Consider the following 114,484-nt stretch of genomic DNA (forward strand, 5'->3'; position numbering starts at 1 on the left):
GAACTCAGAAGTGAAACGCCGTAGCGCCGATGGTAGTGTGGGGTCTCCCCATGCGAGAGTAGGGAACTGCCAGGCATTATATAAGTGAAGAAGCCCCGCACGGAAGTGCGGGGCTTTTTTACGTCTGCAGATCGTGAAAAAAAATTCTAATTACCTGATTCAGAACTTTTTCAGCCAGCCAGCAATGAAATCTGCAACGCTATCCGGACGATTTATATCCAGTACCGGCACGCTCAACGCTAATTTCTGGTCGCTGGCGACGGCGATCACCTGCTCATCCAGCAACTCATCGATCCCTCCCTTGATCCCGGCACGCCATAGAACAATTTTAGGCACCGGTTCCTCTTTAAAGCCCTCGACCAGCACTATCTCCAGCGTAGAGTGATCCATGCGGCTGAGCAGATAAGGCAAATCAATCGACGTTTTTTCCGGCGTTTCACACATCAATGCCCATCGCTCTGAACTGGCTACCATCACCTGACTGGCCCCGGCTTTTCTTAGCAGATAGCTGTCTTTACCTGGCGTATCCACATCCATCTGATGATGCGTGTGCTTAATCAGTCCGGCGCGAATACCCCGACTACTAAGAATTGGTATAACCTGCTGCAACAACGTCGTTTTGCCGGTTCCACTCCAGCCAGCAATCGCGAGTAAGGGGACTGACATATTAACCTCTCTCATTCAGATCATCAGGCGTATTGATATTGCGGAAGGCGGCTTCATCATCATCGAGCTGAACAGCATGACCGCCGTGATCGCGCAGGAAGTGCATCAGACGTCGTTCACCAGCCTCAAGGTATTCATAAAGAGGTGCAGCCAAATCACGGTGAATCAGAGCAAGCGTCGGGTGATCACGCAACTGTGAGCGAACCCAGACGGCCGGTGCTTCTCCGCGTTGTTCGACCAGTTGTTCAACGAAGTTAAGAGGAATGGCAGGCGTATCACAGGAGCAAAAAACAGCCCATTCGCCGTCGATGGCGAGCAACGCACTGTAGATACCAGCCAGCGGACCCGGATAATTATCAAAAACATCCTGAACAACCCGATACCCGCTTAACTGATAACGATCAATATTGCGATTGGCGTTAATCATGACAATGTCGACTTGTGGCCTGAGCCGTTCAAGGACATGCTGATAAAGCGGCCTGCCCTCCAGTTGCACTAATCCTTTGTCCTGACCACCCATACGGCGGCCCAGACCACCGGCCAGAATGATGCCGGTTAATATTGTCATGACTATACCCTCGCTGATGACACACTGTGAATACGGGAGAAACCTGAATGAAATGCCATCGTTTAAACGAATTGATCGAGTTGCTACAACCCGCCTGGCAAAAAGAGCCTGACCTGAATCTGGTCACATTTTTACAGAAACTGGCTCAGGAATCTGGATTCCGTGGCCCGTTAAGTGAATTAACTGACGATGTATTAATTTACCATCTCAAAATGCGTGACTCAGCCAGCGATGATGAGATCCCTGGGCTGAAAAAAGACTATGAAGTTGATTTCAAAACAGCCCTGCTCCGCGCAAGGGGGGTCATTAAACAGGACAAGTAGTGTTATCCTTGGCTGCTATTTGCAAGGGCAACCACAGGTAACATGATGAGCGACGCTGCTTTTAACTTCCAGACATTGAATCCCGACGTATTGCTTGATGCGCTGTGGGATACAGGAATTCGCGTCGAATCAGGTCTGACAGCCCTGAACAGCTATGAGAACCGGGTTTATCAATTCAGCGATGATGAAAAACGCCGCTATGTTGCGAAGTTTTATCGCCCGCAGCGCTGGCGTGCTGAACAGATTGCTGAAGAGCATCAGTATGCACTCGATCTGCTGGCTGACGAGGTGCCCATCGCGGCGCCACTGCGCTTAAAGGGCGAGACACTGCACAGCCACGCAGGCTTCTTCTTTGCCGTATTTCCCAGCCTGGGTGGACGGCAATATGAGACAGACAATGAAGATCAGATGGAATGGGTAGGCCGCTTTCTGGGCCGCATTCATCAGACCGGGCGTAAAGCGCTGTTTAGCCAGCGGCCGACGATGGGGCTGGATGAGTACCTGCATGAGCCCCGGCAGGTGCTGGAGCAATCGCTATTAGTGCCTGCATCGCTTAAGGCTGCATTACTACAGGCGATTGATAAGCTGGGTAACGCGCTGCAGCAACAATGGCACACGACGTGGGAGCCGCTACGATTACATGGCGACTGCCATCCGGGTAATATCCTGTGGCGTGATGGACCGCTGTTCGTCGATTTGGATGATGCCCGTAATGGCCCGGCGGTACAGGATCTGTGGATGCTGATCAGCGGCGACAGACAGGAACAGCGTATTCAGTGGGATATTCTGCTGGAGGCTTACAGTGAATTCAGTGATTTTGATATTAATGAATTGTCACTGATTGAACCTTTACGCGCTATGCGCATGGTTTATTATCTGGCCTGGGTTGTCCGACGCTGGCAGGATCCCGCTTTTCCTCGCGCTTTCCCCTGGATGACAGATGAAGATTTCTGGCGCAGGCAAATTTCACTCTTTACCGAGCAGGAGAAGCTGTTGCAGGAACCTCCTCTGCAGCTGACACCGCAATATTAATGACGTAGTCAGGAGAATTTTTCACGATGAAAAAAATTTGGTTTGCACTGATGGGTTTAGTGCTGGCATTCAGCGCGTCTGCTGCCCAGTTCACTGAAGGTAAACAATATGTAAGTCTGCCGAAACCCGTGGCCGGCGAACCTCAGGTGATGGAGTTCTTCTCCTTCTTCTGCCCGCACTGCTATCAGTTTGAACGCATTTATCACGTCAATGACGCGGTGAAAAAGAATCTGCCTGCTGACACTAAACTGGTGAAATACCACGTCGATTTCCTCGGTGGTGACCTGGGACCGGTTGTGACTCAGGCCTGGGCTGTGGCGATGGCGCTGGGCGTTGAAGATAAGGTGACAGTACCGATCTTTGATGGCATTCAGAAAACACAGACCATCACCGATCCTGCCAGTCTGAAGGAGACCTTTGTCAAAGCGGCCGGTATCTCCGCTGCTGACTACGATGCTGCATGGAACAGCTTCGCTGTAAAAGCGCTGGTTGCACAACAGCAGAAAGCTGCTGCGGATGTTGATCTGCGCGGTGTGCCAGCGATGTTCGTGAATGGTAAATATATGGTGAACAACGGCGGCCTCGATACCAGCTCTATGGATAATTTCGTCGCAGACTATGCCAACGTGGTTAAATTCCTCGTAAGCCAGAAGTAATCAGCCTTACCATCCCATTTAACGCCAGCTCTGCTGGCGTTTTTTTATGCCATTGAACAGAGACGCAAATTTTGTCCATCTCCAGTGCATAAATTTAATATCCACACAAGGGATCACGTAATTAAAATTGCCGATCGGGTCACGGAAATTAAATAAACAAATGAAAAATATAGACTTTATCCGGGGTTAAAATCTTTAAGATCCTGAAATACAGCGCGTTATAATTTTTACGCACAAAGTTATCCACAGAATGATCGTTGCGATCTTACCTCCAGAACCGTCAAAAACGCTACATATCCTGCGCCTTAGTTCACCATTTCCGCCAGCTTGTGGCATCCTTATAGACCAACCCATAGCAACGAAGACTACACAGACTTATGGCGCAAATAGCAGAAAATCCCCTCATTCTGGTTGATGGCTCATCCTATCTTTATCGCGCGTATCACGCGTTTCCGCCGCTGACCAATAGTGCAGGTGAACCCACTGGCGCCATGTACGGCGTGCTTAACATGCTGAAAAGCCTGCTGGCGCAATACAATCCGAGTCACGTTGCTGTGGTGTTCGATGCGAAGGGCAAAACCTTCAGGGATGAGTTGTTCGAGCATTACAAATCTCACCGTCCGCCGATGCCAGACGATCTGCGGGCGCAGATCGAGCCGCTGCATGAGATGGTACGGGCGATGGGGCTGCCGTTGCTGGCTGTGAGCGGCGTTGAAGCCGATGATGTCATCGGTACGCTGGCGCTGGAAGCGGAGAAAAAAGGCCTCTCAGTACTAATCAGCACCGGCGACAAAGATATGGCTCAGTTGGTCACCCCAGCCATCACGCTGATTAACACTATGAGCAATACCATTCTGGGCCCGGAAGAGGTTGAGCAGAAATATGGTGTGCCGCCCGCCTTGATCATCGATTTTCTGGCCATGATGGGCGACAGCTCAGATAACATCCCAGGCGTGCCGGGTGTGGGTGAGAAAACCGCACAGGCTCTGCTACAGGGTCTGGGCAGCATGCAGACGATCTATGACAATCTGGACAAAGTGGCCGATCTCGGATTTCGTGGTGCTAAAACCATGGCGACCAAACTTGAGCAGAATCGTGATGTGGCGTTTCTCTCCTATCAGCTGGCGACCATCAAGACGGACGTTGAGCTGGCGCTGCCCTGTGAAGAGCTCACGGTCACTGAACCCAACGTTGAGGCACTGCAGACCCTGTTCAGTCGTTATGAGTTCAAACGCTGGCTGAGTGACCTGCAGGACGGTAAATGGCTGCAGGGCAAAAAGAGTCATACTCAGGCGCAAACGGCGCTGTCCGATGAACCCGTTGCTGTAGTTGAAACCAGCAGCGTGTTACCGACCGAGGGTTATGTCACGATCCTGGATCAGGAACACTTTGATAGCTGGCTGGAGAAGCTGAAAAAAAGCGAAGTGTTTGCCTTTGATCTGGAGACCGACGCGCTGGATACCCTGAGCGCTAACATCGTCGGTATCAGTTTCGCGGTGGCGCCCGGTGAAGCCGCCTACCTGCCGGTTGCTCATGACTATCTTGATGCGCCTGATCAACTGGATCGTGCAGCCGTTCTGGCACAGCTCAAGCCCTTGCTGGAAGATGAAAACGCCTGGAAAGTGGGCCAGAACCTGAAATACGATCGTGGCGTCCTGAAGAACTACGACATTGAACTGGCCGGTATCAAATTCGACACCATGCTTGAGTCCTATATTCTCAACAGCGTGGTGGGTAAGCATGACATGGATAGTCTGGCCGCTCGCTGGCTTAACCATAAAACGGTCACCTTCCAGGAGATCGCCGGTAAAGGCAAAAATCAGCTGACGTTCAATCAAATCGCGTTAGAGCAGGCATCGCATTATGCTGCCGAAGATGCTGATGTGACCCTGCAATTGCATCTGAAGATGTGGCCAGAGCTGGAGAAAGAAGCAGGCCCGAAAAAAGTCTTCGAGCAGATTGAGATGCCGTTACTGACGGTGATTTCCCGGATAGAGCGCAATGGCGTGCTAATCGATCAATCCATCCTGGCGCAACACTCTAAAGAGCTGACTGCCCGACTGGCGGAGCTGGAGTCAAAGGCGCATGAGCTGGCAGGCGAACCCTTTAATCTCTCATCCACCAAACAGCTTCAGGTGATCCTGTTTGAAAAGCAGGGGATTAAACCCACGAAGAAAACACCCGGCGGTGCGCCTTCAACCAGCGAAGAAGTGTTAGCTGAGCTGGCACTCGACTATCCGCTGCCTAAGGTGATTCTTGAGCATCGTGGCTTATCCAAACTCAAGTCGACCTATACGGATAAACTACCGCTGATGATTAATTCGATAAGCGGGCGCGTGCATACCTCATATCATCAGGCTGTTACCGCCACCGGACGTTTATCTTCTGCCGATCCGAATCTGCAAAACATCCCGGTGCGTAATGACGAAGGACGCCGAATTCGTCAGGCATTTGTGGCGGCCAAAGGCCATCGCATTGTGGCAGCAGACTATTCACAAATTGAGTTGCGTATCATGGCGCATCTCTCCCAGGACAAAGGATTGCTGGACGCGTTTGCCCAGGGCGAAGATATTCACCGCGCCACGGCATCCGAAGTGTTTGGTGTGGCGCTGGATAAGGTCAGCGGCGAACAGCGTCGCAGCGCCAAGGCGATCAATTTTGGTCTGATTTATGGCATGAGCGCATTTGGTCTGTCGCGTCAGCTAAATATCGGTGCGGGCGAAGCGAAGAAGTATATGGACCTCTACTTTGAACGCTATCCGGGCGTACTGCGCTATATGGAGAACACCCGCCAGCTGGCCGCAGGTAAGGGCTATGTCGAAACGCTGGAAGGCCGTCGTCTATGGCTGCCAGATATTAAATCCAGCAACGCGATTCGTCGGAAAGCCGCAGAACGCGCCGCGATCAATGCGCCAATGCAGGGAACGGCAGCAGATATTATCAAGCGCGCGATGATTGCTGTGGATGAGTGGCTGGAACAGCAAAAAGATAAAGACGTCCGAATGATCATGCAGGTTCACGATGAACTGGTATTCGAAGTGAAAACGGAGGCGGTTGAAGAGGCCAGCCAGAAAATTCGTGCGCTGATGGAAGGCAGCGTTCAGCTTGACGTCCCTTTGCTGGTCGAAGTCGGGGTAGGCAACAACTGGGATGAAGCCCACTGATTCACGTCCTGAGGTCGGTTCCGCAGGGCGGTATCGGCCAGTGATCAGCTATAAGAAAATCGTTTGATTAACCGGTTTAGCGTGGTGAAAACGGGCATTGAGAGAAAGTGCTTTTCTAACTACTTATCGTCTAAACACTTTTTTCGTCATTAAACTACATCGCAACGCTATTTTTGTGATGTGCATGGTAAAAAAAGCCCTGTTTGATGTAAGTAAGCAACAAAAAAGCCTTTGTCACGCACAGAAAATCAGGTAAAGTTCGTCGCGTAGGGTACAGAGGTAAGATGTTCTATCTTTCAGACCTTTTACTTCACGTAATCGGATTTGGCTGAATTTAGCCGCCCCAGTCATTCTGTGACTGGGGCGTTTTTTATTGGGCTTTTTGCATCGCCAGCTTCAGCAGCACAGGGCTGCCACTTACTCTTCCGCGTCCTGATCCTCAACCGCAGGTTCAAGCGTATTAAACCAGCTGTCCAGCTTCTGACGAACCTTATCCACACCGATTTTCTTCAGCGATGAAAAGAGTTCTACCTGCACATCACCAACAAAATCGAGTGCGGCTTCACGCACGACATTGAGCTGTGCTTTTCGGGCACCTGAAGCCAGTTTGTCTGCTTTAGTCAGAAGCAACAGCACCGGAATGCCGCTTTCTACTGACCACTGAATCATCTGCCGGTCGAGATCTTTCAGCGGGTGACGGATATCCATCAGGATTACCAGGCCTTTCAGCGCCTGACGTTTTTGCAGGTATTCACCTAGCGCGCGCTGCCACTTCAGCTTCATCTCTTCCGGGACTTCGGCATAACCGTAACCGGGCAGATCGACCAGACGCTTACCCTCTTTAACCTCAAACAGGTTAATCAACTGCGTACGCCCTGGCGTTTTACTGGTACGCGCCAGACCCTTCTGATTGGTTAACGTATTCAGCGCACTCGATTTTCCCGCGTTCGAGCGGCCAGCGAAAGCCACTTCAATTCCGGTATCGGCAGGCAGATGGCGGATGTCCGGCGCGCTCATGACAAAGTGGGTAACGTGATAATTCAATTCAGACAAGGTGACACTCCAGAAAACGCATTAATGCAATGCGGGCGATTATACGCGTTATGGCGCTAAAGTGCTCAACAGCGTCTCATTAGCCACCTTTGTAAGAGATTTGCCATTGAGGCTGCAGGTTATTTCGCTTTTTAACTGAATTATTAAAAATAAAAATAATTATAATTCAATGCTTTAGAATGAATCGTTCTTTTTTCGAACAAACTATTTGCGGCGCTGACTTGAGGCTTTTACCAGTTGGTCTACATTAATGTGCAGTGCACGGCAGCACCCATCAGGATGATGTGCTCAGGGATACCAGGAGGGTTTTGAGCGTTGGAATGGACCAGGTCAGGGATTGCGGACCAGACAGGGATAAGGAAAAGCTCAGGAGTTGAGCAGGCGCGGGATTGACTGGGATGTTACGAGCCGAAAAGGATTTAAAACATGATTCCTTCCTGTGAAGGTATGAAATAAGGCGACAGCTTGAGCTGTCGCCTTTTTTCTTTGTCTACTTTCTGCTAGATTTCGCCGCAATTCTATACTGAATAAAAAAAGCCGGGACCGAATACTATGAAGCAACCTGCACGAGCTGCTCACGGCAAACCTGCCGTTAAAGCCAAACGCAAATCGCGTGACGATATCAACCATGAAGCACGCGATCGTAAACGTGATAAAAAGCATCGCGGACATGCATCTGGTAGCCGTGCTAATCCGACGGCATCCGAAAACAATGGCGGAAGTCAGACGAATAATGTGAAAGATCCGCGCATCGGGAGTAAAAAACCGGTGGCGCTGATTGCTGACGGGAAAACCACAGCCGTTAAGCCAAAGAAAAGCGTTGAAAAACCAGCCGCTGAGAAGAAAGTACGCCTGACGCCAGAAGAAGAACTGGCGAAGCTGGAAAATGATGAGCGTCTGGATACGCTGCTGGATCGGCTGGAAAATGGCGAAACGCTGTCGGCTGAAGATCAGGGTTGGCTGGATGCCTCGCTGGACCGTATCGACGAACTGATGGAGCAGTTGGGCATTGTGATGGATGATGCCGAAGATGAGCAGGCTGAAGAGGATATGTATCGTCTGCTGAAGGGCAACTAAGCAAATTTGATCGGCATGCGGTTTCCGCATGCCGCGCTTATCAGGTAAACGACAATGTTTTGGCCTGGATCAATTTTCGCGCTGCTGGCGACGTGTTATCTGCTGTGGTTATTGTTTAAACTACGACGCCTGTCGCGGCTGAAGCAACGTTTACGTCGGGTCTCATCCCGCTCACCTTTCATCTCCTCTTCTTCGCGACCTTCTCTCAGACGACGTCACCGGAAGGAGTGAGCATGCCATCGCAGCAGATTGAGTGGGATCAGGCGTTAATTGAAAAGTACAATTACGCTGGCCCGCGTTATACCTCTTATCCCACCGCGCTGGAGTTCAGCGAGCAGTACACGGAAACTGATTTCCAGCATGCCGTCGCGCGTTATCCTGATCGTCCGCTATCGCTCTATGTTCACATTCCCTTCTGTCATCGTCTCTGCTACTTCTGCGGCTGCAATAAGATTGTGACGCGCCAGCGCCACAAAGCAGACCGCTATCTGGATGTGCTTGAGCAGGAGATTATTCAGCGTGCGCCGCTGTTTCGTGAGCGTAAGGTCACACAGCTTCACTGGGGGGGCGGCACACCAACCTTCCTCGACAATGCGCAGATTTCGCGGCTGGTGGGTTTGCTGAAGCAGCACTTCAGCGTGACCGATGATGTTGAAATGTCGATCGAGGTTGATCCCCGGGAAATTGAGCTTGATGTGATCGATCACCTTGGATCGCTGGGATTTAATCGTCTGAGCATGGGCGTGCAGGATTTCAATAAATCGGTGCAGGAACGGGTTAATCGGGTACAGGACGAAGAGGTGATTTTCGGCCTGATGGCGCGCGCGCGTGAACAGGGCTTCAGCTCAACCAGCATCGACCTGATCTATGGTTTGCCCCTGCAGACGCCAGCCAGCTTTGCCTGGACGCTGGAGCGGGTCATGGCGCTGAATCCGGATCGCCTTAGCGTGTTTAACTATGCGCATCTGCCGGCCATGTTCGCAGCACAGCGCAAAATCAAAGAGGATGAACTGCCCTCCGCTCAGCAAAAGCTGGATATTCTGCAGCAGACCATCGCGACCCTGACTCAGCAAGGCTACCAGTTTATCGGAATGGATCACTTTGCGAAGCCGCAGGATGAGCTGGCCATCGCGCAGCGTGAAGGGCAGTTGCATCGCAATTTCCAGGGATACACGACGCAGGGCGACAGTGACTTACTGGGGCTTGGCGTCTCAGCCATCAGCATGATTGGTGACAGCTATGCGCAGAACCAGAAAGACCTTAATACCTGGTATAGTCGTGTGGAACAGCAGGGAAATGGCCTGTGGCGCGGTATCGCCCTAACCGACGATGATTGCCTGCGTCGTGATGTGATTAAAACGCTGATTTGTAACTTCTCGCTGGATTTTGCCGCGACAGAAGCGCGATGGCGAATTCGCTTCATCGACTATTTTGCTGAGGATCTGGCGCTGCTGAAACCGTTAATCGCTGACGGGCTGGTTGTACAAGCGGCTGGCGGGCTTGAGGTGACGGGAATTGGCCGCTTACTGATTCGTAATATCTGTATGTGCTTTGATCGCTATCTGCGTCAGAAAGCGCGTCAGCAGCAGTTTTCGCGCGTTATCTGAAGAAACGGGCTGGCAGGTCATGCCAGCCCGAACCGAACCGCTTATTCCATGCCAAGCTCTTTCAGCTTGCGCGTCAGGGTGTTTCGTCCCCAGCCCAGCAAACGTGCCGCTTCCTGCTTGTGGCCTTGCGTATGACGCAGCGCAGTGGTGAGCAGCGTACGCTCCATCTCCGGCTGTGCCTCCGACAGTAGATTCTGATGACCGGAACGCAGGGCGCGGTCGGCCCACTGTGCCAGCAGCGTTGCCCAGCTGTCAGGCAGCGACTGTACCGGATTTTCAGGGGTGCTGGATTCAAACAGTTCGCCGGGCAGATCCTGAATCAGCACTTCCTGACCCGCAGCCATTACCGTCAGCCAGCGGCAGGTATTCTCCAGCTGACGCACGTTACCGGACCAGTGCAGCCGGGTTAAGGCTGTTTCGGTTTCCGGATGCAGAATCTTCGCTTCCACGCCCAGCTCACGTGCCGCCACCTGCAGGAAGTAACGCGCCAGACGCGGGATATCTTCGCGACGCTCACGCAGCGGCGGCAGATGCACGCGGATCACATTCAGGCGATGGAACAGGTCCTCACGGAACTTGCCTTCCTGCACCCGTAACTCCAGGTTCTGGTGGGTTGCGGCGATAATACGCACATCCACTTTGACTGGCGCATAGCCACCGACGCGATAGAACTGACCATCGGCCAGCACGCGCAGCAGACGGGTCTGCACATCCAGCGGCATATCACCGATCTCATCCAGAAACAGCGTGCCGCCATCCGCCTGCTCAAAACGGCCCTGACGGATCTGGTTCGCCCCGGTAAAGGCGCCTTTCTCGTGACCAAACAGTTCTGACTCAATCAAATCTTTGGGTATTGCCGCCATATTCAGCGCGATAAAGGGCGCTTTAGTGCGTGGGCTATGGCGATGCAGCGCATGGGCTACCAGCTCCTTACCGGTACCGGACTCACCGTTGATCAACACGCTGATCGAAGAGCGTGATAACCGTCCGATGATGCGGAACACATCCTGCATCGCAGGGGCTTCACCAATGATATCGGTGGTCGGTCCGCTGACCGGCTGATTACGCGGTTGCTGCTGCTCCTGATAATGACTGATAGCACGTTCTACCAGCGCCACCGCTTCGTCAATATCAAACGGTTTAGGCAGGTAATCAAAGGCACCCTGCTGATAGGCGCTGACGGCAGCATCCAGGTCCGAATGCGCTGTCATTATGATGACCGGAAGCATCGGATGACGTTGTTTAATCTGTTTCAGCAGCGCCAGGCCATCCATACCGGGCATGCGAATGTCTGACAGTAAAACGTCCGGGGTTTTGGTTGAGAGGGCATCCAGCACCTCGCTTGCGCTATCAAAAGTCGCACAGCTCAAACCGGCTCCAGTGAGCGCGCGTTCAAGCACCCAGCGGATGGAGCTATCGTCATCGACGATCCAGACTATCCCTCGTTGCATAGAAACCTCACTGGCGAATAGGCAGGTAAACCGAAAATTCGGTGTGTCCTGGCCAACTGTTAAATTCTATTTTTCCTGAATGTTGATCAATCAGGCTACGGGCGATGGAGAGGCCTAAACCGGTTCCGCCTTCACGTCCGCTGACCATCGGATAAAACAGCGTATCCTGCAGCTGGGCCGGAATGCCGGGACCATCATCTTCAATATCTATACGTGCCACCAGGCGATAACGCGTGCCGTGCAGCGTGAGCTGGAAAGCCGTGCGGGTGCGGATAATGATGGTGCCGCCATCGTCTCCCAGCGCCTGAAGCGCATTGCGCACCACGTTAAGCAGCACCTGTTCGATCTGATCGGGATCGTGCGGCAGTTCTGGCAGGCTGGGATCGTAATCCCTTACCAGCGAGACATTATCCGGCAGCTCCATCGACACCAGATTAACCACCCGTTCAGCGACCTGATGAATGCTCTGCGTGATGTGCATGCCAGGCTGCTGCGGCCCTAAAAGGCGATCCACCAGGTTCCGCAAGCGGTCGGCCTGTTCAATAATCACTTTGGTGTATTCGTTCAGCGAGGGATCGGGCAGGGCGCGGGATAAAAGCTGTGCCGCACCGCGCAATCCGCCCAGCGGATTTTTAATCTCATGGGCCAGACCGCGAACCAGATCGCGAGCGGCTACCTGCTGGGCATGCTGTAACTGCTCCTGACTAAGCCGGCGCTGATTATCCATCGGCGCCATTTCCATCAGAATTAAACCATCGGGTAACCGCTGGGCGGTCAGCGACATAATGTGTGCGCGACCATCAACGACCAGCGTAACCTCACTGTCAGTAAATCCCTGGCCAGCCTCAAGACTCTCGCGCATCACCTCAATATTCAGCGAAAAGTAGCCGGTTAACTCCGGTAACGGCGTGCCGAACAGTTTGCGTGAGCTTTGCGCCAGTAATTGCTGCGCCGCCGGGTTGGCGTAATGAATAACCAGATCGTTATCCACCAACAAAATACTGTTGATTAAAGCGTTGAGTATCTGCCCTGCATCGGGCAGAGAGCCAGTTGCCATAAAACGTTCCTCTGCACCAACCCGGTGCATTTTAGTCTTAAAGCCGAAAGGAGGGCGAATGAACGGTGAATTCGCGGAGAAAAAAGCCCATCCGAAGATGGGCTAAAAGTTTCCACGGCAACAAAATCGTTTGACCAGTTAAACGCTGTAGTAAAGCTCGAACTCAACCGGATGTGGCGTCATGCGAACGCGATCCATCTCTGCTTTACGCAGTTCGATGTAAGCCTCGATCGATTCGTCAGTGAATACACCGCCACGGGTCAGGAACTCGCGGTCTTCGTTCAGTGCATTCAGCGCTTCTTCCAGAGAACCTGCAACTTTTGGAATCTCAGCTTCTTCTTCCGGTGGCAGGTCATACAGGTTCTTATCCATCGCATCGCCAGGATGGATTTTGTTGATGATGCCATCCAGGCCAGCCATCAGCAGAGCGGTAAACGCCAGGTATGGGTTAGCCGCTGGATCCGGGAAGCGCGCTTCGATACGACGAGCTTTCGGGCTGGCAACAACCGGAATACGGATTGAGGCTGAGCGGTTACGGGCAGAATAAGCCAGCATAACCGGTGCTTCGTAACCCGGGACCAGACGCTTGTAAGAGTTGGTGGTCGGGTTCGCCAGTGCGTTGATTGCTTTAGCGTGCTTGATGATACCGCCAATGTAGAACAGCGCCATTTCAGACAGGCCGCCGTACTTATCGCCGGCAAACAGGTTCTGGCCACCTTTAGAGAGTGACATATGGCAGTGCATGCCTGAACCGTTGTCGCCAAACATTGGCTTCGGCATAAAGGTCGCCGTTTTGCCGTAAGCGTGGGCAACGTTATGAACGACATATTTGTAGATCTGAATTTCGTCTGCTTTTTTAGTCATGGTATTGAAGCGGGTTGCCACTTCGTTCTGACCTGCAGTCGCCACTTCGTGGTGATGCGCTTCAACAACCAGGCCCATCTGCTCCATCGTCAGACACATGGCAGAACGGATGTCCTGTGATGAGTCGACTGGTGGAACCGGGAAGTAGCCGCCTTTCAGGCCTGGACGGTGACCTTTGTTACCGCCTTCGTACTCTTTACCGGTGTTCCATGCCGCTTCGATATCGTCGATAGCCACATGTGAACCGGAAGTCGATGAACCGAAACGAATGTCATCGAACAGGAAGAATTCTGGTTCTGGTCCAAACAGCACCGTATCCGCGATGCCGGAAGAGCGCAGGTAATCTTCAGCGCGCTTAGCGATAGAGCGTGGGTCGCGGTCGTAGCCCTGCATAGTGCCTGGCTCAAGAATGTCACAACGGATAATCAGCGTAGAATCTTCGAAGAACGGGTCCATGACCGCCGTGGTGGCGTCAGGCATCAGCACCATGTCTGATTCGTTAATGCCTTTCCAGCCGCCAATAGACGAACCATCGAACATTTTGCCTTCTTCGAAGAAGTCAGCATTAACCTGGTGAGCAGGGATCGTAACGTGCTGTTCTTTACCTTTGGTATCGGTAAAACGCAGGTCAACAAACTTAACTTCATGCTCGTTCATCATCGAGAGAACGTGTTCAGCGGACATACTCAACTCTCCTGGAAATGGTCTTTCATTATCTACATGGCGAGGAAACGTCGTTTCCGGAATCCGTGGAAGGACAAAATTCCCTGACCCACTTCTTTCGGCACGCTCTTCAACCGACAACTGACTGGCGTTTACGCTTGATTTAGATAAAGCGAATTCTGTGCCAACTTTCCTGATGTTGCTTAAATCGCCTTGTGCTGCACCTTTATGTCATTACACGGCTGCACCATGATGATTTTTGCGCACCATAATGGTGCTTTTTGATGATCGCCCAGCACTATTTTGGTGCATAAGACCAACTTAGTGCATTTTCTGCACCGGGAATAGGGCAAATATGCATCTATCTAATAAACTTTCAGTGAAAAGTGTGATGGTGTTCAGTCTTCCGCTTAATCAGTGTACAATAACGCGCTATTTCTAATGCCTGAGGCAAAGCTGTGATCGAAAATTTGCGTAACATCGCCATCATCGCGCACGTTGACCATGGAAAGACCACCCTGGTTGACAAACTGCTGCAACAATCCGGTACTTTTGATGCCCGTACCGAAGCAACAGAGCGCGTGATGGACTCCAATGATTTGGAGAAAGAGCGTGGGATTACCATCCTCGCAAAAAACACCGCCATTAAGTGGAATGACTACCGTATCAACATCGTTGATACCCCGGGACACGCCGACTTCGGTGGTGAAGTTGAGCGCGTCATGTCCATGGTGGACTCGGTGCTGCTGGTTGTAGATGCGATGGATGGCCCTATGCCGCAAACCCGCTTCGTGACCAAAAAAGCGTTCGCGCATGGTCTGAAGCCGATTGTGGTTATCAACAAAGTAGACCGCCCTGGTGCGCGTCCGGATTGGGTTGTAGATCAGGTATTTGACCTGTTCGTTAACCTGGATGCCACTGACGAGCAGCTCGACTTCCCTATCATTTTCGCCTCTGCGCTGAATGGTATTGCAGGTCTTGAGCACACCGACATGGCTGACGATATGACCCCGCTGTATCAGGCAATCGTTGACCATGTTGCGCCTCCGAAGGTTGAGGCTGATGCCCCACTGCAGATGCAAATCTCTCAGCTGGACTACAACAACTATCTGGGCGTGATCGGCATCGGCCGCATCAAGCGCGGTAAAGTTAAGCCTAACCAGCAAGTCACTATCATCGATAGCGAAGGCAAAACCCGTAACGGTAAAGTCGGTAAAGTTCTGACTCACCTGGGTCTTGAGCGTATCGACAGCGATCTGGCAGAAGCGGGTGATATCATTGCTATCACCGGTCTGGGCGAGCTGAACATCTCTGACACTATCTGTGATCCACAGAACGTGCAGGCGCTGCCAGCACTGAGCGTCGATGAGCCAACCGTAACCATGTTCTTTAACGTCAACACCTCACCGTTCTGCGGTAAAGAAGGCAAGTACGTGACTTCACGTCAGATCCTTGAGCGTCTGAACAAAGAACTGGTTCACAACGTGGCACTGCGTGTTGAAGAAACCGAAGATTCTGACGCCTTCCGCGTATCAGGTCGTGGTGAGCTTCACCTCTCTGTTCTGATCGAAAACATGCGTCGTGAAGGCTTCGAGCTGGCAGTATCCCGTCCGAAAGTTATCTTCCGTGAAATCGATGGCCGTAAACAAGAGCCATTCGAGAACGTCACGCTGGATATCGAAGAGACGCATCAGGGTTCTGTTATGCAAGCCATGGGTGAGCGTAAAGGCGATCTGAAAAACATGGATCCGGATGGCAAAGGCCGCGTACGTCTCGACTACGTGATCCCAAGCCGTGGCCTGATTGGCTTCCGTAACGAATTCATGACCATGACTTCCGGTACCGGTCTGCTCTACTCTACCTTCAGCCACTACGACGATATCCGTCCGGGCGAAGTGGGCCAGCGTCAGAACGGCGTCCTGATCTCTAACGGTCAGGGCAAAGCTGTAGCGTTCGCGCTGTTCGGTCTGCAGGATCGCGGTAAGCTGTTCCTGGGCCACGGTGCAGAAGTCTATGAAGGCCAGATCATCGGTATTCACAGCCGTTCTAACGATCTGACAGTGAACTGTCTGACCGGTAAGAAACTGACCAACATGCGTGCTTCAGGTACCGATGAAGCAACAACACTGGTTCCACCGCAGAAAATGACGCTGGAGCAGGCGATCGAGTTCATTGATGATGACGAACTGGTAGAAGTGACGCCACTGTCAGTGCGTATCCGTAAACGTCATCTGACTGAAAACGACCGCAAACGTGCTTCACGTGGTCCTAAAGAGGCATAACTGCCTCTTTAAATGATAAAGAGCCCCGCATGCGGGGCTTTTTTTTGCCTGAAATTCGGGCTTCTCAAGCCGGGCCAGCGAATATTTGTGCGAGTTGCTGCGCGCTTAACCCACCTCCTGCCGTTTGCGCTTTTCTCTCCCCGAGTGCCTGTTCAGCCTGCACTTTTGCCGCTAGAGTGAATACTCCAGGGAACAGAAGGAGAGACACCATGCTGTATATCTTTGATTTGGGCAATGTGATTATCGATATCGACTTTAACCGCGTGCTGGGTGTCTGGAGTGACTTTAGTCGTGTACCGCTGGCTTCGCTGCAAGGCCATTTCCAGATGGATGAAGCGTTTGAGCAACACGAACGTGGCGAGATCAGTGATGAAGATTTCGCGCTGGCGCTGTGTGAGAAGCTCGAAATCGCGCTGAGCTATGAGCAGTTCGCGGCGGGCTGGCAGGCTGTCTTCGTTGACGTGCGGCCGGAAACCCTGGTGCTGATGAACCGGCTGCGGCTGGAAGGTCATCGCGTGGTTATCCTCTCTAACACTAACAAGCTACATTGCGAATTCTGGCCGACCCAGTACCCGGATGTGCAGCAGGCGGCAGATAAAATCTATCTCTCTCAGGAGTTAGGCATGCGTAAACCGGAAGCCCGGATTTATCAGCATGTGCTGGACGCAGAAGGTGTGACTGCCGATCAGACGGTGTTCTTTGATGACAATCCACAGAATATTGAGGCGGCCCGCGCTCTGGGTATTGAAAGTGTACTGGTTACTGACAGTAAAACGGTACCCAGCTGGTTTGCAGGTTTACAGTAACTCATGATGTCACGTAAATTTCGTCCTGGGCTGCACGCGTTCTGGTTATGGCTCAGGTTGTTGTGGAAACGCATTGATGAGGATGGCATGACGACCCAGGCCGGTAATCTGGCTTATGTCTCACTGCTGGCGCTGGTACCACTGATTGCAGTGGTATTTGCTCTGTTTGCGGCGTTTCCGGTCTTCTCTGATATCAGCGTGCAGTTAAAGCAGTTTGTCTTCAACAATCTGATGCCCGCTGCCGGTAACACGCTGCAACGCTATCTTGAGCAGTTTGTGGCTAACGTAAACCGGATGACGGCGGTCGGGGCGGTTGGCCTGATCGTGACCGCCTTACTGCTGATGCATTCGGTCGATACCGCGTTAAATACCATCTGGCGCAGCAATAAGAAGCGGCCAATGGTTTACTCCTTTGCGGTCTACTGGATGATCCTGACGCTCGGCCCATTGCTGGCTGGTGCCAGCCTGGCGATCAGCTCCTATCTGCTGTCGCTACGGTGGATTAATGCGACTGGCGTCACCAGCCTGGTCGATCAGATGCTGCGCATTTTCCCGCTTCTGCTGTCGTGGCTCGCCTTCTGGTTGCTCTACAGTATTGTTCCCACCCAGCGTGTGCCGCCGCGGGATGCGCTGATTGGCGCGCTGGTAGCCGGTGCGCTGTTTGAGCTGGGTAAAAAGGGCTTTGCGCTCTATGTTACTATGTTCCCTTCCTATCAGCTGATCTACGGCGTACTGGCCGTGATCCCTATTCTGTTTCTCTGGGTCTACTGGACCTGGTGTATTGTGTTGTTAGGCGCTGAAATAACCGTCGCGCTCGCCGACTATCGGGAGTTAAAAAAACAACACAGAGAAGAGCAACGCGAGGAAACATGATTGCATTGATTCAGCGCGTGCAGCGCGCCAGCGTCAGCGTTGACCAGACAGTGATTGGTGAAATCGGTGGCGGGTTACTGGTTTTGCTGGGCGTGGAAAAGGGGGATGACAACGCGCGTGCGGAGCGTCTCGCAGAACGCGTACTGGGCTATCGCATCTTTAGTGATGAGCAGGGAAAAATGAACCTGAGTGTTCGCCAGGCGGGCGGAAGCGTGCTGGTGGTGTCGCAGTTTACGCTGGCCGCAGATACGCAAAAAGGGATGCGCCCCTCATTTTCGGGTGGTGCTGAGCCTGTTGAAGCCGAACGTCTGTATAACTATTTCAGCGACTACTGTCGTCGCCAGCAGGGGATTACCACGGCGAACGGCCGTTTTGCTGCAGACATGCAGGTCTCGCTGGTGAATGATGGTCCTGTGACATTCTGGTTGCAGGTGTGAGATCGTCAGCTGAGCGGCAGGGAACGGGCCACATATCCGAGCGGGAGAAACATTACATGTATCACCTTCGCGTGCCACAGACGGCGGAAGAGCTGGATATCTATTATCAGTTCCGCTGGGAGATGTTACGTAAACCTTTGCGTCAGCCACAGGGATCGGAACGTGATGCCTGGGATGCCCTGGCGCATCATCAGATGGTGGTTGATGAACAGGGAGATCCGGTTGCCATTGGCCGTCTCTATATCAATGCCGATAATGAGGCCGCTATCCGTTTCATGGCCGTTCACCCTTCGGTGCAGGGGAAAGGGCTGGGTACGCTAATGGCGATGACCCTGGAGTCCGTGGCGCGTCAGGAAGGGGCTAAGCGGGTGACCTGCAGTGCCCGCGAAGATGCTGTCGCGTTCTTTGCTAAACTCGGCTACATCAACCAGGGCGAGATTACCGCGCCACAGACGACGCCGGTACGCCACTTTCTGATGATCAAGCCGGTCGTCACGCTCGATGATATCCTGCATCGTGCCGACTGGTGCGGGCAGCTGCAGCAGGCCTGGTATGATCACATCCCGCTCAGCGAGAAGATGGGAGTCCGTATTCTGCAGTTTACCGGCCAGAAATTTATCACCACCATGCCGGAAGCCGGCAACCAGAATCCACACCAGACACTGTTCGCCGGCAGCCTGTTCTCGCTGGCAACGCTGACCGGCTGGGGATTGATCTGGTTGCTGCTGCGTGAGCGCCATCTCGGCGGTACCATTATTCTGGCGGATGCACACATCCGCTACAGCCATCCTATCAGTGGACGGCCTGGCGCGATTGCCGACCTCGGCTCACTAAGTGGCGATCTCGATCGTCTGGCGCGTGGACGTAAAGCGCGCGTGCAGCTTGAGGTGGAGCTTTTTGGCAATGATGAGTGTGGCGCGGTGTTTGAAGGGGTCTATATCGTCCTGCCCGCCGATCCGGATGGGCCGCTGGAAGAGGGCGGTTCCGGCGCACGTATCAATTAACATTAAGGGCCGCATCTGCGGCCCTTAATGTTGTTAATGTACCTGGCCTGCCTGCATGGTCTGCTGTACCTGCTGATTGTCCGTTGTCACCGACAGCGTGCCATTAACAGTCGGGCGTAATGGCTGGCCTGCGGCTAATGCGCCGCTCAGTTGCAGCTGAATATTGCTGTCACCGGTTAATGGCAATGCGGGCCATCCCCAGTTCTGCAATACATTCACCGGCACCGCGCGACCCGTCAGTTGCAGCGTCAGCGGACGCGCTGGCTGCTGGCCTACGGTAGCCGTTCCTTCAAGCAGTCCTTTGTTACTGAACGCACTCAGCTCGGTAACCTGAATCTGCTGCGGGTCCGCACTCAGCGCAATCGACGGATGACGCAGATCGGTACGGTTAAAGGTCGACTCTGCCGCGTTCAGGCTAAGTTTACCCGACCAGATCCCCCACTGATGCTGCTGCGCCAGCAGCAGGTTCTCGCCGGAGCCATCCAGTGAGGTCAGCTGGAAGGGAAACGCCGGATTGATGTCGATAATCAGGTTACGGTTAGAGGTGAAACGCGTCACTTCTACGCTATCCAGCCACTCAGGCAGTGTCGCCTGCCAGCGGTCACGCCAGTCCTGCGGCAGGGTGTATTCCAGTCCGGCAACGGCCAGATTTTTCAGCGTCAGGCGTTTATTGCTGCGTGACCAGTCACCGTCAGCCCGAATCACCCCATTCGCCCAGCGCGAACTGAACTGCGTCAGCGCCAGACCCTGCGGGGAGAAGTCCAGATTAACGATGGGATCATTAAGCTCGAATCCACCGTTGATAAAATTGCTGGCATTCAGCGCCAGCGAACCATCGTTACTCTGCCAGTCATCTCCCTGCCAGCTAACGTTTCTCAGTGTCAGATCCAGATCCGTCACCGCCCAGTCAGGCCCCTGCAGACGGGCGTCGGTCATGTCGAGTCGTGTAATGGCAATAGAGGGAACAACCTGCAGGCTATGCAGGAAATCTTTCAGGCTGCTGGTGGTCTGCAGACGAATGTCGTTCAGTCGCAGCTGATTAATTTTCCAGTTGCCCTGGGCATCGCGCTCACCGTTACCGGTCATGGAGCCACGCGCCAGATCGGCACCAATATTGTCAAAGCGCATCCGCCCCTGAGAAACACTCCCCTGAATCAGGACGTTTTCACCCGGTACCTTATTCAGCGTCATGCTGCCTGCACTCATCTGGAAACGGGCATCGCGACCCAGCATATCCAGGGCTGTGGGTTTCCACGGCAAAATGCCGCCATTAACCTGCTGAGCAAACAGCGGTAATGCGCTGTTGGGGCTGTCGATGCGCATATTATTAAGTTGCAGGCGATCGGCCTGAATCGGTAGCGCGCTGCCTGGTGCGAGATTGGCCAGATTGACTTCTCCATCGCGCAGCTCAAGACTGCTGAAATGGAACGGATCGCTGAACTGAATCAGTGCCAGACCGAGATCAACACGTTTCGCCACCAGCACTGCAGGCTGCCCATCATGACCAAAGCTGAAGTCATCCAGAATGATGTGAGAGGGAGAGGAGAAATTGTGTTCAATTTTACTCAGGGAGAGATGCCATTCGGTTTTGTCGCTCACCCAACGGCTAAACCAGCCTGCACCCCACTGTGTCTGCAGCAGTACATAGATCACGACCAGGGTGAAAAGCAGCAGCAAAAGTAAGGTGAGGAAAAACTTTCCAAGAAATTTCATAGCATCCTTCCCGAGTTAAATCCGGTGAGAGGTTGTTATGCCTGAATTACCGTTACAGCTCAACAGCCTGGATGTAAATCCGAATAATTAGCAGGCAGGCCGAAGCCTGCCTGTGGCCTTACTTCTCTTGCGGAAAAATCAGGTTAAGCACGATTGCGGTAATGCCGCCCGCCGCAATGCCTGAAGAGAGCAGGGTTTTCAGCCAGTCAGGCGCAAACTGCAGGATCAGCGGCTGCTGGGAAACGCCCAGGCCCACCGCCAGTGACAGCGCGATAATCATAATGGCGCGGCGGTTAAGCGGCTCACGTGACACAATGCGAACACCCGAGGCGGCGATGGTACCGAACATCACAATGGTTGCGCCGCCGAGTACCGGTTCAGGGATCATCTGCACCAGACCGCTCACCGCCGGGAACAGCCCCAGCACAATCAGCATCAGCGCAACAACAAAGCCCACGTAGCGGCTGGCTACGCCGGTTAACTGAATCACACCATTGTTCTGACCAAAGCAGGAGTTAGGGAAGGTATTAAACAGCGCGGAGACAAAAGAGTTGAGGCCGTTAGCCAGCACGCCGCCTTTCAGGCGTTTCATATAGAGGGGGCCGCTGACTGGCTGCTCTGACACATCCGAAGTGGCGGTGATATCACCGATGGTTTCCAGGGAGGTCACCATAAACACCAGCATCAGCGGGATGAGGAGATTCCAGTCGAATCCCAGTCCGTAATAGAGCGGGGTCGGCACTACAATCAGCGGCTGATTATCGGGGATACCGGCTGCAGGCAGCATGCCCATCGCCCAGGCCAGCAGATAGCCCACGGCCATCGCAATCACCAGGGAGGCAACGCGCAGGTAGGGGTTCTTCTGCCGGTTAAGTAGCACGATCACCAGCAGCACGGCGCCGGCCAGCATCAGATTTTTTGGCGCGCCAAAGGTATGGTCGTTCATCGCGCTGAAACCGCCGCCAATTGAGGTCAGTCCCACCTGAATCAGTGACAGCCCAATAATCATCACCACGATACCGGAAACCAGTGGCGTAATAATCCGGCGAGCCAGATGCAATACGCGTGACAGCACCATTTCGGTACAGGAAGCCACCATCAGCGTGCCAAATAGCGCCGCCATCATGGTGGGCACGTCAGCGCCGCCATTTTTCAGCGCCATACCACCCATTATCAAAGGCGTGACGAAGTTGAAGCTGGTGCCCTGAATCGACAGCAGGCCCGAACCCACCGGCCCCCAGGTTTTGATTTGCAGCAGTGATGCCACGCCCGAAGCAAACAGCGACATGCTGATAACGTGCCGGGTATCTTCTGCGGGCAGGCCCAGCGCCTGACAGATCAGAATGGCGGGTGTGATAACCGCAACAAACATCGCCAGCAGATGCTGACCCGCGGCAAACAATGTTTGCGGCAGAGGTGGACGATCTTCAAGACGATAAATCAGTTCGCTTTGCGTGGCGGAAGGCTGGTCTGGCTGAGGATTGGTGGACATCGTCTGTTCTTCCCAAAAAATAATGTGGCGATTGTAATCATCCGCCGGGCAAAAGCAATCGTTTGCCCGGCATGGATATGAAAGCCGACTCGAAGGGATATCATTCAGACGTTGGTAAAACGGGTGTTCTCTGGCAGCCAGCGTTCGATCAGGGCGCTGGCCTGCTCGGGATAGTGCTGGTGGATGTGGCGCGCCACACGCTGAACTTCTGGCACCATCGCCGCATCGCGCAGCAGGTCGGCCACTTTAAATTCGGCGTTACCGGTCTGACGTGTACCCAGCAGTTCACCCGGTCCGCGAATCTCCAGATCGAACTGGGCAATAACAAAGCCGTCATTGCTGTCGCGCAGCACCTGCAAACGCTTCTGCGCTGTCTTGCTCAGCGGCGCTTTGTAGAGCAGCACACAGTGCGATGCCACAGCACCACGACCCACACGGCCTCGCAACTGATGCAGCTGCGCCAGCCCTAATCGCTCAGGGTTTTCGATAATCATCAGGCTGGCATTCGGCACGTCCACGCCGACCTCAATCACGGTCGTCGCGACCAGCAGCTGGAGTTCATTCGCTTTAAACGCCTGCATTACCGCCTGTTTTTCCGCAGGCTTCATACGGCCATGCACCAGTCCGATGTTTAAGTCGGGCAGCGCGGTTTTCAGGGATTCCCAGCTGGCTTCTGCCGCCTGTGCTTCCAGTAGTTCTGACTCTTCAATCAGCGTGCAGACCCAGTAGGCCTGACGCCCTTCGCGGCAGGCATGCTCAACACGTGCCACAATCTCGTCACGTCGGGTATCGGGGATGGCCACGGTGGTCACCGGAGTACGTCCCGGCGGCAGCTCATCGATGGTTGAGGTATCGAGATCAGCGTAAGCGGTCATCGCCAGGGTGCGCGGAATAGGTGTGGCGGTCATGATCAGCTGATGCGGATGGAAACCCTGCTCCTCGCCTTTTTCCCACAAGGCCAGTCGCTGGTGGACGCCGAAGCGGTGCTGCTCATCAATAATGACCAGCGCCAGACGATTGAACTGTACCTGCTCCTGAAAAAGAGCGTGTGTGCCCACGACCATCGCCACCTGACCGCTGGCTATCGCTTCCTGCTGTGCCTGGCGGGCTTTGCCTTTCTGTTTTCCGGCCAGCCAGCCCACGTCAATCCCCAGTGGCGCAAACCACTGGCGCAAGTTACTGGCATGCTGTTCAGCCAGCAGTTCGGTCGGCGCCATCAGCGCAACCTGCTTGCCATGGGCGATAACATTCAGCGCAGAGAGCGCAGCAACCAGTGTCTTACCCGAGCCGACGTCGCCCTGCACAAGTCGCATCATCGGGAAATCATTGGCCAGATCTTTCTCTATCTCCGCTACCACGCGTTTCTGCGCATTGGTTGGTGAGAAAGGCAGCGCGGCCAGCAGCTGATCACTGAGATTGTGTCGCGGCGGCATCGGCAATGCGTAATAGCGCTGAGCACCGGCGCGCACCGCCAGCATGCTGAGGTTGTGCGCCAGCAGCTCTTCCAGAATTAATCTGCGCTGTGCCGGATGACGTCCACTTTCCAGCTCGCTGAGTCTGAGATCGGGCGGCGGACGATGCAGTGTGCGCAGCGCATCAGGCAGACTGATTAAGCCGCCGCTTAACTCCTTCGGCAACAGCTCGGCAATCGGGCAGCTTTCCAGCAGCGTGAGTGCCTGGTCAGTGAGATTACGCAGTGTGGCCTGTCGAATGCCTTCGGTGGTGGGATAAACCGGCGTTAAGGTCTCTTCCAGCGCCACATTGCTCTGTTCACCCTGAATACGGTATTCAGGATGAATAATCTCAGCGCCACGCTGACCGCGCTTAATCTCACCATAGGCGGTAACGCGACGTCCCGGCGACAGGTTGTTCTTCATCCCGGCATTGAAATTAAAAAAGCGCATCGTCAGTACGCCGCTACCATCGCTGATCTGGCACACCATCATCCGGCGGCGCCCAAAGGTGATATCAGTGTGCAGCACTTCGCCTTCTACTGTGGCCCAGATACCGGGCAGCAGATCGTCAATGGCATAGAGTTGGGTGCGATCTTCGTAGCGAAGGGGGAGATGGAGCAGGAGATCCTGAATGGTGTGCAGGTCAATTTTGGCCAGTTTAGCTGCCTGGCTGGCACCGACGCCGGTCAGGGTACTGAGCGGGATGGCATCCAGCAGACGGCCTTTCATCTTCTTTTACCCGTCGACTGCATGGTTGCCCACCAGGTGGGGTCGGCGTCGACTTCACCCTGTGCATTAATGCGCGGATAAGGTAGACCTTTCTGCTTTGCGACCCGCGCCAGCACCGGGAATCCACCTTCGAACAGCAGGCGTTGCTGTTCATCTTCATCCAGCAGGCTGTAATCGCGCAGGTAAAGACCAGCGTTCTGCCGCTGCCGCTGGGCTTCATAGAGGATTAGCGCACAGGCAACCGAGACATTAAGCGACTGCACCATACCTACCATTGGAATCACAATCTGCCGATCGGCCAGCGCCAGGGCTTCTTCAGTGATGCCGGTTTTTTCCTGACCCATAAGGATGCAGGTCGGAAGGGTATAATCGATCTCACGGAAATCCACAGCATCGGCGGAGAGATGGGTGGCTAAAACCTGCATCTTCTGCTGTTTCAACTGTTTTACGGCATCGCCGATGGTGGGATGGGTGACCACTTTCACCCAGCTGTTGCTTCCGGCAGATGCGGAAGCCTGAGTACGCATCCGCTGGCTCGGCCAGACGGCATGCACTTCATGGATGCCGACAGCGTCAGCTGTGCGGATCACCGCTGAAACATTATGTGGCTTATGCACCTGCTCCATGCAGACCGTCAGGTCGTGCTGGCGGAGTGCCAGCATCGCCTGAATTCGGGCAAAACGTTGATCGTTCATGCCTAATTACGGTTACGGTGGACTTTGATCACATCGGGCATCACGCGAATTTTACGCATGATATTCGCCAGATGGACGCGATCACGTGCGGTCAGGCGGATGAAAGCACTGTAGACGCGGCCATCACGCTCTTCAGTATTCAGGCTCTGAATATTGGAACCGGCCGTGTTGATTGCTGCCGTCAGATTAGCCAGCGCGCCCTGATGGTTAAACATGTCGACTTTAATTTCCGCCACGAACTCCTGCTCGGTGACGATATCCCACTCGACCGGCATGAATTTTTCCTGCTCTTTCTGGTAACCACGAATATTCCGACAGGATTCATGATGCACCACCAGACCTTTGCCGGGACTGACATGGGCAACAATCGGGTCACCAGGAATCGGTCGGCAGCATTTGGCGAAGGTAATCAACACGCCATCTGCGCCTTTGATTGGCAGTTTACCCCGCTTGCTGTTACTGCTGATGACGTTGCTGTCAGACTGCAGCAGGTTCTTCGCCACCACCACGCTCATCGCATTGCCCAGACCGATTTCCGCCAGCAGATCGTCAAGCGAGGTCAGCTTCATACGATCCAGCTCCTGCCTGATATTCTCAGGTGGAATTTCAGCCAGTTTTCGGCTTCCGCCCAGCGCATGACTGAGCAGGCGGCGACCCAGATTGACGGAGTCTTCACGCTTGAGGTTTTTCAGCAGCTGGCGAATTTTGGCGCGGGCTTTGGAACTGACGACAAAGTTGAGCCAGGCAGCGTTAGGACGGGCGCCCGGCGCGGTGATGATCTCAATCGTCTGACCGCTGGTCAGGGATTGCGACAGCGGATAAGGCTGGCGATCAACGCGTGCGCCGACGCAGGCATGGCCAATATCGGTGTGAACCGCATAGGCGAAGTCTACCGGTGTCGCACCGGTTGGCAGCTCAACAATGCGGCCTTCAGGCGTAAAGACGTAGATCTCATCCGGGAAGAGATCGGACTTCACGCTTTCAATAAATTCAAAGGAGCTGCCCGCACTCTGCTGTAGTTCCAGCAGGCTTTGTAGCCAGCGCTGAGCGCGAATCTGTGCGGTGGTGCCACTTTCGCCCGCCTGTTTATAAGCCCAGTGCGCAGCGACCCCCATTTCCGCCATCTGATCCATATCCTCGGTGCGAATCTGCACTTCAACCGGCACGCCGTGCGGACCGATCATCGAAGTATGGAGGGATTGATAGCCGTTAGCTTTGGGGATGGCGATGTAATCTTTAACGCGGCCCGGGCGCGGCTTATACAGGCTGTGCATCTGGCCCAGAACGCGATAGCAGGTATCCAGATCTTTCACGATGACGCGAAAGGCATAGATATCCATGATCGAGTGAAAACGCTGCTCTTTCAGCGTCATTTTGCGGTAGATCGAGTAAAGATGCTTTTCGCGACCGCTGACGCGGCAGGGAATGCCCGCTTCCTGCAAACGGCCATCGATCTCAGAAAGAATCTTCTGGATCATCTCTTTACGATTACCGCGTGCGGCTTTCACCACCTCTTTAATTACCCGATAACGATTCGGATAAAGTGCCTCAAAACCAAGCTCTTCCAGCTCTGTTTTAAGATGGTGAATACCCAGTCGGTGCGCCAGCGGACTGTAAATCTCTAACGTTTCCAGCGCGATACGGCGACGCTTGTCCGGGCGTAATGCACCAAGGGTGCGCATATTGTGGGTGCGGTCAGCCAGCTTGATGAGAATGACGCGGATATCCTGCACCATCGCCATAATCATCTTGCGGAAGTTTTCTGCCTGCGCTTCTTTCTTGTCGCGGAACTTCAGCTTATCCAGCTTGGAAACGCCTTCGACCAGCTCTGCCACACTTTTACCGAACAGCTGTTCCATGTCCTGATAAGTGGCAGGCGTATCTTCGATCACGTCATGCAGCAGCGCGGCCATGAGGGTTTCATGGTCGAGCTTCATTTCCGCCAGAATACAGGCCACGGCAACAGGATGGGTGATATAAGGCTCACCGCTGGAGCGTGTCTGTCCCTCGTGGGCATCACGTGCGACAAGGTAGGCTTGCTGGAGGCGCTTGATCTGCTCCTCTGGCAAGTATTTTTCAATCAGTTGATTGAGACTTTCAAACAGATACAAGGGCGACCTGCAGGTGGCTGTTAACGACGACCTTCAGCGATAGCGGTAACGGCCTGTAACTCAGCGGCTTCCTGCTCTTGCTGTTCCTGACGATCACGCACATCTAAAATCTGATTGGTGACCAAACCTTCTTCGATCTCGCGCAGGGCGATAACGGTAGGTTTATCGTTCTCTTCCGGAACCAGCGGATCTTTGCCGCCAACCTGCATCTGACGTGCACGACGTGCAGCGACCAACACCAGGTCAAAACGATTACCAACTTTTTCTACTGCGTCCTGAACGGTTACGCGTGCCATAGGTGTGCTACTCCACAGATGAAGAAATGACTGCGCATCATACTGAAACTGTATTCAGACTGCCAACAGTTTGCTGATTAACGCATCGTGACGCGCCTTCTGGCGCGCCATACGCAGACGTTCTGCGCGAATAATGGTTTTCAGATCGGACAGCGCCAGATCGAAATCATCATTCACAATTAAATAATCATACTCGGCGTAGTGGCTCATTTCCGCTACTGCCTGAGCCATGCGACGCGCGATCACTTCTTCGCTGTCCTGGCCACGACCGCGCAGACGGCGATCGAGCTCTTCTTTCGAAGGCGGCAAAACAAAGATGCTGCGTGCGCCAGCCATTTTAGCGCGGATTTGCTGCGCGCCCTGCCAGTCAATGTCGAGAAACACGTCAACGCCGGTTGCCAGCACCTGCTCAATAGCATGGCGTGACGTACCGTAGTAGTTGTCGAAAACTCTGGCATGTTCGAGGAAAGCGTCTTCCGCGATCATCTGCTCAAATTCATGTTTCTCAACGAAAAAGTAATGTTCGCCATGGGTTTCACCCGGACGCATACCGCGCGTCGTGTGCGAAACAGAGACCTGCGTGTCATACAACGGCTGGGTCTTTAACAGAGCCTGAATCAGGCTGGATTTTCCTGCACCGCTGGGAGCAGAAACAATATAGAGCGTGCCTTGAGCCATGATTTTCTTGAATTGATTAAAAGCGGAGTCGATTTCCTGCACAGTATACACAGCTTCCCATTGCCACGCAGCGTTTGCGCAGCGACAACACCCAATCTTTTGCGCATCTGCGCGCAAATCACTGTCGGACCGCTGTAATTAAACCTTTATTGCTACGGCCTCCCTTCCGAAACCTAACATCACTCCTGGCTGACGCTAACTCATTAATATTGAATACAGCAAAACGTCAGAGGAGAGATTATGAAAGGATTCGGCTGGCCGCTGTTTGCGGTTGTTCTTTGGTTTGCCCTATGGCCTGCGCATAGCGCCGTTTGTCCGGTCTGGACACCCACCCGGGCGACAGAAGAGATCCATCATCTGCAACAACAACTGCAACACTGGGATGACGCTTATTATCGACAAGGGCAGAGTCCGGTGGCTGACGCTGATTATGACGCGCTGCAGCAGCGCCTGAATCAGTGGCAGCACTGCTTTAGCTCTTCTCCGATGGCTTACGCACCGCAACTGCCGGGCAATGGTAAGCACCTGCATCCGGTCGCCCATACTGGCGTAAAAAAGATGCACAACAAGCTGGCACTGGCTTACTGGATGCAGGGGCGGCACGATCTCTGGGTGCAGCCGAAAGTTGATGGTATTGCTGTTTCACTGGTGTATCGCCACGGCAGGCTGGTCTCGCTGTTAAGCCGTGGCGACGGATTGCGTGGTGAGGAGTGGCTGGCTAAAGCCGCCTGGATCCCGGCAATTCCGCTGCACATCGAAACCCGTCTCGATGAAGTTGTGCTGCAGGGTGAGTTATTTCTGTTGATGACTGGTCATCAACAGGCGGTTGATGGCGGTAAAAATGCGCGCTCACAGGTGGCCGGAGCCATGATGAGTAAGCAGCGGGTTCCTCTGCTTAATTCGCTCGATGTTTTCATCTGGGCCTGGCCTGATGGTCCCGCCACGATGAAAGAACGCCTTGAACAACTCAGCCAATGGGGGCTGGGCGTTGCCGCAAAATGGAGTTACAGCATCAAAGATGAAGAGGACGTCGCACGCTGGCGGGAGCGCTGGTTTCATGCTGCGCTGCCCTTTGTCACTGACGGCGTGGTGGTTCATCAAAGCCTGCGACCTGCGGGCAAAAACTGGCTGCCGGGAGAGGGAACCTGGGCCGTTGCCTGGAAATATCAGCCTCCTGAAGTCAGCGCTGAAGTCCTCTCCGTCGATTTTCCCATTGGCCGCACCGGGAAAATAGCCGCAGTACTTAATCTGCAGCCGGTGCAACTGGATGATAAAACGGTCAGGCGGGTCAATGTTGGATCGCTTCGTCGCTGGCAGGAGAGTGATATTGTGGCGGGCGATGTGATCACGCTGAGTCTGGCGGGTCAGGGGATTCCCCGGCTGGAGCGGGTAATCTGGCGCGTGGCAGAGCGGCACTATCCTCAGCCTCCCGACGCGTCGCGTTATACCCCGTTGAGCTGCTACACCTTTAGTCCAGAATGCCAGAAGCAGCTACTGGCAAAATTACGCTGGCTCAGCCAGAAAACGGTGCTGAATATCCCGGGCGTAGAGCGTGGCACCTGGCTTCGCTTACTGGAAACCGGCAGTGTGACGCATCTTTTCGACTGGCTGACGTTAACACCGGAACAGATTGCCGCCGCAACGAGCCTTTCTCCGGAACGGGCGGGGCAGCTCTGGCATCGCTTTAATCTCACCCGGCAGCAGCCGTTTCGTCGCTGGGTGGATGCCTTAGGCGTTTCACTGCCACGAAAGGCCCTGAAGTCACTGCCCGATCAGCAGTGGCAGAGCTTAACGCAGCGGGATGCCGGGGGGTGGCAGGCTTTGCCGGGCATCGGTGCGTCGCTGGCAAAGCGCCTGGTTACGCAGTTTCATGATGCCCGCGTACAGGCGCTGATTACGTTCCTGCAACAGCAGGGTATTCCCGCTGCCTCAGTGCTCGGGATGGGGGTAGTTGAAAATGGGCAACCCGAGGCGGAAGCGCAGCGCCAGTAAACGGGCAGAGAAGCCGAACAGCAGGGTGATGATAATCACTGCTTCATGCGCCAGCGTGGTTTTCAGCAGCAGGATATACATCCAGCCAGAGGCGAAAGCGATACCGGCATAAATTTCTTTCTGAAACACCAGCGGAATGCGATTACAGAACATATCGCGCAGTACGCCGCCAAAGACGCCGGTAATCACCGCGCTTATCGCAGCAATAATCATGGCGTGTCCGGAATCGAGCGCAACCTGTGCACCAATAATTGAGAAGACCACCAGCCCCAGTGCATCCAGAACCAGGAACACTTTGCGCAGGTGTGTCATCAGCGGCGCCAGGAAAGTGGTAAGCACTGCCGCTGCCGCAACAATCATGATGTACTCAGGATTTTTTACCCAGCCTAGCGGATAGTGACCCAGCAGGATATCGCGTACCGAACCACCGCCAATGGCGGTCACTGATGCAATAATAATCACACCAAACAAATCCATTTTGCGGCGACCCGCTGCCAGCGCACCTGTCATCGCTTCAGCAGTAATACCAATGATATAGAGAACGGTCAGTAACATAGCAGACTCCGGTAAGGCGACGGCATTGATCAGGAGACGGCGACTGAGGTTTTCTGGCGATCGGCGTCCGGGATGAGCGCAGTTTATACCAGCCAGCCCCGGCTTCGGCATAGAAAGTCTTTTTTGCAGAGGTGATGCCGTAAACGCATGAGATAAAGGAGTGGAAAAGTGTGCTGCGGGTTTGTAAATCGCGCCTGATGGTATCTGGCTCTGGACTGGCGGGGCTTGACTGACCGTAACCGTCAGACAGGAACTTGAGGCAAATCAGTTTATAAAGGAGATAAAAAAGGCTGTATGCAACGGATAAATAAATAATTCAGCAGGGAAATAAACGACAGGTTTAAAAAAAGAAAAGGCGTGCTGGTTAACAGCACGCCAACGCATCATTTCGGATGCTCAGAGCCCACCATACAGACTTATTTTATTATTTGTTTCTTGCACGCACTTTAGTAAACGCATTCAGACTAAAGTGGTATTCCGGCTGAAACCATGAACGACCATAGTAGCAGTAAATCAGCATGCGAATAGAGGCCATCGCAAGGTAACCCCAAATCGCACATAATACTGAAGGTGTCAGCCAGACGGTAAATAAGGTTACCGCAAGCCCGGCTAATACTGAGGACGTTTCAGCAAAAGCGATACGGGTATATTGTTTTTCGCGCTGTAATATCGCACGGTAATGCTGGCCCTGTGGGATGATAATAAACACCACTGAGACCATCTGCAGCATTAATGCCAGTTGCGGTTGATCAAACAGGCTGTTCAGCAGGTGGCTGGCCGTAAATAACAGACCAAACACAGCGATACCCATCAACATATTACCCCAATAGATCGTGGAGAGATCATTGATAGAGAGCATGCAGCGGCGGATCAGCGTATTGGAGAAGCCGCGATCGGCCAGAGTGTCGATTGCCAGCAGAGCAATCACGGCAATCGCCAGCAGGTTCAGTTCATTCGCCTGCAGTATCTGCGCCAGCAATGAGAGCTGCAGTACGCCGATGCCAATAATTTTGATTGAGGAGAGCAGAGACCATTTTGCGCTATTAAGACTGCTTTCACGTATTGCCATAATATACTCGTTAGAGTCCATCGACTCTGTGAGAATTAAATAGTTGTGTAACGGCAAGTAGGGGTTGCTGTGACACCGTTAGTTAGTGCAATTTTTCCGGCCGAAGCCCTTAAAACCTCTCGAGGCTTGCCATGTTATTATGTGTTCAATCAAATGATGCCCGGATAAATAAAAGCTATCCCTGGTAAATTCTCTGTTTCGTGTCATGGCGGGATCCCATGCAGCTAATAAGAATCCCGCCAGATCACGAATAAATCCTGTTGTAGTTTTATATTCTCCAGCCAGCATCCTTGCGGCAATCTCAACGCATTCTTTTTGTGACAACTAAGGATACGTTGAGCGGTCCATGACTTTTTTCCTGCTTTATCATTATGGGTATTGCTGTGTGTGGAATGATTTATACATTGTTTTATTTAATTTAACACCATAAGAAAAGTCTGATTACGCGACAACAGAAATAAATGGTTTCACTCTATGCATGATAAATATTAAATCCCCAGCAGAGCAGTAATAAACAATTGTTGATGATTAATGTATGCGTTGGAAAGAAAGTGTTCACATGCAAGGTCAGGAGGCCTGAAATCAGGGGATCTACCTCTCTGTCAGGGGCATTTGCCAGGAATTTTCCTGGCAGCGATTCTTAAGCACGGGTTGTGGTAAATATGTAATGGGGGTGAGTAATCAGATAAGCGCTTTATGCTTTATTGTTAGAATTTTTTCTATTTTTTTTCATTAACGACCAGTGATAAGTACAGAGAAAAAAGCGAGCTAAGTCATTGATCTATTGTGTCAGAAGCTGGTTGAGTTTCTCCAGATCGCTGCTAACCCATTCAATATCAAGCTTAAATCGCTCATCTGAAGTAAATGGCTGGCGAAAAACCGTTACGATCACTTCGGCGCCCTGTTCGTTAGCTATCACGCGCATCGGCACGTAGATCTCCTTTCCTGAGCCGCTATCAATCCAGTGATCCATAACGCCAAACGGATTATAGGGTGAGAACCGGATCTTCACATTGCCCTGAGGGCCTTTAGCACGCCAGCGGTTGCCATCGGGTTCCAGTGCGCTTTGTGTCAGCCCGGAAGCCCACTTAGGGAAAAATTCTGGCTTCCAGATAGTTTCATAAAGATCTAACCACTGACGTGGAATTGTCAGGCTCAGAGTGCGCGAGGAGAGCATGTAACCTCCGGTAGATAGGCTAAAAAGGCATTAAAGCATGGGCCCAGGCTTGTTAAAACGTTGTTACAGCAGAAGTGTGGTGTTGACAGGGTTTCGTACAAACGACAGACAACGGATGAGGCTGTCTGTCTTTGATTCAGATGAAATTGCCGCGCGCAGAAATTGTATGCTCTTCGCTATGACCGCTGGTGTAACGAAGTATAAAGCCATCTGACTGGGCCATAACTGCGCAACTGTGATTCGGGAAGATACGCAGCAATGTGCCGACTTCCGGGCGGCGATCCTGATAAAGCAGAAAACCGTGCTCCTCCGATAACTTCGTCACCTCATATGTGTGGCCCGCTTCGTCAGCTGCAATACCAAAGCCGCTGGCGTTGGTGCCATGCGGTCCTTTATCCGAACTCAGCATTTTCGACCCGGCATCCACAATCGCAAAATGTTCGTTCACCGCGACCACGCGTGTAATGACACTCATTGCCAGCTGATCCACGTGACTCAACCCAAGGCGGCAGGCAGTGAGATCCAGCAGGGCATAGTTGCCGGGCCTGATTTCATTAATACAGGGCGCAATGTCTGCTGCCAGCGCGGTAGGCGTTGAACCTACTGAGAGTGGGCAGTCAGTAAACCCAGCAGCCTGCAGTTTTGCCTTTACTCGCTGCATCAGTGTTGTTTCCTGCCGCGCCACATCGGCAATGGCCGCAGCGTTACCGGCACCATAAGCGTGACCCGCATGCGACACTAATCCGGCAAAGCGTAACCCTTTGTCCTGCAGCGCCTGGGCAATCAGCACCGCTTCATCTGTATCTGGATTAACGCCAATCCGATGTAATCCAACATCAACTTTAATCGCCACCGCCAGTTCGCATTCTGGTTGCTGCTGACTGGCCTCAGCAATCGCTGCCACACCCTGCAGTCTGTCCGCAATCAGGGTGAGTCTGACCCGGTGAAGCACGGCGAGGCGCAGTAATTCTGCCACGCTTTGCGGGTGTACAACCGGATAGGCCAACAGCAAATCACTAACGCCACCCTGAATGAAACTGATGCCTTCGCTGGGTTTAGAGACGGTAATACCCTGTGCGCCGGACGCAATCTGACGCTGTGCAATCCAGACGCTTTTATGTGTTTTGATATGCGGACGCAGTGTGGCGCCAGCGGCACTGGCTTTGCGCTGCATATACTGCAGGTTATGCTCCAGGCGATGTGCATCTACTTCAATATAGGGCGTAAGGCGATCATCAATCAGCGGGCGCTGCCACTGCTGTGTATCGTTGATATTCATAAGATTGTCCGGCATTTCACGAGGTAAGAGGATTCATCATTCCTTAATTACCTCTCTGATACCAGCCTGCCTGCCGCAGAACAGGTGTGCTGAATAGCTGAAGTTATTGGGACAGAGGAAGCGGACGTAACGCATGAGGGGATCAGCAGATAAAAACAATAAAGCAGGCGCGTGGCCTGCTTTATCAGTTAACTCAGACGTAGAGCGATTTTTCACCCGGTGGGCGGGTTTTGAAGCGACGGTGCAGCCAGAGATATTGTTCGGGCGCACGCAGAATCTGATTTTCGATCACTTTGTTCATATAAGCTGCAGCAGCAGCCTCGTCCGTATGAGGGTAATTTTCCAGCATCGGTTCGATGATCAAGTGGTAGCCATCATTTCCTGGATTACGAATCAGCATAATCGGCACCATCGCTGGCTTCGCCAGACGCGACAGAACAAACGTCCCGTTAGTGGTGGCGGCTTTTTCCACTGCAAACAGCGGCGCAAAGGTGCTGCCTTTAGGGCCGTAATCCTGGTCAGGCGCAAACCAGACCGATTCACCCTGTTTCAGGGCATTAACCATACCGCGTAGATCACGACGGTCGATCATCGCTTTATTAGAGCGCATCCGACCTTTAGTCTGCACATATTCCATCGCCTGGTTATTGTGGGGGCGGTACATCGCCATCATTGGCTGACAGAGTCCGCTGATGCGGCCACCCAGTTCCAGTGACATGAAATGCACACCAATCAGCATCACACCACGATTTTCTTTCTGCGCAGCATGCAGGTTTTCCATTCCCGATACTTTAAACAGACGTCTTACTGCACGGTCAGACCAGAACCAGGCAATACCGGTTTCAGCCAGGGCCATGCCCAGCGACGCAAAGTTGCCGGCAATCATATGCTCTGTTTTTTCTTCGCTGATGCCCGGGAAGCAGAGTTCGATGTTCCGTCGGGTGATGCGTTCGCGGCGCTGCAGGAAATGACGGGAAATTTTGCCCGCGCCGGTACCGAGACGCATAAGAACAGGATAGGGAAGCTGGACCAGAAGCCAGAGCACACCAAGGCCAAACCAGGTAAACCAATAACGCGGATGCAGCAGCGAACTGCTAAATTTTCCGTTGTTTTTCATTAACAACCTTCATGGAATAGGGGGAAGTATCGCATAAAGAGCACTTCCATGAGTCTTAAAGCGGTACGGCTGTACTGATTTCGACCAGTACTTTATCAAAAAGTGCCTTCAAAGAAAGGGAAACTCCGGAATCTACAGGATTGACCTGTTTCATGGAGAGGCGTTAATACCGGCTGTAAAAATACATTAATCCTATAAAATCTTTACTTTTCAATATCTTAATCGAATCCTGAAGAAGGCTTTAATTGTAAGCGAGGCCATTTCAGGAACAGTCTGGAAATGATTATTTATTTATCTTTACCTGATTCTGATGCTGGCTGCGCTGAAAAAGCGATTAATTGTGGCGGAAGGCGCTAATGCTTTAAGTGCTGATAGCAGCTGAAAGGGGTAACAAAGCGCTGCTGCGAGCGCTTTGTTGGGTAGAAATTACTCAATATTCTGAATCTGCTCGCGCATCTGTTCAATCAGCACTTTTAGTTCGATCGCTGAAGTGGTGATTTCTGCGTTAATCGACTTTGATGCCAGCGTATTCGACTCACGATTGAACTCCTGCATCATGAAATCGAGACGGCGGCCAACGGCCTCTTTCTTTTTCAGGATGTTGTAGGTCTCTTTCACGTGCGCATCCAGACGATCCAGCTCTTCAGAGACGTCGACACGCTGCGCCATCATCACCAGTTCCTGCTCAAGGCGATTGTTTTCCAGCTGGACTTCAGCATCTTCCAGCTTGGCGACCAGACGCTCACGCTGCCATTTAATCACTTCAGGCATCTGCGCGCGCACTTTGCTGACTTCCTGTGAGACGCCTTCCAGACGTTGCTCAATCATCGCTTTCAGTGCAGTGCCTTCGCTTTCACGTGCCGCAATAAAATCATCCAGCGCACCATCCAGTGCCTGTAATAACTGCGTGTTGATAGCATCCAGATCCTGCTCCTGCGCAGACATCACACCCGGCCAGCGCAGAATATCCAGCGGATTAATCGCGCCTTCATCGCTCTGCATTTTTACCCAGTTGGCAACCTGCACCAGCTGTTTAGCCAGCGTTTCATTGAGCATCAGCTCGCCCTGCGCGCTGGGATCGGCATCATAACGCAGGTTGCACTCAATTTTACCGCGCGTCAGACGCTGGCGAATGCGCTCGCGGATAACCGGCTCCAGCCCACGAAACTGCTCCGGCAGACGGATATAAGTTTCCAGATAACGCTGGTTAACGGAACGCAGCTCCCAGGCGGCGCTGCCCCATTCGCCTTTGGCTTCACGGCGGGCATAAGCGGTCATACTGCGGATCATAAGCGGTACTCATTTGCGGAAAGATGGGTGAAGTATAGCGAGGCGAGCCACGGCATAACAGGCATAAGCGTCTCACAGGAAAATAACGAACCATTTCCGCTTTTAGTGACAGCCACTTATGATGAACGCTGACCCCTTGTGAGGATGACTAATCTATGTCTCGCGTTATTGCTCTTCCTGTTGTGATGGCGCTGCTGCTGGCGGGTTGCCAGATTCGCCACGCGCCGCCGACTAAACCGCAACCCATCTGTGCGGGTGGCGATATGATGATGCAGACCACGTTGTGGTTTGGACTAAGCAAGCCAGATGGCGGCAGTGTGAGTTCACTCGACTGGATGAACTTCGTAGATAACGAAGTCACGCCACGTTTCAAAGCGGGATTGTCGGTCTATGACGCTAAAGGTCAGTGGCTGGGCGAGAACGGTAAGCTGGCACGAGAGAACAGTAAGGCATTGATGCTCATCCATGGTATCGATCACGCCACCAATCAGGATATTGAGGCGTTACGCAATCTCTACAAAAAACGGTTTGATCAGGAGTCGGTGATGCGGGTAGATGCGCCCGTCTGTGTCGGATTCTAGGGCGAAAGCGGGCGGCAGCACTGCCGCCCGTTGAATCATCAGATAAACAGGCCCGCAAAGGCCGCAGAGAGCAGGCTGACCAGCGTGGAGCCATAGACCAGCTTCCAGCCAAACCGGGAAACCACATTTCCCTGTTTCTCGTTCAGGCCTTTTATTGCGCCCGCTACAATGCCGATCGAGGCAAAGTTAGCAAAGGAGACCAGGAACACCGACAGAATACCCAGCCCGCGCGCACTCATGCTCGACGCGACTTTCTGCAGTTCAATCATCGCCACAAATTCATTCGCAACCAGCTTGGTCGCCATGATGCTGGCTGCCTGCAGGGCATCGGCTTTGGGAATACCAATTAGCCAGGCCAGTGGATAGAACAGATAGCCGAGCAGCTGCTGGAAGCTGTAGCCGAACACCGCCGCAAACACCGCGTTCACGGCAGCAATCAGGGCAATAAAGCCAATCAGCATCGCCAGAATGATCATCGCAACTTTGAAACCGGCAAGTATGTACTCGCCCAGCATCTCAAAGAAGCTCTGCTCTTCATGCAGCTTTTCCAGCGCGATAGGCTGCTCATCCCGGCTTTCCATCGGGTTGATGATCGACAGGATAATAAAGGTGCTGAACATGTTAAGCAGCAGGGCCGCAACCACATACTTCGGTTCAATCATCGACATATAAGCCCCGACAATCGACAACGAAACGGTGGACATCGCGGTCGCTGCCATGGTGTAGAGACGGCGCGGCGGGATATCGCCCAGAATCCCTTTATAGGCGATAAAGTTTTCTGACTGACCCAGAATCAGTGTGCTGACGGCGTTAAACGACTCCAGCTTGCCCATGCCGTTAATCTTCGACAGCAGTGTCCCGAAAATACGGATCAGCAGGGGCAGAATACGCCAGTGCTGTAATATGCCGATCAGCGCTGAAATAAAGACAATCGGGCAAAGCACGCCAAGGAAGATAAATGCCAGCCCCTGTTTGCTCATTCCGCCAAACACAAACTCTGTGCCCTGTGCGGCAAAGCCCAGCAGCGTCTCAAAGAAACCGGCGAACGAGCTGACCAGCGCCAGACCTCCGGCAGAGTGAAGGAAGAACCAACCCAACGCGGCTTCCACCACAATCAGTTGAACAATAAAGCGCAGACGAATCTGTTTACGGTCATGACTGACCAGCAGCGCAAGGGCGAAAATCACCACCAGCGCCAGCAGGAAATGAAGAATGGCGGCCATATGTCTTTTTTATCAGAGAGAAAGGAAAGCGCATTTAGCCACAGCTGGCAGGGAATTTCATCTGATGCCTGCGCCGGACCTGCGTAAGAGACAGCGGGCAAGGAAGTCCGTATAATGCGCAGCCAATCATTAGCAAGCCGGAGAATACCCATGCGTCCAGCAGGCCGTAGCGCACAACAGGTGCGTCCAGTCACATTGACCCGCAATTACACCAAACACGCAGAGGGTTCCGTTCTGGTGGAATTCGGCGAAACGAAAGTGCTTTGCACTGCCTCCGTAGACGAAGGGGTTCCGCGTTTCCTTAAAGGCCAGGGCCAGGGTTGGGTTACCGCCGAATATGGCATGCTGCCGCGTTCGACCCACAGCCGTATGGCGCGTGAAGCCGCAAAAGGCAAGCAGGGCGGGCGAACGCTCGAGATTCAGCGTCTGATCGCCCGTTCACTGCGCGCCGCGGTGGATCTGAAAGCCCTGGGTGAATTTACCATCACGCTTGACTGTGACGTGATTCAGGCCGATGGCGGCACCCGTACCGCATCAATCACTGGCGCCTGTGTGGCACTGGCTGATGCGCTGAACAAACTGGTAGCCAGCGGCAAGCTGAAAGCAAACCCGATGAAGGGCATGGTCGCAGCGATTTCAGTGGGCATCGTCAGGGGCGAAGCGTTATGCGATCTGGAGTACGTTGAAGACTCAGCCGCAGAAACCGACATGAACGTCGTGATGCTGGAAGATGGCCGCATGATCGAGGTGCAGGGCACTGCCGAGGGCGAACCGTTCAGTCATGAAGAATTGCTGACGTTACTGGCGCTGGCACGCGGCGGAATTGAGGAATTAATTCAGGCGCAGAAAGCAGCGCTGGAAAATTGATGTAACAGGCGACCTCAGAGTCGCCTTTTCTTTATTTGAGGAGTGAGAAATGAAAGCCTGGCAGCGTCAGTTTATTGAATTCGCCCTGAACAAACAGGTGCTGAAGTTCGGTGAGTTCACTTTGAAGTCCGGGCGTAAAAGCCCCTATTTCTTTAATGCCGGTCTGTTTAACAGCGGACGGGATTTAGCGCTGCTGGGACGCTTCTACGCGCAGGCGCTGGTGGATGGTGCTGTGGATTTCGATCTGCTGTTCGGTCCGGCCTATAAAGGCATTCCGATTGCCACCACTACAGCGGTGGCGCTGGCGGATCATCATGACCGCGATGTGCCTTACTGCTTCAACCGTAAAGAAGCCAAAGATCACGGTGAAGGCGGTCTGCTGGTGGGCAGCACGCTGCAGGGTAAAGTGATGCTGGTAGACGATGTGATCACCGCCGGCACAGCGATTCGTGAGTCGATGGATATTATCGGCGCGCACAACGCTACCCTGGCTGGCGTGCTGGTTTCGCTTGATCGTCAGGAGCGAGGACGCGGAGAAATGTCGGCGATTCAGGAAGTGGAACGTGATTACGGCTGTAAAGTAACCGCGATTATCACACTGGCAGACCTGATCGCCTGGCTGGAAGAGAAGCCGGAGATGGCCGATCATCTGGCCCAGGTCCGTGCTTATCAGAAAGCATACGGGATTTAACAGAGGCGGGCGCGATGCCCGCCTTCTCTGACTCTTTACGCCAGCTGTGCGGCAATCAGCGGCCAGCGAGCCTCAAAGTCTGCGGTAGGACTAAAACGAAACTCAGAACGGACATACCGCGACAATAAGCCTTCACAGAACGCCAGCAGCTGACTTGCCAGTAACGCCTCATCAGCCTGAAAGGCTTCGCCCTCTCGCATTTTCCGTTCACGCATGACCTGTCGCAGTTGCACTTCAATCCGCTCGAACAGTTGATTGATACGTCCCTGCAGTCGGTCCTGCTCAAACATCAGCGCATGGCCGGTCAGAATGCGCGTCAGTCCCGGATTACGCTCACCAAATCCCAGAATCAATTGCACGATCAGACGCAGACGCGTCATGGTCTCTTTTTCATCCTTGAGGATCAGATTGATGCGGGTAATCAGACTGTCTTCGATAAACTCAATCAGGCTATCGAACATTCGTGTCTTGCTGGGGAAATGACGATACAGCGCCGCTTCGGAAACCCCCACCGTGGCTGCCAGTTTGGCTGTAGTAATACGCTGACTACCATCTCCCGACTCCAGCATCTGCGCCAGCGCCTGCAAAATCTCTTCGCGACGATTCCGCTTCGCGACTTTTTTTTCTGCCATGACCTTAAAGACCCCTGAAATTCACCTAAAAACAGGCAACACCTACGCATCTGCCACAGGAACGCGTCCTGCGGCGATGAGGAAAAATAACGGGCGTAAGTGAAAGTCGGTAATGCGGGTTACTGGCGGCCGGAGTGGCCGAAGCCGCCTTCGCCGCGCTGGCTGGCGTCGAAATCTTCGACCAGGTTAAATTCCGCCTGGACTACCGGTACAAACACCAGTTGTGCCATGCGATCGCCGGGCTGCAGTGAGAAGCTTTCCTGGCCACGATTCCAGACCGATACCATGAGCTGTCCCTGATAGTCCGAATCAATCAGACCCACCAGGTTGCCCAGCACGATGCCATGCTTGTGGCCAAGGCCTGAGCGCGGCAGGATGACAGCGGCCAGATCGGGGTCGGCGATATGAATCGCCAGGCCGGTCGGAACCAGTGTCGTGGTGCCTGGTTCGATGTTGAGAACATCATCAATACAGGCGCGTAAATCTAACCCAGCGGAACCTGAAGTGGCGTAGGTCGGCAGTGGAAACTCTTTGCCGACGCGCGCATCCAGAATCTTAACGTCTATTTTTTTCATCATAACGGCTGACAATCTCGTCTATTAATTGTTGGCCAAGGAGAGACTTATCGCTGAGCGGTAAGCGTTTTTCTCCATCCTGCCAAAAAAGGTGAAGAGCATTGGTGTCGCTATTAAATCCCTGACCGGCCTTAGCGACGTCGTTAGCGCAGATCAGGTCCAGATTTTTGCGCACACGTTTTTGCCGGGCGTATTCTTCCACATTCTGTGTTTCAGCAGCAAATCCAACGACGAATGGCCGGTTTTCGTGAAGAGCAGCCACGCCGGCAACAATATCGGGATTCTTTACCAGGTGCAGCGTGACGTTATCATCACCGCCCTGTTTCTTGATTTTATCGGCCGCAATATCGGCTGCCCGGTAGTCTGCCACGGCTGCGCTTGCAATGAAAATATGTTGTTTATCTATCTCACTCATCACAGCGGCCTGCATCTCCAGCGCGCTGGTAACATCAATGCGCCGCACACCGGCAGGTGCAGCCAGGGTGACCGGGCCGCTGACCAGCGTCACCTGTGCGCCGCGGCTGGCCGCGGCTGCGGCAATAGCAAAGCCCATTTTACCGGAGCTGTGATTCGTGATGTAGCGCACCGGATCCAGTGCCTCTCGGGTCGGGCCGGCGGTAATCATAATATTGAGATGTTGCAGATCGTTGACGGGCGAGGCCCACTGCACCGCATGGTCAACAATCGCCAGCGGGTCAAGCATCCGACCCGGCCCGACGTCACCACAGGCCTGGCTGCCGCTGTCCGGTCCCCAAATCAGCACGCCTCGCTCGTGGAGCGTCTGAAGGTTTTGCTGGGTCACCGCCGCGCGATACATCTGCTGATTCATGGCAGGCACCACCGCGACGGGTGAAGCCGTCGCTAACACAGCGGTCGTCACCAGATCATTTGCCATACCGGCAGTAACACGGGCAATCAGGTCGGCAGTGGCGGGTGCCAGCACAATCAGATCGGCCCATTTTGCCAGTTCAATATGACCCATCGCTGCTTCCGCAGCGGGATCAAGGAGATCGTCAAAAACCGGATAGCCGGAGACGGCCTGCAGGCTGAGCGGGGTAATAAACGCTTTGGCGCCCTCTGTCATCATTACGCGCACATCTGCCCCGCGATCGCGCAGGCGGCGTACCAGCTCAGGTGCTTTATAAGCGGCGATACCGCCGCTTACGCCAAGAAGAATTCTTTTGCCGGCTAATCCCATCATGATGTTGGCCTCACTAAGCTCTCTGCCGCTCGCGGCGGCGAATGCACGGACTTTATCACAAAAGTACGGATGCGCCTTTTCAGCGACTGCGTTTGCGAGCCGCCTCGTAGATTGCAGCTCCACTAATAGCCGCGTTCTCCAGGATAGGCCATTCTGAGGCTCATCTCAGGGAGAGCGAACATGAAAGTTAAGGGACCACGGGAAAAACTTCAGACGCTGGGTGCCCATTCGCTCAGCGATACTGAACTGCTGGCCATTTTTCTCCGTACCGGATCGCCCGGGCAAAATGTCCTTGAGCTGGCCGGGCAGATGCTGGAGGGTTTTGGCTCGCTTTATCAGCTCATGACGTCAGACAAAGCAGCACTCAGTAAAATCAAAGGCGTCGGCGATGCCAAGCTGGCGCAACTTCACGCAATTGCCGAACTGGCGAAGCGCTTTTTCGCCAGCAAGCTGGCCCGCGAAAGCGCAATGGAGAATCCACAAATCACGCGTCAGTATCTGCAAAGTCTGTTAGCCCATCAGGAGCGTGAGATCTTTATGGCCCTGTTTCTGGATAACCAGCATCGGGTCCTGCGGGCACAAAATATGTTCTCGGGCTCCATTAACAGCGTGGAAGTGCACCCCCGCGAGATCGTCCGTGAAGCGCTGAAGCTCAACGCGGCCGCCCTGATACTGGCGCATAATCACCCGTCGGGTATGGCCGAACCCAGCAGGGCAGACCGTGAAGTGACGCATAAAGTCAGCGAAGCCTGCCAGCTACTCGACATCCGTTTGCTCGATCATCTGGTGATAGGTCACGGCGAATATGTCTCCTTTGCGGAGCGTGGATGGCTCTGATACCGGGAAATTTCACGCCAGGTGGCGGCTTTTTGCCCGATCATTCGGGATCTTTATCTGTTCGGGACTTGAGCACTTGGGCTGAGCGGCGTATACTACGCCACCTTTGAGAATCTCGGGTTTGGCGGTTAGGCCAGCTTAGCGGGTTCCATGGAATTCGCCTGGCGGGCTGCAAGCCTGACGAGGCGGCCCAAACCTAATTTTTAAAGCTCGAGCTGATTTGATTTTTGGAGATATTGACATGTCACGAGTCTGCCAGGTAACTGGAAAGCGTCCGGTGACGGGTAACAACCGTTCCCACGCAATGAACGCGACGAAACGCCGTTTCCTTCCGAACCTGCACTCACACCGTTTTTGGGTTGAGAGCGAGAAGCGCTTCGTTACTCTGCGTGTATCTGTTAAAGGTATGCGTATTATTGATAAAAAGGGCATTGATACGGTGTTAGCCGATATGCGTGCCCGTGGTGAGAAGTACTAAGGTACTAAGGAACTGAATCATGGCTAAAGGTATTCGTGAGAAGATCAAGCTGGTTTCCTCTGCTGGTACAGGTCACTTCTATACCACCACGAAGAACAAACGTACTAAACCAGAGAAGCTGGAACTGAAAAAGTTCGATCCGGTTGTACGTCAGCATGTGCTCTACAAAGAAGCTAAAATTAAGTAATTTTAGTGTTCTGCTAAAAACCCGGCTCCGGCCGGGTTTTTTGTTTGTGTAAAACGCTGAGGAGAGGGTATGCCAGAGTTGCCAGAGGTTGAAACCAGCCGCCGCGGTATCGAACCGCATTTGGTCGGTGAAACCATCCTTCACGCCGTGGTGCGTAATTCACGTCTGCGCTGGCCTGTTTCGCAGGAGATCCTGGCGCTGAGCGATCAGCCGGTTCTCAGCGTGCAGCGCCGGGCGAAATATCTGCTGCTGGAGCTGCCTCATGGCTGGATCATAATCCACCTTGGTATGTCGGGCAGCCTGCGCGTGCTGTCAGAAGAGCTGCCAGCGGCAAAACATGACCATGTTGATTTGGTGATGAGCAACGGCAAAGTGCTGCGCTACACCGATCCGCGCCGCTTTGGTGCCTGGCTCTGGAGTCGCGATCTGGCGGGCAGCAGCGTGCTGGCACATCTCGGGCCGGAGCCGCTTAGCGAGGCGTTTGACGGGGCTTACCTGTTCGATAAGTCACGCGGCAAGCGGACGCTCATCAAACAGTGGCTGATGGATAACAAAGTGGTGGTGGGTGTGGGTAACATTTACGCCAGCGAGTCACTGTTTACCGCCGGGATCATTCCCGATCGTGCTGCTGGCAGCCTGTCACAGGCTGAAGCAGAGCTGCTGGTCAACACCATCAAAGCAGTGTTGTTACGTTCGATTGAGCAGGGCGGGACCACGCTGCGTGACTTCCTGCAGACCGACGGTAAGCCAGGCTATTTTGCACAGCAGTTGCAGGTTTATGGCCGGGCAGGCGAACCCTGCCGGGCATGCGGTACGCCGATTGTCAGCGGCAGGCATGGGCAGCGCAGCACCTTCTGGTGCCCGAACTGCCAGCACTAAGCCAGTTTAGCCAGCAGTGCCTGATGAACCGGCGCGGGCAGGAAGGCGCTGACATCGCCGCCGTGACGCGCCACCTCTTTGACCAGTGAAGAGGAGATAAACGAGAAGCCTTCAGACGGCATCAGGAAAACACTCTCCAGCGTCGGCAGCAGATGACGGTTCATCTGCGCCAGCTGCATTTCATATTCAAAATCTGACACCGCACGCAAGCCACGGACCAGCACATTCGCCTGCTGGTCGCGGGCAAAATTCGCCATCAGGTCGCTGAAGCCGACCACCTCAACGTTGGGTAGATGGGCAACAACCTGACCGGCAAGCGCCACGCGCTCATCCAGGCTGAACATCGGTTTTTTACCCGGACTGGCGGCAACGGCCAGGATCACCTGATCAAACATTTGCGCTGCCCGCGTCACGATGTCGAGATGGCCAAGGGTGACAGGATCAAACGTACCGGGATAGATGGCTTTCGTGGTCATACTCGCCCTTTTGCCGAAGCATGATTCAGCGCCCAGAGGGCTGAATATTTATTGAAGGTATATTGCGCGTTGACCACCGCCAGAATCCAGCCCTGACTGCCGTCGAGAAAACCGGCACGCAGCAACAGCGTTTTCATAAACGCCCCCAGCGTATGGCTGAACACAGAAAACAGGCTGCAACGCTTACCGCGCTGATGGCGCTCCGTGGCCCAGGCTTCAGCATAGGCCAGTTGCTTGCGCTGAAAGGCAGTCAAATCGCGGCAGGTCAGATGTTGCAGGTCGCCAGGCAATGCCACTACCGGCGCGCCGTCACTCTGCAGTGATTCATGCACCAGATTGTCATTGTAGTGGAAGGTGCGAGGATAGAGACGCATTACGCGGTCGGGATACCAGCCACTGTGGCGCATGAAGCGACCGAGAAACAGATTACTTCGGCCCAGGCTATAAACCGTGCGGCTGGGTGGGGCAATCAGTACCTGCTCAATCGCGGCTCGCAATTCGGGTGAAACACGCTCATCCGCATCGATCATCAGAATCATGTCGCCGGTGGCATAGTCCTGCGCGCGCTGGCGCTGAATGCCATAGCCCTGCCAGTCATCATTGAGGTAGACCTTTGCTCCCGCCTCTGTGGCAAGGTTAACGCTGTCGTCACTGCTGCCAGAATCCAGCATGATAATTTCATCGGCCCAGCTAACCGAAGCCAGGCAATCAGGCAGCAGTTCCGCTTCATTTTTGGCGATCATCACCACGGAAAGACGTTGGCGTGCTGACATTAGTGGGTCCGGGGTGGCAGATGCGGTTCGAGTAACTGTAGCAGACGCTGGAGTGCACCCTGATTCTGATGCAGCACGTCCACCGCATGGCGTCCGTAATAACGGCGGTAATCATCATCCTGCAACAGATTGGTGACCTCTTTTTCCAGCGAAATCACGTCGGTAACGGTGATCAGTCCCTGACCTTCCTGCAATTTGCTGCAGATATCTTTGAAATTCCAGATATGGGGTCCCATCAGAACCGGAAGTGCATGGGCGGCAGGTTCAAGCGGGTTGTGTCCACCCCGTTCAACCAGGCTGCCACCGACAAACGCCAGATCGGCAATGCCATAAAGCAGCATCAGTTCCCCCATCGAATCACCAATGACCACCTGCGTTGAGCCAGAAGGGATCTCGCCGCTGCTGCGCAGGATAAAACTAAATCCTCGTGCCTGCGTCAGTTCGCGGGCATCGTTGAAGCGCTCGGGATGGCGGGGAACAAGAATCAGCAGCAGATCCGGAAACGTCTGCAACAGGCGGCGATGGGCATCCAGCACTATAGCCTCTTCGCCTTCGTGCGTGCTGGTAGCGATCCACACCGGACGGCGCGGCGCCCACTGGCGACGCAGTGTCACCGCTCTGGCGGCCAGTTCTGGCGTGACGGAAATATCAAATTTCAGGCTGCCGGTGACTGTCAGTTGTGAACGTTTAAGGCCCAGACTCAGGAAGCGGTCACCATCTTCTGCATTCTGCGCCGCAATCAGCGTGATGCTCTGCAACAACTGGCGCATGAATTTACCGAGCTTGCGGTAGCCTTTAGCGGATCGCGCCGAAAGGCGGGCATTGGCGATCACCAGCGGAATATTGCGCTGGTGCAGGATGCGGATAATGTTCGGCCATAGCTCGGTTTCCATGATGATTACCAGCCGTGGGTTGACCGTATCCAGAAAACGATTAATCGAACCCGGCAGGTCATAAGGCAGATAAACGTGATGCACATCTTTGCCAAAAGCAGACTGCGCGCGTTCAGAGCCGGTCGGCGTCATAGTCGTCACGGTAATCGGCAGGGTCGGGTAACGGTGACGCAGCGCCCGCACCAGCGGAATAGCGGCCAGGGTTTCACCCACAGAGACCGAATGGAGCACAATGCCGTCGGGCTTCACTTTGCCGACACAATAGCCATAGCGTTCTGCCCAGCGCTTGCGATAGGCAGGCGCTTTACGACCGCGCAGCCACAGGCGCAGCCAAATCAGTGGCTGAATTAAGTAGAGCAATGCGGTGTAAATGGTCGTCATAGTTACCGTTACAGCAGGTTCGCGTCTAAAAACAGATTAAAATCAGATGACGGCATGTTATCAGAAACCCTGCATGCACTCATCCCACATTGTCAGTTGCTATTCAGTACCTGCTGATAAAGCGAGGTCAGTGACAGCGCCAGTCGTTGTGGGCTGTAAGGTTCAATTTTGCGCCGTGCCGCCTCACCCATTCGTGAATCCAGGGAAAGTGCCGGTATTGCGTTAATGGCCTTATTTAACCCATTGATATCCAAAGCATCACAAACGAAGCCTTCCTGACCAGCGGTAATAAATTCTGCGCCACCGCAACCGGTGCTGGTAATCACCGGTAAGCCGCAGGCCATCGCCTCCAGCACCACATTCGGGAATGGATCGTAGAGCGTGGGCAGCAGCAGGCCGTCCGCCGCGTGATAGTACGGCTGCACGTCCTGTTGTACGCCGATAAAGCGCAGGCGATCCAGACAGTTAAGCTGGTTTGCCAACTGCTGATAACGCTGTAATTGCTTATCCTGACCTACCACGATCAGATAACGATCGCTGGCGGCCAGCGCCTGGATTGCCGCTTTCAGTCCCTTACGTTCAAAGCCGGAGCCGACATAAATCAGTACGGTAGCGGCATCGGGCAGTTCCAGTTGCTGACGGGTAGCGCGACGAGCCGCTTCCGTGGCGGGCTGAAAACGGCTGGCGTCGATAGCGTTATGAATAACATGGATTTTACCGGCGTCGAGCGAGAAACAGCGCAGGATATCCCGCTTTACCATCTCCGAATTACAGATCACCGCTTTTAGCGTCGGAGAGTTAAACATCTCCGCTTCCGCCTGCAGCACATAGCGATGGTAAGGACTGAGCGCCGCACTCAACCGTTGCCAGGATGAGACGATGCGGGCGCGCTGTTCCAGCCAGACGCGATGCACCCCATCACCGGCGCGGAAAATGTCACAGCCTGCGATGCGCTCATGGCTTTGCACAATATCGAACTTTTCTCGTTCCCAGCAGGCGCGGGCTGCGCGGGCAAAGCCGCGCTCACGGGATATCCGGCCCAGCTTTGCCGGATTGCAGATATGCAGATGCCAGTCCGGATTAGGCGTGCCCTGCCAGCTACGGGTAATGATATTGAGATCGAGCTGTTCGGTGCCCAGCGCTTCCAGCGCGCGTGAGATAAAACGCTCGGCACCGCCATCCGGACGATATTTCTGACGGACAATCGCCAGCCGTAGCTTACTCATTCAGGTAGGTCCTCGCTGCCGCGACCACATCCTTCACCGGAATGGCCGAGAGATAACGCTGGTCAGTTTTAGTATCGATGGAGTCGGGTGAGGGCAGTGGGCCATAATCGCCTGCCCAGATGACATGATTATTGTCACCCCAGGGCCGCCAGTGCTGAAGCTTGGTCGGGCCAAACAGCGCAATGCAGGGCGTTTCAAGCGCGGCAGCCATGTGCATCGGCGCAGAGTCGACACCTATAAACAGCCGGGCGTGATCGATCAGCGCTGCCAGCTGCGGCAGAGTAAACTGGCCCGCCAGAGAAACCACATCCTTTGATGCACAGAGCGCCCGAATGCGGTTAATCATCGCCAGCTCCTGCTTGTCCGGCCCGGCGGTGAGCACCACTTTGCGGCCAGGCTGCGCCAGCTGATCGAGTGTGGCGGCAACGCTCTCTTCTTCCCAGCATTTGAAGCCCCAGCGTGAGGTCGGCTGCACCACGATATAGGGTGCGGTGACATGATGTTCCGCCAGTCTTGTCAGTACAGTTTGCCGGTCAGCATCGCTGTAGTGCATTGAAACGCGAGCGCCGTCGCTGCTGATGCCGAGGGGCGCCAGCGCCGACATATTCTGCTCAACGGTATGCAGTTTGCTGTGATTGTGTGTGGGGACCAGGTCGTTGTGACACCAGCGCCACAGAACATTATCACGTTTTTTAAAAGCGAAGCCGATACGAACGGGTGCCGCAGAGAGCCGGGTAATCAAAGCCGCACGCCACTGATCGGCCAGATTAATCACCAGATCATAATCGGCGTCACGCACGGCACGAATTAATGCACGCTCATGGCCCAATTTGCGCCAGGTGCCCTCCTGCTTCCATTTGCGGTCGATGACGTGCAAATGGCGGATAGCCGGATGCGCCTCCAGCATCGGACGCGTCTCCTTATAGAGCAACACGTCAATGCTGGCCTGAGGATAACGCTCATGAAGCGCATTGATGGCCGGCGTTGTGAGCAGCATGTCACCATGATGGCGCAGCTTTATCAGTAATATATTTTTTGGAGAGAAGTTTGCTGGAGTCAGGCTGGCCATAAACAAGAGTTCTCAGAATTCAGTGAACCGATTGTAGGGCAAACCCTTTTTAGGATAAAGCCAGCCTCAAAGGTTATTTATCACGCCAGCGATAGAGCCGCGCCAGCCATAACAGCAACTGATACCACTGCTTAATTCCCCGGGCATTACGTAACATGCGCAGGTGTGTCCCGGTCGCGAACAGATCGGCAATGATTGCCTGGCGTGAGCGGGCGTCAGGCTCTCGTCTCACACTGTGACAAACGCTGAGCGCTTCATGGGTCACCTGATAGTGAAATGACGGGTAGATCGTCACGTGGTCACGATAACGATTGTTGAGCTCTTCCAGCAGCCGCGCAATCTTCAGGTAATGACGCTGATATTCAACGTTACGCTCACCGGTGCGTTTGCGGTTGCTGATGGAGGCGTCGTGCATATAGTAGCGATAGAGCACCGCTTCGGTATAACGCACACGTTTTGCCAGCAGCATAAACTCGGTGGTCCAGGGAATATCCTGATGATGCAGGCCCGGTTCGAACTGCAGCTGATGCTGCTCAATCAGCTTCCGGCGATAGATACCCAGCCAGACCACATGCATATAACGACGGGTTTTCAACGCGGTATTGAGCCAGTCGGCACCGCTCAGTACCGGCGTGCTGCGCAAACGGTCCAGGGGAATAAGCGGCTTTACCCGCTGGCTATGTTTGAAAAACCACTCAGCATTGCACTGTGCTGCATCCAGATTGTCTGCTTCCGCCAGCGTTACGAGCGTCTGATACATATCGGGCTGCATTGTGTCATCTGCGTCAGGAAAGGTGACATATTTCCCGCGAGCTATCGCCAGACCCGCATTACGCGCGCGCGAAACACCGCCATTTTCCTGATGAACCACGCGAATATGAGAATGCTGCTGTGCATACTGGTCGGCACGCTCGCCTGAGCCGTCGGTGGAACCATCATCGACAATAATGATTTCCAGCGCGGTCAGTGTCTGCGCCAGCAGTGAGTGCATGAACTCATCAAACATGCTGCCCGCGTTGTACATCGGGGTAATAATACTCAGCAGAGGAGAAGTACTCATGACAATATCTGCACCAGCGTTGTATTCACTGCGAAAGGACGTTGCCTTGTCATAAATCATTTCCAAATCAGCAGAATGAAATCGGGGAGTTCATGATTATAAAACGGTGTAGCTTCCCTGCTTTACTAAAAACCACGCCCGACAATAATAATGCGCTATATGCGCTTTTTTTATGCAAATTGGTCGCGCAGGTAAACAGATTAGTATGTTGGCTTTCTGTCAGCGTCGTTTTTATAGCGGTATTGGCAAACAGCAGGCGGGATAAATGACGGGAAAGTCAGGCACTGCAATAACAGCGCCTGCATCAATCTGATAAACCTGTATGCGCTATTGCTCGCTCTGTTTAAAAAACTTGAGACTGACATACTTCATCATCCAGCTCAGGCTTTCAGCATACTGTTTCTGATGCCATTTTACGCGAGCGAATCGCTTCATCTCTTTATAATGCTTTGGCGTATCAAGGGGTTGTGCAGCCCAGGGTGAGCGCTGGTAATAGCTGTGGTAGCGCTGGGCAAGGTCGCTGCCCGCCCATGCATGCCAGGGTTTGCATTTACCGGTGTAGTGGATCATCACCGTCTCTTCAGGCACGCCCGAGTGATCCCAGACTTTATTAGCGATGATGTCGTAAATCTGGTTATAACGGTCCGGCAGGATCAGGATCTCATCTTCCAGCACGATATTCAGCGCATCCTGATCGGGAAAACCAAATTCTGCGCCCCGCGACACCAGCACCTCGGTAATGCGCGCGGTGGTCTGCCTTTCGAGCCAGCGTGGAATATTGATCAGCATAAAGCCGGAGTTGAAATAGTGATGATGCTTCAGCCCCAGCCGTGTGCACTGGTTCTGTCGCGCACGTGGCGTGTCATTACAGGCGGCCAGCGTGTAATCCGTGATATCCAGGGTGAACAGGGGAGAGTAATCACCTACTACCAGGGTATCTGCATCAATATAGATTACCCGATCGCTGTAGCTCGCCACGGTTCCAGGAATAAGGAAACGGTAGTGGATACTTTTAGGGTAGCGTCCGACCGCAGGCAACTGATCAACCCAGTCACTGTTAAAGATATGCAGCGTGATGGCCAGACGATGACCTGAGGCCAGCGAACGCAGTTTTTCCATATCCTCATCATGTAGCGAGTCTGAGAAAATATGAGCGTGGAAAGCCGTATCGGGATGATGGCTGAGAAGTGAAAACAACGTAATGCCCAGGCCACGCGCGTAGGCGTGGTTAATGCCAAACGCAACGTGAACCGGATTGTCATCCGTGTCAGCAAGCGTGTTAACCAGCAGCTGACTTTGCTGAACGGCATCAGCAAGAGGGGTAATTGCCATTACGCTTCACTATTCCAGATTATGAGTAATAAACGTTTGTATTCTAGTCAGTTTATCGTGATCCAGCCCGAATAATTTTTCAGCAGGCTGATCAAACTTAAAACGGGTGGCAAAAACGAACGTCGACGCAGCAATATCATCCGGTCCGATAAACAAAACATTATTGACTGGACGCTGCTCCCTGACTTCACACGGCCCATAAAGCATGATGATCGGGATCTGCTGCGCATCCGCAATATAGGCATTGCCAGAGTCAGAGGAGATATAAAAATCCATCTGCGAAATGGCCCACGGAACCTCTTCCAGTTTTAGCTCACCAATCAGACTGACGATATTCTCTTTCGGGCCGGTCAGGCTCAGTAACTCATCCAGCCACGGCTGCTCGGCTGGCGGACCAAACACATAAAAAGTGCAGGGCAGGTCAGACAGCGACGCCATCAGCTGCTGCCAGATGCTGGCAGGAATCGTCTTTGCTTTGTTACCGGCAGAAATACTGATGCCTATTTTAATGCCGCTGCGCGGATTCTGTAGCGCGGCGGGCGGCACGGACGGCTGCCAGAGCGGCGAGGTCGCGTGTTTAGGGAAATCGGTGTAGCGATAGTTGCGGTTAATCAGCTTCAGGTAACTGTCGAGCGTTAAGTCTGTCTTCGCATGGTCGACAATGCCGGTGGCGCTGCGATAGAAGGTCTTATGGTAAGACTTACGCACATAGGTACGCAGAAACTGTTTGTTCGGTGCGTTGCATAACGCGGCAAAGAACAGGTTTACGCTGTTTGGCTGCACCAGATAGACATTGTCATAGCGGTTCATCAGGGTGAACGCGAGCTTCAGTTTGGCAAAAAAGCTGCGCTTTGCGTCTTCAATCAGAAAATAACGGCAGACCGTGTCATCGTGACGCGCCAGCGGCTCTACCGCTTTGCTGATCAACAGCTCAGACTGACCCAGGGCGCGCAGCATCGGGGTGATATTGATAAAATCACCAATCTTCGCCGTCTGGATGATTAAGCTGCGTCCGGTTGGCCGATAGAACAGCCGCATTATGGCCCGGACAGGCAGCAGTAGCAGGTAGATCAGCACATAGTTCATGGCGTGTTTTCCGTAATAACGGCCTGCAGTTTTTCTGCTACCGTGTCAGCAGTCAGCTCCGCCAGATTATGATTCGGGGCGCTCAGTGCCTGTTGGTTCTGACCGTACCCGCCAATCAGGCCGGGATCGGTCGGGCCATACAGCGTGAGATTGGGGCGATCCAGCGCCGCCGTCAGATGGCTTAATCCGGTATCGACGGAGACCACTGCCCGGGCGCCCGCCAGCTGTTGGGCTATCGCTTCAAGCGTCAGCTTAGGCAGCACCTCAACATGCTCAAAACCTTCTGCAAGGCGCAGTGCGCGTTGATGCTCGTGTTCAGCACCCCAGGGCAGTTTCACTCGCAGACCGCTCGGCTGCATCTGTTCAATCAGCTGTCGCCAGTGCGATTCCGGCCAGTGCTTGTTATCACGGGTCGTGGCATGCAGGAAGACCAGGTAATGCTGTGCGTCAGCGGGCAGATGATGCAGGAAGTGTCCCGCAATTGCGTAGTCACCCTGGTGTTGCGGCTTTTCATAGCCCAGGCTTTTGGCAAACAGTTCGCGCGTCCGTTCAACCGCGTGCTGTCGCTTACTGACCTCATGGCGGACGTCATACCACCAGCTGGCAAACGGCTCACGCGCGCTGCGACTGTCCTGGCCATGCTTCACCCCTTTCGATAAACGGGTGACCAGTGCGGCACTTTTGATCAGTCCCTGCGCATCAATCACGACATCATACTCACGTGACTGTAACTCGCGCTTAAACTGCACGCGCTCTTCACGCTGCTGACTGCCAAACCAGTGTTTGCGCCAGCGGCGAATCGCAACCGGTAACACTTTGTCGACGGCAGGATGCCAGCCTGGGATCTGCGCAAAATTCTCTTCCACCACCCAGTCGAAGCGGATGCCGGGAATGGCATGCATCGCATCTGTCAGAGCAGGAAGGGAATGCAGAACATCGCCCATGGAGGAGGTTTTAACAATCAGGACGTGCATGGCACCTCCTGTGGCGCGAGCAGTTCGCTCAGCGTCTGATGTACGCGCGCAGGCTGGATATCGATCAGGCTCTGGTGATAGCCCTGTTCGGCATCGCCTTTGCGCACTTTGTGATAGCCGGTAATCAGGCGAATAATGCGCGCCTGACGTGCCAGCGGCGGCGTGAAGTCAGGGCTGCTGGGGCCATAGAGCGCGACCAGTGGACGATCCAGTGCCGCGGCGATATGCATCAGGCCGGAGTCATTGCTGACCACAGCACGGCATTGCGCCAGCAGAATTACCGCCTGTTCCAGCTGGGTTTCACCCGCCAGATTACGGCAATGGCCACGCGCCTCGTCAGGCAGCGCAGCGATAATCTCTTCGCCGGTCGGGCGGTCTTTGGCGGAGCCGAACAGCACGATCTGGAAGCCGTCAGCAATCAGCTGGTGGGCCAGCGTGGCGTAGTGATAGTGCGGCCAGCGTTTGGCCGGGCCAAATTCTGCGCCCGGACAAAAACCGATGATCGGACGGGTCGCCGCGAGCTGAAACTGTGCAGCCGTCTCAATCTTTTCCTGCTCTTCAACCTGCAATTTTGGCCACAACAGCGGCTGTGGCAGCTGCGCCGCCGAGGCAACAGGTATGTCGTAACCCAGCGCAACATAGCGCTCAACCATCAGCGGAAATGCGGCTTTATCCAGCACCCGCAAATCGTTCAGCAGGCCATAACGCATTTCACCGCGCCAGCCGACGCGGCGTTTTATTCCAGCGAAGAAGGGGACCAGCGCCGACTTAAAAGAGTTAGGCAGCACATAAGCACGGTCGTAATGACTGGCGCGTAGCATTTTTCCCAGTCGGCGACGCTCACCAATGCCCAGTGCGCCATGCCCGAGCGGCATCGCCAGCGCCTGATTCACCTCCGGCATGCGTGACAGCAACGGACGGCACCACGCAGGAGCCATCACGTCAATCACTGCATCCGGATGTTCGGCCTTGAGTGTGCGATAGAGACTTTGCGACATCATCATATCGCCGACCCACGACGGGCCGATTACCAGAATTTTCATCGCCGGAGCAGCTTCCTTTATGCGTTGCGGTTCAGCCAGACCATATATTCAGCAACGCCCTGGGCCACTGTTTTAAATGGCTTGTCGTAGCCAGCGGCACGCAGCTTCGTGAGATCGGCCTGGGTATAAGCCTGATAGCGTCCTTTGAGTTTTTCCGGGAACGGGATGTACTCAATCTGACCTTTCTGATGAAATCTGAGTACCGCATCAGCCACTTCCTGGAAGGATTCGGCGCGGCCTGTGCCACAGTTGTAAATCCCGGAGACACCATTTTCCCAGCACCACAGGTTCACTTCAGCCACATCATCCACGTGGATGAAATCACGCTTAAAGCCGTCACTGCCTTCAAACAGTTTTGGATTTTCATCGTTGCTGATCTGCGTGTTCAGATGGAAAGCCACACTTGCCATGCTGCCTTTATGGCCTTCACGCGGTCCGTATACATTGAAATAGCGGAAGCCGCACACCGGCGAATTCGCTTCCGGCAGCATCTGGCGGACATAGTGGTCGAACAGCATTTTGGAGTAACCATAAACATTCAGCGGCTGCTCATACTGGCGCTCTTCAATGAAATTCTCGTTGCGTCCGCCGTAGGTCGCTGCAGAAGAGGCGTAGAGGAACGGGATCTCGCGCTCAAGACAGAAGTGCAGCAACTCTTTGGAGTACTGATAGTTGTTCTCCATCATGTACTTGCCATCCCACTCGGTGGTGGATGAGCAGGCGCCCTGATGGAATATCGCTTCGATCGGGCCTAAATCATCGCCCGCCATCACGCTCATCAGGAACTCTTCTTTATCCATGTAATCGACGATATCCAGGTCGACTAAATTGGCAAACTTGGTGCCATCTTTCAGATTATCCACCACCAGAATGTCGGTGTGACCGCGATCGTTCAGCGCTTTGACGATGTTGCTGCCAATCATTCCTGCGCCGCCAGTTACGATAATCATGTTGTTACCTTCAACGTTGTGGGGTGAAACAGGAGGTTTCACACACGAATACCTCACATCATAACATTTCATCAGGGTGCAGACAGCCAGATGACTCTGTAACACTTTGTGCGTACATCATCGCGGCGTGAACTATGCTGCAAAAATGACATTCTGTTGGGCGATTTATCGTGAAGAAGTGACCTGTTCAGTAAGATATGCCAGATTTTTGCCATCTGAGGAGAACAATGATGCCTGCGCAATTTTATCAACAGCTTCGTCAGCAACTTGATGATGCACGTCAGGAAGGACTGTTTAAACAGGAACGAATCATCACTTCTGCCCAGCAGACGGAAATCGCGGTTGGCAGCGATCCGGCAGTGATAAACTTCTGCGCCAATAACTATTTAGGTCTGGCGAACCATCCGGCGCTGATTCAGGCGGCGAAAGAGGGTATGGATTCTCATGGTTTTGGCATGGCGTCGGTGCGTTTTATTTGCGGCACGCAGGATAGCCATAAGCAGCTGGAAAAGCGTCTGGCAGAGTTTCTCGGCATGGAGGATGCCATTCTTTACTCCTCCTGTTTCGATGCCAACGGGGGCCTGTTTGAAACCCTGCTTGACGCACAGGATGCGGTCATCTCGGATGCGCTGAATCATGCATCCATTATCGACGGCGTCCGGCTGTGCAAAGCGCAGCGTTATCGCTACGCCAACAACGATATGGCGGCGCTGCGGGCCTGCCTGCAGGAAGCGCGCTATAAAGGCGCTCGCCATATTCTGATTGCCACCGATGGCGTCTTTTCCATGGATGGGGTGATTGCGAATCTGTCCGCCATATGCGACCTCGCCGATGAGTTCTCCGCGCTGGTGATGGTGGATGATTCCCATGCGGTGGGCTTTGTCGGAAACGCCGGACGTGGAACTCATGAATACTGCGATGTTATGGGCCGGGTCGACATCATTACCGGCACGCTGGGTAAAGCGCTCGGCGGCGCATCCGGTGGCTACACCGCAGCAAAGGCCGAAGTGGTGGAGTGGTTGCGTCAGCGTTCCCGTCCCTATCTGTTCTCTAATTCGCTGGCCCCGGCCATTGTGGCCGCCTCGCTGCGGGTGTTGGATCTGCTCAGCGAAGGTGACGGGCTGCGTCAGCGTCTGTGGGACAATGCCCGCTACTTTCGGGAGCAGATGACGGCGGCGGGCTTTACGCTGGCCGGTGCCGATCACGCCATTATTCCGGTGATGCTGGGTGAAGCCAGTGTTGCTCAGGAGTTTGCCCGCCTGCTGCAACAGGAAGGTATTTACGTGACCGGCTTCTTCTATCCGGTGGTGCCAAAAGGTCAGGCACGCATTCGCACCCAAATCTCCGCGGCGCACACCCAGCAACAGCTGGAACGTGCGGTGACGGCTTTTACCCGCATCGGCAAACAACTGGGCGTCATCGCCTGAGGAGTCCGTCATGAAAGCACTCGCCAAACTGAAGAAGGAAGAGGGCATCTGGATGGTGACCGATGCGCCGGTTCCAGAGCCAGGTCACAACGATTTGTTGATTAAAATTCGTAAAACCGCCATCTGTGGCACCGATGTCCATATTTACAACTGGGATGACTGGTCGCGAAAAACCATTCCGGTGCCGATGATTGTCGGTCATGAATATGTGGGTGAGGTGGTTGCGACAGGGCAGGAAGTGAAAGGCTTTACGATTGGCGATCGGGTCTCGGGCGAGGGACATATCACCTGCGGGCACTGCCGCAACTGCCGTGCCGGGCGCACGCATTTATGCCGCAACACGATGGGCGTGGGCGTCAACCGCCAGGGCTGTTTCGCGGAGTATCTGGTTATCCCGGCCTTTAATGCGTTCAAAATTCCCGACAACATCTCCGATGAGCTGGCGGCAATCTTTGATCCGTTCGGCAATGCGGTGCATACCGCACTCTCGTTCGATCTGGTCGGCGAAGATGTGCTGATCTCCGGCGCAGGTCCAATCGGAATCATGGCCGCCGCGGTCTGTCGTCACGTCGGTGCGCGCAACGTCGTGATCACGGACATCAATGAGTACCGGCTGGCACTGGCACGAAAAATGGGTGTCACGCGCGCGGTCAATGTGGCGAATGAAAATCTGCGGGAAGTGATGCATTCACTGGGCATGACGGAGGGATTTGATGTCGGGCTGGAGATGTCGGGTGCGCCTCCTGCGTTTCGTAGCCTGCTGGAGGTGATGAATCACGGTGGGCGTATCGCACTGTTGGGCATCCCGCCGGGTGAAATGGCGATCGACTGGAACCAGGTGATCTTCAAAGGGCTTTTCATCAAGGGAATCTATGGCCGTGAGATGTTCGAAACCTGGTACAAAATGGCGGCACTGATTCAGTCCGGCCTCGATTTAACGCCGGTAATCACCCATCGCTATAGCATTGACGATTTCCAGCAGGGCTTTGATGAGATGCGATCAGGACGCTCGGGGAAAGTGATACTGAGCTGGGATTAAATTAACGGCCGCCGGGGCGGCCGCGTGATTAGCTTTGCTTCTTCTCTTCGTCGGTCAGGTAGCGCACTTTGCGCGTGTAGTCCTGACCTTTGAAGTTCAGCGGTTGTTGCGGATCGGCAAGGTATTTTTGCCATTCCGACAGCGGGAATCCGCCATGTGCGCCCACCACGTCAGACGGGATCACCGCCGACTGACCGCCAATTTTCTTTGAGACCGGCCAGTTAGCCCATTCACCCAGATTGACGGTTTTAATATCCAGCATGTCCAGCAACACCGCGAGCGGCAGCTGGTCAGTCGGCGGCTGGCTGTCGTTCATCAAATTCCAGGTGTCATTAAACAGCGTCAGCCACAGCGGCGAAATGCGCTGCCAGACCTCACGCGTGGCAGCCAGGTAAGCGCCATTAACGTGGTCTGTCAGGTAGGGACGAATGCTGTGCTGATAGTAAGCGGGAATCGCCGCTTCTGGTGCACCCTCCAGCTTGGCAATCATTTTACCCTGACGGAAGCTGGAGTAGAGATGGCCTGGCTTCATCATGATCTCAGGCATCTTAAGCAGATTGAGGTCGGAATCGATCATCAGAATGCCGTTGCCTTTTGCCTGCAGGGGCGCCTGCAATTTGATCAACCGGCTGCGATAGATCTGCTTGTAGCGATAGCTCTCTTCCCTGTGTGGCACATCCAGGGTTGCCACGCGGGTTTTCACTGGCAGACTGCCAAAGGCGTGCGCGGGCTGATCGCTGACAATCACGATCTCTTCTGCCTCCGTCGCAAAGCGCGCCGCAAAATCGGCACTGAGCAGGGCTTCTTCAATATAGTCAGCGCCAGTGCAGGGGATCACGACCGACGTGACCGGAACGGTCCCCTCACCCCCCTGATGCGAATAAGGCAGGTTATGGCGCGATCTGATATGGCGGTAACGGGGATTTAAAAAATTAAGCATGGGGTTTCTTTTTAACGACGCTCTGCAGAATATTCTCGACGCCGCTGATATAGGTTTCAATAGCGTACTGTTCACGTACGCGTTTCGCTGCCGCATTGATCAGGCGTTGACGTAAATCCGCATCCTGCCACAGCGCGGTCAGGTTTTGGGTCAGCTGCACTACATTGCCATAGTCAAACAGCAGCCCGGTTTCGTCATGACTGATCAATTCGGCAGTGCCGACTACGCGTGATCCTACAACGGCGGTATTTACCAGCATCGCTTCCAGCACGACTCTGGGTAAGCCTTCACTGCGAGAGGCAAGAATAAAGGTATCAAAGGCGGTGAGGTAATCCAGCGCATTGTTCTGAAAGCCCGTAAAGACCACATGATGCTGGATGTTCTCAGCGGTGGCGAGTTGCAGCAGATGCTGAAGCTCCGGACCCGCCCCGACAATCACCATCTTCCAGTCTGCATCGGGATTGGCACGTTTAAAGCGGCCCAGCGCCTGCAGAATATGGTGATTAGATTTACGTAATATCAGCGAGCCGATCGTGCCAAACACAAAGGTCGACGGAGAGAGTTTAAAGCGCTGGCGGACTTCAAGGCGGTCGGGCAGGGACTGATGAATATCGATAGCGTTATTGACGGTAAAACAGCGCTCCGCATCCACACCATGGGTGCGCAGGGTGTTATTGACACCCTGTGACACCGCAATGACTGCCTGACAGTTCTGATTAACTATGTTGACCAGCCGCGGTTCCAGAACCGGATCGATACGGCAGTGTTGCACCACCGCAACCTCCAGGCTGCGCGCCGCCAGATACCCTTCCACATTGGTGCTCGGCTGGTTATTCATGTAGAGCGTGTCAAACTTCCCCAGCTGTAGCAGTGAATTAATTTTGCTGGCGTTGGGTATAATGCGCCAGTGGGTATCAATCTCATCGATGGCACGCTTCCTGAGCTTTTTATTGAAAAACAGCAATGCCCTAGCGGCTTCTTTAACCAGTTTCGCCCAGCGTGGCTGCTTGATTTGTGGAATAAAAAAGACCGGAATAGCCAGCGCATTCAGCGTGGCCTCAATGGTTTCGTCGTTGCCACGGCTGTAGTTGTGATAGAAGCAGCAGGTGATATCAAACTTTTGACGATCGATACGTTTCAGCAGCTCCAGCATACTGTTGGTGCCGCCGCCCCACTCTCTGCCGTTATCCAGCAGCAGGATTTTTTGTTTATTAATCGTCATCCCTATTACTGCTCCCGCACAGCCCGTTCTAACCCGACCCAGGATTATAGTAATTTCTGCACATAAATGAACGCTTAGCCGACGACTTAGCATTCATAGCAAATTCAGAACAGATTCTTTAGCGTCTTAAACAGCGGGCTGTTATTCACGCTTTCGCCTATTACCGTTAAGGCTCTGGTAGCCGGAACCGGCGCCAGCGGCTGTTTCGGTTTACACAAACCGGCAGGCTGGAAGCGTGGAGGTACCGGTTTTGGCGGAGCCACAGGCGTCTGTGAGCCGCTATGGAGTGATTCGTTCAGCAACTGGCTGGGACGAACCAGCGTAATGTCGGCTGGCAGCGTGGGTAACATCTGTTGCAGCACCCGTACGGTAGTCGGGTGAGGATGACCAATGGCAATCGCGTAACCGTTGCGCTGTGCCAGTTTCACCGCCCGACTGAACTGCTGGCGGATGGCGTTAATATCCTGGCTGTCATCAAGGAATACCCGACGTTTTAACACTTTGACCTGGGTACCCTGCGCGGCAGGAATCGCCTGACTATTGGCGATGGTCATGCTATCCAGGAAGTAGAGATTGTAGTGGTTCAGCGCCTGCATCACTTTCTGCATGCCGGGCAGGCTTGAGGTCATTCTGCTGCCCATATGGTTGTTAAGTCCCACAGCATAAGGCACGTTGTTAACCGCATTGCGCATGATGCGTGAGACCTCTTCGCTGCTCATCTCCGGCGTTAAAGTATCTTTTTCCAGCGGCTGTTTGCTCAGGGGTGCCATCGGCAGATGGATCAGGACTTCGTGACCACTCTGATGCGCTTTAGTCGCCATTTCACGGGCGTGGGGCGCGTTGGGCAACACCGCCACTGAAATGGCCTGCGGCATCTGCAGGACTTTGTTCTCTTCGGTGGGGCGATAACCGACATCATCGATGACAATCGCCAGTTTGCCCGCCTGCGCAGCGCAGGAGAACAGCAGGGCGCTCAACAGAACGGGAATTTTTCGACGTTGCAGCAAAACTTATTTTCCTAACCACGGAAGTGGATTGACGGCCTGTCCCTGACGTCGGATTTCAAAATAGAGCGACGGGGTACCGCGGCCACCACTGGTGCCCACCAGCGCGATAGGCTGTCCTGCCTTCACCTGCGTACCTACGCTCACCAACGCACTTTGGTTGTAGCCATACAGACTCATATCGCCTTTACCGTGTTCCAGCACCACGACCAGACCATAGCCCTGTAACCAGTCGGCCATCAGCACACGACCGTCAGCGATAGCTTTCACCTCGGTGCCTTCCCGCGCATCAATCACCAGCCCTTTCCAGCGCAGTTCACCCTGCAGCTGTTCACCAAAGCGGTGTTCAATACGTCCGCGTACTGGCCACAAGGCCTGTCCGCCCGCGCGACCCAGTCCACCGGTGCGGGCCACCAGTTCGCGTTCGCTCTGGGTTGGCTGATAGCTGGAACCTTTGGCTTTCGCCTGGGCCTGACGCTGACGCACTTTTTCCGCCTCACGCGCTTCACGGGCTGCGCGCTCGCGCGCCTCGCGTTCCGCACGGGCGATTTTATCCTGCAGACGGCTTTCGTTTTGACGCATCTCAACCAGATCGGCCTGATCTTTTTCCAGCGCACTTTCCAGTGACGTCAGGGTCTTTTTACGCGCTTCGCTCGCCTGTTGCAGCTTCTGCTGCTGGCCCTGCTGCTGCGCTAACAAATCTTTCTGCTGCTGCTGTTTCTGCTCCAGCGATGCGCGTTGCTGATCTAAATCCTGACGTGTCTTTTGCAGCGATTCGATACTTTTCTGGCGGGCAGCATTCAGATAACCGAAATAGGCCAGAATACGCTCACTGCGCTGGCTCTCTTCACCGCCCATCAAGAGCTGTACACCGTTGTGCTTACCCTGGCGAAATGCCGCATCAAGTTGCTCTGAAAGCAGGCTTTCCTGACGAGTTTGCTGTTTTTCAAGACGGGTAATAGAAGAAGCGAGTTGTTTGATTTCGTCATTCAGGGCGGTAAGACTATTGCGTGTGTCACGTAGCTGTCGACTCGCCTGAGCAATGATTTTTTCCTGGCTCTGCAGCTGGTCGAGTAATTTGCTACGCTGCACCTTCTGCGCTTTGACGCTTTTCTCTTTCTCAGCAATGTTTTGCTGAATGGACTGCAGTTGAGATTTGCTGTCTTCTGCACTCCGGGCAACAGCAGGCAATAACAGTGCCCCCGCACAAAGCAGGCTAAGGGAGAGGCTGGACAAGTGTATGAACAACGGCAGGTTATCGCCGTTGGGACGGGTCCTTGTGTGCGAAACGGTTGTTTTTCCCTTCATAGGCCAATGATTATTCCACGATGAACCGCCGCTTACCAGTGCTCCCCACTGGCATTTGCTTTTCCAGTTATGTCCACTTTCGCAATGGCATGGATTAAGCCTTACGCCATTTTTGCTATTCAGCCACTTTTTTTGGAAAATGGCGCACAAATCGATACTCTGGCCGCATAGCATCTGTACATGCGAAGTGGCGCAGGTATACTCAGAACCCTTGTTTTAGCTTATTAGCCCGGTCTGGAGTCGTTACCCCTCATGCAAGAAATTATGCAGTTTGCAAGCAATCACCCCATCCTGAGTCTGGCATGGGTCGTTTTACTCGTTCTGGTGATTGTGACTACCGTTAAAGGAATGTTCTCTAAGGTAAAAACGATCAGCCGCGGTGAAGCAACCCGCCTGATTAACAAAGAGGACGCGGTAGTGGTAGACGTGCGTTCGCGTGACGATTTCCGCAGAGGGCATATTTCAGGTGCGCTGAATGTGGCAGCCGCTGAGATTAAAAAAGGCAACATCGACGAACTGGCAAAGCATAAAGCGCAGCCCATAATTGTGGTGTGTGCAACGGGACAAAGCGCGGGTGATTCTGCTGCGCATCTGAGCGCTGCTGGCTTTGAGCAGGTTTCAGTACTGAAAGATGGTATCAGTGGCTGGAGCGGCGAAAATCTGCCATTAGTTCGCGGTAAATAAACTCACAGAGGTGCTGATCATGGCAAATGTTGAAATGTATACCAAGGCTACCTGTCCTTATTGCCATCGGGCGAAGGCGCTGTTAACGCAAAAAGGCGTATCGTTTCAGGAGATCCCCATCGATGGAGACACGGCGAAACGCGAAGAAATGATAAAACGTAGCGGTCGCACCACCGTGCCTCAGATTTTTATTGATGCATTGCACATTGGCGGCTGCGACGACTTATTCGCACTCGATAACCGCGAAGGTTTAGATCCACTACTGCAGGCGTAACTTTACGCCGGACAATCTCATAAATAGGATTTGGTCACATGTCAGAACAAAACACTAACGAAATGCAATTCCAGATTCAGCGCGTATTCACCAAAGATATCTCTTTTGAAGCGCCAAATGCCCCGCAGGTTTTCCAGAAAGAGTGGGAACCGGACGTAAAACTGGATCTGGACACTGCATCTTCTCAGCTGGCTGACGAAGTTTACGAAGTGGTACTTCGTGTGACTGTAACCGCCACTGTGGGCGAAGAGACGGCTTTCCTGTGTGAAGTTCAGCAGGCTGGTATCTTCACCATCAGCGGGATCGAAGGAACGCAGATGGCACATTGCCTGGGTGCATACTGCCCGAACATCCTGTTCCCGTATGCACGCGAATGCATTACCAGTCTGGTATCACGTGGTACGTTCCCGCAGCTGAACCTGGCACCGGTTAACTTTGATGCGCTGTTCATGAACTACCTTCAGCAGCAGCAAGGCGAAGAAGGTGCAGCACCCCATCAGGATGCCTGATGACAACTCACGCTTCGATTAGCGTCATCGGTGCCGGTTCCTACGGCACCGCTTTGGCGATTACGCTGGCCCGTAATGGCCATCCGGTGCTGCTATGGGGACATAACCCGGCGCATCTGGCGCAACTTCAGAATGACCGCTGCAACACTGCTTTTCTGCCTGATGTCCCGTTCCCCGACAATCTTTCCCTTGAACCTGATCTGACCAAAGCTATTGCTGCCAGCCGCGACTTATTGATCGTGGTGCCGAGTCATGTGTTTGGCGATGTGCTGCAGCAGATCAAGCCTCATCTGCAGCCAGACTCGCGAATTGTCTGGGCGACCAAAGGACTGGAAAAAGAGACAGGCCGTTTGCTGCAGGATGTGGCGCGTGAAATCGTAGGTGATGCTATTCCGCTGGCCGTGATCTCCGGGCCGACCTTTGCGAAAGAGCTGGCAGCGGGATTACCGACCGCTATCGCGCTGGCCGCAACGGATGCGCAGTTTGCTGACGACCTGCAGCAGAAGCTGCACTGTGGTAAAAGCTTCCGTGTTTATAACAACCCTGATTTTGTCGGCGTACAACTGGGTGGCGCGGTGAAAAACGTGATCGCTATCGGTGCCGGGATCTCTGACGGGATTGGTTTTGGCGCGAATGCGCGCACCGCACTGATCACTCGTGGTCTGGCAGAGATGAGCCGCTTAGGCGCAGCGTTGGGTGCCGATCCTACGACCTTTATGGGCATGGCAGGCCTGGGCGATCTGGTGCTGACCTGTACCGATAATCAGTCGCGTAACCGACGTTTTGGCATGATGCTGGGCCAGGGCGAGGATGTAGATAGCGCGCAACGCATTATCGGACAAGTTGTAGAAGGCTACAGAAATACTAAAGAAGTCAAAGCACTGGCTGCACGTCTGGGCGTAGAAATGCCGATCACCGAGCAGATTTATCAGGTGCTGTATTGCGAAAAACCGGCGAGAGATGCAGCATTGAGCCTGCTGGGACGAACAAGGAAGGACGAAAACAGCACTGGCTAACGCAGGACGCGTAGCATCATCACCTGCAGCGCCCACTCAGGCGCTTTTTTTATCGGGAGAAAGCAGCAATGTCGTCTGATGAGTTAGAACTGGTCTGGAATAATATCAAAGCAGAAGCGCGCGCGCTGGCTGATTGTGAGCCGATGCTGGCCAGCTTCTTCCACGCGACATTGCTCAAGCATGAAAATCTCGGTAGCGCACTGAGTTATATGCTGGCTAATAAACTGGCTAACCCGATTATGCCCGCCATCGCCATTCGTGAAATCGTTGAAGAAGCTTACCGTGAAGATCCGTCGCTGATTATGTCAGCGGCCTACGATATTCAGGCCGTGCGTCAGCGCGACCCGGCAGTCGATAAATACTCCACGCCGCTGCTCTACCTCAAAGGTTTTCACGCCTTGCAGGCCTACCGCATTGGCCACTGGCTGTGGAATGAAGGTCGGCGTGCACTGGCGGTTTATCTGCAGAATGAAATCTCCGTCTCTTTTGCCGTCGATATTCATCCCGCTGCCAACATCGGCCACGGCATCATGCTCGACCATGCCACTGGCATTGTGATTGGCGAAACCGCCGTAGTTGAGCATGATGTCTCGATCCTGCAATCAGTGACCCTGGGCGGAACCGGTAAAACCAGCGGCGACCGTCATCCTAAAATTCGTGAAGGGGTGATGATTGGTGCCGGTGCGAAAGTACTCGGCAATATTGAAGTCGGCAAGGGAGCAAAAATCGGTGCTGGTTCTGTGGTTTTACAACCCGTGCCGCCGCATACCACTGCAGCAGGCGTACCCGCGCGTATCGTCGGTAAGCCAGGCAGTGAAAAGCCGTCGATGGATATGGATCAGCACTTCAATGGCAGCCTGGCCGGTTTTCAGTTTGGCGACGGTATCTAGTCTTTAATCAGCGCGCCTGCGTAATCCAGCTGGCGCCACGCTTCATAAACCACAACTGATACAGCATTCGACAAATTCATACTACGGCTTTCGGGTCTCATCGGGATGCGGATTTTTTGCTGTGCCGGTAACGCGGCCAGAATCTCAGCGGGCAGTCCACGGCTCTCCGGTCCAAACAGCAAATAATCCCCCGCCTGATAGGCAACGGCACTGTGCGCAGGTGTTCCCTTGGTCGTCAGCGCAAACAGACGCTCAGGCGACTCGCTGGCGACAAACGCCTGATAGTCAGCATGGAATTTAATGGCCGTAAATTCGTGGTAATCCAGCCCGGCACGACGTAAACGCTTGTCATCCCAGGCAAAGCCGAGCGGCTGAATCAAATGAAGCTGGAAGCCCGTATTAGCGCACAGGCGAATGATGTTGCCGGTATTCGGCGGAATTTCTGGTTCAAACAAGACAATATTAAGCATAAGGCCCCCGATGACAGGGGCCGAAGCATAGCAAATTATTGACGGCCGGAGGAGTAGAGCGGCAACCAGAGGGTCAGACGCAGGCCGCCCAATGGGCTGTCATCGGCTTTAACCCAGCCGCGATGTTGCTGCACCGCGGTTTCGACAATTGCCAGACCGAGACCAGTGCCGCCTGATTCGCGATCGCGTGCTTCATCGGTACGGTAGAAGGGACGGAAAATCTGTTCACGATCTTCCGGACTTACGCCAGGACCATCATCATCAACGTGTACCGTGATACCGGAAATATCGACGGAGAAGCTGACGCTAATGTGCGTGTGTGAATAGCGCAGCGCATTGCGCACGATATTTTCCAGCGCACTCTCCAGCGCATGAGGGTTGCCATAAAGCGGCCATGGCCCCGGCGGATAGGGGATATCCATCTTCTTGCCCATCTGCTCAGCTTCGAAACGGGCATCTTCCAGCACGCCATTCCACAACTGATTCGCCTTCATCGCTTCGCTGACCAGCGCATTTTTATGCTGGGTGCGCGAGAGCACCAGCAGATCGTTAATCATGCCGTCAAGTCGCTGTGCTTCCATCTCAATGCGGGCCAGCTCCTTACCTTCACCCTGTCGCCGACGCAGCAGCGCGGTAGCCAGTTGCAGGCGGGTAAGCGGGGTACGCAGTTCATGGCTGATATCCGATAACAGGCGTTGCTGACCGGTCATCATCCGTTCCAGCGCACTGACCATCTGGTTAAAGCTGGAACCCGCGGCCAGAAACTCCTGCGGACCTGACTCCAGTTCCGGATGCTGACGCAGGTTTCCACTTGCGACTTCATCGGCGGCATATTTCAGCTTACGTGCCGGGCGTGCCAGGCTCCATGCCAGCCACAGCAGCAGCGGTGAGCTGATCAGCATGGTGACGATAAGCAGCAATAATGGACGGTCAAACAGCAGATTGACAAAATCGAGCTGGGAACTGTTGGCGGGACGGATCATGTAAAGCTGGTAGTTATCTTCGCCATCCCGGACGGCAAAAGGCCCTACCAGCTCAACGCGACCATATTTCTTCTTTTGTGGATGATCGGCATTGTCAGACTGGCCGATAAAATTGCGGATAACCTGCATTTCATTATGTTGCGCGCCGATCACCCGACCTTCACTGGTTACTAACAGCAGCCGCTGACCCGGCGGTGCCCACTTTTCCACAGCCCGAAACAGGCGACGCCACCACATCAGATCGTTAGGGGGATCCTGTGACAGCTCTGCTTCGACGTGTTGCTCAATCATGATGCCCTGCCGCTGTTCACTCTCCAGCAGCGAGGTCATCTGTCGTGAATCAAGTTTGGGCACCATTAACACCAGCATCAACACCAGCGCCAGCGTTAACCAGAAGATAGCGAAGATACGGGTGGTCAGACTTCCAATCATGATGCCGAAACCATCAGATAGCCGCGGCCACGTAACGTTTTAAACCAGGGATGACCGTCACGGCGCTCAGGCAGCTTGCGACGCAGATTCGAGATATGCATATCAATGGCACGGTCAAAAGGTGTCAGGCGTTTGCCCAGCACTTCCTGACTCAGATGTTCACGCGACACGACCTGGCCCAGATGCTGCGCCAGCAGGTAGAGCAGGGTGAACTCAGTACCGGTAAGATCCAGCGTGACATCATCAAAACTGGCCTCCTGACGGCCGGGATTGAGACGCAGGCAGTCCACTTCCAGCGTAGGTGAGCTGTTATCATGTTGCTGCTGCTGTTCACTCCAGTTTGAGCGCCGCAAAATAGCGCGGATACGCGCCACCAGTTCGCGATCGTTAAACGGCTTAGGCAGATAGTCATCTGCACCCAGTTCGAGGCCCAGAACGCGATCCAGCTCGCTTCCGCGCGCCGTTAGCATGATGACGGGGGTTTGATGTTGCTGGCGCAGTTCTTTCAGGGTGTCGATACCGTTTTTCTTCGGCATCATGACATCCAGTAAAAGCAAATCAATAGAGTTATCGAGCAGGTTCAGTGCTTGTTCACCATCACTGGCGACCACCACTTCAAACCCTTCCATTTCTAACAGTTCTTTTAAAAGCGAAGTTAATTCGCGGTCGTCATCTACCAACAGGATTTTATTCATTTTTGTAGCCCTCCGCAGGCAAAATACCGTGTTCCTGGCGCACCTATCCATCGCTTTACGTAGTTTTACACCCCCTGACGGATGTTTGCAGCTGTCGCCGTACACTGGCTCTCGTTGAATCGCAAAACGGAACGAACTGGAGTACACGATGCGCAAAGTAACCGCCGTCGTCCTTGCCTCAGCGATGGCTCTGAGTGTCGCCAGCGCAGATGCTAAAGATGCGACGACGATTGACGAGATGCATCATGGCGGATTGCCGACAGGCAGTATGACGCAAAATCCGCAAAGCCACATGTTCGACGGTATCGAGCTGACTGAAGAGCAACGTCAGCAGATGCGTGACCTGATGCAACAGGCCCGACATGATCGCCCGGTCGTTCATATTGATGATATCGCAGCACTCCATGAGTTAGTGACTGCAGACCAGTTTAATGAAGCGGCCATCCGTCAGAAGGCGGAAGTTATCGCCAGAGTTCAGGTTGAACAGCAGGTCGAGATGGCGCGCGTACAGAATCAAATGTTTCAGCTGCTAACGCCGGCCCAGCAGTCCACGTTACAGAAGAATTACCAGCGGCGACTTAATGAGCTGCGACAGTTTTCGAATTTGCAGTCAGCGTCATCGCTGCAGGCAGTGAGTAGTACCAGCAGTAACCAGTAACATAGTATCCCTGTTTTCCTTGCCATAGACACATCCCTGTCTTCCCCCGCCATGATGGTGGGGGTTTTTTTTATCTTTTTTTCACTTTTTTTATTTTGACCGGAATCATCACCTATCAATAAAACATCCGTTTTATTAGCGTGTATCGAGATTTTTTACATCAGATTCATCGATTTCTTATTATTTGCGTCACGGCGTAAATTTAAACGGACCGGCAAGCGTTCTGCTGCCTGTAAAATATTATAACTCACTGAAATTAAATGAATTACAGGTGGTCTCTGAGGTTTTTTTTCATATCTTTCAACCAGATAAAATCCCCGCGTTACGCTTGCCGGTTCAGGCGCATCTCCTAGACTAAATCCTGTCACTGCAGGGAAGTTAAGTGTCTTTGCGAAGTCTCAGGGAGCAGCAACCACATTATGTAGTCCTGAATGAAACTATTAACGGAGTAAGTTATGGCAGAGCATCGTGGTGGTTCAGGTAATTTCGCAGATAATCCGCAAAAAGCGTCTGAAGCTGGCAAAAAAGGTGGACAGAACAGCGGCGGCGGAAACTTCAAAAACGATCGTGAAAAGGCATCAGAAGCCGGGAAAAAAGGCGGTAAAAAGTAGTCGCCGATCTTTTCTCAGCATCGGCCAGTCGCTAAGTATGGTCTGGCAATGATGTGTATGACACTTTGCCCCGTCCTCCAAAGGTCGGGGCTTGTTATTTTTGCCTGCTTTACTTAATACCCCTGCGTTTCTCAAATGAGCCTGATCCGGAAAATCACCCGTTAAGCACAGCCCGCCTCCTGGTGTTAAACTTCAGCCATTCATCCATTTAAGTGCGCATCCTCACTGATAGCGCATAGGGAATCTGGCATGCAACCCTCTTATGGCCGACTGGTAAAGCGTGCTGCGCTCGCTGCCACCATTCTTGCGTCTGTGCTTTTAATAGTGAAAATTTTTGCCTGGTGGTACACCGGTTCGGTGAGTTTACTGGCCTCACTGGTCGACTCACTGGTGGATATCGCCGCCTCGCTGACCAATCTGCTGGTCGTGCGTTATGCGCTGCAGCCTGCCGATGAAGATCACACGTTCGGGCACGGCAAAGCGGAGTCGCTGGCGGCCCTGGCGCAAAGCATGTTTATTTCCGGTTCGGCGCTATTTCTGTTTCTGACCGGCCTGCAGCATCTGGCAACGCCCAATGAGTTGCGGGCGCCAGGTGTCGGAATTGTGGTGACCGTTGTGGCACTGAGCTCAACGCTGGTGCTGGTCGCCTTTCAGCGCTGGGTGGTGCGTAAAACCCGCAGTCAGGCGATTCGGGCTGACATGCTGCACTATCAGTCGGACGTCATCATGAATGGCGCCATTTTGATTGCGCTGGTGCTGAGCAGCTATGGCTTTGCCCGTGCAGATGCCCTGTTCGCCCTGGGGATTGGTGTTTTCATTCTCTATAGCGCATTGCGGATGGGCTACGAAGCGGTGCAGTCATTGCTGGATCGCGCGTTACCGGAAGAGGAGCGGCAGCAAATCCTGACGCTGGCAACAAACTGGCCGCAGGTGCAGGGCGTTCACGATCTGCGAACCCGCCAGTCCGGCCCGACCAAATTTATTCAGTTGCATCTGGAACTGGAAGATCAGCTGCCACTGGTACAGGCGCATCGGGTAGCCGATCAGGTTGAGAAGGCGTTACGCAAAGAATTTCCCGGTTCAGATGTAATTATCCATCAGGATCCCTGTTCTGTGGTACCGTTCGAGACGAAAGATTCTTTAGGTTTTTAACGTAAATGAATCAAATCGATACGTCAGGGATGACGTATCGCTAACATCGCTGCAAAAAATAGTGAAAAGTTGTCTGACCTGAATCAATTCAGCAGCAAGCCTTTGATATACTATCTGCCATCACATGTCGCGCTGGTCGTAAAAGTGAATGTCAGCAGCGATCGACAGGCAGGATTAACCCTTAGTTTTGAACAATCCAGAGGTTGTCATGATCAAAAAAATTGGTGTATTAACCAGCGGCGGTGACGCCCCAGGCATGAACGCAGCTATTCGTGGAGTGGTTCGTTCCGCGCTGAGTGAAGGACTGGAAGTTTTTGGGATCTATGACGGTTATCTGGGATTGTACGAAGATCGCATGATCAATCTTGATCGCTACAGCGTCTCCGACATGATTAACCGCGGCGGCACTTTCCTGGGCTCAGCGCGTTTCCCTGAGTTCCGTAATGAAGATGTGCGCCAGGTCGCCATTGAGAACATGAAAAAGCGCGGCATCGATGCGCTGGTAGTGATTGGGGGTGACGGTTCCTACATGGGGGCTAAGCGTCTGACTGAAATGGGCTTCCCCTGCATTGGTCTGCCTGGCACCATCGACAATGACGTGGCCGGAACGGATTACACCATCGGCTATTTCACTGCGCTGGAAACCGTGGTTGAAGCGATTGACCGCCTGCGAGATACCTCTTCCTCGCATCAGCGTATCTCGATTGTTGAAGTGATGGGCCGCTACTGTGGCGATCTGACCCTGGCGGCAGCGATTGCCGGTGGCTGTGAGTTCATCGTGCTGCCAGAATTCCCGTACACCCGCGAAGAGCTGGTAGCGGAAATCAAAGCGGGCATCGCCAAAGGTAAAAAGCACGCTATCGTGGCGATTACCGAACACATCTGCGATATCGATGACCTGGCGCGTTTCATTGAAACAGAAACCAAACGTGAAACCCGTTCGACCGTTCTGGGCCATATTCAGCGTGGCGGCGCACCTTGTGCGTATGACCGTATCCTGGCGTCACGTATGGGGGCTTACTCCATTGAATTGCTGATGCAGGGTTACGGCGGCCGTTGTGTCGGCATTCAGAACGAGAAGATGGTGCATCACGACATCGTTGACGCGATTGAAAACATGAAGCGCCCGTTCAAGCGTGACTGGCTTGATACTGCAAAAAAACTCTATTAGTTCTGTTGCGGGGTGTGCTGCACAGCATGCCCCCTGCATTCTCGTTCGATATTCCCCAAAGTTATAACCGCTTATTTTTAATTCTTTTAGCTCTGTAATAGTTTATGTCACGCTGAGCCCATAACGACATTGGGAGAGTGCGTAATGAACAAGTGGAGTATCGGCGTTACCCTGTTGCTGGCCTCAACCAGCGTTCTGGCGAAAGACATTCAGCTGTTAAACGTTTCCTACGATCCAACCCGTGAGCTGTACGAACAGTACAACAAAGCGTTCAGTGCGCACTACAAACAGGAAACCGGGGATAATGTCGTGGTCCGTCAGTCGCATGGCGGTTCCGGTAAACAGGCGACCTCAGTGATTAATGGCATCCGTGCGGATGTCGTCACACTGGCGTTGCAATCGGATGTCGATGCTATTGCAGAACGCGGTCGTATTGATAAGAACTGGATTCAGCGTCTGCCTGATAACTCTGCGCCTTACACGTCCACCATTGTCTTCCTGGTCCGCAAAGATAATCCCAAGGGTATCCATGACTGGAGCGACCTGATCAAACCAGGCGTGTCCGTGATTACCCCTAACCCGAAAACCTCCGGCGGCGCACGCTGGAACTATCTGGCGGCCTGGGGCTGGGCGCTGGATCATAACCATGGCGATCAGGCCAAAGCGCTGGCGTACGTCAGAGCGCTGTTTAAAAACGTTGAAGTGCAGGATTCCGGTGCGCGCGGCGCGACCAACACCTTCGTTGAACGCGGGATAGGTGATGTGCTGATCGCCTGGGAAAACGAAGCCTATCTGGCGGTTAACAAGCTGGGTAAAGACAAGTTCGAGATTGTCACCCCGAGCGAATCAATTCTGGCTGAACCCACTGTATCAGTGGTCGATAAAGTGGTGGATGAAAAGGAAACGCGTAAAGTCGCAGACGCTTATCTGAAATACCTTTATTCGCCAGAAGGTCAGACTATCGCGGCACAAAACTACTATCGTCCGCGTGATGCCGAAGTCGCGAAGAAATTCGCCAGCCAGTTTGCGCCAGTGAAACTGTTTACCATTCAGGATAAATTTGGTGGCTGGGCACAGGCTCAGAAAGCGCACTTCGCCGATGGCGGCAGCTATGATCAGGTCATGAAACCGTAATACGTTGCGGTCAGTGCATCCCTGCGCTGACCGCTTATCCACAATAATCCCATCTTTCTCTCTTCGTTGCCCGGCCACTGGGTTAGTCGCCCGAATTCCCCGTGACATTCCTTTCTCCCCAGGCGAGGATGCAGGCTGCTAAACCATTCAGGAAGCGTTGTTATGCCGACAAATCGTCGTGCAACCAGTCTGGTTGCGGTTCTGCTGGTGCTGGTCATTGCGGGGATATTGGTTGCCGCACTGCATTTCAAAAAAAACAGTGATGCGCTGTGGCAGATTGTCAGCGAGAAATGTGTGCCTCATCAGCGGAGCAGCGGAGACCCTGCGCCCTGTCAGCGTGTCGATCAGCAGCATCGCTATGCCATGCTGAAGGATATGCATGGTCCATTGCAGTATCTGCTGATCCCGCTCGACAAAATCACCGGCATCGAAAGCCCACGGTTACTGCAACCCGCAACGCCCAACTACTTTGCTCTTGCGTGGCATGAACGAATCCTGCTTGCACAACGACGCGGCTCACCCATTGATGATCGGGTTCTGTCACTGGCCATCAATTCACAGTATGGCCGGACGCAGAACCAGTTCCATATTCATCTCTCCTGTCTGCGACCCGACGTGCGTCAGCAACTGGATCAGCTGACACCGCAGCTTAGTGGGCAGTGGCAGGCCATCACGTTAATTAAGCACCGCTACTGGCTGCGAGCCCTGACGGCAGATGAGCTGACTCAGCAGAGTGCATTTATCCGGCTGGCCGATGAGCGACCAGAAGCTCGTACAGAGATGGGAAAATATGGGCTGGCACTGGCTGAGTTAAGCGATGGGCGACTGGTGCTGATGGCGATAGAGCGGAACTGGCTGCTGCTGAACAGTGGCTCGGCGGAGGAATTGCAGGATCACAGCTGTGAGCTGATTGCGCCCATAAAAAAGGCGGCTTAAGCGCCGCCTTTGATCGGTACGTTAATGCTAGGCGTTTTTTGCAGCTGCCGCAGCTTTAACGATCACTGCGAAAGCGTCTGCTTTCAGTGACGCACCGCCAACCAGCGCGCCATCGATATCGGGCTGAGTGAACAGCTCAGCAGCGTTCTTATCGTTCACTGAGCCGCCGTACTGGATAATGACCTGTTCTGCGATAGCAACATCTTTCTTCGCGATATGATCACGAATGAATTTGTGCACGGCCTGTGCCTGAGCAGGGGTCGCCGATTTTCCGGTACCGATGGCCCAGACTGGCTCATACGCGATGACCGCATCTTTGAACGCTTCGGCACCCTGGGTTTCCAGCACGGCATCCAGCTGACGAGCGCAGACTTCTTCGGTTTTACCCGCTTCGTTTTCTGCTTCGGTTTCACCAATGCACAGCACAGGAATCAGACCCACTGACTTCAGAACCGCGTATTTCTTCGCGATGAACTCGTCGCTCTCTTTGTGGTAAGTGCGGCGTTCTGAGTGACCGATAATGATGTATTTCGCACCGATATCTTTCAGCATTTCTGCGGAAACTTCACCGGTAAATGCGCCAGACAGGTTAACGTCCACGTTCTGCGCACCCAGTGCGATGTGGCTACCGGAGATGGCGTGTTTTGCCTGCTCAAGATAGAGCGCTGGCGGTGCAATGGCGACGCCACAACCCTCTACGCCAGACAGTTCTTTGCGCAAACCCGCGATCAGTTCAGCTGTGATCTGCTTGCTGCCATTCAACTTCCAGTTACCCATAACCAGTGGATGTCGCATTCTATCCTCCGCATAAAGCGATACATGAAAAATCACTGCCAACTGGCAGCATTGTCTGCCAGACAGTATAGAGATCAAATGTAGTGATGGCTTTGCTTTTCGTCATTTTCAGCCACATCTTCAGGGGTTCGCGAGTGCCAGTTTTACCGGCTCAACGGCGAAGGTCAGCCCCTTGTCACCGTTGTCAGCTACCACAAAACGGAGCGCGCCGTCGACCTGCGCAAAGTAGGGCAAATCCTTACCTTCCTTCAGCAAACCTTCCAGCTTTTTACGCCCCTCGTCGGCGCTCAGTCCCGGTACAAAGAAGCGCAGCATGGCCGTCATGTAGGCCAGCGCTTTTTGCTGCGAGGCGCTCTGATCCGGTCCTGGCAAGGGCAGCCAGGTAATTTGCAGCGTCTTGATTTTGCCGGTGCCGGGTTCCAGTGCGGTAGATGCATAGAGCGTTTCATTGATTTTGCTGGCAGCGCGCGTCAGGTTACTTTTGTCACCCCGATTATCAATCGCGCGATATTCCGGCAGCATCAGCGTCGCATTGGCCAGATTATACTTTTCGCGAAACTGGCCGATAGTCATATCAAAGGTGGGAGCACCCGCCAGCAGATAGGGCGCGGTAGGCAAGGCTTCGGGCCGTTCCTGCGGTGGCGGATCGGCGGCAAAGACCGGAACCGTCAGCGCAAATGATAACAGCAGCGCGCCAGGCAAATTCTTCATTTTGTCGATCCTAACCCGTAAACTCAGGCGCAAATTAAAACGGTTTTTATCCGCGAGGTCAAAAGCGCGGCGGTTCTCTTCTCTCTGGATGATAATGCATGACGTTACAACAATGGTGTTTTTCCTGGCGCGGCCGTCTGGGACGACGTGATTTCTGGATCTGGCAGGCGGTCTGGGTGCTGACAACGACACTGTTATTTACCCTGGCAGCAAACGACTGGGTTGATACCCAGATGGCGGCCTTTGGCGTGGTTTGCCTGCTGTGGCCCGCCAGCGCAGTCATTGTAAAACGTCTGCACGATCGTAATCGTCCCGGCTACTGGGGATTTCTGGTGATTGTTGCCTGGCTGCTGGTGGCAGGAAACTGGAGCATGCTGAGCGGCATTCTGCCCTGGCTATTGGGTCGCGCTATTCCCTTTGTGTTAATCGCTGGCCTGCTGCTCGAACTTGGCGTTTTTCGCGGCACCCCCGGCGCTAACCGGTTTGGTACCGCGACCCAGCCGGTACGATACCGGCAAACGGCTCACCAGTAATGTTCGCTGGTGATATGGCCCGGCTTGCGCTTCAGGTGCTTCCGCATCTCGCGCGTCTCTTTCAGTAATTGTTGCGTATCACGCACCATCTGCGGGTTGCCGCACAGCATCACATGGCTGCTATCGGCATCCAGCGTTAATCCTGTGGCACGCTCCAGCTCGCCATTTTCGATCAGCGCCGGAACCCGGCCCGTCAGCGAACCGGGGATCGTTTCGCGGCTCACCACCGTCTGGATGTGCAGCTTGCCCTGATAATGCTGCTGCAGTTGCTGCATCAGGGGCAAAAAGCTCAGGTCTGCCGCATAGCGTGCGGCATGGACCAGCACGATGTTTTCAAAGCGATCCAGCCCTTCGCCTTGCTGAAGCATGGAAAGGTAAGGGCCAATAGCGGTGCCGGTTGCCAGCATCCATAATGTTTTGCACTCCGGAACTTCATCAAGCACAAAGAATCCTGCGGCTTCTTTCGTGACCATCACCTGATCGCCAGGCTGGAGTGCCTGCAGATGCGGACTCAGCTTGCCCTCGGGCACGGTGACCAGGTAAAACTCCAGCAGATCATCTTTCGGCGCATTGACGAAAGAGTAAGCGCGCTGCACACGCTCACCGTCAATTTCCAGTGCCAGCTTGGCAAATTGCCCGGCGATAAAGGGATCGATAGGCGCTTTGACCCGGAGACTGAACAGCGCATCCGTCCAGTTTTTCACTTCCTTTACTTCCGCATTGACCCACTCAGCCATAATCACTCCCTGGTTGTTGATTATTCAGGCAGGTCACCATTTTCGCGACTAGCCAGTGAGAATGCCAGCTTGCGCCCAGGCAAAGGCTCTAATCGACAAACTGTTGCTTTGCCTTTACAGGCTGGCCCATAAACTTGACGGGTGCAAGCCGGGACCTTTCGGCCTGCCTCTCGCTTTGTCATCTAATCCTGATATTTTGCCCGCTATAACAAGATGACTGGCGGGTGAACCGCTGTTTTAACCTCCTTTCACAGAAAGAAATTTTGCATAATCATGATTAGTAAACTGGAAAATCGCCCGCTGCTGGTGATGCTCATTGTGCTGGTGGCCGTTGGGCAGATGGCACAGACCATCTATGTCCCGGCGATGTCGGTAATGGCGGACGCTCTGAATGTGCGGGATGGCGCGCTGCAGCGTGTAATGGCGGCTTATCTGATGACCTATGGCGGATCCCAGCTGATCTACGGACCACTGTCAGACAGCGTGGGTCGCCGTCCGGTGATCCTGGCAGGCATGGCGATCTTTATGATCGGCGCAATCACGGCTCTGATGGCGACCTCACTCAATATGCTGGTGCTCGGCAGCGCTATTCAGGGACTGGGAACCGGCGTGGCTGGCGTAATGGCCCGCACTATGCCGCGAGATCTGTATGAGGGGCACGCGCTGCGCCGCGCTAACAGCCTGCTTAATATGGGCATCCTGGTCAGCCCGCTGCTGGCACCGGTGATTGGCGCACTGCTGACCCAACTCTTTGGCTGGCATGCCTGTTTCGCCTTCCTGCTGCTGCTTTGTCTGGCGGTTACGCTGTCAATGGCACGCTGGCTGCCGGAAACCCGGCCGCAGAGCGCGGAAGTGACCCCTTTCTTCAAACGCTACGCTCGCCTGCTCAGCGACGCGAATTTCGTTCGCTACATTGTGCTGCTGATTGGCGCGCTGGCCGGGATTGCGGTATTTGAGTCGAGCTGTGGCGTGCTGCTGGGCGGCGTTCTCGGTCTGCATAGCCTGACCGTCAGCATCCTCTTCATCCTGCCGATTCCAGCGGCGTTCTTCGGTGCCTGGTTCGCCGGTCGCGAGCAGGGTTCATGGCACAGTCTGATGTGGTGGGGCGTGAATAGCTGTCTGCTGGCAGGCATTCTGATGTGGATCCCGGCGTGGTTCGGCATAATGAATATCTGGACGCTGCTGGTGCCTGCCGCGCTGTTCTTCTTTGGCGCTGGCATGCTGTTCCCGCTGGCGACTTCAGGGGCAATGGAGCCGTATGCCTGGCTGGCGGGTAGTGCGGGCGCGCTGATTGGCGGGATGCAGAACCTGGGATCGGGTCTGGTGGCGTGGCTGTCTGCCATGATGCCACAGCGCGATCAATTCAGCCTTGGCATGCTGATGTTCTTCACGGCGCTGGTGATGCTGCTCTGTTGGTTGCCGCTCTCACGTCAGCCGGAGCGCGGCAACCAGCCGGTTACAGGATAAACGGATGGAGCGCCGGATCTTTACGGTCGAGATAGTGAATCGACTGGATACGGCGAATGGTGCGTGATTTACCGCGAATCAGCAGGGTTTCGCTGGTGGCGATATTGCCCTGACGCGTAATGCCTTTCAGTAACTCGCCACTGGTAATGCCGGTGGCGGCAAACACCACGTTGTCATTGCGCGCCATCTCACCTAGCGTCAGCTTCTTACCCGCTTCAATCCCCATCTCTGCACAGCGCTGCAGTTCCTGCTCGCCAAGCCGACGATTTTCCGCGCTGTCGCCTTTGACGTGGTGACGCGCCAGCAACCGGCCCTGCATATCGCCATCAAGCGCGCGGATGACTGCCGCAGAGACCACGCCTTCGGGCGCGCCGCCGATACCATACATCACATCCACTTCGCTGTCCGGCATGCAGGTCAGAATAGAGGCGGCGACATCGCCATCCGGGAAGGTAAATACCCGCACGCCCAGCTGCTGCAATTCGCTAATCACCGCATCATGACGCGGCTTAGCCAGGATCGACACGGTCAGCTGTGACAGCGGCTTGTTCATCGCAATCGCGATATTACGCAGGTTAGTTTCCAGCGGCAGGTCGAGGTCGATCGCGCCATGTGCAGCAGGACCTACGATCAGTTTTTCCATATACATGTCGGGGGCGTGCAGAAAGCTGCCTTTATCGCCCACAGCCATTACGGCCAGCGCATTCGCCTGGCCAAGCGCCGTCATGCGGGTACCCTCAATCGGATCGACGGCAATATCGACTGCATCACCGTGACCGGTACCGACTTTTTCACCGATATAGAGCATCGGGGCTTCGTCGATTTCGCCTTCACCGATCACAATCTGACCGTCAATTTCAATGGAGTTCAGGACATGACGCATGGCATGGACAGCCGCTCCGTCAGCCGCATTTTTGTCGCCGCGTCCTAACCAGTGATAGCCTGCCAGGGCGGCAGCTTCGGTTACGCGGGAAAATTCAATCGCAAGTTCTCGTTTCATGGCATCTACCTGACAAAAAACCGGCAGGCAGTGTATCACAGCGGGGAGAGCGGGGCGGGGAAAAGGCCCGCGACGGCCAACGTCGCGGGCGTTGATATTACTCCTGTTCTTCCCATGCCTGGGCGCGGGCAACCGCTTTTTTCCAGCCAGCATAACGGAAGTTACGCTCGGTGGTTTCCAGACTTGGACGGAACTCACGCTCGATAACGGCTTTAGAGCGTACTTCATCCAGATCCTGCCAGAAGCCAACAGCCAGACCAGCCAGATACGCAGAACCCAGCGCGGTTACTTCACGCACTTCCGGACGCTCAACACGGGTGCCAAGGATGTCAGCCTGGAACTGCATCAGGAAGTTGTTGGATACCGCACCACCATCCACGCGCAGGGCCTGCAGGCGGGTATTGGCATCGTTCTGCATCGCTTCCAGAACGTCACGCGTCTGATAAGCGATTGACTCCAGCGTCGCGCGGATGATGTGGTTAGAGTTTGCGCCGCGGGTCAGACCGAAGATCGCGCCACGGGCATACGGGTCCCAGTAAGGTGCGCCCAGACCGGTGAAAGCAGGCACCATGTAAACGCCATTGGTATCTTTCACTTTCATCGCAAAGTATTCAGAGTCAGCCGCTTCGCTGATCAGCTTCATCTCATCACGCAGCCACTGAATAGAGGCACCACCGATAAATACAGCACCTTCCAGTGCATAGTTCACTTCACCGCGCGGGCCACAGGCGATAGTGGTGAGCAGGCCGTGAGTCGAGGTCACCGCTTCCGTACCGGTGTTCATCAGCATGAAGCAGCCGGTACCGTAGGTGTTTTTTGCCATGCCAGGCTGTACACAGAGCTGTCCGTACAGTGCGGCCTGCTGGTCACCGGCGATACCGGCGATAGGAATACGTGTACCGCCTTTACCACCAATGTTGGTCTGGCCGTAAACCTCAGAAGAGGACTTCACTTCTGGCAGCATTTCACGCGGGATATCCAGGATATCCAGCATGCGCTGATCCCACTCGAGCTTATGAATATTGAACATCATGGTACGGGAGGCGTTGGTGTAGTCGGTGATGTGCACGCGTCCCTGAGTCATTTTCCATACCAGCCAGGTATCAACGGTACCGAACAGCAGCTCGCCACGTTTTGCACGCTCACGCGAGCCTTCAACGTGATCCAGAATCCACTTCACTTTTGTACCGGAGAAGTAAGGGTTAATCACCAGACCGGTGGTGTGCTGGATGTACTCTTCCAGACCTTCTTTCTTCAGTTTGTGACAGTAGTCAGCGGTGCGGGGATCCTGCCAGACGATGGCGTTGTAGATCGGTTTGCCGGTCTCTTTTTCCCAGACAATAGCGGTTTCGCGCTGGTTGGTAATACCGATTGCCGCAATCTCATCAGAGCGGATATCGGCATGGGCCAGCACTTCGACCAGCGTCGAGCTTTGTGAAGCCCAGATATCCATCGGGTCATGTTCTACCCAACCCGCTTTCGGGTAGATCTGGGTGAATTCGCGCTGCGATACCGCGACGATATTGGAGTCATGGTCGAGAACGACGGCGCGGGAACTGGTTGTGCCCTGATCGAGCGCGACAATATATTTTTTATCTGTGGTAGTCATAAATTCAGTCCTGATGATAAAAAGTGAAACTTACGCTTTACGCTGCTGAGCGCGTGCAACCGGTTTTTCTGCTGGAACACTGGGTTCCTGCGCGGCACCTGGCAGGTAGCGGCCAATCAGAGTGCGATAACCTACTGCACCCAGGCAGGCACCGACCAGCGGGCCAAAAATAGGGACCAGGAAGTAAGGAATATCTTTACCACCCGTAAAGGCAACGTTACCCCAGCCAGCGAAGAAGGCGAACAGCTTAGGTCCGAAATCACGCGCCGGGTTAAGAGCAAAGCCGGTCAGCGGACCCATTGAGCCACCAATAACAGCGACCAGCAGGCCAATCAACAGCGGCGCCATCGGTCCACGCGGAACACCGTTGCCATCGTCGGTCAGCGCCATAATCACCGCCATAAGCACGGCGGTAATGACCATCTCGACCAGGAACGCCTGACCGACGCTGATGTGCGGGTTAGGATAGGTTGAGAAGATACCCGCCAGATCCAGACTCTGAACCGTACCGCGTACCATCTGATGACTTTGTTCGTAATCGAAAAACAGGCTGTAGTAGAGACCATAAACCAGCGCGGCCGCGCAGAATGCTCCGGCGATTTGCGCCAGAATATACGGGACCACTTTACGGCCTTCGAAGTTGGCGAACAGACAAAGCGCAACCGTAACGGCAGGGTTCAGATGGGCACCTGATACCCCAGCGGTAAGATAGACAGCCATTGAGACCGCTAAGCCCCAGATGATGCAGATTTCCCACTGACCGAAGGCGGCACCGGCGAGTTTCAGTGCAGCCACACAGCCTGCACCAAAGAAAATAATCAAGCCTGTCCCCAGAAATTCGGCAATACACTGACCTTTGAGTGTGTTAGTTGTCTGACTCATAATAGTGGTTCCTGAAGCGAGGTTAAATTTTATCAGTTTTTGTTCTCAGTCCATGAGGCACCCCGTTTTAATGTAGGGCTGATGTGAATTTATCGTTAACGAACATAAACGAGAAATAGCGAAATCGTTTTTTGTGTACTGCGTCATAAAAATGCGCGTTTTCGCGTATTCTGGCTTTCCTTAGCCCATATTCGCGCCTGATTACAGGAAGAGTGGACCCTTGCCGAAAAGCAGCAACAGTAAGCGCAGCGTAAATTCAGGGATTGGCTGAAAAGTGTTACAGACTGCGCTCGCAGCGGCCACGTTGCTGGACTTGAGGGGTGAGGCTACATACAATCGGGACAACGTTGCTGGCTTAAGCTGGCATCATCAACGCCTTGCAGGAATTTAGGAGAGGTCAGAAAGATGTCATTTGAAGTGTTTGAGAAACTGGAAGCGAAAGTACAGCAGGCGATTGATACCATCACCCTGTTGCAGATGGAAATCGAAGAGCTGAAAGAGCAAAACAACTCACTGCGTAACGATGCGCAACAAGTCGCGGGCAACCACGATGCGCTGATGCGTGAAAATCAGCATCTGAAAGAAGAGCAACACGTGTGGCAGGAACGTCTGCGTGCATTGCTGGGAAAAATGGAAGAGGTTTGAAGCCTCAGCTGATGTGAAAAACGGGTGCTCTGGCACCCGTTTTCATGTCTGGCTTATTCGAGGTCCAGCGCATCCTCTGACAGAATGATACCGGTGTTGTCGGCATAAAGATGGTCGCCGGAGAAGAAGGTGACGCCGCCGAAATTGACGCGCACATCGCTTTCGCCAATCCCTTCACCTGCAGCGCCTGCCGGAATCGCGGCAATGGCCTGAATGCCAATCTCCAGCTCTTCCAGCTCATCAACCTGGCGTACCGAACCGTAAACCACCAGGCCTTCCCACTCATTAGTTGCCGCCAGGCGTGCCAGTTGGGCATCGACCAGCGCACGACGCACTGAGCCGCCGCCATCAATCACCAGTACGCGACCCCGACCATTCTCTTCCAGCAGATCGTAGAGTAAGCCGTTGTCTTCAAAGCATTTCACTGTGGTAATCTGACCACCGAATGAAGTGCGCCCACCAAAGTTTGAAAAAAGCGGTTCAACAACATTCACTTCTTCATGGTAGATATCGCAGAGTTCAGATGTATCGTATTTCATAAGGGTTTCGTCTGTTTGCCACAGGAAGGGTAAGTATATCGCTATATGCAGATTGTTGGCAAAATCATCAGTATGAAAAAAGCATCGTTCGATCAAGAACATGCATAAAAAAGCCCAGCCGGGTGGGCTGGGCTTTGGAAAAGCGCTGAATCCGTGAATCAGAGAATGAAGCGGCTAAGGTCTTCGTCAGCCACCAGTTCATCCAGATGTTTAGCCACATAGTCAGCATCGATGGTAAAGGATTCACCATGACGATCGCTGGCGTCATACGAGATATCTTCCATCAGACGCTCCAGCACGGTATGCAGGCGGCGCGCACCAATATTTTCGGTGGTTTCGTTAACCTGCCATGCGGCTTCAGCGATCCGGCGAATACCCTCTTCGGTGAACTCGATGTTCACGCCTTCGGTATTCATCAGTGCTTTGTACTGCACGGTAATCGAGGCATTCGGCTCGGTCAGGATGCGCTGGAAATCATTGACGGTCAGCGCCTGCAGCTCAACACGAATCGGCAGACGGCCCTGAAGTTCCGGAATCAGATCGGAAGGGCTGGCAACCTGGAACGCACCTGAGGCGATAAACAGGATGTGGTCAGTTTTCACCATGCCATGCTTGGTGGAGACGGTGCAGCCTTCAACCAGCGGCAGCAGGTCGCGCTGAACGCCTTCGCGAGAGACATCGGGTCCGCCCGCATTCTGGCCGCCGCGCTTACAAATTTTGTCGATCTCATCGATGAACACGATACCGTGCTGCTCGACCGCTTCAATCGCATCCTGCTTAAGCTCTTCCGGGTTAACCAGTTTTGCCGCTTCTTCTTCGATCAGGAGCTTCATCGCTTCTTTGATCTTCAGCTTGCGGGCTTTCTGCTTCTGGCCGCCGAGGTTCTGGAACATCGACTGCAGCTGGCTGGTCATCTCTTCCATGCCTGGAGGGGCCATGATTTCGACGCCTGGGCTGCTGGCAGCCAGATCGATCTCAATCTCTTTATCGTCCAGCTGGCCTTCGCGCAGCTTCTTGCGGAACGACTGGCGTGCCGCAGAAGGTTCAGCGCTCTGTTCTGACTGGCCCCAGTTGTTTTTCGCTGGCGGAATCAGCACATCAAGAATGCGCTCTTCTGCCATCTCTTCGGCACGATATTTGTTCTTTTCAATCGCCTGACTGCGCACCATCTTAATGGCCGAATCGGTCAGGTCACGAATGATAGAGTCCACTTCCTTACCGACATAACCGACTTCGGTAAATTTAGTCGCCTCGACTTTGATGAACGGTGCATTGGCCAGCTTGGCCAGACGACGTGCGATCTCGGTTTTACCGACACCGGTCGGACCGATCATCAGAATGTTTTTAGGGGTCACTTCATGGCGCAGCTCTTCGTCGAGCTGCATGCGGCGCCAGCGGTTGCGCAGTGCAATAGCCACGGCGCGCTTGGCGCTGTCCTGGCCGATGATAAAGCGGTTTAATTCGCTGACGATTTCGCGTGGAGTCATCTCAGACATATTTATACCTTTACGCCTTAGACGTTAATTCTTCGAAATTAACGTTGTGGTTAGTGTAGATGCAGATATCACCCGCGATATTCAGCGACTTCTCGACGATGTCGCGTGCGCCCATTTCGGTATTCTCCAGCAGCGCACGTGCCGCTGCCTGGGCGAAAGGCCCACCGGAGCCGATGGCGATCAAATCGTTTTCAGGCTGGATGACGTCACCGTTACCGCTGATGATCAGTGAGGCTGACTCATCCGCTACGGCCAGTAAGGCTTCAAGGCGACGCAGCATACGGTCGGTACGCCAGTCTTTGGCCAGCTCCACCGCTGCTTTCACCAGGTGGCCCTGATGCATTTCCAGTTTACGTTCGAAAAGTTCAAACAGGGTGAAGGCGTCTGCGGTGCCGCCAGCAAATCCGGCAATCACCTTATCATTGTATAAACGACGCACTTTTTTAACGTTGCCTTTCATCACGGTATTGCCGAGCGTAGCCTGGCCATCACCGCCAATGACTACCTGGCCGTTGCGTCGTACACTTACTATTGTTGTCACGGGCAGACCCCTTGTTGCTGTCGGAAAAGGACTCCGCGCACGGGGCGCGGAGTATCATGCAACAGATATGGGGCGGGTTTGACGGGTTTCAACCCCCGACGGAGAGCGGAATACAGCTGGAATGTCCGGAACTGCGCAGACGTTTCAGGGTACTGTCAGCGGATGCACGATCTTTATACGGACCAATCACGACGCGATTCCAGCCCCCACCGGTAGTAATGCGGCTTTCAAAGCCTTCAAAAGCTAAGCCCGCACGCACCGATTCAGCCTGGTCAGTACCTTTAAATGAACCACACTGCACCATCCAGCGCTGCGAAGAGGCTTTCTCCACCGGTTTCGCCTTCGCGGTCTCCTGCGGTTTTGACTCCACTTCCGGTTCCCGCGTTATAGGCGCAGGTTGCGACTGGCGTTGTACGTTTTGCTGCTGCTGCTGCTGCTGCTGACGTTGCAATTGTTGCTGACGCTGTTGTTGTTGCTGCAACTGCTGCTGGCGTTGCTGTTGCTGCTGAGCCTGCAACTGCTGGCGTTGTTGCTGAACCTGTTGCTGTTGACGTTGCAGCTGTTGCAACTGCTGCTGATGCTGGAGTGTCTGCTGACGTTGCGCTGGCGTCTGTTCATTCCAGGGCACTTCATTGAGCTGCGTCGGCTGCTGACGCATATCCGCCTGCATCTGCTCCAGCAACTGGCGCTGCTCGTCGGTCAGCTGGGTCTGCGACTTCACTTCGCCACCCGAAGAGGGTTCGATAGGGGTCGGCACAGTAACCTGACGATTCTCCAGCTCTTTAATATATTTCCAGCGCTCCTCGGGCTTCGGCGGTAAGCCATTGCCGTTGGCTTTATGATCCGTAATGACCGGCACGTCTTCTTTCTTGTGATGCGCCAGGAACCATAAACCACCGGCAAAGGTCACCAACACTGCGACCGCCAGTACAATCATCAGTTTAGATGTTCCCGAACCGCCTTTGCTCTTCTTGCCACGGCTGGGGCTTTTTTTGCGACGCGTCCCTGTTGAACGCCCGCGGCCTACGTAATCTTTTTGTGCCACTCTCGTTCTTATACCCTTCAAAAATAGTGCCAGATGGGCGAAATGATGATTTTTACGCGCCCGGCAAGGAGTCCGCCATGTTACTTAAGGGTCGGAACTTTGACCAGCAGTGTTCGCCTTAAGAATCTACTGAAAAAAACAGACGAAAATGCTTATTTCTCACGCTTTTTTGCTCGCGCTGTACTGCCCCGGATGGTCAATCCGGCATCCAGCAACCGCGAACCGCTGATCACCCGTTTACCATTTAACTCATCCAGCAGCAGAAGCATCGCTTCCCGGCCTATCTGATAGCGCGGCTGGGTGACCGTGGTCAGCGGCGGCTCGCAGTAACGTGATAACTCAATGTCATCGAATCCGACCACAGAGAGATCTTCAGGTATCCGCAATCCACAGCGTCTGGCCTGATTCATCGCCCCCAATGCCATAATGTCGCTGTGGCAGAACAGGGCACGCGGCGGTAGCGGCAGCGTCATCAGCTGATTCATGGCGGCAACGCCCGCCTCAAACGTGAAGTCACCGCGCACAATATAAGTGGGATCGACCGTCAGCCCGCTGCGGCGCATCGCCTGGACATATCCCTGCAGACGATACTGGCAGAGCGGCATCTCTTCCGGTCCGGCGATACAGGCGATCTGCGTATGGCCCAACTGCAGTAAATGATTCACCGCTTCAAACGCGGCGGTCAGGTTATCAATGTGAACCGTGGGCAGCGACATTTCCGGCGCAAACTCATTTGCCATCACCATGGGTGGCAGGTTACGTTGCTCATCAATGCTGGCATCAAAAGGCAGCTGTGAGCCAAGCAGCACCATGCCATCGATCTGTCGTGTGACCATCAGGTTGAGAAAGGTTCTCTCCTGCTGATTCTGATGGGCGCAGTCGCCGATCAGTACCAGATAGCCCTCTTCGGCTGCTGTGACTTCGACGCCACGAATGATTTCACTAAAGAAGGGATCGCAGATGTCAGGGACAATGACCAGGATGGTACGTGTCTCATTACGACGCGCGTTGCGTGTGGGGCCATGTGCCGCATAGCCGACGGCGGCAACCGCCTGCTCGACTTTATGGCGGGTGGCCGCAGAAACCTTTTCTGGATTCATCAGCGCACGCGATACGGTGGCGGTTGAGACGCCCGCGTGTTCCGCGACATCCTTCATCGTGGCGGCGGGCGATTGTTGATTCTGCTCCAACACATGCTCCTGACGCGTTATGGCGCGTTCGATTCTGTTTTTGCCTGACCTGAAAGCAAACCGGGCAACATTGTTAACGATTGCCCGGCTGGTTGTTACTTAATTTGCATAAAAATTGTGACTTATGCGACATTTTTCGATCTGGCTCGCAGTGTCAGAAAAAATCAGCTCTCGTTCGGGTCAATATCCAGCGTCCATTTCACTTTGCGCGCGGCGGGTAGCGTGGAAACCAGCGGCAATGAACTGCTCAGCAACTGCTGCAGACGCTGCCGGGAAGGATGCTGAAGCAGCAGTTGCCAGCGCCAGCGTCCACTGCGTTTTGGCTGCAGAGCAGGCAATGGACCCATAAACCACATCGCCTTGTCATTTAGCGGGCTCGCCTCCAGCAGATTGCGGAGTTGCTGCAGGAATTCCGCCGCCTGCTGATTATCCATATCTTCCGCGCGGAACAACGCATGGCGGCTCCAGGGCGGCAGGTGAACTGCCTGTCTCTCCAGCAGCGCCTGCTGAGCAAACGCCGAATAACCCTGGTGCAGCAGCGTCTGCAACAGCGGATGTTCCGGATGGTGCGTCTGCAGCAGCACCTCGCCCTGTTTGCCGGCACGGCCAGCGCGACCGGCGACCTGGGTATAGAGCTGCGCAAAACGTTCCGCCGCACGAAAATCGGCTGAGAACAGTGCTCCATCGACATCCAGCAGTGACACCAGCGTGACATCGGGGAAGTGGTGGCCTTTGGCCAGCATCTGCGTGCCGACCAGAATACGTGCGCCACCGCGATGGACATCAGCCAGATGCTGCTCCAGCGCGCCTTTGCGTCTGGTGGTATCACGATCGATTCGCGACACTGGAACGCCAGGGAAGAGTGTGCCGAGCTGCTGCTCCAGCTGTTCTGTCCCGACACCTACCGGCAGCAGATGGGTTGAGCCACACTGCGGGCATTGATTAGGCAGTGGACGCTGGCTGTCACAATGGTGGCAGCGTAGCTGGCGATGATGCTGATGCAGCGTGTAATAGCGGTCACATCGGGTACACTCGGCAATCCAGCCGCAATCGTGACAGAGCAGGGCGGGCGAAAAGCCGCGACGGTTAAGAAACAGCAGCACCTGATTATCGGCCTGCAGATGCTGGCGCATTTTACCAATCAGGCCCGGTGCAAGGCCGCCGATTAGCTGCACACCTTTTAAATCGATAAGCTGTTGCAGTGCCGGTCTGGCATTACCGGCACGCTTTGTCAGGTCGAGCTGGCGATACTTGCCGCTACGGACATTGTGCAGTGTTTCCAGCGCGGGCGTCGCCGATCCCATGACAATCGGGATATCCTCTTCATGGGCGCGGAAGACAGCCAGGTCACGCGCCTGATAGCGCCAGCCTTCCTGCTGCTTATAAGAGCTGTCATGCTCTTCATCAATAATGATGACGCCAGGCCGGGCCAGCGGCGTAAACAGCGCCGATCGCGTGCCAATCACAATCGCCGTTTCGCCGCACCGTGCACGTAACCACACCGCCAGCCGCTCACTGTCATTTAAGGCAGAGTGCAACACATCGATGGGCGCATCAAAACGTTCGCGAAAACGGGCAATAGTCTGCGGGGTTAAGCCAATCTCCGGCACCAGCACCAGCGCCTGTTTACCGCGTGCCAGCACATTTTCCAGCACACTAAGGTAGACCTCAGTTTTGCCGGAACCGGTGATACCCGCCAACAGCCACGCTGCATAATGTTCATCATCTGCCCGAATCGCACCGACTGCCATCGCCTGATCGGTGTTCAGTCGCAGACGTTCACCTTTCACGGCATAGGTGGTACGCCAGTCATGCCTCTGCGGCTGATGCTCATGCAGTTCGCATAGCCCTTTGGCCCGCAGTGCCTGCAGTGTCGCCTCTGTCAGATCGTGTTCAGTGACCTGATGACGATAGAGCGGTTGCTGACGCAGAGCAGCCAGTGCCTGCTGCTGTTTAGGTGCCCGCTTTAAACTTTCTGGTGCAGTTTCCCGGCCCTGCTCGGTAATTTCCCAGCGCCACAGTGGATTGTCCTGCGCCGCTTTGCCCTGGCGCAGCAGTACCGGAATCGCGTGGCTCAGCACTTCTCCCTGCGGCGAGTGATAGTAGCTGGCGGCCCAGTTAAGAATGCGCCACAGTGAGGGCGGATAGAGAGACTCACTATCCAGCACCTCGATCACGCGCTTGAGTTGTGCTTCCGGCAGATCGCTGCTGTCACGAAAGGCGACCACAATCCCGATCATCCTGCGATTGCCAAAGGGCACACTCACGCGACCGCCGATGACCGGCTGCGCACCCTGTGGCGGCAGATAATCAAACAGGCGGGGCAAGGGGACGGGCAGGGCGACCTGGACTACGGGCATAACTCTCTCTTTCCGGCATAATCATCGGGTAAGCTAGTGTACACGCTGACCCTGACGGCGGGTATCTCAGCAGAAGTTTGCAGCAATCGAAAGTTACCTGTATAATATGCCGCCTTCGGTGAGAAAGATCTGGCCGGAGTACACCCTATAATGTTCAACCGCGTGTGGTGCTGTGCAGGTTAACGCCTGGCACGGAGAGCGACACGGCCTTCTATGAGGTTTCCCATGAAACAAGGTATTCACCCGAAATACGAAGCAGTTACTATCAAATGTACCTGCGGCAACGAGATTCACACCCGTTCAACACTGACTCACGAACTGAACCTGGACGTTTGTGGCAAATGCCACCCGTTCTATACCGGTAAGCAGCGTGAAGTGGCAACTGGTGGCCGTGTTGACCGCTTTAACAAGCGTTTCAGCGTGCCAGGCGCTAAAAAATAAGATTAAAAGGCACCTGAACCTGCGGGTTCGGCGGCAAGAAAAACCCAGCTTCGGCTGGGTTTTTTTATGGCTGAAAGATCAATACTCCCAGGTATCCGGGTCGACACCCATCTGGCGCATGATTGCTTTTGCTTCTTCCGGAATCTCATCACTGCGCTCTTTGCGCAGGTCGACGTCATCCGGCAGCGGTTGGCCCGTAAAGGCATGTAAAAAGGCTTCGCAAAGCAGCTCGCTGTTGGTGGCGTGACGCAGGTTGTTTACCTGACGACGGGTACGCTCATCCGTTAAAATCTTCAGCACGCTCAATGGGATAGATACTGTAATCTTCTTAACCTGCTCGCTCTTCTTACCGTGCTCAGCGTACGGGCTGATATATTCGCCGTTCCATTCAGCCATGGGTTACCTTAATTAATAAACGTTAAATGTGAGGAAATCAGCGGATTATGCCTGATTTTTTCCTGCCTGGCCCCTGATATGGCGGGTTTTCTTCGCTCACTACCACTGCATTGCAGAGGGGAACGCCAGGCGATGACGCATAATTTTAGCGGTTATTGCGTTTTTGCTCAATCTATACGCAAAGACATTTAGATGTCCAGATGTATTGACGTCTAATTAGGGGGTGATATCCTGTGGGCTACCTTTTATTCACTCTTCAGGAACAATTCGCTCATGACCCGTAAACCGGCAACCATCGCAGTGCGCAGCGGTTTGAATGATGACGAGCAATATGGCTGCGTTGTCCCGCCTATCCACCTCTCGACGACCTATAACTTCCTGGATTTCAATGAACCGCGTGCGCATGACTACTCCCGTCGTGGCAACCCCACTCGTGATGTCGTACAGCGTACCCTGGCCGAACTGGAAGGGGGAGCGGGCGCGGTATTAACCAATACCGGGATGTCGGCGATTCACCTGGTCACGACAGTGTTCCTGAAGCCTGGCGATCTGCTGGTTGCGCCACACGACTGTTATGGTGGCAGCTATCGACTGTTTGACAGCCTGAACAAGCGCGGCGCGTATCGGGTGAAATTTGTCGATCAGGGCGATCCGGTGGCGCTTAAGGCGGCACTGGATGAAAGTCCTAAACTGGTGCTGATTGAAAGCCCCAGCAATCCGCTGCTACGCGTAGTGGATATCAGTGCAATTTGCGCCGCTGCGCGTGCGGCCGGCGCCATCAGCGTGGTGGATAACACCTTTATGAGTCCGGCGCTGCAGAACCCTCTGGCGCTGGGTGCTGATCTGGTGATCCACTCCTGTACCAAATACCTCAATGGCCACTCCGATGTGGTGGCGGGCGCGGTGATTGCCAAAGATCCGCAACTGGCGACCGACCTGGCCTGGTGGGCGAATAACATTGGTGTGACCGGCGCGGCGTTTGACAGCTATCTGCTGCTGCGTGGGATTCGTACGCTGTCGCCGCGTATTGCAGCGGCACAACGCAACGCACTTGCGATTGTTGAGTATCTGAAGCAGCAGAAGCGGGTGAAAAAGTTGTATCATCCTTCGCTGCCGGAAAACGCCGGACACGAACATGCCGTACGTCAGCAGCGCGGCTTTGGCGCGATGCTGAGTTTTGAAATCGACGGTGATGAGGCGCTGCTGCGCCGCTTCCTGAAAGCGTTGCGGCTATTTACGCTGGCGGAATCGCTGGGCGGAGTAGAGAGTCTGATCTCCCATACCGCCACCATGACGCACGCGGGGATGTCGGCAGAAGCACGCGCGGCAGCGGGCATTTCCGATACGCTGCTACGGGTTTCTGTCGGTATTGAAGATCACGAAGATTTAATTGCCGATCTGGATAATGCATTCCGGGTCGCAGCCGAGGGTTAAGCATGACGATTTCAGCAGGCGCCGGAACGCCGAACATCAGGCAGTTGCATAAGTTTGGCGGCAGCAGCCTGGCCGATGCGCGTTGTTATCAGCGCGTTGCCAGCATTATGGCGGACTACAGCCAGCCGGGCGATCTGATGGTAGTCTCTGCGGCAGGCTCAACGACTAACCAGCTGATTAGCTGGCTGAAGCTGAGCCAGAACGATCGCCTCTCTGCGCACCAGGTGCAACAGGCTTTACGACGCTACCAGAGCGAACTGATCAGTGCGCTGCTGCCTGCTGAGATAGCCGAACCTTTAATTACCGCGTTTATTCACGATCTCGAAAAGCTGGCTGCCCTGCTGGATGCACCGATCACCGATGCGGTCTATGCCGAAGTGGTCGGGCACGGTGAAGTCTGGTCGGCACGCCTGATGTCAGCGGTACTGAGCCAGCGTGATCTGCAGGCCTGCTGGCTGGATGCGCGTGAGTTTCTGCGCGCTGAACGTGCTGCTCAACCGCAGGTGGATGAAGGTAAATCCTGGCCGCTGCTGCAGACTTTGCTGGCGCAACATCCGCACAAGCGCATCGTGGTAACCGGATTTATCAGCCGCAACGACGCCGGTGAAACCGTTCTGCTTGGCCGTAATGGCTCCGACTATTCTGCTACGCAGATTGGTGCGCTGGCGGGGGTCGGACGTGTGACCATCTGGAGCGATGTGGCGGGTGTTTACAGCGCCGATCCCCGCAAAGTCTCTGATGCCTGTCTGCTGCCGCTGCTAAGGCTTGATGAAGCCAGTGAGCTGGCGCGCCTGGCCGCGCCGGTGCTGCACACCCGTACGCTGCAGCCGGTTTCTGGCAGCGATATCGACCTGCAACTGCGCTGCAGTTATCAGCCGGAGCAGGGCTCAACCCGTATTGAACGCGTGCTGGCCTCCGGGACGGGCGCGCGTATTGTCACCAGTCACGATGATGTTTGCCTGATTGAGATTCAGCTGCCAGAGCAGCATGACTTCGTTATCCTGCATAAAGAGATCGACCTGTTGCTGAAACGCGCGCAGCTGCGTCCGCTGGCGTTTGGCGTCCATCCTGATCGTCAACTGCTGCAGCTCTGTTATACCTCCGAAGTGGTTAACAGCGCCTTTTCGCTGCTACAGGATGCCGGTTTCCCGGGCCATCTGCAGCTGCGTGACGGCCTGGCGCTGGTGGCGCTGGTTGGCGCAGGCGTTACCCGCAATCCGCTGCATACCCATCGCTTCTGGCAGCAGTTAAAAGATCAGCCGGTTGAGTTCATCTGGCAGTCAGAAGAGCACATCAGCGTGGTCGCGGTGCTGCGCGTCGGCCCGACTCAGCATCTTATTCAGGGACTGCATCAGTCACTGTTCCGGGCAGAAAAACGCATCGGTCTGATGCTGTTTGGCAAAGGCAATATCGGTTCACGCTGGCTGGAGCTGTTTGCCCGCGATCAGGAAACGCTGTCAGCGCGAACCGGCTTTGAATTTGTGCTGGCGGGCGTGGTGGATAGCCGTCGCAGCCTCCTGAGCTATGATGGACTGGATGCCAGCCGGGCACTCGCCTTCTTTGATGATGAAGCGGTGGAGCGCGATGAAGAGTCGCTGTTCCTGTGGATGCGTGCTCACCCGTTTGATGATCTGGTGGTGCTGGATGTTACGGCCAGCACACCGCTGGCGCAGCAGTATCTCGACTTCGCCAGCCACGGTTTTCATGTGATCAGCGCCAATAAGGTCGCGGGGGCGTCTGACAGTCAGACCTGGCGGCAGATTCGTGATGCCTTTACCAAAACCGGGCGTCACTGGCTGTATAACGCCACCGTCGGTGCCGGCCTGCCGATCAACTACACGGTGCGGGATCTGCGTGACAGTGGCGATACCATCCTGGCGATCAGTGGGATCTTCTCCGGCACCCTGTCGTGGCTGTTCCTGCAGTTTGATGGCACGGTGCCGTTTACTGAGCTCGTGGATCAGGCGTGGCAGCAGGGCCTGACCGAGCCCGATCCACGTGCCGATCTCTCGGGTCAGGATGTGATGCGCAAGCTGGTGATCCTGGCGCGTGAGGCAGGCTATAACATCGAGCCGGATCAGGTGCGGGTTGAATCGCTGGTGCCGACAAACTGTCAACAAGGCTCAGTGGACCACTTCTTTGAGAATGGTGAAGAGCTGAACGAGCAGATGCTGCAACGGCTGGAAGCCGCGCAGGAGATGGATCTGGTGCTGCGTTACGTTGCCCGTTTTGATGCCAACGGTAAGGCGCGCGTGGGTGTTGAAGCGGTACGTCCGGAACATCCGCTGGCCTCACTGCTGCCGTGCGACAACGTCTTTGCGATTGAGAGTCGCTGGTATCGTGATAATCCGCTGGTGATCCGTGGACCTGGCGCAGGCCGGGATGTCACCGCTGGCGCTATCCAGTCAGATATTAATCGCCTTGCACAACTGCTGTAATTTCTCCTTATCAGGCGCTTCGGCGCCTGATTTCAATGCGTTATCTCTTTCCGGTTGAATTCCCTTCATGTTGATTGAAAAATGATCACGTCTGTTGATCATTTTTAAGTTGACGGCACTCTCAGATTACGTCACTTTGAACATCTGGACGTCTAAACGTGTAGATGTTCGCAGGCCAGTTGTTAATCGATGAGGGTGCAGGATGAGTTTCTTTCATGCCAATCAGCGCGAAGCGCTAAACCAGAGCCTGGCTGAGCTGAACGGGCAAATTAATGTTTCATTTGAATTCTTCCCGCCTCGTACCAGCGAAATGGAAGAGACCCTGTGGACCTCCATCGATCGTCTGAGCAGCCTGAAGCCGAAATTCGTTTCTGTCACCTACGGCGCGAACTCAGGCGAACGCGATCGCACTCACAGCATTATCAAAGGCATAAAAGATCGCACCGGTCTGGAGGCTGCTCCGCATCTGACCTGTGTCGATGCCACGCGGGATGAACTACGCTCCATCGCCCAGGATTACTGGAACAACGGCATTCGTCATATTGTGGCGCTGCGTGGCGATCTGCCGCCTGGCAGCGGTAAGCCAGAGATGTACGGCAGCGATCTGGTGTCGTTGCTGAAAGAGGTTGGCGATTTTGATATTTCCGTCGCTGCCTATCCGGAAGTCCATCCCGAAGCGAAAAGCGCCCAGGCCGATCTGATTAACCTGAAGCGAAAAATTGATGCCGGCGCAAACCGGGCCATTACCCAGTTTTTCTTCGACGTTGAAAGTTATCTGCGTTTTCGCGACCGCTGTGTTTCGACGGGTATTGACGTGGAAATCGTGCCGGGCATTCTGCCGGTTTCTAACTTCAAACAGCTGCAACGCTTTGCCACGCTGACCAATGTGCGCGTGCCGGGCTGGATGAGCGCGATGTTTGCTGGTCTGGATGATGACCCGGAAACGCGCAAAATGGTGGGCGCTAATATTGCGATGGACATGGTGAAAATCCTGTCACGTGAAGGGGTGAAAGATTTCCATTTTTACACGCTGAACCGTGCCGAAATGAGTTACGCCATCTGCCACACTTTAGGCGTCCGTCCTGCCGTTGCGGCTTGATTGCTGCGCTTCAGCCAATAAAAAAGTCGGGAGAGTCCCGACTTTTTTGTTTTTGCTGGGTGACGGCACCGACGATTATCAGCGCCTGACCACGTTTAACCGGTATTGCGCATACCTGCCGCCACACCTGCAATTGTCACCATCAGAGCCTGCTCTACGCGGGCATCCGGCTCATCGCCACGGGCTTCCTGCGCACGTGAACGATGCAGCAGTTCTGCCTGGAGTACGTTAAGCGGATCGGTATAGACGTTACGCAGCGCAATCGACTCGGCGATCCACGGCTGGTCAGCCATCAGATGTGAGTCATTGGCGATGGTCAGTACCGCTTTGATATCCGCAGCAAGCTGTTCGCGCAGCTGTTTACCCAGCGGCCAGAGTGATTTATCGACCAGACGCTGATCGTAATATTCCGCCAGCCACAGGTCGGCTTTCGAGAAGACCATCTCCAGCATCCCCAGACGGGTGGAGAAGAATGGCCAGTCGCGGCACATCGCTTCCAGCTGATCCTGATGACCGGCTGCCATCGCCTGCTGTAATGCAGCGCCGGCACCCAGCCACGCAGGCAGCATCAGACGGTTCTGCGTCCAGGCGAAAATCCACGGAATCGCACGCAATGACTCTACGCCGCCGGTAGGCCGGCGTTTGGCCGGACGTGAGCCCAGCGGTAATTTACCCAGCTCCTGTTCCGGCGTCGCCGAGCGGAAGTAGGGTACGAAGTCAGCATTTTCACGCACATAACCGCGATACATCGCACAGGAGTCAGCCGAGAGCTGATCCATGATATCGCGCCATTCGCGTTTTGGCTCCGGCGGCGGCATCAGGTTCGCTTCCAGAATCGCGCCGGTGTAGAGCGACAGGCTGGCGATAGTGACAGCCGGTAAGCCATATTTAAAGCGGATCATCTCACCCTGTTCAGTCACACGCAGACCACCGCGCAGGCTGCCTGGCGGTTGTGACAGCAGTGCAGCATGGGCGGGCGCGCCGCCACGACCAATGCTGCCGCCGCGTCCGTGGAACAGCGTTAGTGAAATTCCCGCCTTCTCGCAGGTTTTAATCAGCGCATCCTGCGCCTGATATTGCGCCCAGCTGGCGGCCATCACACCGGCATCTTTCGCCGAGTCAGAATAGCCAATCATTACCATCTGTTTGCCCTGAATAAAGCCGCGATACCAGTCGATGCTCAGCAGCTGGCTCATGACGTCGTTCGCGTTGTTCAGGTCATCAAGCGTTTCAAATAGCGGGGCAACCGGCATGGCATAACCGATACCGGCTTCCTTCAGCAGCAGATGCACGGCCAGTACGTCAGAAGGCGTTTTCGCCATCGAAATAACATAGGCGGCGATAGAACCCTGTGGGGCTTCAGCCGCGACGCGGCAGGTCTCCAGTACTTCACGCGTCTCATCGCTGGGTTCCCAGGTCCGTGGCAGCAGTGGGCGCTTGGAATTCAGTTCACGGATCAGGAACGCCTGCTTGTCCGCTTCAGACCAGCTTTCATAATCGCCAAGGCCGAGATAGCGGGTCACTTCAGCGATCGCCTCTTTATGACGGGTGCTCTCCTGGCGCAGATCGATTCGCACCAAAGGCACGCCGAAGCATTTCACGCGGCGCAGCGTATCGAGCAACTGACCGTTGGCGATAATGCCCATGCCGCACTGTTGCAGTGACTGATAGATGGCAAACAGCGGGTCCCACAGCTGATCGTTTGAAACCAGCAGATCGGCCGGACGCGGCAGACGTTCGCCTTTCAGGCGCCGTTCCAGGAAGGACTGGGTGGTCATTAACTGACTGCGCAGACGTTTCAGGATCACACGGTAAGGCTCAAGCGCTTCCGGATCGCCGCTGAGTTCGCGGATCTCTTCACTGCACTCGGACATCGACAACTCGGAGATCAGCACACCGATATCACGCAGGAACAGGTCAGTGGCTTTCCAGCGACTCAGCTGCATCACATGGCGGGTAATAGACGCCGTGACGTTCGGGTTACCGTCGCGGTCCCCGCCCATCCATGAGGTGAACTGAACCGGCACGAAATCGACCGGCAGCTTGAGGCCAAACGCCTCTTCGACCTGCTCGTTAAGCTCACGCAGGAAAGCAGGAACGCCTTCCCACAGGCTATTTTCTACGACGGCAAAGCCCCATTTGGCTTCATCGATAGGGGTCGGACGATATTTTCGGATCTCATCAGTGTGCCACGCCTGCGCCACCAGTTGACGCAGACGGCGCATAATCTGGTTACGTTCGTAATCGGAGACGTCACTGTGATCGAGCTGCTTCAGGCAACTGTTCACTTCAACCAGCTTGTGAATCAGCGTACGACGGGTGATTTCGGTCGGGTGGGCGGTCAGCACCAGTTCCAGTGACAGCGACTCAATGGCCGCAAGGATGTCGCTTTCGCTGATATCTTTCTGCTGCTTCAGGGTATCAAAGGTCTTTTTCAGCAGTTCAGGATGGTTCTCACCCTCGCCACTTTGCGAGATGGTCTGATACTGCTCAGCCACATTGGTGAGGTTCAGAAACTGGCTAAAAGCGCGTGCAACCGGCAGAAGCTCCTCGTTGGAGAGATTCTGCAGCGTATTGAGCAGTTCTTTACGATGAGTGTCATTTCCTGCACGGGATGACTTGGAGAGCTTACGGATGGTTTCCACCTGGTCGAGGATGTTCTCACCCAGTGCATCCTTAATCGTATCCCCGAGCAGTTTGCCGAGCATACTGACATTACTTCGCATTGCGGAATATTGTTCGTTCATTGGACCCTGACACCCTTATCGTCTTGAAAAACCTCTACACCCGACCTTTCAGGCAGCAGAAAAAACAACAACATTGTGTTCCCCATAATCTACAGGGAACCGGCTCCGTTGCCGCCTGTCTGCATGCTGAAACGTTCTGGATAATCACCCGGTGGGCATAACATCGTCTTTTATCTAGCCACGTAATGTTGCGTTCGTCAAATGCGTTAAAGTGCGCCGAAGATGTGGCTAACTAACGGAAATTCGTAGAATTTATTGGGAAAGAAGCGGGATAAGTTATTCTTATTGTTAAATCCCGCAGAATGAAGGGGCATTTTGCTGTTAATACAGTGAAATGCCCCATTTGCTGTCAATCAGTGACAAAAATGCTGCACAACCTGACTAATAAGTGCATGTGTCGGCTTAATAAATGCCGTATCGATAAATTCGTCTGGCTGATGTGCCTGATTTATTGAACCCGGACCCAGGACCAGCGTCGGACAGAGTTGCTGAATAAACGGTGCCTCGGTGCAGTAGTTCACCACCTCGGTTGGCGTCCCCAGTAATTTTTCAACCACACTCACCAGCTCATGATTTGCCGGACACTCATAGCCCGGAATCGGAGGATGCAGTTCAGCCACCGTGACACGGCCCGGCCAGCGTGCACTCACCGGAGCCAGCGCTTCGTTCAGTAATCCATCCAGATCGCTCAGCGACAGGCCCGGCAGTGGACGGATATCCATATGCAGTTCACAGCAGGCGCAGATACGGTTCGCGGCGTCTCCGCCATGAATATGGCCGAAATTCATGGTCGGATAGGGAATAGCAAAGCCGTCATGGTGATAACGCTCCTGCAGCGTCGTGCGCAGTTGCATAAGATGAGTAATTGACTCATGCATCAGTTCAATGGCGTTGACGCCACGCGCGGGATCGCTGGAATGGCCCGATTTCCCCTCAATACGAATCACGTTCGACAGATGGCCTTTGTGCGCGCGTACCGGTTTAAGCGAAGTCGGTTCACCGATGATGGCGCAGTCGGGGCGCAGTTGCGTCGATTCAGAGAAATATTTGGCACCTGCCATGGTGGTCTCTTCATCGGCCGTGGCGAGGATATAGAGCGGCTTGCTCAGCGTGCTGACATCCACATCCCGCAGCGTATCAAGAATAAAGGCGAAAAAGCCTTTCATGTCTGCCGTACCCAGGCCATAAAGCTTGTTGTCGTGCTCGGTCAGGGTAAAGGGATCGCGCGTCCAGCGGCCATCATCAAAGGGAACGGTATCGGTATGACCGGCTAACAGCAGGCCGCCTGCACCGGTGCCGGTTCTCGCCAGCATGTTAAATTTATTGCGGGTGCCGGGGACCGGCTGCACTTCAACACTGAAGCCAAGGTCCCGGAACCAGCCGGCCAGCAAATTGATTAAAGTTTCATTACTCTGATCCAGTGCGGCATCGGTTGCGCTGATCGACGGTGTGGCGATTAACTGGCTGTAGAGTTCAATAAAAGGCGGTAATTTTGTCTTCACTGTTGGCTTTCCTTGGGTTAGGATGTATCCATATTCATGCAGTAATAGTGAATAAAAATACATTAACGTCTTCTGCAAGGGAACCATAAATCACTGCAGATGACAGGGTGGGTAACGGGGCAAGGCCGCGACCCGGAACGTGCGACTGTAAAAAGGGTTACAGCCTGATGTTGAATACGCTGATCGTTGGTGCCAGTGGGTATGCTGGCACAGAGCTTGTCACCTTCCTGAATCGTCATCCACATATCAACATAACCGCTTTGGCGGTTTCGGCGCAAAGTCCTGATGCCGGCAAGCGCCTGTCCGATCTCCATCCGCAGCTGAAAGGTGTGGTGGATTTGCCGCTTCAGCCCCTGAGCAGTGCGGCCGAGTGGGCAGACAAAGTGGATGTGGTGTTTCTGGCGACCGCCCACGAAGTCAGCCACGATCTGGCGCCGGAATTTCTCAAAGCTGGTTGTGTGGTGTTCGACCTGTCGGGCGCGTTCCGCGTTAATGACGCTGATTTTTATACCCGCTTCTATGGCTTCACCCATCAGCATAGCGGCTGGCTGGATAAAGCCGTTTACGGCCTCGCGGAATACCAGCACGAGAAAATCCAGCAGGCGCAGCTGGTCGCGGTACCGGGTTGCTACCCGACCGCTGCGCAGCTGGCACTGAAACCCCTGGTGGATGCCGGACTGTTAAATGATGCGCAGTGGCCGGTTATTAACGCCACCAGCGGTGTGAGCGGAGCCGGACGTAAAGCGAATGTCGGTACCAGTTTCTGCGAAGTGAGCCTGCAGCCTTACGGCCTGTTCAACCATCGTCATCACCCTGAAATCGTCGCACACCTGGGAACACCCGTGATCTTCACGCCGCATCTGGGCAGTTTCCCGCGCGGTATTCTGGCAACCATCACCTGCCGTCTGAAAGCGGATGTCAGCCGCGAAGATATCGCCGCCGTTTTCCATCGCGCCTATGACAACAAGCCACTGGTACGGCTCTATGAAAAGGGTGTACCGGCGCTGAAAGCCGTAGTCGGCCTGCCTTACTGTGATATCGGTTTTGAAGTACAGGGCGAACATCTGATTGTCGTAGCCGCCGAAGATAATCTGCTGAAAGGTGCGGCATCGCAGGCGGTACAGTGCCTGAACATCCGGTTCGGCTTCCCTGAAACGCAGTCACTGATTTAACGGACCAATAAACCATGACCAATCCATTAATTATTAAGCTGGGCGGTGTGCTGTTAGACAGCGAAGAAGCGCTGGCCCGCCTGTTTGAAGCGTTGCTGAAGTACCGTAGCGCCCATCAGCGTCCGCTGATCATTGTCCACGGCGGCGGCTGTCTGGTCGATGAACTGATGAAAAAGCTGGCGCTGCCGGTGATGAAGAAAAATGGCCTGCGCGTTACCCCTGCCGATCAGATCGACATTATTACCGGCGCGCTGGCAGGTACTGCTAACAAAACGTTGCTGGCCTGGGCAAAAAAATCGGGCATCAATGCAGTCGGCCTCTGCCTGGGTGATGCAGGCATTGTCAATGTCGCCCCGTTTGATGAAGAACTCGGCCATGTAGGCCACGCAACGCCGGGTAATCCGGCCTTGCTGACCACCCTGCTGGCGGCCGGTTACATGCCAGTGGTGAGCTCCATTGGCATTACTGACAGCGGCGACCTGATGAACGTCAACGCTGACCAGGCGGCGACCGCACTGGCCTCGACGCTGGGTGCTGACCTGGTTCTGTTGTCAGACGTCAGTGGTATTCTCGACGGCAAAGGTCAGCGCATCGAAGAGATGACCGCCGACAAAGCTGAACAGCTGATTACCCAGGGCATTATTACCGATGGCATGATTGTTAAAGTGCACGCTGCGCTCGATGCGGCACGTACGCTTGGCCGCCCGGTGGATATTGCCAGCTGGCGTCACGCTGAGCGGCTGCCTGACCTGTTTAACGGCGTGTCGATTGGCACCCGGATTCTCGCTTAACGACTCTGATTCAAGGATTACGAAATGCAAACGCAAAACATCAAAAAAATCGTTCTGGCTTACTCCGGTGGTCTTGATACTTCGGCCATCATTCCATGGCTGAAAGAGAACTACGGCGGCTGTGAAGTGGTCGCTTTCGTAGCGGATATCGGTCAGGAGCGCGGCGATCTGGAAGGTGTGGAGAAAAAAGCCCTGCAGTCCGGCGCCTCTGAATGCCACGTGGTTGACCTGCGTGAAGAGTTCATCAGCGACTACGTTTATCCGGTACTGCAGACCGGTGCGCTGTATGAAGGCACCTATCTGCTGGGCACCTCTATGGCGCGTCCTATCATCGCTAAAGCGCAGGTTGAGCTGGCGCTGAAAGTGGGCGCGGATGCGCTGTGCCATGGCGCAACCGGTAAAGGGAATGACCAGGTGCGTTTCGAAACCACCTATACCGCGCTGGCTCCGCAGCTGAAAGTCGTGGCACCGTGGCGTGAATGGAACCTGCGTTCACGTGAAGCGCTGCTGGACTACCTGAAAGAGCGCAACATCCCGACGACTGCGTCACTGGAAAAAATCTACAGCCGTGACGAAAACGCCTGGCACATCTCCACTGAAGGCGGCGTGCTGGAAAGCCCGGCCAATGCACCGAATAAAGATTGCTGGGTCTGGACGGTCGATCCGCTGGAAGCGCCTGACCAGCCTGAAGAAGTGACTGTAACCGTTGAGAAAGGTCGGGTTGTTGCGGTTAACGGCGAAAAACTGAGTCCGTTCCAGTGTCTGGAAAAACTGAATGTGCTGGGCGCAAAACATGGCGTTGGCCGTATCGATATCGTTGAAAACCGTCTGGTGGGCATTAAATCCCGCGGCTGCTACGAAACCCCTGGCGGCACCATTATGGTGAATGCGCTGCGTGCAGTTGAGCAGCTGGTGCTGGATCGCGATAGCTTCAAATGGCGTGAGCAGCTGGGCCACGAGATGTCTTATGTAGTTTACGATGGTCGCTGGTTCGCCCCACTGCGTAAGTCGATTCAGGCTGCTGCCGAATCGCTGGCAGAAGAGGTTAACGGTGAAGTGGTGCTGCAGCTCTACAAAGGCCAGGCAACAGCTACCCAGAAGCGTTCTGCGAATAGCCTCTACTCGGAAGAGTTCGCCACCTTCGGTGAAGATGAAGTGTACGATCATCGTCATGCGGGCGGCTTTATCCGTCTGTTCTCGCTCTCTTCGCGTATCCGCGCCCTGAACGAGCAGAAGAAGTAATTTTCAGGCGGGGCACGCCTCGCCTCACAGTTTTAATTCAGGGGCGGCATTTATGCCGCCTCTTGTTTAACGATTCAGAGGAGTTTTCACATGGCACTTTGGGGTGGACGGTTTACTCAGGCAGCGGATCAGCGTTTTAAACAGTTCAATGACTCGCTGCGCTTCGATTACCGCCTGGCAGAGCAGGACATCATTGGCTCTGTTGCCTGGTCCAAAGCGCTGGTGACGGTCAATGTCCTGACTCAGGATGAGCAGCAGCAGCTGGAAGTAGCCCTCAATACATTACTGGATGAAGTGCGTGAAAATCCTGAGCAGATCCTGCAGAGCGACGCTGAAGATATCCATAGCTGGGTGGAAGGCAAGCTGATCGATAAAGTCGGTTCGCTGGGTAAAAAGCTGCACACTGGCCGTAGCCGTAACGATCAGGTCGCGACCGATCTGAAACTGTGGTGCAAGGTGCAGATTGAAGCGTTGCTGGGTGCCACACGTGAACTGCAGCAGGCGCTGGTGGTGACTGCTGAAGCCAATCAGGATGCCGTGATGCCGGGCTACACCCACCTGCAGCGTGCGCAGCCGGTGACGTTTGCACACTGGTGTCTGGCCTACGTTGAAATGCTGGCGCGTGATGAGAGCCGTCTGCAGGATACCCTGAAGCGGCTTGATGTTAGCCCGCTGGGCTGTGGCGCACTGGCCGGAACCGCTTACGAGATCGATCGTCAGCAGCTGGCAGGCTGGCTGGGCTTCGCTTCCGCCACGCGCAACAGTCTGGATACGGTATCCGACCGCGATCACGTGCTGGAGCTGCTCTCTGACGCGGCTATCGGCATGGTGCATCTGTCGCGCTTTGCCGAAGATATGATTTTCTTCAACACCGGCGAAGCAGGCTTTATTGAGCTGTCAGATAAAGTGACCTCCGGCTCATCGCTGATGCCGCAGAAGAAAAACCCGGATGCACTGGAGCTGATTCGCGGCAAGTGTGGTCGGGTGCAGGGCGCACTGACTGGCATGATGATGACACTGAAAGGTCTGCCGCTGGCGTACAACAAAGATATGCAGGAAGATAAAGAGGGTCTGTTTGACGCGCTCGATACCTGGCTCGACTGTCTGCATATGTCAGTACTGGTGCTGGATGGGCTGCAGGTCAAACGCCCGCGCTGCCAGGAAGCGGCTGAACAGGGCTACGCCAACTCCACCGAGCTGGCCGACTATCTGGTCGCCAAAGGTGTGCCGTTCCGTGAAGCACACCATATCGTCGGTGAAGTCGTGGTGGCCGCTATCGGGCAGGGCGTGGCGCTGGAAGCGCTGTCGCTGTCGCAGCTGCAGCAGTTCAGTGCGGTGATTGGTGAGGATGTCTATCCGATCCTGGCGCTGCAATCCTGCCTGGATAAGCGTAATGCGCAGGGCGGTGTTTCACCACAGCAGGTTGCGCGTGCCATCGGTGACGCTAAGCAACGTCTGGCATGATTAGCAGGTAAAAAAAAAGCGGGCATATTCAATGCCCGCCAACCTCTAGCTTCAGAATAACTACTTTTTTATAGGCACATCATCAAAGCGTCCACTCTCCCGGCCGACGCTCAGATTCTCTTACGCTGACAGCAAGTATTGATGCAGATCCTCGCTGCCGCCAATATGACGACCGCCCATGAAGATCTGCGGTACCGTCGCCCGGCCTGAAACGGCACGCAGACTCACGGTTGTCGCATCCTGTCCCAGCACAATCTCTTCGTACTGAATGCCATGATCCATCAGCATCTGTTTTGCCTGGGTGCAGAAGCTGCAGCCTGGCTTAGTGAAAATAGAGACCGACTCCTGCGCTTTACACTCCGGCGCCAGATAGCGCAGCATGGTGTCGGCATCAGAAACCTCAAACGGATCGCCCGGCTTGTTCGGTTCTACAAACATTTTCTCTACCACGCCGTTACGTACCAGCATGGAGTAGCGCCATGAGCGTGGGCCAAAGCCGAGATCGGCCTTCTCAACCAGCATCTCCATGCCACGGGTGAACTCGCCGTTGCCATCAGGGATAAAGGTAATATTGTCTGCACGCTGTTCCGCTTTCCAGGCGTTCATCACAAAGGTGTCATTCACCGAGATGCACAGAATGCTATCCACACCCTGCTGAGCAAACAGACCTGCTAATTCGTTGTAACGCGGCAGATGGCTGGAGGAGCAGGTGGGTGTAAAGGCACCCGGCAGTGAAAAAACAATCACCGTTTTGTCTTTAAACAGCGCTTCGGTGGTTATATCGACCCAGCGATCGCCCTGACGTGTGTGAAAAATCACCGACGGAATCGCTTTACCTTCCTGACTTGCAAACATTTTTTCTCCTGACATACCGCGTCCCATTTGATGCGCGCATTATTCCCAACCACCCTTGATAGGGCCAATCGTTCATTGCTATTCTATCTATCGCCACGGGCTATCGTGGTTTGGAGGGTAATAATGAATATTCGTGATCTTGAATATCTGGTTTCGCTTGCTGAACACCGTCATTTCCGCCGCGCGGCGGATGCGTGTCATGTCAGTCAGCCGACGTTAAGCGGGCAGATCCGCAAGCTGGAAGATGAGCTGGGCGTGATGCTGCTGGAGCGCACCAGCCGTAAAGTGCTGTTCACGCAGGCAGGTTTACTGCTGGTGGATCAGGCGCGTACGGTGCTGCGTGAAGTGAAAGTGCTGAAAGAGATGGCCAGTCAGCAAGGGGAAGCGATGTCAGGTCCGCTGCATATCGGACTCATCCCGACCACCGCGCCTTATTTACTGCCACAGATTATCCCGACGCTGCACCAGACATTCCCGAAACTGGAGATGTATCTGCACGAAGCGCAGACGCAGCAGCTGCTGGCGCAGCTCGACAGCGGCAAGCTGGACTGTGCGATTATCGCGCTGGTCAAAGAGAGCCAGGCCTTTATTGAAGTGCCATTATTTGATGAACCGATGAAGCTGGCGGTCTATGCCGATCATCCGTGGTGCGATCGCGATCGTGTGCCGATGTCTGATCTGGCTGGCGAGAAATTGCTGATGCTGGAAGATGGGCACTGTCTGCGTGACCAGGCAATGGGGTTCTGCTTTGAGGCGGGCGCCGATGAAGATACCCATTTCCGGGCGACCAGTCTTGAGACGCTGCGCAATATGGTAGCGGCAGGTAGTGGCATTACGCTGTTACCGGCGCTGGCAGTTCCACCAGAGCGTATCCGCGACGGTGTCTGCTATCTCACCTGCTACAAACCGGTGCCACAGCGCACGATTGCGCTGGTCTATCGTCCGGGTTCACCTCTGCGCAGCCGTTATGAACAGCTGGCAGAGGCAATTAAAACCCACATGCAGCACTATTTCGACGCTGCGTTAAAACAGGCGGTTTAAGCCGTTTAACGCCGCAACACGATAGGCTTCGGCCATGGTCGGATAGTTGAAGGTGGTATTCACGAAGTACTCAATCGTGTTGCCACCATTTTTTTGCTCCATGATCGCCTGACCGATGTGGATGATCTCGGCGGCACGCTCGCCAAAGCAGTGGATCCCCAGAATCTCTTTGGTTTCACGATGGAACAGGATCTTCAGGCTGCCGACGTTCATACCTACGATCTGCGCCCGCGCCAGATGCTTGAACTGCGCACGACCCACTTCGTAAGGCACCTTCATGGCCGTCAGCTGCTGCTCGGTTTTACCTACGGAGCTGATTTCCGGAATGGTATAGATACCGGTTGGGATATCTTCAATCAGGTGCGCCGTAGCTTCCCCTTTGATAATCGCCTGTGCGGCAATACGGCCCTGATCGTAGGCGGCTGAGGCCAGACTCGGATAACCGATCACGTCACCGACAGCATAGATGTGCGGCTGAGCCGTCTGATACATGCTGTTCACCTTCAGCAGGCCACGACCATCCGCTTCCAGCCCCACATTTTCCAGCGACAGCGAATCGGTATTGCCGGTACGGCCATTGGCGTAAAGCAGGCAGTCCGCTTTCACTTTCTTGCCCGACTTCAGATGCATGATGACGCCATCTTCCACGCCTTCGATCTTCTCAAACTCTTCGTTGTGACGAATTACCACGCCGCTGTTCCAGAAGTGATAGGAGAGAGAATCTGACATCTCCTGATCAAGGAACGCCAGCAGACGATCGCGGGTGTTAATCAGGTCAACCTTGACGTTCAGACCACGGAAAATCGACGCATATTCACAGCCAATCACGCCAGCGCCGTAAATAATGACGTGACCCGGTTCGTGGTGCAGGTTGAGGATAGAGTCGGAGTCATAAACGCGGGGATGGGTAAAGTCGACATCGTCAGGATGATAAGGTCGTGAACCACAGGCGATAACAAACTTCTCTGCTGTCAGCGTCTCACGCGTGCCATCGGGTTGCTCAATCTCAACGGTGTTGGCATCAACGAAATGCGCATCACCCTGATAAAGTTCACAGCGATTACGCTCGTAGAAGCCCTGACGCATGGCTGTCTGCTGGCTGATCACGCTTTCAGTGTGATTAAGAATGTCGGCAAAAGAGGAGCGAAGCAGTCGGGTATGATCGCTGTAAAGCGGATTCTGGTTGAATTCAATAATGCGGCTGACGGCGTGGCGAAGGGCTTTAGAAGGGATAGTACCCCAGTGCGTACAACCGCCGCCGATGTTGTGGTAGCGTTCGATCACGGCGATGCGCGCTCCCTGTTTTACCAGCCCCATCGCCGCCCCTTCACCGCCGGGTCCTGAGCCAATCACAATGGCATCGTAATCGTAAGACTTTTGCATACCGATACGTCCTATTATTTATACATTTTTACAACGAGATTCTAACATCTCGTCGCGCACTTCTGAATTCTATCAGCGATTTTCATCACATTTTGACAAAGAGTGAGGTTCACAGGCAGTGACAAAGATTGCCAATCTGTACGCTGAAAATTTTGTTATAGTGCCCCTTCAACACCGCTAAAGGCAGAGAGCATGGGCGTCAGAGCGCAACAAAAAGAACGTACACGACGTACACTGATTGAAGCAGCTTTCAGTCAGCTCAGCGCCGAGCGCAGTTTTGCCAGTTTGAGTCTGCGGGAAGTGGCCCGTGAAGCAGGCATTGCACCGACCTCCTTTTATCGTCATTTCAAGGATGTTGATGAGCTTGGTCTGACAATGGTAGATGAAAGCGGGCTGATGCTGCGACAGCTGATGCGCCAGGCGCGCCAGCGTATCGCCAAAGGCGGCAGCATCATTAAGACATCGGTGGCGACCTTTATGGAGTTCATCGGTAACAACCCCAACGCTTTCCGCCTGTTACTGCGTGAACGTTCCGGCACCTCTGCCGCGTTCCGTGCCGCCGTGGCGCGTGAAATTCAGCACTTTATCGCTGAACTGGCTGATTATCTTGAGGTCGAAAATCGCATGCCGCGCAGTTTCACCGAAGCGCAGGCTGAAGCGATGGTGACCATTGTCTTCAGCGCCGGAGCAGAAGCTCTGGATGTTGATGCTGAGCAGCGACGTAAGCTTGAGGATCGGCTGGTGTTACAGCTGCGCATGATCGCTAAAGGCGCTTATTACTGGTACCGCCGTGAGCAGGAACGACTGGCGGTCACCCTGGAAAAACCCGAAGAGCAATAAGTAAGGATTCGTCCATGACCCACCCAGGTACCCGCGATAAAAGCACTCTGGCACTGGCTTTTATTACCGGCTTAGCGATTAACGGCTCGTTTTCTGTACTGTTTAGCGCCTTTGTTCCCTTCTCGATTTTTCCGCTGATTTCGCTGGGTCTGGCGGCCTGGTGCCTGCATCAGCGTTATCTCAACACCAATATGCCAGACGGTATGCCAGGACTCGCGGCAGCATTTTTCCTGCTGGGGATTCTGGTTTATAGCGCACTGGTGCGGGCAGAATACCCGGACATTGGCTCCAACTTCGTTCCCACGGTTCTGATGGTGGCGCTGGTGTTCTGGATTGCGACACGGTTTAAGCGCAAGCGTAATCAGTAGGGATAAAAGAAAACGGGAACCTCAGGGTTCCCGTTTTTTTTACGCTTTACGCGTCAGCAGGACGCCGCATTCCATATGATGGGTATAGGGGAATTGATCGAACAGCGCCAGCCGCGTCACGTCGTGCGTTTCTGCCAGTGTCTGCAGATTGTCGCTCAGGGTCTGCGGGTTGCAGGAGATGTAAAGGATACGCGGATACGCCTGCACCATTTTCACCGTCTCTTCATCCAGGCCGCTGCGCGGCGGATCGACAAAAATCGTCTCGCATTCGTAGCTGGTCAGGTTAATCCCTTCCAGACGATTGAAGCTGCGCACGCCATTCATCGCCTGCGTAAACTCTTCCGCCGCCATACGAATGATTTGCACATTATCAATCTGGTTCACGGCAATGTTGTATTGCGCCGACGCAACAGAGGGCTTGGCGATTTCAGTCGCCAGAACGCGGCGGAAGTTACGCGCCAGCGCCAGCGAGAAGTTGCCGTTACCGCAGTAGAGTTCCAGCAGGTCGCCCTGTGAATCCTGCGTCACATCCAGCGCCCATTCCAGCATCTGAATATTCATCGCCGCGTTAGGCTGGGTGAAACTGTTCTCGACCTGACGATAGACAATCTCGCGGCCCGCCACCGGCAGACACTCATCCACATAGTCGCGATCCAGACAGATTTTGGTCTTAGTCGCACGGCCAATCAGCTGCACATCCAGACCTTCCGCACGCAGCTGGTCACGCAGTGCTGCGGCTGCCTGCTGCCACTCATCATCCAGCTTGCGGTGGTAGAGCAGTGAAATCACAATCTGATTGCTCAGGGTCGACAGATAGTCGATCTGGAACAGTTTATGACGCAGGGTGCGGTTATCACGGATCGCGGCGATCATCTTTGGCATCAGCTGATTGATCAGCTGGCTGGCCGCCGGGAACTGATCAACGCGGATCCGCTCGCGTGTCTGCTGATCAAAGATGATGTGATAAATATCATCGCCGTCGTGCCACAGGCGGAATTCGGCGCGCATCCGATAGTGGCTGACCGGCGAACGGAACACCTCCACGTCGGGCGCAGCAAACGGCGTCATCATCGTCTCTAAACGACTGACTTTTTCCGCCAGCTGTGCGTCATAGTCTTCAATGGGGAGATGTTCGGGTGTCATGAGCAATCCTGATTAATAGCTTACCAGCGGGCGATTGTAGGCATTCACTTGCTGATGTCCAGTCCCGCAGCGGCTGTCTGGACTTCCGTATCGCCACTCCGTAGACTGCAGACGCCGGCCTCAAGCCCGAGTTAATAGGGAATCCAGTGTGAATCTGGAGCTGACGCGCAGCGGTAAGGAATGTCGTGATGAGTGCAATTGCAGACACTGTCCTCCGGGATGGGAAGTCATCATCATTTATGATTCCCAGCCCGAAGACCTGCCGGTGTAACGTCGCTACTCGTACAATCATCGCGTGCTATTGATTGTCGGCCTGCGGCATCCTGCTTCGTCTTATGGATGCAATTAAAAATGACAAAAAAAACGGCTTCGCTGTTCGCTCTGAGCGCAACGGCGATTTCTCTCTGGGCGCAAAACGGTTTTGCGCAGGGGAATGATGATACGCAGATAGTCACCGCCAACCGTTTTGCCGAACCTGTTTCCGGGGTGCTGGCTCCCACTACCGTCGTCACGCGTGATGAAATTGATCGCTGGCAGGCCAAAAGCCTGACGGATGTGATGCGCCGTCTGCCGGGTGTCGATGTCGCGCAAAGCGGCGGGTTAGGGCAGCAGAGTTCGTTGTTTATTCGGGGCACCGAGTCCAGACATGTGCTGATCCTGATTGATGGTATCCGGCTTAATCAGGCGGGTATCACCGGTTCGTCGGACCTCAGCCAGATCCCCCTGTCGCTGGTACAGCGCATCGAATATATTCGCGGCGCGCGTTCTGCGGTTTATGGTTCGGATGCGATTGGCGGCGTGGTGAATATTATTACGGGTCGATCGCAACCGGGCACCACGCTCACGGCGGGCATGGGGTCCAACGGCTATCAATCTTACGACGGCTCAACCCAGCAGATGCTGGGCGACGCGACAAAGCTCACTCTGGCTGGCAACTATACCTATACCAGAGGGTATGACGTAGTCGCGGGCTATCCCAATGACTATGGTCCGGCGCAGCACGATCGCGACGGCTTTATGAGCAAAACGCTGTATGGCAACCTTGAGCATCAGTTCAGCGAGGAACTCAGTGGTTTTGTGCGCGGTTACGGGTTTGATAACCGTACCGCCTACGACGGGCAATATAACTACGATGAGAGCGGCATTAACGGACTGGCGGATACCCGTCAGCTCTACAGCCAGACCTGGGACACCGGGTTACGCTTCAACCGTGACTTTTACTCTACTCAGCTCATCGCCAGTTATGGCCATACCAAAGACATTAACTACGATCCGCGCAATGGCCGCTATGGCGCCGCGTCGACCTTTGATGATGTCACTCAGTACAATCTGCAGTGGGGCAATACCGTTCAGGTGGGGCAGGGCGCCGTCAGTGCGGGTGTTGACTGGCAGAAGGAGACCACCGAGCCAGGCACGAACTATTTATCAGATGGTTATGAACAGCGGAATACCGGCCTCTACGTGACCGGGCAGCAGCAGTTTGGCAGCGTCACCCTTGAAGGCGCGGTCCGTGGTGATGATAACAATCAGTTTGGCTGGCATAACACCTGGCAGACGGCGGCCTCATGGGAGTTTATCTCCGGCTACCGCGCGTTCGCCTCTTATGGCACAGGTTTCAAAGCGCCGAATCTGTCGCAGGTTTACAGCCCGTTCTATGGTAACCGCGACCTCGACCCGGAAAAAAGTAAGCAGTGGGAAGGTGGTTTTGAAGGCCTGAGCGGGCCGGTGAACTGGCGGGTATCGGGCTATCGTAACGACATTGATAATCTGATTGAAGGTGATCCGCAGACCTTCCGCTACTACAACATTGAGCAGGCGCGTATTAAAGGCGTTGAAGCCACCGCGGGATTCGATACCGGGCCGCTGACGCATCAGCTCTCATATGATTATGTCGATGCGCGGGATGGCAGTAGCGATCAGCCGCTCATTCGCCGGGCTAAGCAGCAGGTAAAGTATCAGCTCGACTGGACGCTGTATGAGTTTGACTGGTCTGTGACTTATCACTATCTGGGCGACCGTTATGATACCGACTTCAACAGCACGCCCAGCCGTCGTGTGAAGTTAGGTGGCGTCAGCCTGTGGGATCTCGCCGTCTCATATCCTGTCACTTCACAACTCACGGTTCGTGGTAGAATTGCCAACCTGTTCGATAAAGATTACGAGACAGTGTATGGCTATCAGACTCCAGGACGAGAGTATTACCTCAGCGGCAGCTACAACTTCTGATTTACGTCCCACCGTGCTGGTGTTTGATTCCGGCGTCGGTGGGCTTTCTGTCTATGATGAAGTCCGTCAGCTGTTGCCGGATCTTCATTATCTTTACGCTTTTGATAACGCCGGCTTCCCCTATGGTGAGAAAAGCGAAACTTTCATCGTGGAACGGGTGGTCGCTATCGTTGAGGCCATTACGCAGCGTTATCCTCTCTCGTTAGTCATCATCGCCTGCAATACGGCCAGCACGGTTTCATTGCCCGCTTTACGTGAACGCTTTGCGTTTCCTGTCGTAGGTGTGGTTCCGGCAATTAAACCGGCCGCACGCCTGACACGTAATGGTGTGGTCGGGTTGCTGGCGACGCGGGCGACGGTGCGCCGTCCTTATACCCATGAGCTGGTGGCGCAATTTGCCGGTTCCTGCAACATCGAGATGCTGGGATCGGCGGAACTGGTGGAACTGGCCGAAGCGAAGCTGCACGGTGCAGAGGTTGCACTGGATGAGGTGCGCCGTATTGTTCAGCCCTGGCTGCGGATGGCTGAACCACCAGATACGGTCGTTTTAGGCTGTACGCACTTTCCTTTACTGCGCGAAGAGTTACAGCAGGTACTACCTGAAGGGACGCGTTTGATTGATTCCGGTGCGGCAATCGCCCGACGTACTGTCTGGTTACTGGAACATGAAGCTCCTGAAGTACATTCTTCGCAACAGAACGTCGCATTCTGCACTGAGCTGGATGGCGAAGCGGTACAATTATCACCCGTTTTACAGCGTTATGGCTTTCCGTTGCTGGAAAAACTGGCGCTTTAGCGGCTTTTTGCTGAAAAAAGAAGCACTCGGAATTTTATTTCAAATTAGCTCTTGTCAGCCTCCGAGAACTCCCTATAATGCGCCTCCACTGACACGGCACAACGGCTTACGAAGCGCCGGGTTGAGTAGGTTCGAAATCATACGAACCAGTGAGTTAAGCGAAAATAAATGCTTGACTGACAATGCGGAAAGCGTAATATACGCAGCCCGCGCCGCAGTAAATCGCGGCATGCTCTTTAACAATTTATCAGACAATCTGTGTGGGCACTCGCAGGATTGATATCAGCGTCTCCGGACGTAAAAAATATCAAGCCTCACGAGTGAACACATAATGAAATTCATTATGACGTTTTACAG

Annotated in this window: 107 protein-coding genes and 1 riboswitch; of the genes, 48 read left to right on the forward strand and 59 right to left on the reverse strand. The window is 54.2% G+C overall.

Annotated elements, in window-relative coordinates; all coding sequences use genetic code 11:
- Positions 1-159: 159 nt before the first annotated feature.
- Positions 160-666: a molybdopterin-guanine dinucleotide biosynthesis protein MobB gene (mobB, locus tag HZZ01_RS19970; RefSeq protein ID WP_179899188.1), complete on the reverse strand. Its 507-nt coding sequence runs from the start codon at positions 664-666 to the stop codon at positions 160-162.
- A gap of 1 nt (position 667) precedes the next feature.
- Positions 668-1,234, reverse strand: coding sequence for a molybdenum cofactor guanylyltransferase MobA (mobA, locus tag HZZ01_RS19975; protein WP_179899189.1), 567 nt, complete (start codon positions 1,232-1,234; stop codon positions 668-670).
- A 47-nt stretch (positions 1,235-1,281) separates the two neighbouring features.
- On the opposite strand from mobA, the gene HZZ01_RS19980 reads away from it, so the two are divergent.
- The 4 genes from HZZ01_RS19980 to polA all read left to right on the forward strand — a co-directional run bounded on the left by HZZ01_RS19980 (position 1,282) and on the right by polA (position 6,409).
- Positions 1,282-1,557: a YihD family protein gene (locus HZZ01_RS19980; protein ID WP_179899190.1), complete on the forward strand. Its 276-nt coding sequence runs from the start codon at positions 1,282-1,284 to the stop codon at positions 1,555-1,557.
- A 45-nt stretch (positions 1,558-1,602) separates the two neighbouring features.
- The gene (locus tag HZZ01_RS19985; protein WP_179899272.1) at positions 1,603-2,589 is read left to right on the forward strand and encodes a serine/threonine protein kinase; all 987 of its coding nucleotides are present in this window, start codon (positions 1,603-1,605) and stop codon (positions 2,587-2,589) included.
- Between the two features lie 26 nt (positions 2,590-2,615).
- Positions 2,616-3,245: a thiol:disulfide interchange protein DsbA gene (gene dsbA / locus HZZ01_RS19990; RefSeq protein ID WP_003850731.1), complete on the forward strand. Its 630-nt coding sequence runs from the start codon at positions 2,616-2,618 to the stop codon at positions 3,243-3,245.
- 377 nt (positions 3,246-3,622) lie between these two features.
- Entirely contained in the window at positions 3,623-6,409 is a 2,787-nt protein-coding gene (gene polA / locus HZZ01_RS19995) for a DNA polymerase I (RefSeq protein ID WP_179899191.1), read from the forward strand.
- Positions 6,410-6,826: 417 nt separating this feature from the next.
- Here the strand turns inward: polA and yihA are convergent, their stop codons facing one another.
- Complete coding sequence (yihA, locus tag HZZ01_RS20000) at positions 6,827-7,462, reverse strand: ribosome biogenesis GTP-binding protein YihA/YsxC (protein ID WP_179899192.1); 636 nt, start codon at positions 7,460-7,462, stop codon at positions 6,827-6,829.
- A gap of 552 nt (positions 7,463-8,014) precedes the next feature.
- Between yihA and yihI the strand changes: the two genes are divergently transcribed.
- Both yihI and hemN read left to right on the forward strand, forming a co-directional pair.
- Positions 8,015-8,539: a Der GTPase-activating protein YihI gene (yihI, locus tag HZZ01_RS20005; protein WP_179899193.1), complete on the forward strand. Its 525-nt coding sequence runs from the start codon at positions 8,015-8,017 to the stop codon at positions 8,537-8,539.
- 233 nt (positions 8,540-8,772) lie between these two features.
- On the forward strand, positions 8,773-10,146 hold the full coding sequence (hemN, locus tag HZZ01_RS20010; RefSeq protein ID WP_179899194.1) for an oxygen-independent coproporphyrinogen III oxidase: 1,374 nt from the start codon (positions 8,773-8,775) through the stop codon (positions 10,144-10,146).
- A 41-nt stretch (positions 10,147-10,187) separates the two neighbouring features.
- Here the strand turns inward: hemN and glnG are convergent, their stop codons facing one another.
- From glnG to glnA, 3 genes are all read right to left on the reverse strand, one after another.
- The gene (gene glnG, locus HZZ01_RS20015) at positions 10,188-11,597 is read right to left on the reverse strand and encodes a nitrogen regulation protein NR(I) (protein WP_010258440.1); all 1,410 of its coding nucleotides are present in this window, start codon (positions 11,595-11,597) and stop codon (positions 10,188-10,190) included.
- Positions 11,598-11,604: 7 nt separating this feature from the next.
- Positions 11,605-12,654, reverse strand: coding sequence for a nitrogen regulation protein NR(II) (gene glnL, locus HZZ01_RS20020; RefSeq protein WP_179899195.1), 1,050 nt, complete (start codon positions 12,652-12,654; stop codon positions 11,605-11,607).
- Positions 12,655-12,792: 138 nt separating this feature from the next.
- Positions 12,793-14,202: a glutamate--ammonia ligase gene (gene glnA / locus HZZ01_RS20025; protein WP_179899196.1), complete on the reverse strand. Its 1,410-nt coding sequence runs from the start codon at positions 14,200-14,202 to the stop codon at positions 12,793-12,795.
- A gap of 437 nt (positions 14,203-14,639) precedes the next feature.
- On the opposite strand from glnA, the gene typA reads away from it, so the two are divergent.
- The 5 genes from typA to fabY all read left to right on the forward strand — a co-directional run bounded on the left by typA (position 14,640) and on the right by fabY (position 19,583).
- Positions 14,640-16,463 (forward strand): ribosome-dependent GTPase TypA, encoded by a 1,824-nt coding sequence (gene typA, locus HZZ01_RS20030; RefSeq protein ID WP_179899197.1) that lies wholly within the window; start codon positions 14,640-14,642, stop codon positions 16,461-16,463.
- 209 nt (positions 16,464-16,672) lie between these two features.
- The gene (gene yihX / locus HZZ01_RS20035) at positions 16,673-17,269 is read left to right on the forward strand and encodes a glucose-1-phosphatase (protein WP_179899198.1); all 597 of its coding nucleotides are present in this window, start codon (positions 16,673-16,675) and stop codon (positions 17,267-17,269) included.
- A 3-nt stretch (positions 17,270-17,272) separates the two neighbouring features.
- A complete protein-coding gene (locus tag HZZ01_RS20040) occupies positions 17,273-18,142 on the forward strand; it encodes a virulence factor BrkB family protein (protein ID WP_179899199.1) in 870 nt (289 codons plus the stop codon).
- Positions 18,139-18,579: a D-aminoacyl-tRNA deacylase gene (dtd, locus tag HZZ01_RS20045; RefSeq protein ID WP_179899200.1), complete on the forward strand. Its 441-nt coding sequence runs from the start codon at positions 18,139-18,141 to the stop codon at positions 18,577-18,579. Before HZZ01_RS20040 ends, dtd begins: the two co-directional genes overlap by 4 nt.
- Before the next feature lie 56 nt (positions 18,580-18,635).
- Positions 18,636-19,583 carry a fatty acid biosynthesis protein FabY gene (fabY, locus tag HZZ01_RS20050; RefSeq protein ID WP_090967234.1) on the forward strand — a complete coding sequence of 316 codons (948 nt, stop codon included), beginning with the start codon at positions 18,636-18,638 and terminating at the stop codon, positions 19,581-19,583.
- A gap of 33 nt (positions 19,584-19,616) precedes the next feature.
- Here fabY and HZZ01_RS20055 read toward each other — a convergent pair whose 3' ends face one another.
- The 7 genes from HZZ01_RS20055 to gmk form a co-directional block, all read right to left on the reverse strand.
- Complete coding sequence (locus tag HZZ01_RS20055) at positions 19,617-21,296, reverse strand: AsmA family protein (protein WP_179899201.1); 1,680 nt, start codon at positions 21,294-21,296, stop codon at positions 19,617-19,619.
- Between the two features lie 118 nt (positions 21,297-21,414).
- On the reverse strand, positions 21,415-22,788 hold the full coding sequence (locus HZZ01_RS20060) for an NCS2 family protein (RefSeq protein WP_179899202.1): 1,374 nt from the start codon (positions 22,786-22,788) through the stop codon (positions 21,415-21,417).
- 104 nt (positions 22,789-22,892) lie between these two features.
- The gene (gene recG / locus HZZ01_RS20065) at positions 22,893-24,971 is read right to left on the reverse strand and encodes an ATP-dependent DNA helicase RecG (protein WP_179899203.1); all 2,079 of its coding nucleotides are present in this window, start codon (positions 24,969-24,971) and stop codon (positions 22,893-22,895) included.
- Positions 24,968-25,666 carry a tRNA (guanosine(18)-2'-O)-methyltransferase TrmH gene (gene trmH, locus HZZ01_RS20070; protein WP_179899204.1) on the reverse strand — a complete coding sequence of 233 codons (699 nt, stop codon included), beginning with the start codon at positions 25,664-25,666 and terminating at the stop codon, positions 24,968-24,970. The genes recG and trmH overlap by 4 nt, the downstream gene beginning before the upstream one ends.
- A gap of 2 nt (positions 25,667-25,668) precedes the next feature.
- Complete coding sequence (spoT, locus tag HZZ01_RS20075; protein ID WP_179899205.1) at positions 25,669-27,777, reverse strand: bifunctional GTP diphosphokinase/guanosine-3',5'-bis pyrophosphate 3'-pyrophosphohydrolase; 2,109 nt, start codon at positions 27,775-27,777, stop codon at positions 25,669-25,671.
- 20 nt (positions 27,778-27,797) lie between these two features.
- Complete coding sequence (gene rpoZ, locus HZZ01_RS20080; protein ID WP_003851346.1) at positions 27,798-28,073, reverse strand: DNA-directed RNA polymerase subunit omega; 276 nt, start codon at positions 28,071-28,073, stop codon at positions 27,798-27,800.
- Between the two features lie 54 nt (positions 28,074-28,127).
- A complete protein-coding gene (gmk, locus tag HZZ01_RS20085) occupies positions 28,128-28,751 on the reverse strand; it encodes a guanylate kinase (RefSeq protein WP_179899206.1) in 624 nt (207 codons plus the stop codon).
- Between the two features lie 240 nt (positions 28,752-28,991).
- Here gmk and ligB point away from each other — a divergent pair, with 240 nt between their 5' ends.
- Complete coding sequence (gene ligB, locus HZZ01_RS20090) at positions 28,992-30,743, forward strand: NAD-dependent DNA ligase LigB (protein ID WP_179899207.1); 1,752 nt, start codon at positions 28,992-28,994, stop codon at positions 30,741-30,743.
- On the opposite strand, the gene HZZ01_RS20095 is transcribed toward ligB, so the two are convergent.
- The 6 genes from HZZ01_RS20095 to HZZ01_RS20120 form a co-directional block, all read right to left on the reverse strand.
- Positions 30,681-31,298, reverse strand: coding sequence for a trimeric intracellular cation channel family protein (locus HZZ01_RS20095; protein WP_179899208.1), 618 nt, complete (start codon positions 31,296-31,298; stop codon positions 30,681-30,683). The genes ligB and HZZ01_RS20095 overlap by 63 nt on opposite strands.
- A gap of 424 nt (positions 31,299-31,722) precedes the next feature.
- The gene (locus HZZ01_RS20100) at positions 31,723-32,367 is read right to left on the reverse strand and encodes an oligosaccharide flippase family protein (protein ID WP_179899209.1); all 645 of its coding nucleotides are present in this window, start codon (positions 32,365-32,367) and stop codon (positions 31,723-31,725) included.
- Between the two features lie 781 nt (positions 32,368-33,148).
- Complete coding sequence (locus HZZ01_RS20105; protein WP_179899210.1) at positions 33,149-33,544, reverse strand: polyketide cyclase; 396 nt, start codon at positions 33,542-33,544, stop codon at positions 33,149-33,151.
- 136 nt (positions 33,545-33,680) lie between these two features.
- Positions 33,681-34,823, reverse strand: coding sequence for an alanine racemase (locus HZZ01_RS20110; RefSeq protein WP_179899211.1), 1,143 nt, complete (start codon positions 34,821-34,823; stop codon positions 33,681-33,683).
- Between the two features lie 193 nt (positions 34,824-35,016).
- Positions 35,017-35,940: a kdo(2)-lipid IV(A) palmitoleoyltransferase gene (gene lpxP / locus HZZ01_RS20115; RefSeq protein WP_179899212.1), complete on the reverse strand. Its 924-nt coding sequence runs from the start codon at positions 35,938-35,940 to the stop codon at positions 35,017-35,019.
- A 426-nt stretch (positions 35,941-36,366) separates the two neighbouring features.
- Positions 36,367-37,230 (reverse strand): YicC/YloC family endoribonuclease, encoded by an 864-nt coding sequence (locus HZZ01_RS20120; protein WP_179899213.1) that lies wholly within the window; start codon positions 37,228-37,230, stop codon positions 36,367-36,369.
- 155 nt (positions 37,231-37,385) lie between these two features.
- Here HZZ01_RS20120 and HZZ01_RS20125 point away from each other — a divergent pair, with 155 nt between their 5' ends.
- Complete coding sequence (locus HZZ01_RS20125; protein ID WP_179899214.1) at positions 37,386-37,811, forward strand: DUF3574 domain-containing protein; 426 nt, start codon at positions 37,386-37,388, stop codon at positions 37,809-37,811.
- Positions 37,812-37,849: 38 nt separating this feature from the next.
- On the opposite strand, the gene HZZ01_RS20130 is transcribed toward HZZ01_RS20125, so the two are convergent.
- Positions 37,850-39,034, reverse strand: a complete 1,185-nt coding sequence (locus HZZ01_RS20130) for a NupC/NupG family nucleoside CNT transporter (protein WP_179899215.1) — start codon at positions 39,032-39,034, stop codon at positions 37,850-37,852.
- 150 nt (positions 39,035-39,184) lie between these two features.
- Between HZZ01_RS20130 and rph the strand changes: the two genes are divergently transcribed.
- Together rph and pyrE are read left to right on the forward strand one after the other, a co-directional pair.
- A complete protein-coding gene (gene rph / locus HZZ01_RS20135) occupies positions 39,185-39,901 on the forward strand; it encodes a ribonuclease PH (protein ID WP_179899216.1) in 717 nt (238 codons plus the stop codon).
- 49 nt (positions 39,902-39,950) lie between these two features.
- Entirely contained in the window at positions 39,951-40,592 is a 642-nt protein-coding gene (pyrE, locus tag HZZ01_RS20140) for an orotate phosphoribosyltransferase (RefSeq protein WP_179899217.1), read from the forward strand.
- Between the two features lie 35 nt (positions 40,593-40,627).
- Here the strand turns inward: pyrE and slmA are convergent, their stop codons facing one another.
- From slmA to coaBC, 3 genes are all read right to left on the reverse strand, one after another.
- Positions 40,628-41,224 carry a nucleoid occlusion factor SlmA gene (gene slmA / locus HZZ01_RS20145; RefSeq protein WP_010258372.1) on the reverse strand — a complete coding sequence of 199 codons (597 nt, stop codon included), beginning with the start codon at positions 41,222-41,224 and terminating at the stop codon, positions 40,628-40,630.
- Between the two features lie 119 nt (positions 41,225-41,343).
- Positions 41,344-41,802, reverse strand: a complete 459-nt coding sequence (gene dut, locus HZZ01_RS20150) for a dUTP diphosphatase (protein WP_179899218.1) — start codon at positions 41,800-41,802, stop codon at positions 41,344-41,346.
- Complete coding sequence (gene coaBC, locus HZZ01_RS20155; protein ID WP_179899219.1) at positions 41,780-43,000, reverse strand: bifunctional phosphopantothenoylcysteine decarboxylase/phosphopantothenate--cysteine ligase CoaBC; 1,221 nt, start codon at positions 42,998-43,000, stop codon at positions 41,780-41,782. The genes dut and coaBC overlap by 23 nt, the downstream gene beginning before the upstream one ends.
- A gap of 180 nt (positions 43,001-43,180) precedes the next feature.
- On the opposite strand from coaBC, the gene radC reads away from it, so the two are divergent.
- The 4 genes from radC to mutM all read left to right on the forward strand — a co-directional run bounded on the left by radC (position 43,181) and on the right by mutM (position 45,381).
- Entirely contained in the window at positions 43,181-43,837 is a 657-nt protein-coding gene (gene radC / locus HZZ01_RS20160; RefSeq protein WP_179899220.1) for a DNA repair protein RadC, read from the forward strand.
- Between the two features lie 241 nt (positions 43,838-44,078).
- A complete protein-coding gene (gene rpmB / locus HZZ01_RS20165) occupies positions 44,079-44,315 on the forward strand; it encodes a 50S ribosomal protein L28 (RefSeq protein WP_006121249.1) in 237 nt (78 codons plus the stop codon).
- A gap of 19 nt (positions 44,316-44,334) precedes the next feature.
- Entirely contained in the window at positions 44,335-44,502 is a 168-nt protein-coding gene (gene rpmG, locus HZZ01_RS20170) for a 50S ribosomal protein L33 (RefSeq protein ID WP_003024094.1), read from the forward strand.
- Between the two features lie 69 nt (positions 44,503-44,571).
- Entirely contained in the window at positions 44,572-45,381 is an 810-nt protein-coding gene (gene mutM / locus HZZ01_RS20175; RefSeq protein ID WP_179899221.1) for a bifunctional DNA-formamidopyrimidine glycosylase/DNA-(apurinic or apyrimidinic site) lyase, read from the forward strand.
- Here the strand turns inward: mutM and coaD are convergent.
- From coaD to rfaD, 11 genes are all read right to left on the reverse strand, one after another.
- On the reverse strand, positions 45,378-45,857 hold the full coding sequence (gene coaD, locus HZZ01_RS20180) for a pantetheine-phosphate adenylyltransferase (protein ID WP_179899222.1): 480 nt from the start codon (positions 45,855-45,857) through the stop codon (positions 45,378-45,380). The genes mutM and coaD overlap by 4 nt on opposite strands.
- Positions 45,854-46,630 carry a glycosyltransferase family 2 protein gene (locus HZZ01_RS20185; protein WP_179899223.1) on the reverse strand — a complete coding sequence of 259 codons (777 nt, stop codon included), beginning with the start codon at positions 46,628-46,630 and terminating at the stop codon, positions 45,854-45,856. The genes coaD and HZZ01_RS20185 overlap by 4 nt, the downstream gene beginning before the upstream one ends.
- Entirely contained in the window at positions 46,630-47,904 is a 1,275-nt protein-coding gene (gene waaA, locus HZZ01_RS20190; RefSeq protein ID WP_179899224.1) for a lipid IV(A) 3-deoxy-D-manno-octulosonic acid transferase, read from the reverse strand. The genes HZZ01_RS20185 and waaA overlap by 1 nt, the downstream gene beginning before the upstream one ends.
- Before the next feature lie 92 nt (positions 47,905-47,996).
- Complete coding sequence (locus HZZ01_RS20195) at positions 47,997-49,130, reverse strand: glycosyltransferase family 4 protein (protein WP_179899225.1); 1,134 nt, start codon at positions 49,128-49,130, stop codon at positions 47,997-47,999.
- Positions 49,123-50,199, reverse strand: a complete 1,077-nt coding sequence (gene rfaQ / locus HZZ01_RS20200; RefSeq protein ID WP_179899226.1) for a putative lipopolysaccharide heptosyltransferase III — start codon at positions 50,197-50,199, stop codon at positions 49,123-49,125. The genes HZZ01_RS20195 and rfaQ overlap by 8 nt, the downstream gene beginning before the upstream one ends.
- Positions 50,200-50,272: 73 nt before the next feature.
- Positions 50,273-51,259 carry a glycosyltransferase gene (locus HZZ01_RS20205; RefSeq protein WP_255434392.1) on the reverse strand — a complete coding sequence of 329 codons (987 nt, stop codon included), beginning with the start codon at positions 51,257-51,259 and terminating at the stop codon, positions 50,273-50,275.
- A 327-nt stretch (positions 51,260-51,586) separates the two neighbouring features.
- The gene (locus HZZ01_RS20210; RefSeq protein ID WP_179899228.1) at positions 51,587-52,591 is read right to left on the reverse strand and encodes a glycosyltransferase family 8 protein; all 1,005 of its coding nucleotides are present in this window, start codon (positions 52,589-52,591) and stop codon (positions 51,587-51,589) included.
- 9 nt (positions 52,592-52,600) lie between these two features.
- The gene (locus tag HZZ01_RS20215) at positions 52,601-53,677 is read right to left on the reverse strand and encodes a glycosyltransferase family 9 protein (RefSeq protein WP_179899229.1); all 1,077 of its coding nucleotides are present in this window, start codon (positions 53,675-53,677) and stop codon (positions 52,601-52,603) included.
- Complete coding sequence (rfaC, locus tag HZZ01_RS20220) at positions 53,674-54,651, reverse strand: lipopolysaccharide heptosyltransferase RfaC (protein ID WP_179899230.1); 978 nt, start codon at positions 54,649-54,651, stop codon at positions 53,674-53,676. The genes HZZ01_RS20215 and rfaC overlap by 4 nt, the downstream gene beginning before the upstream one ends.
- Positions 54,639-55,694, reverse strand: a complete 1,056-nt coding sequence (gene rfaF, locus HZZ01_RS20225; RefSeq protein ID WP_179899231.1) for an ADP-heptose--LPS heptosyltransferase RfaF — start codon at positions 55,692-55,694, stop codon at positions 54,639-54,641. Before rfaF ends, rfaC begins: the two co-directional genes overlap by 13 nt.
- A 17-nt stretch (positions 55,695-55,711) precedes the next feature.
- The gene (gene rfaD / locus HZZ01_RS20230) at positions 55,712-56,644 is read right to left on the reverse strand and encodes an ADP-glyceromanno-heptose 6-epimerase (protein WP_179899232.1); all 933 of its coding nucleotides are present in this window, start codon (positions 56,642-56,644) and stop codon (positions 55,712-55,714) included.
- Positions 56,645-56,874: 230 nt separating this feature from the next.
- On the opposite strand from rfaD, the gene HZZ01_RS20235 reads away from it, so the two are divergent.
- A complete protein-coding gene (locus HZZ01_RS20235; protein ID WP_179899273.1) occupies positions 56,875-58,071 on the forward strand; it encodes a glycine C-acetyltransferase in 1,197 nt (398 codons plus the stop codon).
- 10 nt (positions 58,072-58,081) lie between these two features.
- Complete coding sequence (gene tdh, locus HZZ01_RS20240; RefSeq protein WP_179899233.1) at positions 58,082-59,110, forward strand: L-threonine 3-dehydrogenase; 1,029 nt, start codon at positions 58,082-58,084, stop codon at positions 59,108-59,110.
- Between the two features lie 28 nt (positions 59,111-59,138).
- On the opposite strand, the gene HZZ01_RS20245 is transcribed toward tdh, so the two are convergent.
- From HZZ01_RS20245 to envC, 4 genes are all read right to left on the reverse strand, one after another.
- The gene (locus HZZ01_RS20245) at positions 59,139-60,050 is read right to left on the reverse strand and encodes a hypothetical protein (RefSeq protein ID WP_179899234.1); all 912 of its coding nucleotides are present in this window, start codon (positions 60,048-60,050) and stop codon (positions 59,139-59,141) included.
- Positions 60,043-61,272 carry a glycosyltransferase gene (locus HZZ01_RS20250; protein WP_179899235.1) on the reverse strand — a complete coding sequence of 410 codons (1,230 nt, stop codon included), beginning with the start codon at positions 61,270-61,272 and terminating at the stop codon, positions 60,043-60,045. The genes HZZ01_RS20245 and HZZ01_RS20250 overlap by 8 nt, the downstream gene beginning before the upstream one ends.
- Positions 61,273-61,376: 104 nt before the next feature.
- Positions 61,377-62,279, reverse strand: a complete 903-nt coding sequence (locus tag HZZ01_RS20255) for a divergent polysaccharide deacetylase family protein (protein ID WP_179899236.1) — start codon at positions 62,277-62,279, stop codon at positions 61,377-61,379.
- A 3-nt stretch (positions 62,280-62,282) separates the two neighbouring features.
- Positions 62,283-63,584 (reverse strand): murein hydrolase activator EnvC, encoded by a 1,302-nt coding sequence (envC, locus tag HZZ01_RS20260; protein WP_179899237.1) that lies wholly within the window; start codon positions 63,582-63,584, stop codon positions 62,283-62,285.
- 252 nt (positions 63,585-63,836) lie between these two features.
- Here envC and HZZ01_RS20265 point away from each other — a divergent pair, with 252 nt between their 5' ends.
- From HZZ01_RS20265 to cysE, 5 genes are all read left to right on the forward strand, one after another.
- A complete protein-coding gene (locus tag HZZ01_RS20265; RefSeq protein ID WP_109653815.1) occupies positions 63,837-64,268 on the forward strand; it encodes a rhodanese-like domain-containing protein in 432 nt (143 codons plus the stop codon).
- A gap of 19 nt (positions 64,269-64,287) precedes the next feature.
- Entirely contained in the window at positions 64,288-64,542 is a 255-nt protein-coding gene (gene grxC / locus HZZ01_RS20270; protein WP_179899238.1) for a glutaredoxin 3, read from the forward strand.
- Between the two features lie 38 nt (positions 64,543-64,580).
- Complete coding sequence (secB, locus tag HZZ01_RS20275) at positions 64,581-65,051, forward strand: protein-export chaperone SecB (RefSeq protein WP_179899239.1); 471 nt, start codon at positions 64,581-64,583, stop codon at positions 65,049-65,051.
- The gene (gene gpsA, locus HZZ01_RS20280) at positions 65,051-66,067 is read left to right on the forward strand and encodes an NAD(P)H-dependent glycerol-3-phosphate dehydrogenase (protein ID WP_179899240.1); all 1,017 of its coding nucleotides are present in this window, start codon (positions 65,051-65,053) and stop codon (positions 66,065-66,067) included. Before secB ends, gpsA begins: the two co-directional genes overlap by 1 nt.
- Before the next feature lie 68 nt (positions 66,068-66,135).
- Entirely contained in the window at positions 66,136-66,957 is an 822-nt protein-coding gene (cysE, locus tag HZZ01_RS20285; protein WP_179899241.1) for a serine O-acetyltransferase, read from the forward strand.
- Here cysE and trmL read toward each other — a convergent pair.
- From trmL to cpxR, 3 genes are read right to left on the reverse strand one after another with little or no spacing between them, the layout of a single operon-like run.
- Complete coding sequence (gene trmL / locus HZZ01_RS20290; RefSeq protein ID WP_179899242.1) at positions 66,954-67,427, reverse strand: tRNA (uridine(34)/cytosine(34)/5-carboxymethylaminomethyluridine(34)-2'-O)-methyltransferase TrmL; 474 nt, start codon at positions 67,425-67,427, stop codon at positions 66,954-66,956. The genes cysE and trmL overlap by 4 nt on opposite strands.
- A gap of 35 nt (positions 67,428-67,462) precedes the next feature.
- Entirely contained in the window at positions 67,463-68,842 is a 1,380-nt protein-coding gene (cpxA, locus tag HZZ01_RS20295; RefSeq protein WP_179899243.1) for an envelope stress sensor histidine kinase CpxA, read from the reverse strand.
- Positions 68,839-69,537: an envelope stress response regulator transcription factor CpxR gene (cpxR, locus tag HZZ01_RS20300; protein WP_009088062.1), complete on the reverse strand. Its 699-nt coding sequence runs from the start codon at positions 69,535-69,537 to the stop codon at positions 68,839-68,841. Before cpxR ends, cpxA begins: the two co-directional genes overlap by 4 nt.
- A gap of 148 nt (positions 69,538-69,685) precedes the next feature.
- On the opposite strand from cpxR, the gene cpxP reads away from it, so the two are divergent.
- The 6 genes from cpxP (at position 69,686) to HZZ01_RS20330 (ending at position 75,199) form a co-directional block, all read left to right on the forward strand.
- The gene (cpxP, locus tag HZZ01_RS20305; RefSeq protein WP_179899244.1) at positions 69,686-70,195 is read left to right on the forward strand and encodes a cell-envelope stress modulator CpxP; all 510 of its coding nucleotides are present in this window, start codon (positions 69,686-69,688) and stop codon (positions 70,193-70,195) included.
- Positions 70,196-70,650: 455 nt separating this feature from the next.
- Positions 70,651-70,806, forward strand: coding sequence for a general stress protein (locus HZZ01_RS20310; protein WP_003851267.1), 156 nt, complete (start codon positions 70,651-70,653; stop codon positions 70,804-70,806).
- A 249-nt stretch (positions 70,807-71,055) separates the two neighbouring features.
- Positions 71,056-71,958: a CDF family cation-efflux transporter FieF gene (gene fieF / locus HZZ01_RS20315; protein ID WP_179899245.1), complete on the forward strand. Its 903-nt coding sequence runs from the start codon at positions 71,056-71,058 to the stop codon at positions 71,956-71,958.
- 208 nt (positions 71,959-72,166) lie between these two features.
- Positions 72,167-73,129 carry a 6-phosphofructokinase gene (pfkA, locus tag HZZ01_RS20320; protein ID WP_003851263.1) on the forward strand — a complete coding sequence of 321 codons (963 nt, stop codon included), beginning with the start codon at positions 72,167-72,169 and terminating at the stop codon, positions 73,127-73,129.
- 144 nt (positions 73,130-73,273) lie between these two features.
- Entirely contained in the window at positions 73,274-74,263 is a 990-nt protein-coding gene (locus HZZ01_RS20325) for a sulfate ABC transporter substrate-binding protein (protein ID WP_179899246.1), read from the forward strand.
- A gap of 162 nt (positions 74,264-74,425) precedes the next feature.
- Positions 74,426-75,199 (forward strand): CDP-diacylglycerol diphosphatase, encoded by a 774-nt coding sequence (locus tag HZZ01_RS20330; RefSeq protein ID WP_179899247.1) that lies wholly within the window; start codon positions 74,426-74,428, stop codon positions 75,197-75,199.
- A 27-nt stretch (positions 75,200-75,226) separates the two neighbouring features.
- Here the strand turns inward: HZZ01_RS20330 and tpiA are convergent, their stop codons facing one another.
- Positions 75,227-75,994, reverse strand: a complete 768-nt coding sequence (tpiA, locus tag HZZ01_RS20335; protein ID WP_179899248.1) for a triose-phosphate isomerase — start codon at positions 75,992-75,994, stop codon at positions 75,227-75,229.
- A gap of 120 nt (positions 75,995-76,114) precedes the next feature.
- The gene (locus HZZ01_RS20340; protein WP_179899249.1) at positions 76,115-76,705 is read right to left on the reverse strand and encodes a DUF1454 family protein; all 591 of its coding nucleotides are present in this window, start codon (positions 76,703-76,705) and stop codon (positions 76,115-76,117) included.
- Positions 76,706-76,803: 98 nt separating this feature from the next.
- Here HZZ01_RS20340 and HZZ01_RS20345 point away from each other — a divergent pair, with 98 nt between their 5' ends.
- Positions 76,804-77,238 (forward strand): DUF805 domain-containing protein, encoded by a 435-nt coding sequence (locus HZZ01_RS20345; RefSeq protein ID WP_179899250.1) that lies wholly within the window; start codon positions 76,804-76,806, stop codon positions 77,236-77,238.
- Here HZZ01_RS20345 and fpr read toward each other — a convergent pair.
- Positions 77,229-77,975 carry a ferredoxin--NADP(+) reductase gene (fpr, locus tag HZZ01_RS20350; RefSeq protein WP_179899251.1) on the reverse strand — a complete coding sequence of 249 codons (747 nt, stop codon included), beginning with the start codon at positions 77,973-77,975 and terminating at the stop codon, positions 77,229-77,231. The two genes, HZZ01_RS20345 and fpr, sit on opposite strands and share 10 nt — an antisense overlap.
- 273 nt (positions 77,976-78,248) lie before the next feature.
- On the opposite strand from fpr, the gene emrD reads away from it, so the two are divergent.
- Positions 78,249-79,442 (forward strand): multidrug efflux MFS transporter EmrD, encoded by a 1,194-nt coding sequence (gene emrD / locus HZZ01_RS20355; protein WP_179899252.1) that lies wholly within the window; start codon positions 78,249-78,251, stop codon positions 79,440-79,442.
- On the opposite strand, the gene glpX is transcribed toward emrD, so the two are convergent.
- From glpX to HZZ01_RS20370, 3 genes are all read right to left on the reverse strand, one after another.
- Positions 79,432-80,442, reverse strand: a complete 1,011-nt coding sequence (glpX, locus tag HZZ01_RS20360) for a class II fructose-bisphosphatase (RefSeq protein ID WP_179899253.1) — start codon at positions 80,440-80,442, stop codon at positions 79,432-79,434. The genes emrD and glpX overlap by 11 nt on opposite strands.
- Positions 80,443-80,539: 97 nt before the next feature.
- Positions 80,540-82,051 (reverse strand): glycerol kinase GlpK, encoded by a 1,512-nt coding sequence (glpK, locus tag HZZ01_RS20365; protein WP_179899254.1) that lies wholly within the window; start codon positions 82,049-82,051, stop codon positions 80,540-80,542.
- Positions 82,052-82,081: 30 nt separating this feature from the next.
- Positions 82,082-82,933 carry an MIP/aquaporin family protein gene (locus HZZ01_RS20370; RefSeq protein WP_179899255.1) on the reverse strand — a complete coding sequence of 284 codons (852 nt, stop codon included), beginning with the start codon at positions 82,931-82,933 and terminating at the stop codon, positions 82,082-82,084.
- Between the two features lie 405 nt (positions 82,934-83,338).
- On the opposite strand from HZZ01_RS20370, the gene zapB reads away from it, so the two are divergent.
- Positions 83,339-83,578: a cell division protein ZapB gene (gene zapB, locus HZZ01_RS20375; RefSeq protein ID WP_003851242.1), complete on the forward strand. Its 240-nt coding sequence runs from the start codon at positions 83,339-83,341 to the stop codon at positions 83,576-83,578.
- Between the two features lie 53 nt (positions 83,579-83,631).
- On the opposite strand, the gene rraA is transcribed toward zapB, so the two are convergent.
- The 6 genes from rraA to priA form a co-directional block, all read right to left on the reverse strand.
- Complete coding sequence (rraA, locus tag HZZ01_RS20380; protein ID WP_003851240.1) at positions 83,632-84,117, reverse strand: ribonuclease E activity regulator RraA; 486 nt, start codon at positions 84,115-84,117, stop codon at positions 83,632-83,634.
- A gap of 158 nt (positions 84,118-84,275) precedes the next feature.
- Positions 84,276-85,613, reverse strand: a complete 1,338-nt coding sequence (gene hslU, locus HZZ01_RS20385) for an HslU--HslV peptidase ATPase subunit (protein ID WP_090967185.1) — start codon at positions 85,611-85,613, stop codon at positions 84,276-84,278.
- 10 nt (positions 85,614-85,623) lie between these two features.
- Positions 85,624-86,154 (reverse strand): ATP-dependent protease subunit HslV, encoded by a 531-nt coding sequence (gene hslV / locus HZZ01_RS20390; RefSeq protein WP_003851234.1) that lies wholly within the window; start codon positions 86,152-86,154, stop codon positions 85,624-85,626.
- A gap of 88 nt (positions 86,155-86,242) precedes the next feature.
- Positions 86,243-87,199, reverse strand: a complete 957-nt coding sequence (ftsN, locus tag HZZ01_RS20395) for a cell division protein FtsN (protein WP_179899256.1) — start codon at positions 87,197-87,199, stop codon at positions 86,243-86,245.
- 152 nt (positions 87,200-87,351) lie between these two features.
- Complete coding sequence (gene cytR, locus HZZ01_RS20400; protein ID WP_179899257.1) at positions 87,352-88,389, reverse strand: DNA-binding transcriptional regulator CytR; 1,038 nt, start codon at positions 88,387-88,389, stop codon at positions 87,352-87,354.
- 164 nt (positions 88,390-88,553) lie between these two features.
- Positions 88,554-90,749: a primosomal protein N' gene (gene priA, locus HZZ01_RS20405; RefSeq protein ID WP_179899258.1), complete on the reverse strand. Its 2,196-nt coding sequence runs from the start codon at positions 90,747-90,749 to the stop codon at positions 88,554-88,556.
- A 225-nt stretch (positions 90,750-90,974) separates the two neighbouring features.
- On the opposite strand from priA, the gene rpmE reads away from it, so the two are divergent.
- The gene (rpmE, locus tag HZZ01_RS20410; protein ID WP_003851227.1) at positions 90,975-91,190 is read left to right on the forward strand and encodes a 50S ribosomal protein L31; all 216 of its coding nucleotides are present in this window, start codon (positions 90,975-90,977) and stop codon (positions 91,188-91,190) included.
- 78 nt (positions 91,191-91,268) lie between these two features.
- On the opposite strand, the gene metJ is transcribed toward rpmE, so the two are convergent.
- Positions 91,269-91,586, reverse strand: coding sequence for a met regulon transcriptional regulator MetJ (metJ, locus tag HZZ01_RS20415; protein WP_009088019.1), 318 nt, complete (start codon positions 91,584-91,586; stop codon positions 91,269-91,271).
- A gap of 273 nt (positions 91,587-91,859) precedes the next feature.
- Here metJ and metB point away from each other — a divergent pair, with 273 nt between their 5' ends.
- From metB to metF, 3 genes are all read left to right on the forward strand, one after another.
- Positions 91,860-93,020 (forward strand): cystathionine gamma-synthase, encoded by a 1,161-nt coding sequence (gene metB, locus HZZ01_RS20420; RefSeq protein ID WP_179899259.1) that lies wholly within the window; start codon positions 91,860-91,862, stop codon positions 93,018-93,020.
- 2 nt (positions 93,021-93,022) lie between these two features.
- On the forward strand, positions 93,023-95,458 hold the full coding sequence (locus HZZ01_RS20425) for a bifunctional aspartate kinase/homoserine dehydrogenase II (RefSeq protein WP_179899260.1): 2,436 nt from the start codon (positions 93,023-93,025) through the stop codon (positions 95,456-95,458).
- A 202-nt stretch (positions 95,459-95,660) separates the two neighbouring features.
- Positions 95,661-96,557: a methylenetetrahydrofolate reductase gene (gene metF, locus HZZ01_RS20430; protein ID WP_179899261.1), complete on the forward strand. Its 897-nt coding sequence runs from the start codon at positions 95,661-95,663 to the stop codon at positions 96,555-96,557.
- A gap of 95 nt (positions 96,558-96,652) precedes the next feature.
- Here the strand turns inward: metF and ppc are convergent, their stop codons facing one another.
- Together ppc and argE are read right to left on the reverse strand one after the other, a co-directional pair.
- Positions 96,653-99,304 (reverse strand): phosphoenolpyruvate carboxylase, encoded by a 2,652-nt coding sequence (gene ppc / locus HZZ01_RS20435; protein WP_179899262.1) that lies wholly within the window; start codon positions 99,302-99,304, stop codon positions 96,653-96,655.
- A gap of 353 nt (positions 99,305-99,657) precedes the next feature.
- The gene (gene argE, locus HZZ01_RS20440) at positions 99,658-100,806 is read right to left on the reverse strand and encodes an acetylornithine deacetylase (RefSeq protein ID WP_179899263.1); all 1,149 of its coding nucleotides are present in this window, start codon (positions 100,804-100,806) and stop codon (positions 99,658-99,660) included.
- A gap of 167 nt (positions 100,807-100,973) precedes the next feature.
- Here argE and argC point away from each other — a divergent pair, with 167 nt between their 5' ends.
- The 4 genes from argC (at position 100,974) to argH (ending at position 105,475) form a co-directional block, all read left to right on the forward strand.
- Positions 100,974-101,978: an N-acetyl-gamma-glutamyl-phosphate reductase gene (gene argC / locus HZZ01_RS20445; RefSeq protein ID WP_179899264.1), complete on the forward strand. Its 1,005-nt coding sequence runs from the start codon at positions 100,974-100,976 to the stop codon at positions 101,976-101,978.
- A gap of 14 nt (positions 101,979-101,992) precedes the next feature.
- Positions 101,993-102,769: an acetylglutamate kinase gene (gene argB, locus HZZ01_RS20450; protein WP_179899265.1), complete on the forward strand. Its 777-nt coding sequence runs from the start codon at positions 101,993-101,995 to the stop codon at positions 102,767-102,769.
- Positions 102,770-102,793: 24 nt separating this feature from the next.
- Positions 102,794-104,011: an argininosuccinate synthase gene (locus tag HZZ01_RS20455; RefSeq protein WP_022624925.1), complete on the forward strand. Its 1,218-nt coding sequence runs from the start codon at positions 102,794-102,796 to the stop codon at positions 104,009-104,011.
- A 90-nt stretch (positions 104,012-104,101) separates the two neighbouring features.
- On the forward strand, positions 104,102-105,475 hold the full coding sequence (gene argH / locus HZZ01_RS20460) for an argininosuccinate lyase (protein WP_179899266.1): 1,374 nt from the start codon (positions 104,102-104,104) through the stop codon (positions 105,473-105,475).
- 120 nt (positions 105,476-105,595) lie between these two features.
- Here the strand turns inward: argH and HZZ01_RS20465 are convergent, their stop codons facing one another.
- On the reverse strand, positions 105,596-106,330 hold the full coding sequence (locus HZZ01_RS20465; RefSeq protein ID WP_179899267.1) for a glutathione peroxidase: 735 nt from the start codon (positions 106,328-106,330) through the stop codon (positions 105,596-105,598).
- Between the two features lie 123 nt (positions 106,331-106,453).
- On the opposite strand from HZZ01_RS20465, the gene oxyR reads away from it, so the two are divergent.
- On the forward strand, positions 106,454-107,371 hold the full coding sequence (gene oxyR, locus HZZ01_RS20470; protein ID WP_010258132.1) for a DNA-binding transcriptional regulator OxyR: 918 nt from the start codon (positions 106,454-106,456) through the stop codon (positions 107,369-107,371).
- Here the strand turns inward: oxyR and sthA are convergent.
- Positions 107,354-108,754, reverse strand: a complete 1,401-nt coding sequence (sthA, locus tag HZZ01_RS20475; protein WP_090967168.1) for a Si-specific NAD(P)(+) transhydrogenase — start codon at positions 108,752-108,754, stop codon at positions 107,354-107,356. The genes oxyR and sthA overlap by 18 nt on opposite strands.
- Before the next feature lie 192 nt (positions 108,755-108,946).
- On the opposite strand from sthA, the gene fabR reads away from it, so the two are divergent.
- Both fabR and HZZ01_RS20485 read left to right on the forward strand, forming a co-directional pair.
- Complete coding sequence (gene fabR, locus HZZ01_RS20480; RefSeq protein WP_179899268.1) at positions 108,947-109,594, forward strand: HTH-type transcriptional repressor FabR; 648 nt, start codon at positions 108,947-108,949, stop codon at positions 109,592-109,594.
- Positions 109,595-109,608: 14 nt separating this feature from the next.
- On the forward strand, positions 109,609-109,962 hold the full coding sequence (locus HZZ01_RS20485; RefSeq protein WP_179899269.1) for a YijD family membrane protein: 354 nt from the start codon (positions 109,609-109,611) through the stop codon (positions 109,960-109,962).
- 39 nt (positions 109,963-110,001) lie between these two features.
- On the opposite strand, the gene trmA is transcribed toward HZZ01_RS20485, so the two are convergent.
- Positions 110,002-111,105 carry a tRNA (uridine(54)-C5)-methyltransferase TrmA gene (trmA, locus tag HZZ01_RS20490; protein ID WP_179899270.1) on the reverse strand — a complete coding sequence of 368 codons (1,104 nt, stop codon included), beginning with the start codon at positions 111,103-111,105 and terminating at the stop codon, positions 110,002-110,004.
- A gap of 98 nt (positions 111,106-111,203) precedes the next feature.
- A riboswitch (cobalamin riboswitch) is annotated at positions 111,204-111,387 on the forward strand.
- Positions 111,388-111,456: 69 nt separating this feature from the next.
- Here trmA and btuB point away from each other — a divergent pair.
- Together btuB and murI are read left to right on the forward strand one after the other, a co-directional pair.
- Positions 111,457-113,331, forward strand: a complete 1,875-nt coding sequence (gene btuB, locus HZZ01_RS20495) for a TonB-dependent vitamin B12 receptor BtuB (protein WP_179899271.1) — start codon at positions 111,457-111,459, stop codon at positions 113,329-113,331.
- Positions 113,276-114,127 carry a glutamate racemase gene (murI, locus tag HZZ01_RS20500; protein ID WP_136197294.1) on the forward strand — a complete coding sequence of 284 codons (852 nt, stop codon included), beginning with the start codon at positions 113,276-113,278 and terminating at the stop codon, positions 114,125-114,127. Before btuB ends, murI begins: the two co-directional genes overlap by 56 nt.
- Positions 114,128-114,484: the final 357 nt, after the last annotated feature.

The sequence above is a fragment of the Pantoea sp. WMus005 genome, from assembly GCF_013415305.1.
Lineage (GTDB): Bacteria > Pseudomonadota > Gammaproteobacteria > Enterobacterales > Enterobacteriaceae > Pantoea > Pantoea rara.

Coding starts and splice junctions, on each gene's coding strand:
- ligB (WP_179899207.1), top strand. CDS start 28,992: ATGAAAGGATTCGGCTGGCCGCTGTTTGCGGTTGTTCTTTGGTTTGCC.
- trmH (WP_179899204.1), bottom strand. CDS start 25,666: ATGAACGATCAACGTTTTGCCCGAATTCAGGCGATGCTGGCACTCCGC.
- dut (WP_179899218.1), bottom strand. CDS start 41,802: ATGATGAAAAAAATAGACGTTAAGATTCTGGATGCGCGCGTCGGCAAA.
- btuB (WP_179899271.1), top strand. CDS start 111,457: ATGACAAAAAAAACGGCTTCGCTGTTCGCTCTGAGCGCAACGGCGATT.
- glnL (WP_179899195.1), bottom strand. CDS start 12,654: ATGGCAACTGGCTCTCTGCCCGATGCAGGGCAGATACTCAACGCTTTA.
- fabR (WP_179899268.1), top strand. CDS start 108,947: ATGGGCGTCAGAGCGCAACAAAAAGAACGTACACGACGTACACTGATT.
- polA (WP_179899191.1), top strand. CDS start 3,623: ATGGCGCAAATAGCAGAAAATCCCCTCATTCTGGTTGATGGCTCATCC.
- HZZ01_RS20485 (WP_179899269.1), top strand. CDS start 109,609: ATGACCCACCCAGGTACCCGCGATAAAAGCACTCTGGCACTGGCTTTT.
- HZZ01_RS20110 (WP_179899211.1), bottom strand. CDS start 34,823: ATGAATATCAACGATACACAGCAGTGGCAGCGCCCGCTGATTGATGAT.
- HZZ01_RS20105 (WP_179899210.1), bottom strand. CDS start 33,544: ATGCTCTCCTCGCGCACTCTGAGCCTGACAATTCCACGTCAGTGGTTA.
- priA (WP_179899258.1), bottom strand. CDS start 90,749: ATGCCCGTAGTCCAGGTCGCCCTGCCCGTCCCCTTGCCCCGCCTGTTT.
- radC (WP_179899220.1), top strand. CDS start 43,181: ATGAAAGTTAAGGGACCACGGGAAAAACTTCAGACGCTGGGTGCCCAT.
- argC (WP_179899264.1), top strand. CDS start 100,974: ATGTTGAATACGCTGATCGTTGGTGCCAGTGGGTATGCTGGCACAGAG.
- cpxP (WP_179899244.1), top strand. CDS start 69,686: ATGCGCAAAGTAACCGCCGTCGTCCTTGCCTCAGCGATGGCTCTGAGT.
- fieF (WP_179899245.1), top strand. CDS start 71,056: ATGCAACCCTCTTATGGCCGACTGGTAAAGCGTGCTGCGCTCGCTGCC.
- HZZ01_RS20215 (WP_179899229.1), bottom strand. CDS start 53,677: ATGAACTATGTGCTGATCTACCTGCTACTGCTGCCTGTCCGGGCCATA.
- murI (WP_136197294.1), top strand. CDS start 113,276: ATGGCTATCAGACTCCAGGACGAGAGTATTACCTCAGCGGCAGCTACA.
- HZZ01_RS19980 (WP_179899190.1), top strand. CDS start 1,282: ATGAAATGCCATCGTTTAAACGAATTGATCGAGTTGCTACAACCCGCC.
- mobB (WP_179899188.1), bottom strand. CDS start 666: ATGTCAGTCCCCTTACTCGCGATTGCTGGCTGGAGTGGAACCGGCAAA.
- recG (WP_179899203.1), bottom strand. CDS start 24,971: ATGAAAGGCCGTCTGCTGGATGCCATCCCGCTCAGTACCCTGACCGGC.
- oxyR (WP_010258132.1), top strand. CDS start 106,454: ATGAATATTCGTGATCTTGAATATCTGGTTTCGCTTGCTGAACACCGT.
- HZZ01_RS20055 (WP_179899201.1), bottom strand. CDS start 21,296: ATGAAATTTCTTGGAAAGTTTTTCCTCACCTTACTTTTGCTGCTGCTT.
- rpmE (WP_003851227.1), top strand. CDS start 90,975: ATGAAACAAGGTATTCACCCGAAATACGAAGCAGTTACTATCAAATGT.
- rfaF (WP_179899231.1), bottom strand. CDS start 55,694: ATGAAAATTCTGGTAATCGGCCCGTCGTGGGTCGGCGATATGATGATG.
- HZZ01_RS20205 (WP_255434392.1), bottom strand. CDS start 51,259: ATGAGTACTTCTCCTCTGCTGAGTATTATTACCCCGATGTACAACGCG.
- pyrE (WP_179899217.1), top strand. CDS start 39,951: ATGAAAGCCTGGCAGCGTCAGTTTATTGAATTCGCCCTGAACAAACAG.
- metF (WP_179899261.1), top strand. CDS start 95,661: ATGAGTTTCTTTCATGCCAATCAGCGCGAAGCGCTAAACCAGAGCCTG.
- dtd (WP_179899200.1), top strand. CDS start 18,139: ATGATTGCATTGATTCAGCGCGTGCAGCGCGCCAGCGTCAGCGTTGAC.
- glnG (WP_010258440.1), bottom strand. CDS start 11,597: ATGCAACGAGGGATAGTCTGGATCGTCGATGACGATAGCTCCATCCGC.
- fabY (WP_090967234.1), top strand. CDS start 18,636: ATGTATCACCTTCGCGTGCCACAGACGGCGGAAGAGCTGGATATCTAT.
- HZZ01_RS20325 (WP_179899246.1), top strand. CDS start 73,274: ATGAACAAGTGGAGTATCGGCGTTACCCTGTTGCTGGCCTCAACCAGC.
- HZZ01_RS20370 (WP_179899255.1), bottom strand. CDS start 82,933: ATGAGTCAGACAACTAACACACTCAAAGGTCAGTGTATTGCCGAATTT.
- yihI (WP_179899193.1), top strand. CDS start 8,015: ATGAAGCAACCTGCACGAGCTGCTCACGGCAAACCTGCCGTTAAAGCC.
- coaD (WP_179899222.1), bottom strand. CDS start 45,857: ATGACCACGAAAGCCATCTATCCCGGTACGTTTGATCCTGTCACCCTT.
- rpmB (WP_006121249.1), top strand. CDS start 44,079: ATGTCACGAGTCTGCCAGGTAACTGGAAAGCGTCCGGTGACGGGTAAC.
- rph (WP_179899216.1), top strand. CDS start 39,185: ATGCGTCCAGCAGGCCGTAGCGCACAACAGGTGCGTCCAGTCACATTG.
- coaBC (WP_179899219.1), bottom strand. CDS start 43,000: ATGATGGGATTAGCCGGCAAAAGAATTCTTCTTGGCGTAAGCGGCGGT.
- HZZ01_RS20245 (WP_179899234.1), bottom strand. CDS start 60,050: ATGCTTAATTTTTTAAATCCCCGTTACCGCCATATCAGATCGCGCCAT.
- HZZ01_RS20345 (WP_179899250.1), top strand. CDS start 76,804: ATGACGTTACAACAATGGTGTTTTTCCTGGCGCGGCCGTCTGGGACGA.
- envC (WP_179899237.1), bottom strand. CDS start 63,584: ATGAAGGGAAAAACAACCGTTTCGCACACAAGGACCCGTCCCAACGGC.
- rfaC (WP_179899230.1), bottom strand. CDS start 54,651: ATGCACGTCCTGATTGTTAAAACCTCCTCCATGGGCGATGTTCTGCAT.
- HZZ01_RS20120 (WP_179899213.1), bottom strand. CDS start 37,230: ATGATCCGCAGTATGACCGCTTATGCCCGCCGTGAAGCCAAAGGCGAA.
- rfaD (WP_179899232.1), bottom strand. CDS start 56,644: ATGATTATCGTAACTGGCGGCGCAGGAATGATTGGCAGCAACATCGTC.
- trmA (WP_179899270.1), bottom strand. CDS start 111,105: ATGACACCCGAACATCTCCCCATTGAAGACTATGACGCACAGCTGGCG.
- HZZ01_RS20125 (WP_179899214.1), top strand. CDS start 37,386: ATGTCTCGCGTTATTGCTCTTCCTGTTGTGATGGCGCTGCTGCTGGCG.
- HZZ01_RS20210 (WP_179899228.1), bottom strand. CDS start 52,591: ATGGCAATTACCCCTCTTGCTGATGCCGTTCAGCAAAGTCAGCTGCTG.
- HZZ01_RS20250 (WP_179899235.1), bottom strand. CDS start 61,272: ATGACGATTAATAAACAAAAAATCCTGCTGCTGGATAACGGCAGAGAG.
- HZZ01_RS20265 (WP_109653815.1), top strand. CDS start 63,837: ATGCAAGAAATTATGCAGTTTGCAAGCAATCACCCCATCCTGAGTCTG.
- argH (WP_179899266.1), top strand. CDS start 104,102: ATGGCACTTTGGGGTGGACGGTTTACTCAGGCAGCGGATCAGCGTTTT.
- pfkA (WP_003851263.1), top strand. CDS start 72,167: ATGATCAAAAAAATTGGTGTATTAACCAGCGGCGGTGACGCCCCAGGC.
- grxC (WP_179899238.1), top strand. CDS start 64,288: ATGGCAAATGTTGAAATGTATACCAAGGCTACCTGTCCTTATTGCCAT.
- cpxA (WP_179899243.1), bottom strand. CDS start 68,842: ATGATTGGAAGTCTGACCACCCGTATCTTCGCTATCTTCTGGTTAACG.
- HZZ01_RS20100 (WP_179899209.1), bottom strand. CDS start 32,367: ATGGCAATACGTGAAAGCAGTCTTAATAGCGCAAAATGGTCTCTGCTC.
- slmA (WP_010258372.1), bottom strand. CDS start 41,224: ATGGCAGAAAAAAAAGTCGCGAAGCGGAATCGTCGCGAAGAGATTTTG.
- HZZ01_RS20235 (WP_179899273.1), top strand. CDS start 56,875: ATGCCTGCGCAATTTTATCAACAGCTTCGTCAGCAACTTGATGATGCA.
- mutM (WP_179899221.1), top strand. CDS start 44,572: ATGCCAGAGTTGCCAGAGGTTGAAACCAGCCGCCGCGGTATCGAACCG.
- glnA (WP_179899196.1), bottom strand. CDS start 14,202: ATGTCCGCTGAACACGTTCTCTCGATGATGAACGAGCATGAAGTTAAG.
- trmL (WP_179899242.1), bottom strand. CDS start 67,427: ATGCTTAATATTGTCTTGTTTGAACCAGAAATTCCGCCGAATACCGGC.
- tdh (WP_179899233.1), top strand. CDS start 58,082: ATGAAAGCACTCGCCAAACTGAAGAAGGAAGAGGGCATCTGGATGGTG.
- HZZ01_RS20310 (WP_003851267.1), top strand. CDS start 70,651: ATGGCAGAGCATCGTGGTGGTTCAGGTAATTTCGCAGATAATCCGCAA.
- hslU (WP_090967185.1), bottom strand. CDS start 85,613: ATGTCTGAGATGACTCCACGCGAAATCGTCAGCGAATTAAACCGCTTT.
- lpxP (WP_179899212.1), bottom strand. CDS start 35,940: ATGAAAAACAACGGAAAATTTAGCAGTTCGCTGCTGCATCCGCGTTAT.
- metB (WP_179899259.1), top strand. CDS start 91,860: ATGACCCGTAAACCGGCAACCATCGCAGTGCGCAGCGGTTTGAATGAT.
- fpr (WP_179899251.1), bottom strand. CDS start 77,975: ATGGCTGAGTGGGTCAATGCGGAAGTAAAGGAAGTGAAAAACTGGACG.
- HZZ01_RS20095 (WP_179899208.1), bottom strand. CDS start 31,298: ATGTTACTGACCGTTCTCTATATCATTGGTATTACTGCTGAAGCGATG.
- ppc (WP_179899262.1), bottom strand. CDS start 99,304: ATGAACGAACAATATTCCGCAATGCGAAGTAATGTCAGTATGCTCGGC.
- HZZ01_RS20040 (WP_179899199.1), top strand. CDS start 17,273: ATGATGTCACGTAAATTTCGTCCTGGGCTGCACGCGTTCTGGTTATGG.
- glpK (WP_179899254.1), bottom strand. CDS start 82,051: ATGACTACCACAGATAAAAAATATATTGTCGCGCTCGATCAGGGCACA.
- HZZ01_RS20060 (WP_179899202.1), bottom strand. CDS start 22,788: ATGTCCACCAATCCTCAGCCAGACCAGCCTTCCGCCACGCAAAGCGAA.
- secB (WP_179899239.1), top strand. CDS start 64,581: ATGTCAGAACAAAACACTAACGAAATGCAATTCCAGATTCAGCGCGTA.
- HZZ01_RS20185 (WP_179899223.1), bottom strand. CDS start 46,630: ATGTCAGCACGCCAACGTCTTTCCGTGGTGATGATCGCCAAAAATGAA.
- HZZ01_RS20455 (WP_022624925.1), top strand. CDS start 102,794: ATGCAAACGCAAAACATCAAAAAAATCGTTCTGGCTTACTCCGGTGGT.
- dsbA (WP_003850731.1), top strand. CDS start 2,616: ATGAAAAAAATTTGGTTTGCACTGATGGGTTTAGTGCTGGCATTCAGC.
- zapB (WP_003851242.1), top strand. CDS start 83,339: ATGTCATTTGAAGTGTTTGAGAAACTGGAAGCGAAAGTACAGCAGGCG.
- argB (WP_179899265.1), top strand. CDS start 101,993: ATGACCAATCCATTAATTATTAAGCTGGGCGGTGTGCTGTTAGACAGC.
- waaA (WP_179899224.1), bottom strand. CDS start 47,904: ATGACGACCATTTACACCGCATTGCTCTACTTAATTCAGCCACTGATT.
- rfaQ (WP_179899226.1), bottom strand. CDS start 50,199: ATGGCCAGCCTGACTCCAGCAAACTTCTCTCCAAAAAATATATTACTG.
- tpiA (WP_179899248.1), bottom strand. CDS start 75,994: ATGCGACATCCACTGGTTATGGGTAACTGGAAGTTGAATGGCAGCAAG.
- emrD (WP_179899252.1), top strand. CDS start 78,249: ATGATTAGTAAACTGGAAAATCGCCCGCTGCTGGTGATGCTCATTGTG.
- HZZ01_RS20465 (WP_179899267.1), bottom strand. CDS start 106,330: ATGTTTGCAAGTCAGGAAGGTAAAGCGATTCCGTCGGTGATTTTTCAC.
- HZZ01_RS20425 (WP_179899260.1), top strand. CDS start 93,023: ATGACGATTTCAGCAGGCGCCGGAACGCCGAACATCAGGCAGTTGCAT.
- yihX (WP_179899198.1), top strand. CDS start 16,673: ATGCTGTATATCTTTGATTTGGGCAATGTGATTATCGATATCGACTTT.
- cpxR (WP_009088062.1), bottom strand. CDS start 69,537: ATGAATAAAATCCTGTTGGTAGATGACGACCGCGAATTAACTTCGCTT.
- sthA (WP_090967168.1), bottom strand. CDS start 108,754: ATGCAAAAGTCTTACGATTACGATGCCATTGTGATTGGCTCAGGACCC.
- rpoZ (WP_003851346.1), bottom strand. CDS start 28,073: ATGGCACGCGTAACCGTTCAGGACGCAGTAGAAAAAGTTGGTAATCGT.
- glpX (WP_179899253.1), bottom strand. CDS start 80,442: ATGAAACGAGAACTTGCGATTGAATTTTCCCGCGTAACCGAAGCTGCC.
- gmk (WP_179899206.1), bottom strand. CDS start 28,751: ATGGCTCAAGGCACGCTCTATATTGTTTCTGCTCCCAGCGGTGCAGGA.
- HZZ01_RS20340 (WP_179899249.1), bottom strand. CDS start 76,705: ATGAAGAATTTGCCTGGCGCGCTGCTGTTATCATTTGCGCTGACGGTT.
- HZZ01_RS20195 (WP_179899225.1), bottom strand. CDS start 49,130: ATGAGTAAGCTACGGCTGGCGATTGTCCGTCAGAAATATCGTCCGGAT.
- HZZ01_RS20330 (WP_179899247.1), top strand. CDS start 74,426: ATGCCGACAAATCGTCGTGCAACCAGTCTGGTTGCGGTTCTGCTGGTG.
- gpsA (WP_179899240.1), top strand. CDS start 65,051: ATGACAACTCACGCTTCGATTAGCGTCATCGGTGCCGGTTCCTACGGC.
- hemN (WP_179899194.1), top strand. CDS start 8,773: ATGCCATCGCAGCAGATTGAGTGGGATCAGGCGTTAATTGAAAAGTAC.
- metJ (WP_009088019.1), bottom strand. CDS start 91,586: ATGGCTGAATGGAACGGCGAATATATCAGCCCGTACGCTGAGCACGGT.
- rraA (WP_003851240.1), bottom strand. CDS start 84,117: ATGAAATACGATACATCTGAACTCTGCGATATCTACCATGAAGAAGTG.
- rpmG (WP_003024094.1), top strand. CDS start 44,335: ATGGCTAAAGGTATTCGTGAGAAGATCAAGCTGGTTTCCTCTGCTGGT.
- HZZ01_RS19985 (WP_179899272.1), top strand. CDS start 1,603: ATGAGCGACGCTGCTTTTAACTTCCAGACATTGAATCCCGACGTATTG.
- HZZ01_RS20130 (WP_179899215.1), bottom strand. CDS start 39,034: ATGGCCGCCATTCTTCATTTCCTGCTGGCGCTGGTGGTGATTTTCGCC.
- cysE (WP_179899241.1), top strand. CDS start 66,136: ATGTCGTCTGATGAGTTAGAACTGGTCTGGAATAATATCAAAGCAGAA.
- mobA (WP_179899189.1), bottom strand. CDS start 1,234: ATGACAATATTAACCGGCATCATTCTGGCCGGTGGTCTGGGCCGCCGT.